The organism is Occallatibacter riparius (assembly GCF_025264625.1).
Lineage (GTDB): Bacteria > Acidobacteriota > Terriglobia > Terriglobales > Acidobacteriaceae > Telmatobacter > Telmatobacter riparius.
Window position 1 is genome coordinate 6389915 of record NZ_CP093313.1, and the last position, 115343, is coordinate 6505257.

98 protein-coding genes and 2 tRNA genes (1 of these 100 cut by a window edge) are annotated in these 115343 nt (G+C 61.0%); 55 read left to right on the top strand and 45 right to left on the bottom strand.

Annotated features, from left to right (window positions below):
• The first annotated feature begins 216 nt into the window (after window positions 1–216).
• Both MOP44_RS26105 and MOP44_RS26110 read left to right on the top strand, forming a co-directional pair.
• Window positions 217–1872 carry a S41 family peptidase gene (locus MOP44_RS26105; RefSeq protein ID WP_260793509.1) on the top strand — a complete coding sequence of 552 codons (1656 nt, stop codon included), beginning with the start codon at window positions 217–219 and terminating at the stop codon, window positions 1870–1872.
• A 150-nt stretch (window positions 1873–2022) separates the two neighbouring features.
• Entirely contained in the window at window positions 2023–2601 is a 579-nt protein-coding gene (locus MOP44_RS26110; RefSeq protein WP_260793510.1) for a rubrerythrin family protein, read from the top strand.
• A 6-nt stretch (window positions 2602–2607) separates the two neighbouring features.
• Here MOP44_RS26110 and MOP44_RS26115 read toward each other — a convergent pair whose 3' ends face one another.
• Window positions 2608–3156, bottom strand: a complete 549-nt coding sequence (locus MOP44_RS26115; protein WP_260793511.1) for a DUF1572 domain-containing protein — start codon at window positions 3154–3156, stop codon at window positions 2608–2610.
• Between the two features lie 86 nt (window positions 3157–3242).
• Between MOP44_RS26115 and MOP44_RS26120 the strand changes: the two genes are divergently transcribed.
• The 4 genes from MOP44_RS26120 (at window position 3243) to MOP44_RS26135 (ending at window position 6012) form a co-directional block, all read left to right on the top strand.
• Complete coding sequence (locus tag MOP44_RS26120) at window positions 3243–4283, top strand: purine-nucleoside phosphorylase (RefSeq protein ID WP_260793512.1); 1041 nt, start codon at window positions 3243–3245, stop codon at window positions 4281–4283.
• On the top strand, window positions 4280–4696 hold the full coding sequence (locus tag MOP44_RS26125) for an OsmC family protein (protein WP_260793513.1): 417 nt from the start codon (window positions 4280–4282) through the stop codon (window positions 4694–4696). The genes MOP44_RS26120 and MOP44_RS26125 overlap by 4 nt, the downstream gene beginning before the upstream one ends.
• 135 nt (window positions 4697–4831) lie before the next feature.
• Window positions 4832–5245: a methyltransferase family protein gene (locus MOP44_RS26130; RefSeq protein WP_260793514.1), complete on the top strand. Its 414-nt coding sequence runs from the start codon at window positions 4832–4834 to the stop codon at window positions 5243–5245.
• Between the two features lie 38 nt (window positions 5246–5283).
• A complete protein-coding gene (locus tag MOP44_RS26135) occupies window positions 5284–6012 on the top strand; it encodes an MIP/aquaporin family protein (protein WP_260793515.1) in 729 nt (242 codons plus the stop codon).
• Between the two features lie 66 nt (window positions 6013–6078).
• Here the strand turns inward: MOP44_RS26135 and MOP44_RS26140 are convergent, their stop codons facing one another.
• On the bottom strand, window positions 6079–7095 hold the full coding sequence (locus tag MOP44_RS26140) for a zinc-binding alcohol dehydrogenase family protein (RefSeq protein WP_260793516.1): 1017 nt from the start codon (window positions 7093–7095) through the stop codon (window positions 6079–6081).
• A 103-nt stretch (window positions 7096–7198) separates the two neighbouring features.
• Between MOP44_RS26140 and MOP44_RS26145 the strand changes: the two genes are divergently transcribed.
• Window positions 7199–8830 carry a UxaA family hydrolase gene (locus MOP44_RS26145; RefSeq protein ID WP_260793517.1) on the top strand — a complete coding sequence of 544 codons (1632 nt, stop codon included), beginning with the start codon at window positions 7199–7201 and terminating at the stop codon, window positions 8828–8830.
• 573 nt (window positions 8831–9403) lie between these two features.
• On the opposite strand, the gene MOP44_RS26150 is transcribed toward MOP44_RS26145, so the two are convergent.
• From MOP44_RS26150 to MOP44_RS26165, 4 genes are all read right to left on the bottom strand, one after another.
• A complete protein-coding gene (locus tag MOP44_RS26150) occupies window positions 9404–10135 on the bottom strand; it encodes a 16S rRNA (uracil(1498)-N(3))-methyltransferase (RefSeq protein ID WP_260793518.1) in 732 nt (243 codons plus the stop codon).
• Window positions 10136–10500: 365 nt separating this feature from the next.
• Entirely contained in the window at window positions 10501–11280 is a 780-nt protein-coding gene (locus tag MOP44_RS26155; protein WP_260793519.1) for a CPBP family intramembrane glutamic endopeptidase, read from the bottom strand.
• 87 nt (window positions 11281–11367) lie between these two features.
• The gene (locus tag MOP44_RS26160; protein ID WP_313901082.1) at window positions 11368–12792 is read right to left on the bottom strand and encodes an L-serine ammonia-lyase; all 1425 of its coding nucleotides are present in this window, start codon (window positions 12790–12792) and stop codon (window positions 11368–11370) included.
• Window positions 12793–12799: 7 nt separating this feature from the next.
• A complete protein-coding gene (locus MOP44_RS26165; protein WP_260793521.1) occupies window positions 12800–13909 on the bottom strand; it encodes a GGDEF domain-containing protein in 1110 nt (369 codons plus the stop codon).
• A 188-nt stretch (window positions 13910–14097) separates the two neighbouring features.
• On the opposite strand from MOP44_RS26165, the gene MOP44_RS26170 reads away from it, so the two are divergent.
• From MOP44_RS26170 to MOP44_RS26185, 4 genes are all read left to right on the top strand, one after another.
• A complete protein-coding gene (locus tag MOP44_RS26170) occupies window positions 14098–15660 on the top strand; it encodes a YifB family Mg chelatase-like AAA ATPase (protein ID WP_260793522.1) in 1563 nt (520 codons plus the stop codon).
• A 948-nt stretch (window positions 15661–16608) separates the two neighbouring features.
• The gene (locus MOP44_RS26175; protein WP_260793523.1) at window positions 16609–16830 is read left to right on the top strand and encodes a DNA-directed RNA polymerase subunit omega; all 222 of its coding nucleotides are present in this window, start codon (window positions 16609–16611) and stop codon (window positions 16828–16830) included.
• Between the two features lie 314 nt (window positions 16831–17144).
• Complete coding sequence (gene rho, locus MOP44_RS26180; protein ID WP_260793524.1) at window positions 17145–18395, top strand: transcription termination factor Rho; 1251 nt, start codon at window positions 17145–17147, stop codon at window positions 18393–18395.
• Between the two features lie 246 nt (window positions 18396–18641).
• Window positions 18642–18717 (top strand) — tRNA-Ala (locus MOP44_RS26185).
• Window positions 18718–18763: 46 nt separating this feature from the next.
• Here the strand turns inward: MOP44_RS26185 and MOP44_RS26190 are convergent.
• From MOP44_RS26190 to MOP44_RS26200, 3 genes are read right to left on the bottom strand one after another with little or no spacing between them, the layout of a single operon-like run.
• A complete protein-coding gene (locus tag MOP44_RS26190; protein WP_260793525.1) occupies window positions 18764–19888 on the bottom strand; it encodes an NAD(P)/FAD-dependent oxidoreductase in 1125 nt (374 codons plus the stop codon).
• Window positions 19885–20637 carry a methyltransferase domain-containing protein gene (locus MOP44_RS26195; protein WP_260793526.1) on the bottom strand — a complete coding sequence of 251 codons (753 nt, stop codon included), beginning with the start codon at window positions 20635–20637 and terminating at the stop codon, window positions 19885–19887. Before MOP44_RS26195 ends, MOP44_RS26190 begins: the two co-directional genes overlap by 4 nt.
• Window positions 20627–21700 (bottom strand): type III polyketide synthase, encoded by a 1074-nt coding sequence (locus MOP44_RS26200; protein ID WP_260793527.1) that lies wholly within the window; start codon window positions 21698–21700, stop codon window positions 20627–20629. The genes MOP44_RS26195 and MOP44_RS26200 overlap by 11 nt, the downstream gene beginning before the upstream one ends.
• Before the next feature lie 310 nt (window positions 21701–22010).
• Between MOP44_RS26200 and MOP44_RS26205 the strand changes: the two genes are divergently transcribed.
• From MOP44_RS26205 to MOP44_RS26215, 3 genes are all read left to right on the top strand, one after another.
• Entirely contained in the window at window positions 22011–22190 is a 180-nt protein-coding gene (locus MOP44_RS26205) for a hypothetical protein (protein ID WP_260793528.1), read from the top strand.
• A 42-nt stretch (window positions 22191–22232) separates the two neighbouring features.
• A complete protein-coding gene (locus MOP44_RS26210) occupies window positions 22233–23687 on the top strand; it encodes a UbiA family prenyltransferase (RefSeq protein ID WP_260793529.1) in 1455 nt (484 codons plus the stop codon).
• Between the two features lie 212 nt (window positions 23688–23899).
• The gene (locus MOP44_RS26215; protein WP_260793530.1) at window positions 23900–24643 is read left to right on the top strand and encodes a lipid-binding SYLF domain-containing protein; all 744 of its coding nucleotides are present in this window, start codon (window positions 23900–23902) and stop codon (window positions 24641–24643) included.
• 113 nt (window positions 24644–24756) lie between these two features.
• Here the strand turns inward: MOP44_RS26215 and dnaJ are convergent, their stop codons facing one another.
• From dnaJ to hrcA, 3 genes are all read right to left on the bottom strand, one after another.
• Window positions 24757–25881: a molecular chaperone DnaJ gene (dnaJ, locus tag MOP44_RS26220; RefSeq protein ID WP_260793531.1), complete on the bottom strand. Its 1125-nt coding sequence runs from the start codon at window positions 25879–25881 to the stop codon at window positions 24757–24759.
• A 7-nt stretch (window positions 25882–25888) separates the two neighbouring features.
• Window positions 25889–26554: a nucleotide exchange factor GrpE gene (locus MOP44_RS26225; protein WP_260793532.1), complete on the bottom strand. Its 666-nt coding sequence runs from the start codon at window positions 26552–26554 to the stop codon at window positions 25889–25891.
• Window positions 26555–26708: 154 nt separating this feature from the next.
• Complete coding sequence (gene hrcA / locus MOP44_RS26230; RefSeq protein ID WP_260793533.1) at window positions 26709–27797, bottom strand: heat-inducible transcriptional repressor HrcA; 1089 nt, start codon at window positions 27795–27797, stop codon at window positions 26709–26711.
• A gap of 400 nt (window positions 27798–28197) precedes the next feature.
• Between hrcA and MOP44_RS26235 the strand changes: the two genes are divergently transcribed.
• From MOP44_RS26235 to MOP44_RS26255, 5 genes are all read left to right on the top strand, one after another.
• Window positions 28198–28746 carry an inorganic diphosphatase gene (locus MOP44_RS26235; RefSeq protein ID WP_260793534.1) on the top strand — a complete coding sequence of 183 codons (549 nt, stop codon included), beginning with the start codon at window positions 28198–28200 and terminating at the stop codon, window positions 28744–28746.
• Between the two features lie 139 nt (window positions 28747–28885).
• Entirely contained in the window at window positions 28886–29230 is a 345-nt protein-coding gene (locus tag MOP44_RS26240; RefSeq protein WP_260793535.1) for a DUF3147 family protein, read from the top strand.
• Window positions 29227–29694 (top strand): DUF3147 family protein, encoded by a 468-nt coding sequence (locus MOP44_RS26245; protein ID WP_260793536.1) that lies wholly within the window; start codon window positions 29227–29229, stop codon window positions 29692–29694. The genes MOP44_RS26240 and MOP44_RS26245 overlap by 4 nt, the downstream gene beginning before the upstream one ends.
• 94 nt (window positions 29695–29788) lie before the next feature.
• Window positions 29789–30739: a DUF1684 domain-containing protein gene (locus MOP44_RS26250; protein ID WP_260793537.1), complete on the top strand. Its 951-nt coding sequence runs from the start codon at window positions 29789–29791 to the stop codon at window positions 30737–30739.
• Between the two features lie 69 nt (window positions 30740–30808).
• Window positions 30809–31867, top strand: coding sequence for a 3-deoxy-7-phosphoheptulonate synthase (locus MOP44_RS26255; protein WP_260793538.1), 1059 nt, complete (start codon window positions 30809–30811; stop codon window positions 31865–31867).
• Between the two features lie 141 nt (window positions 31868–32008).
• Here MOP44_RS26255 and MOP44_RS26260 read toward each other — a convergent pair whose 3' ends face one another.
• Window positions 32009–32593 carry a hypothetical protein gene (locus MOP44_RS26260; RefSeq protein WP_260793539.1) on the bottom strand — a complete coding sequence of 195 codons (585 nt, stop codon included), beginning with the start codon at window positions 32591–32593 and terminating at the stop codon, window positions 32009–32011.
• Window positions 32594–32767: 174 nt separating this feature from the next.
• Between MOP44_RS26260 and MOP44_RS26265 the strand changes: the two genes are divergently transcribed.
• The 9 genes from MOP44_RS26265 (at window position 32768) to MOP44_RS26305 (ending at window position 40416) form a co-directional block, all read left to right on the top strand.
• Window positions 32768–33586, top strand: coding sequence for a biopolymer transporter Tol (locus MOP44_RS26265; protein ID WP_260793540.1), 819 nt, complete (start codon window positions 32768–32770; stop codon window positions 33584–33586).
• 273 nt (window positions 33587–33859) lie between these two features.
• The gene (locus tag MOP44_RS26270; protein ID WP_260793541.1) at window positions 33860–34339 is read left to right on the top strand and encodes a hypothetical protein; all 480 of its coding nucleotides are present in this window, start codon (window positions 33860–33862) and stop codon (window positions 34337–34339) included.
• 153 nt (window positions 34340–34492) lie between these two features.
• The gene (locus MOP44_RS26275; protein WP_260793542.1) at window positions 34493–34936 is read left to right on the top strand and encodes a hypothetical protein; all 444 of its coding nucleotides are present in this window, start codon (window positions 34493–34495) and stop codon (window positions 34934–34936) included.
• Window positions 34937–34945: 9 nt separating this feature from the next.
• The gene (locus MOP44_RS26280) at window positions 34946–35140 is read left to right on the top strand and encodes a hypothetical protein (RefSeq protein WP_260793543.1); all 195 of its coding nucleotides are present in this window, start codon (window positions 34946–34948) and stop codon (window positions 35138–35140) included.
• A gap of 78 nt (window positions 35141–35218) precedes the next feature.
• Window positions 35219–35959: a DUF1761 domain-containing protein gene (locus MOP44_RS26285; RefSeq protein ID WP_260793544.1), complete on the top strand. Its 741-nt coding sequence runs from the start codon at window positions 35219–35221 to the stop codon at window positions 35957–35959.
• A 281-nt stretch (window positions 35960–36240) separates the two neighbouring features.
• A complete protein-coding gene (locus tag MOP44_RS26290; protein ID WP_260793545.1) occupies window positions 36241–36441 on the top strand; it encodes a hypothetical protein in 201 nt (66 codons plus the stop codon).
• A 36-nt stretch (window positions 36442–36477) separates the two neighbouring features.
• Window positions 36478–37710 (top strand): lipid-A-disaccharide synthase, encoded by a 1233-nt coding sequence (gene lpxB / locus MOP44_RS26295; protein WP_260793546.1) that lies wholly within the window; start codon window positions 36478–36480, stop codon window positions 37708–37710.
• Between the two features lie 93 nt (window positions 37711–37803).
• The gene (locus MOP44_RS26300) at window positions 37804–39810 is read left to right on the top strand and encodes a M1 family aminopeptidase (RefSeq protein WP_260793547.1); all 2007 of its coding nucleotides are present in this window, start codon (window positions 37804–37806) and stop codon (window positions 39808–39810) included.
• 90 nt (window positions 39811–39900) lie between these two features.
• A complete protein-coding gene (locus tag MOP44_RS26305; protein ID WP_260793548.1) occupies window positions 39901–40416 on the top strand; it encodes a Uma2 family endonuclease in 516 nt (171 codons plus the stop codon).
• A 24-nt stretch (window positions 40417–40440) separates the two neighbouring features.
• On the opposite strand, the gene MOP44_RS26310 is transcribed toward MOP44_RS26305, so the two are convergent.
• From MOP44_RS26310 to MOP44_RS26320, 3 genes are all read right to left on the bottom strand, one after another.
• Complete coding sequence (locus tag MOP44_RS26310; protein WP_260793549.1) at window positions 40441–40890, bottom strand: hypothetical protein; 450 nt, start codon at window positions 40888–40890, stop codon at window positions 40441–40443.
• Window positions 40891–40932: 42 nt separating this feature from the next.
• A complete protein-coding gene (trpE, locus tag MOP44_RS26315) occupies window positions 40933–42471 on the bottom strand; it encodes an anthranilate synthase component I (RefSeq protein WP_260793550.1) in 1539 nt (512 codons plus the stop codon).
• 244 nt (window positions 42472–42715) lie between these two features.
• Entirely contained in the window at window positions 42716–44728 is a 2013-nt protein-coding gene (locus MOP44_RS26320; RefSeq protein WP_260793551.1) for a serine hydrolase, read from the bottom strand.
• A gap of 528 nt (window positions 44729–45256) precedes the next feature.
• On the opposite strand from MOP44_RS26320, the gene MOP44_RS26325 reads away from it, so the two are divergent.
• Both MOP44_RS26325 and MOP44_RS26330 read left to right on the top strand, forming a co-directional pair.
• Entirely contained in the window at window positions 45257–46534 is a 1278-nt protein-coding gene (locus tag MOP44_RS26325) for a Glu/Leu/Phe/Val family dehydrogenase (RefSeq protein WP_260793552.1), read from the top strand.
• A 203-nt stretch (window positions 46535–46737) separates the two neighbouring features.
• The gene (locus tag MOP44_RS26330; protein WP_260793553.1) at window positions 46738–47838 is read left to right on the top strand and encodes a S41 family peptidase; all 1101 of its coding nucleotides are present in this window, start codon (window positions 46738–46740) and stop codon (window positions 47836–47838) included.
• Between the two features lie 98 nt (window positions 47839–47936).
• Here the strand turns inward: MOP44_RS26330 and MOP44_RS26335 are convergent, their stop codons facing one another.
• Both MOP44_RS26335 and MOP44_RS26340 read right to left on the bottom strand, forming a co-directional pair.
• Window positions 47937–49331: a PP2C family protein-serine/threonine phosphatase gene (locus tag MOP44_RS26335; protein ID WP_260793554.1), complete on the bottom strand. Its 1395-nt coding sequence runs from the start codon at window positions 49329–49331 to the stop codon at window positions 47937–47939.
• Window positions 49332–49460: 129 nt separating this feature from the next.
• Window positions 49461–51209, bottom strand: a complete 1749-nt coding sequence (locus tag MOP44_RS26340) for a serine hydrolase domain-containing protein (RefSeq protein WP_260793555.1) — start codon at window positions 51207–51209, stop codon at window positions 49461–49463.
• Between the two features lie 183 nt (window positions 51210–51392).
• Here MOP44_RS26340 and MOP44_RS26345 point away from each other — a divergent pair, with 183 nt between their 5' ends.
• Window positions 51393–52376, top strand: a complete 984-nt coding sequence (locus MOP44_RS26345) for an NAD-dependent epimerase/dehydratase family protein (protein WP_260793556.1) — start codon at window positions 51393–51395, stop codon at window positions 52374–52376.
• 37 nt (window positions 52377–52413) lie between these two features.
• On the opposite strand, the gene MOP44_RS26350 is transcribed toward MOP44_RS26345, so the two are convergent.
• On the bottom strand, window positions 52414–53289 hold the full coding sequence (locus MOP44_RS26350; protein ID WP_260793557.1) for a hypothetical protein: 876 nt from the start codon (window positions 53287–53289) through the stop codon (window positions 52414–52416).
• A gap of 291 nt (window positions 53290–53580) precedes the next feature.
• On the opposite strand from MOP44_RS26350, the gene pgsA reads away from it, so the two are divergent.
• Together pgsA and MOP44_RS26360 are read left to right on the top strand one after the other, a co-directional pair.
• A complete protein-coding gene (gene pgsA, locus MOP44_RS26355) occupies window positions 53581–54228 on the top strand; it encodes a CDP-diacylglycerol--glycerol-3-phosphate 3-phosphatidyltransferase (RefSeq protein WP_260796710.1) in 648 nt (215 codons plus the stop codon).
• A gap of 211 nt (window positions 54229–54439) precedes the next feature.
• Entirely contained in the window at window positions 54440–55021 is a 582-nt protein-coding gene (locus MOP44_RS26360) for a hypothetical protein (RefSeq protein ID WP_260793558.1), read from the top strand.
• Between the two features lie 165 nt (window positions 55022–55186).
• Here MOP44_RS26360 and MOP44_RS26365 read toward each other — a convergent pair whose 3' ends face one another.
• The 3 genes from MOP44_RS26365 to MOP44_RS26375 all read right to left on the bottom strand — a co-directional run bounded on the left by MOP44_RS26365 (window position 55187) and on the right by MOP44_RS26375 (window position 59042).
• Window positions 55187–56755: a multicopper oxidase family protein gene (locus MOP44_RS26365; protein ID WP_260793559.1), complete on the bottom strand. Its 1569-nt coding sequence runs from the start codon at window positions 56753–56755 to the stop codon at window positions 55187–55189.
• Between the two features lie 431 nt (window positions 56756–57186).
• Entirely contained in the window at window positions 57187–58080 is an 894-nt protein-coding gene (locus MOP44_RS26370) for a hypothetical protein (protein WP_260793560.1), read from the bottom strand.
• Between the two features lie 146 nt (window positions 58081–58226).
• Window positions 58227–59042 (bottom strand): GvpL/GvpF family gas vesicle protein, encoded by an 816-nt coding sequence (locus MOP44_RS26375; protein ID WP_260793561.1) that lies wholly within the window; start codon window positions 59040–59042, stop codon window positions 58227–58229.
• Window positions 59043–59517: 475 nt separating this feature from the next.
• Between MOP44_RS26375 and MOP44_RS26380 the strand changes: the two genes are divergently transcribed.
• On the top strand, window positions 59518–60432 hold the full coding sequence (locus tag MOP44_RS26380; RefSeq protein ID WP_260793562.1) for a S1/P1 nuclease: 915 nt from the start codon (window positions 59518–59520) through the stop codon (window positions 60430–60432).
• 41 nt (window positions 60433–60473) lie between these two features.
• Here MOP44_RS26380 and MOP44_RS26385 read toward each other — a convergent pair whose 3' ends face one another.
• The 7 genes from MOP44_RS26385 to MOP44_RS26415 form a co-directional block, all read right to left on the bottom strand.
• On the bottom strand, window positions 60474–63344 hold the full coding sequence (locus tag MOP44_RS26385) for an FG-GAP-like repeat-containing protein (RefSeq protein ID WP_260793563.1): 2871 nt from the start codon (window positions 63342–63344) through the stop codon (window positions 60474–60476).
• Window positions 63345–63793: 449 nt separating this feature from the next.
• On the bottom strand, window positions 63794–64243 hold the full coding sequence (locus tag MOP44_RS26390) for a hypothetical protein (protein ID WP_260793564.1): 450 nt from the start codon (window positions 64241–64243) through the stop codon (window positions 63794–63796).
• On the bottom strand, window positions 64236–64451 hold the full coding sequence (locus MOP44_RS26395; protein WP_260793565.1) for a hypothetical protein: 216 nt from the start codon (window positions 64449–64451) through the stop codon (window positions 64236–64238). Before MOP44_RS26395 ends, MOP44_RS26390 begins: the two co-directional genes overlap by 8 nt.
• Before the next feature lie 556 nt (window positions 64452–65007).
• On the bottom strand, window positions 65008–65511 hold the full coding sequence (locus MOP44_RS26400) for a DUF2062 domain-containing protein (protein WP_260793566.1): 504 nt from the start codon (window positions 65509–65511) through the stop codon (window positions 65008–65010).
• Between the two features lie 132 nt (window positions 65512–65643).
• Window positions 65644–66273: a uridine kinase gene (udk, locus tag MOP44_RS26405; protein ID WP_260793567.1), complete on the bottom strand. Its 630-nt coding sequence runs from the start codon at window positions 66271–66273 to the stop codon at window positions 65644–65646.
• On the bottom strand, window positions 66270–67130 hold the full coding sequence (locus MOP44_RS26410) for a purine-nucleoside phosphorylase (protein ID WP_260793568.1): 861 nt from the start codon (window positions 67128–67130) through the stop codon (window positions 66270–66272). Before MOP44_RS26410 ends, udk begins: the two co-directional genes overlap by 4 nt.
• A gap of 102 nt (window positions 67131–67232) precedes the next feature.
• Window positions 67233–68219, bottom strand: coding sequence for a hypothetical protein (locus tag MOP44_RS26415; RefSeq protein ID WP_260793569.1), 987 nt, complete (start codon window positions 68217–68219; stop codon window positions 67233–67235).
• A gap of 181 nt (window positions 68220–68400) precedes the next feature.
• On the opposite strand from MOP44_RS26415, the gene MOP44_RS26420 reads away from it, so the two are divergent.
• Window positions 68401–68691, top strand: a complete 291-nt coding sequence (locus MOP44_RS26420; RefSeq protein WP_260793570.1) for a PQ-loop domain-containing transporter — start codon at window positions 68401–68403, stop codon at window positions 68689–68691.
• Between the two features lie 6 nt (window positions 68692–68697).
• Here MOP44_RS26420 and MOP44_RS26425 read toward each other — a convergent pair whose 3' ends face one another.
• The gene (locus MOP44_RS26425; protein WP_260793571.1) at window positions 68698–70314 is read right to left on the bottom strand and encodes an AsmA-like C-terminal region-containing protein; all 1617 of its coding nucleotides are present in this window, start codon (window positions 70312–70314) and stop codon (window positions 68698–68700) included.
• A gap of 164 nt (window positions 70315–70478) precedes the next feature.
• Between MOP44_RS26425 and MOP44_RS26430 the strand changes: the two genes are divergently transcribed.
• Complete coding sequence (locus tag MOP44_RS26430) at window positions 70479–70643, top strand: zinc ribbon domain-containing protein (RefSeq protein WP_260793572.1); 165 nt, start codon at window positions 70479–70481, stop codon at window positions 70641–70643.
• 122 nt (window positions 70644–70765) lie between these two features.
• A complete protein-coding gene (locus tag MOP44_RS26435; RefSeq protein WP_260793573.1) occupies window positions 70766–71035 on the top strand; it encodes a DUF2277 domain-containing protein in 270 nt (89 codons plus the stop codon).
• Between the two features lie 23 nt (window positions 71036–71058).
• On the opposite strand, the gene MOP44_RS26440 is transcribed toward MOP44_RS26435, so the two are convergent.
• The 4 genes from MOP44_RS26440 to cdd form a co-directional block, all read right to left on the bottom strand.
• Window positions 71059–71787 carry a DUF2711 family protein gene (locus MOP44_RS26440; RefSeq protein ID WP_260793574.1) on the bottom strand — a complete coding sequence of 243 codons (729 nt, stop codon included), beginning with the start codon at window positions 71785–71787 and terminating at the stop codon, window positions 71059–71061.
• 68 nt (window positions 71788–71855) lie between these two features.
• Entirely contained in the window at window positions 71856–73109 is a 1254-nt protein-coding gene (locus MOP44_RS26445; protein WP_260793575.1) for a NupC/NupG family nucleoside CNT transporter, read from the bottom strand.
• Between the two features lie 81 nt (window positions 73110–73190).
• Complete coding sequence (locus MOP44_RS26450) at window positions 73191–74570, bottom strand: thymidine phosphorylase (RefSeq protein WP_260793576.1); 1380 nt, start codon at window positions 74568–74570, stop codon at window positions 73191–73193.
• 5 nt (window positions 74571–74575) lie between these two features.
• Window positions 74576–74980, bottom strand: coding sequence for a cytidine deaminase (gene cdd, locus MOP44_RS26455; protein WP_260793577.1), 405 nt, complete (start codon window positions 74978–74980; stop codon window positions 74576–74578).
• A 240-nt stretch (window positions 74981–75220) separates the two neighbouring features.
• On the opposite strand from cdd, the gene MOP44_RS26460 reads away from it, so the two are divergent.
• From MOP44_RS26460 to MOP44_RS26480, 5 genes are read left to right on the top strand one after another with little or no spacing between them, the layout of a single operon-like run.
• Window positions 75221–77494, top strand: coding sequence for a chemotaxis protein CheW (locus MOP44_RS26460; RefSeq protein ID WP_260793578.1), 2274 nt, complete (start codon window positions 75221–75223; stop codon window positions 77492–77494).
• Between the two features lie 27 nt (window positions 77495–77521).
• Window positions 77522–77998: a chemotaxis protein CheW gene (locus tag MOP44_RS26465; RefSeq protein ID WP_260793579.1), complete on the top strand. Its 477-nt coding sequence runs from the start codon at window positions 77522–77524 to the stop codon at window positions 77996–77998.
• Window positions 77999–78010: 12 nt separating this feature from the next.
• Entirely contained in the window at window positions 78011–78379 is a 369-nt protein-coding gene (locus tag MOP44_RS26470) for a response regulator (RefSeq protein WP_260793580.1), read from the top strand.
• Window positions 78376–79482: a protein-glutamate methylesterase/protein-glutamine glutaminase gene (locus tag MOP44_RS26475; protein ID WP_260793581.1), complete on the top strand. Its 1107-nt coding sequence runs from the start codon at window positions 78376–78378 to the stop codon at window positions 79480–79482. Before MOP44_RS26470 ends, MOP44_RS26475 begins: the two co-directional genes overlap by 4 nt.
• A gap of 2 nt (window positions 79483–79484) precedes the next feature.
• Entirely contained in the window at window positions 79485–80318 is an 834-nt protein-coding gene (locus tag MOP44_RS26480) for a CheR family methyltransferase (RefSeq protein ID WP_260793582.1), read from the top strand.
• Here MOP44_RS26480 and MOP44_RS26485 read toward each other — a convergent pair.
• The 3 genes from MOP44_RS26485 to MOP44_RS26495 all read right to left on the bottom strand — a co-directional run bounded on the left by MOP44_RS26485 (window position 80315) and on the right by MOP44_RS26495 (window position 85125).
• Complete coding sequence (locus MOP44_RS26485; protein WP_260793583.1) at window positions 80315–83014, bottom strand: AMP-binding protein; 2700 nt, start codon at window positions 83012–83014, stop codon at window positions 80315–80317. The genes MOP44_RS26480 and MOP44_RS26485 overlap by 4 nt on opposite strands.
• Before the next feature lie 66 nt (window positions 83015–83080).
• Window positions 83081–83869 (bottom strand): response regulator transcription factor, encoded by a 789-nt coding sequence (locus tag MOP44_RS26490; protein ID WP_260793584.1) that lies wholly within the window; start codon window positions 83867–83869, stop codon window positions 83081–83083.
• Window positions 83869–85125, bottom strand: coding sequence for a sensor histidine kinase (locus tag MOP44_RS26495; protein WP_260793585.1), 1257 nt, complete (start codon window positions 85123–85125; stop codon window positions 83869–83871). Before MOP44_RS26495 ends, MOP44_RS26490 begins: the two co-directional genes overlap by 1 nt.
• A 532-nt stretch (window positions 85126–85657) precedes the next feature.
• Here MOP44_RS26495 and MOP44_RS26500 point away from each other — a divergent pair.
• The 6 genes from MOP44_RS26500 (at window position 85658) to MOP44_RS26525 (ending at window position 94845) form a co-directional block, all read left to right on the top strand.
• Window positions 85658–86833 (top strand): porin, encoded by a 1176-nt coding sequence (locus MOP44_RS26500; RefSeq protein WP_260793586.1) that lies wholly within the window; start codon window positions 85658–85660, stop codon window positions 86831–86833.
• 125 nt (window positions 86834–86958) lie between these two features.
• Entirely contained in the window at window positions 86959–88758 is a 1800-nt protein-coding gene (locus tag MOP44_RS26505) for an APC family permease (protein ID WP_260793587.1), read from the top strand.
• A 99-nt stretch (window positions 88759–88857) separates the two neighbouring features.
• Complete coding sequence (locus MOP44_RS26510) at window positions 88858–89664, top strand: PP2C family protein-serine/threonine phosphatase (protein ID WP_260793588.1); 807 nt, start codon at window positions 88858–88860, stop codon at window positions 89662–89664.
• Between the two features lie 95 nt (window positions 89665–89759).
• Complete coding sequence (locus MOP44_RS26515; protein ID WP_260793589.1) at window positions 89760–90731, top strand: serine/threonine-protein kinase; 972 nt, start codon at window positions 89760–89762, stop codon at window positions 90729–90731.
• 89 nt (window positions 90732–90820) lie between these two features.
• On the top strand, window positions 90821–92251 hold the full coding sequence (locus MOP44_RS26520; protein WP_260793590.1) for a glutamine synthetase family protein: 1431 nt from the start codon (window positions 90821–90823) through the stop codon (window positions 92249–92251).
• Between the two features lie 182 nt (window positions 92252–92433).
• Complete coding sequence (locus MOP44_RS26525) at window positions 92434–94845, top strand: S9 family peptidase (RefSeq protein ID WP_260793591.1); 2412 nt, start codon at window positions 92434–92436, stop codon at window positions 94843–94845.
• 110 nt (window positions 94846–94955) lie between these two features.
• Here the strand turns inward: MOP44_RS26525 and MOP44_RS26530 are convergent, their stop codons facing one another.
• From MOP44_RS26530 to MOP44_RS26545, 4 genes are all read right to left on the bottom strand, one after another.
• A complete protein-coding gene (locus MOP44_RS26530; RefSeq protein ID WP_260793592.1) occupies window positions 94956–97241 on the bottom strand; it encodes an outer membrane protein assembly factor BamB family protein in 2286 nt (761 codons plus the stop codon).
• 177 nt (window positions 97242–97418) lie between these two features.
• Window positions 97419–97494 (bottom strand) — tRNA-Lys (locus MOP44_RS26535).
• A gap of 187 nt (window positions 97495–97681) precedes the next feature.
• Window positions 97682–99313, bottom strand: a complete 1632-nt coding sequence (locus MOP44_RS26540) for a carboxypeptidase-like regulatory domain-containing protein (RefSeq protein WP_260793593.1) — start codon at window positions 99311–99313, stop codon at window positions 97682–97684.
• 153 nt (window positions 99314–99466) lie between these two features.
• Window positions 99467–101191, bottom strand: coding sequence for a GWxTD domain-containing protein (locus tag MOP44_RS26545; RefSeq protein WP_260793594.1), 1725 nt, complete (start codon window positions 101189–101191; stop codon window positions 99467–99469).
• 433 nt (window positions 101192–101624) lie between these two features.
• Here MOP44_RS26545 and MOP44_RS26550 point away from each other — a divergent pair, with 433 nt between their 5' ends.
• From MOP44_RS26550 to MOP44_RS26560, 3 genes are all read left to right on the top strand, one after another.
• On the top strand, window positions 101625–103004 hold the full coding sequence (locus MOP44_RS26550) for an efflux RND transporter periplasmic adaptor subunit (RefSeq protein WP_260793595.1): 1380 nt from the start codon (window positions 101625–101627) through the stop codon (window positions 103002–103004).
• A 259-nt stretch (window positions 103005–103263) separates the two neighbouring features.
• Entirely contained in the window at window positions 103264–104016 is a 753-nt protein-coding gene (locus MOP44_RS26555; RefSeq protein WP_313901037.1) for an ABC transporter ATP-binding protein, read from the top strand.
• A gap of 249 nt (window positions 104017–104265) precedes the next feature.
• Window positions 104266–105210: a helix-turn-helix domain-containing protein gene (locus tag MOP44_RS26560; protein ID WP_260796712.1), complete on the top strand. Its 945-nt coding sequence runs from the start codon at window positions 104266–104268 to the stop codon at window positions 105208–105210.
• A 68-nt stretch (window positions 105211–105278) separates the two neighbouring features.
• Here the strand turns inward: MOP44_RS26560 and MOP44_RS26565 are convergent, their stop codons facing one another.
• Entirely contained in the window at window positions 105279–106070 is a 792-nt protein-coding gene (locus MOP44_RS26565) for an FkbM family methyltransferase (protein WP_260793596.1), read from the bottom strand.
• A gap of 129 nt (window positions 106071–106199) precedes the next feature.
• Between MOP44_RS26565 and MOP44_RS26570 the strand changes: the two genes are divergently transcribed.
• From MOP44_RS26570 to MOP44_RS26585, 4 genes are all read left to right on the top strand, one after another.
• Window positions 106200–107996 (top strand): DUF885 domain-containing protein, encoded by a 1797-nt coding sequence (locus MOP44_RS26570; protein ID WP_260793597.1) that lies wholly within the window; start codon window positions 106200–106202, stop codon window positions 107994–107996.
• A 97-nt stretch (window positions 107997–108093) separates the two neighbouring features.
• Window positions 108094–108948: a pyrroline-5-carboxylate reductase gene (proC, locus tag MOP44_RS26575; RefSeq protein WP_260793598.1), complete on the top strand. Its 855-nt coding sequence runs from the start codon at window positions 108094–108096 to the stop codon at window positions 108946–108948.
• On the top strand, window positions 108945–110087 hold the full coding sequence (locus MOP44_RS26580) for an acyltransferase family protein (RefSeq protein WP_260793599.1): 1143 nt from the start codon (window positions 108945–108947) through the stop codon (window positions 110085–110087). Before proC ends, MOP44_RS26580 begins: the two co-directional genes overlap by 4 nt.
• A 138-nt stretch (window positions 110088–110225) precedes the next feature.
• On the top strand, window positions 110226–111458 hold the full coding sequence (locus MOP44_RS26585) for an acetate/propionate family kinase (protein WP_260793600.1): 1233 nt from the start codon (window positions 110226–110228) through the stop codon (window positions 111456–111458).
• Here the strand turns inward: MOP44_RS26585 and MOP44_RS26590 are convergent.
• The 3 genes from MOP44_RS26590 to MOP44_RS26600 form a co-directional block, all read right to left on the bottom strand.
• Entirely contained in the window at window positions 111438–112850 is a 1413-nt protein-coding gene (locus MOP44_RS26590) for a phytoene desaturase family protein (protein ID WP_260793601.1), read from the bottom strand. The genes MOP44_RS26585 and MOP44_RS26590 overlap by 21 nt on opposite strands.
• 15 nt (window positions 112851–112865) lie before the next feature.
• Complete coding sequence (locus MOP44_RS26595; RefSeq protein WP_260793602.1) at window positions 112866–114461, bottom strand: lipase maturation factor family protein; 1596 nt, start codon at window positions 114459–114461, stop codon at window positions 112866–112868.
• 524 nt (window positions 114462–114985) lie between these two features.
• A protein-coding gene (locus MOP44_RS26600; protein WP_260793603.1) for a hypothetical protein crosses the window boundary here: on the bottom strand, window positions 114986–115343 show its 3' portion. It continues 275 nt past the right edge of the window; only the last 358 of its 633 coding nucleotides appear in the window; its start codon lies off the right edge, out of view; it ends in the stop codon at window positions 114986–114988.

Consider the following 115343-nt stretch of genomic DNA (forward strand, 5'->3'; position numbering starts at 1 on the left):
GGTTAGCAGAACGCGGCCTTGGCCATTCGCTTGACAGGCTACTCGCACTTGGCGCTTTGCCACTCCGCCGCTTCGCCACTCCCGACGCCTTTTCTCGCTCCCTTCGGCTGCTACCGCGCGTCAAATATGGAGTGCGCTATACTTTAGTGCAAAGGCTGCTGTGCTGGACGTGTACTTTGCCACTGGCCGCACCTGCCGCCGGAGGTTCTGCCGCTTATGACTCCCCGCGCCCGCCGCGCCTTATTCATCACCATTCTCTTTTTTGTCGCCTGCGCCCTGGTCGGCTCATTGCTCCAGCGCAAGGTTGGGGCTCAATCGTCTGAGGACGAGAGCCAGATCCGCGACAATCTAAAGCAGTTCACCAACGTTTACGCCCTGGTGGAGCAGAACTACGCCGAGCCCATCAACGGCGACAAGATCGACGCCGTTATCTACGACGGCGCCATCCCGGGCATGCTGCGGACGCTGGACCCGCACTCTAACTTCTACGATCCAAAGGCTTACGCCAAGATGCGCGAAGATCAGCGCGGCCACTACTACGGCGTGGGCATGGTGATCCAGCAGCAGAAAGAGAAGATTTACGTCATCACCCCCTACGAGGGCACGCCGTCGTTCCGTGCCGGCATCCGTCCGGGCGACGTAATCACGGCCGTCGACGGCAAGCAGGTGGTGACCGAGGGCAACAATCCTGACGCCCTGGCCTCGTCGGACGCAGTGGCCAAGGCTCTCAAGGGACCCAAGGGCACCCATGTTCAGGTGACCATGAGCCGCGAGGGACAGACCAAGCCGCTCACCTTCGACCTGGTCCGCGACGAGATTCCGCACCCCTCCGTGGACCTTAAGTATGAGATCCGTCCTGGCGTCGGGTACATCCACCTGACCCAGTTCCAGGAGACGACCGCCCAGGAAGTGATTGACGCCATCAACAGCTTCGGCGCTATCAAGGGCCTGGTGTTCGACCTCCGCGGCAACCCCGGCGGCCTGCTGAGCCAGGCAGTTGAGGTCTGCGACCATCTTCTTTCCAAGGGCCAGACGATCGTTTCCCAGCGCGGGCGCGCCTATCCCGACCAGAACTACACGGCGACTCACGGCAATGACGGCAAGGCCTTCCCGATCGTGGTGCTGGTGAACCGCAACACGGCTTCAGCGGCGGAGATCGTTTCCGGCGCGCTGCAGGATCACGACCGCGCCCTGATCGTCGGCGAGACGACGTTCGGCAAGGGCCTGGTGCAGACGGTCTATAACCTGAGCGAAAACACCGGCCTGGCGCTGACAACGTATCACTATTACACGCCGTCCGGACGCCTGATCCAGCGCAACTACTCCGGCGTTTCGCTCTACGATTACTACTACAACCATGCCGGTGCCGAGCCCGCGGACAAGACAAACCGCGAAGTGAAGATGACCGACTCCGGCCGCACGGTCTATGGCGGCGGCGGCATCACGCCGGACGAAAAGATCGACTCGCCCAAGGCGAACAAGTTCCAAGACGAGGTTGGCTACCGGTACACGTTCTTCCACTTCGCGCCGCACTACCTGGCTAACCACACCGTCGACAAGAACTTCCAGGTGGACGATTCGGTGATGAACGATTTCAAGCAGTTCCTCACCAGCCTGAATATTCCGTTCACTGAGAAGGACATTGCCGACAATGCTGACTGGCTCAAGATCAACATCAAGGAAGCCCTGTTAGGCAGCCAGTTCGGACAGTTGCAGGGTCTGCGGGTCCACGCCGACTGGGATCCCGAAATCCAGAAGGCGCTGAGCTTCCTACCCGAGGCGCAGGCACTGGAAGACAACGCGCACAAGGTTCTGGCCGAGAAGGCGCAGGCCCACGAAACTCCGCAGGGAGCGGCAGCGGCCCGGCCGTAAGCCAAGTCAACCAAAAGCAAAGCGGACAGGTCCCAGACCTGTCCGCTTTTGCTTTTGGGCCGACGCGAGCCGAATTCTTGGCCCGTAACGGCCATCACAGCGCGGAATAGCGGATGCGTCCAAGCTGGTTGCTGATTCGCGAGGTGCACCATGCAAGCCATCGCCTCTGAGCACGAAGTTCTTATCGATAATCTCCGGACAGCCTTCGACAACGAATCCAATGCCTACGTCCGCTACATCGAATTCGCCGGGAAAGCCGACGGCGAAGGATGGCACGGCGTGGCGAGCCTGTTTCGAGCTGCCGCCCGCGCCGAGGAGATCCACGCAGCCAATCACGGACGCATCCTGCACCAAATCGGCTCCGAATTGCACTTCAAGCCGATCAACATCGAAGTGGGCACCACGCTGGAGAACGTCCGCACTGCGCTCGCTGACGAGATCTCCGAAGTAGACACCATTTATCCCACATGGCTGGAACTCGCGCGCACCGCCCGCGACGTCGCGGTGGTGCGCACCTTTAGCTGGGCTCTTGCTGCGGAGAAGACCCACGCGCGGCTTTTCAACGAAGCGCTTGCGCTGCTGGAAATAGAAGACGAGGACTCGTGGATCACGATGCCGCGTGATTTCCATGTCTGCCCCGTGTGCGGCTACACGTCGGAAAACGATGCGCCTGAGGAGATCTGCCCGACCTGCTTCTGCCTGCGAAGTCGGTTTGAATCGGTCAACTGAGGCGGACTATCGCTGGCTCGCCTCGCCCGCGGCTACCTGTCTGTTGAACTCGGCCGACTTCCTGCGCGGCACACTGAGAGATTGCCAGCCGGGTCCGGCGAAGTGTTTGGCAAGCAGCACGATCTGGCCGATGTGATGCGGGTAGTGCGCAACCTGCCGATTGATGGCTTGCATCACCGAGTGGGCCTCACCGCGGATGTGCACCGTGCGATCGAGGTCATCATCCGTCAGCGGCTCCAGCGCGTTGAACACGTAAGCCCATCCATCCTCCCAATCGCGTAGCACCGCCTCCCGCGTCGCCGCAGGCTCCTCGAATTCGCTATCGCGATTGCGCGTGGCCTTCTCGCCGTCGCTGGTGAGGAAGTCGGTCCAGCGCGAGCGCATGTTGCCCGCCATGTGCTTCACGATAATCGCGATGGAATTGGACTCGCCATCGAGCGCGGCAAACAGATGCTCGTCGGCAACCTGCGCCATCGCGCGGTCGCCCAGCTTCTTGTAGTAGCGGAAGATCTCGAGTGAATCTTCAAGGTACGAAGTGGTAAATTTCAGCGCCATGGCGTCATTATGATTTCCTGCAGCCACCGGGGTCCAGCCCTGACTGAGACATCGGTTGGGCTTGCGACGCAATTTACCATCGCAGCATGATCCCTTGTTGGCGGCGTATTTCCTGTTCTCTGCTGATTCTCTTCGCGGTGGCCGTGGTCGCCCAGAAAAAGCCCGTCCCCGTAAAGGTTGTCGTGGTCACGATGTTCGAAGTGGGGAACGACACGGGCGATGCTCCCGGCGAACTCCAATACTGGGTGGAACGCGATCATCTCGATCACGCGTACCCGCTGCCGGCCGGTTATCACGCGGTCCGCATGAACGATCAGGGCGAGATGGCGGTACTGACCGGCCAGGGCACGGCGCACGCAGCCGCCACCATCATGGCACTGGGACTTGATCCCCAGTTTGATTTTTCGCACGCGTACTGGATCGTTGCCGGAATTGCCGGCGGAAACCCGGAACAGGTCTCACTGGGATCAGCCGCCTGGGCTCGCTTTGTGGTGGATAGCGACCTGGGATACGACATCGACGCCCGGGAGATTCCGAAGGACTGGGCGACCGGCTATCTGCCTCTGCGCAAGACGAGTCCGTTTGAGCCGCCAGCCGAGGCGCTGCCGGGACAGGTGTTTGAGCTCAATGCGAACCTCGCGGCTTGGGCATTCAAGTTGACGAAAGATGTGCCGCTCGAGGACAGTGACCACCTGAAACAAGTGCGCGCCGAATTTAGCGGGACTGCAGCACATCGCGCACCCTTCGTCACCATGGGCGACGAGATAACCGGCTCTCGCTACTGGCATGGCAAGCTGATGGACGCATGGGCTGCGGAGTGGATGCGCTACTTCACCGATGGGAGGGGCACGTTTGCCACCACGGCCATGGAGGACACGGGCACGCTGCAGTCGCTTCATTTTCTGGCGAACGCCGGCCGCGTCGATTGGTCGCGCGTCCTGGTGCTGCGCACCGTGAGCAACTACGATCAGCAGCCGCGCGGCCTTGACGCGGCGCAAAGCCTCGCCCGGCAGCGCATCGGGAACTACAGCGCCTATCTGCCCTCGCTTGAGGCGGCGTATCGCGTCGGCCACACCGTTGTGAACGAATTGCTGACAAACTGGGCGAAGTATGCGGAGGCCAAATGAGAATTTCGGCACGCGTCGAGAACACGCGCGGCGACCATCGCGCAACTGTCGAGACCAACGAGCAGCAGAAGAGCCTTACGATCCCCGCCAAGCCCGAAGGACTCGGCTCCGCAGTCAACGGAGGCGAGTTCCTGTTCCTCGCGTTGGCCACCTGCTACTGCAACGACATCTATCGAGAGGCTGCGAAGCGCGGACTCAGCGTCAGCCGGGTGGGTGTCGAGGTAAACGGCGAGTTCGGCGGCCCCGGCGATCCGGCAAAGAACATCGAGTATCGCGCGAGCGTAGAGTCCGATGCGCCGCGCGAAGAGGTGCTTGCGTTGATGCGCCACACCGACACCGTCGCCGAGATCCAGAACACACTGCGGCATTCGTCCACAGTCACGCTGGTCGACTGCCAGGTGACGAACCCGTGACGCGGCTTTCCCGGTCCGCTTGGCAAACGCAGGACCGGCAGTAGAGAATGCTCTCGTCACACATACCATCTGATCCGCCTTCGAATCGCCTCGCCCTATGCGTGGGTGATGATCCTGAGGCGATCCCAGGGACGAATGAAGCTCAACATTGCCACATTGGCGGTAATTCTGTTTGCCGCAATCGTCTTCGCCCTGAATACCACGCACCTGGCGTGGACCCCTTGGCACATCGCAGGTCTTGCAATCGCGATACCCGCGCTGCTGTTGCTGGTAGTGGCACGGCTGCAACTGGGCCGCGCCTTCAGCATTGAGGCCAAAGCATCCGTGTTGGTAACCCACGGGCTCTACTCGAAGATTCGCAATCCTATCTATGTCTTCGGCGCGCTCATGATTCTTGGCCTCATCATCTTCTCCCGACAGCTTTGGTTTCTATTGGTATTCGCGGTGCTCATCCCGATGCAGGTGTACCGCAGCCGCCGCGAGTCGCGCGTGCTGGAAGAGAAGTTCGGCGCGGCTTATCTGGAGTACAAGCGCAGGACCTGGTTTTAGTCGTATTCGAGTTTCACTGATTCCCTGAGGAGTTCGACATGCATTCTCCGTGGTTTGGCGAGTTTATGGGAACGATGGTCCTGGTGCTGCTGGGCAACGGCGTCTGCGCCGGCGTAACGCTGCGCAAATCGTACGCGGCGAACTCAGGATGGATCGTCGTCACAACCGGCTGGGCGCTGGCAGTCATGTGCGGAGTGCTGGTCGCACAGGGATTCGGCGCTCATGGCGCGCTCAATCCGGCTATCACCCTGGCGAACGATGTGGTCAGCGGCCATTACGAGGATCTGCTTTCGCTGTGGTCTGCGCAGATGCTGGGCGCAGTCTGCGGCGCGACGCTGATGACGCTGCACTATGGGCCGCACTGGGCGCAGACAGAAGATCCCGCTGCGAAGCTCGGCATCTTCTGCACCGGACCGGCAATCAAGGCACCGATGTGGAACCTTCTCAGTGAGATTATCGGCACTGCCCTGCTGGTGGTCGTCGCGGGCGCAATCTTCTCTCCAGGAGTGGCCCCCAACGGACCGGCGGCAGGCGTTGGCACGTGGCTGGTGGCAAGCCTGGTGTGGGGCATCGGACTCTCGCTGGGCGGAACGACCGGCTATGCGATCAACCCAGCGCGCGACCTCGGCCCCCGTCTGACTCATGCGATCCTGCCGATCCCCGGCAAGGGCAGGTCAAATTGGAGCTACGCGCCGATCCCGGTCCTCGGGCCGTTGATCGGCGGAGTATTAGCCGGTCTGCTGGTGAAGTTCACCCACCCCTGGTGAGCACCTGCGGTTCGGCCGACCGCGCCTCCGGCGCGAAGTCGCAGTGCTGAGACCGGCAATCTGCGGTTAAGCAACCTCGATCATGATCTTGCCGAAGCGTGCCGGATCGCGATCCCACGCGGCCAGGATAGCCGGGGCTTCGGCAAGCGAGACCGTGTGCGTGATGGCCTCGCTTACCGGGAATAGCTTCGCCTCAAGCATGCGGATGACGTCGCGGAAGTCCTCGGGCTGTGCATTGCGCGATCCCAGGATGTCGAGTTCCTTCTGCACGAAGAGCCGTGTTTCGTAGGCCACTTGCTCCTTCGCGTAGCCGATGTAGACCACGCGTCCGGTGAAGGCAACCTCTTCCACCGCGGCACGGAACGTCTGCGGCAGTCCGATCGCTTCGATGACGACATCGGGGCCGCGGCCACCTGTGAGTTCCGCAAGTTGAGCATGCAGGTCGCCCGCCGATGAGTTGATGCTGTGCGCGGCGCCGGCCTTACGCGCCGTGGCAAGCTTGTCGTCGTCCACATCGATGCCGATCACGGTAGCCCCCCGAAACGCCGCGCCGGAGACCGCGCCGAGCCCGACGCCTCCACAACCGAACACCGCCACTGTATCGGTCGCCGTCACCCGCCCTCGGGCCGCGGCATGAAACCCCACAGTCAGCGGTTCCACCAGGCAAAGCTCCCGAAGCGACAGATTCGCGCGATAGAGGCGGTCGGCAGGAATGGCAATCAACTCGGTCAACGCGCCGTCGCGCTGCACCCCGAGTGTCTGGTTGAATTGGCAGGCATTCTTGCGATCGCGCATGCATGAGGCGCAATGTCCGCAATTCGTATACGGCGACACCGCCACCTCAGTGCCGGGTTTCCACTCTGGATGGCGGGGATTCAGTTCCGCAACGGTGGCAGCAAGCTCATGGCCGAGAATGCGCGGATACGTGACCAGCGGATTGCGGCCGCGGTAAGAATTCAGATCGCTTCCGCAAAGGCCCACCTTGCGGACCTTCAGCAGGATCTCATCGTTTCCCGGCGAGCTTGGTTCGGGAACATCGGCGACCACCGCATCGCCAGGTCCCTTCAGAAGAAGAGCTTTCATCTATAACTCCGTGATTACTACTGACATGATATCGGGCGGCGGCGGCACCGGTTGTATTCTGAGCTGTTACGTCATCTCCTCTCGCGAAGGACCAGCCCCGCCCATGGCCGAAACCGCTCTCCAACTCGATAGCCGCGACAACGTCCTCGTTGCTCTTCAGCCGCTCGCCGCAGGAACCGGGGTGCGGTTCGGCGCCGCGTCAACCTCGGTGACTGAAGACATTCCTGCCAAGCACAAGATGGCGCTGGAGGATCTCGCACCCGGCGACGTGATTCGCATGTACGGCATGGTGGTAGGCGAAGTGACGCAGCCTATTCCGCGCGGCGGACTTGTTTCTACGCGCAATGTTCGCCATCGCGCCGAGGCCTACTCCGCCACGCGCCAGCCGGTGTCGTTCACGCTGCCTGATGCCGCCCCATGGACTGAACGCACGTTCATGGGCTACCGTCGCGCCGACGGCCAGGTGGGTACGCGCAATTACTGGCTCGTGCTGCCGCTGGTGTTCTGCGAAAACCGCAACGTGGAGCGAATGAAGGAAGCGCTCGAAGAGGAACTCGGCTACGGCAGCGAGGGAAACAGCTATCGCCAGCATGTGCGGAAGCTTCTGCAGCAGAAGAAAGCGGCGAACAGCGCGACGGCTTCTGCAAAGGAAACTTCTGCGGCGCGAGTATTCCCAAACGTAGACGGCATCCGCTTTCTGACTCACCAGGGCGGCTGCGGAGGCACGCGCCAGGACGCGCAGGCGTTATGTGGTCTGCTTGCCGGCTACATTCATCACCCCAACGTGGCCGGCGCAACGGTGCTGAGCCTGGGCTGCCAGAACGCCGAGATTCGCATGCTGATGGACGAGCTTCGCGCACGCGATCCGCAGATGACCAAGCCCGTGCTGGTATTCGATCAGCAAAAGTCGGGCCGCGACTCGACGCTGATGGGCTCGGCCCTCGACGCAACGTTCGCAGCACTCGAGGAAGCGAACTCGGCAACCCGCTCCGCGGCTCCGCTGTCGGCGCTCACGGTTGGGCTGAAGTGCGGCGGATCAGATGGATTCAGCGGCATCTCCGCTAACCCTGCGCTGGGATACCTTTCCGATCTGCTGGTCCAGCTCGGCAGCAAGACCCTACTCTCGGAGTTCCCCGAGTTACACGGCGTGGAGCAGGAGTTGATTAACCGCTGCGTGACGGACGAGGTGGCCCAGCGGTTCTACGATCTGATGCACGCTTACTCGGCGCGCGCCAAGGCCGTTCACTCCGGGTTCGACATGAATCCATCGCCCGGCAACATTCAGGACGGCCTCATCACCGACGCGATCAAGTCAGCCGGCGCGGCGCGCAAGGGCGGCGTGTCCCCGGTCCGCGATGTCATCGACTTCCCGCAGTACGCGACCACGCCCGGTTTGAACCTCCTCTGTACGCCGGGCAACGACGTGGAATGCGTCACAGCTCAAAGCGGCGCGGGCGCGAACCTGGTTCTGTTCACCACTGGACTCGGCACGCCGACGGGAAACCCTGTAGCCCCCGTGGTGAAGATCTCAACCAACTCGCAGCTTGCCGACCGCATGGCCGACATCATCGACTTTGACGCGGGCGGCATCATCACCGGCGAGAAGACGATAGCCGAATGCGCCTCGGAATTGCTGGAGTTCTGCATTGGCGTGGCGAATGGCGAGCGGCTGACCAAGGCCGAGCAGTTAGGCCAGTATGACTTCATCCCCTGGAAGCGCGGCGTGTCGTTGTAACTCCGTGGCTATTTGGTCGGCTCGGTTCTCACACCGTGGCCGACATACCGCTGGCCATCAAATGTGAATAGCTCGGAGTTTGGCTGCATCATCGTCACGGAATTCGTTTCTATATCCCGCTACCCACTCGAACGATGCCGCCTGATATGTAGATCATGCCCACCTGTCCGCAGGACCAGTTCGTACCCGGGACCTGTGGAGCGGAAGACCCAGTACATGATGACGTTCGCTCCGGCCAGCGGACCTTGGCCGAGTACAACGAGATCCTGTCGCTCCGGCTTGCTTAGGTTAACTTTCGCCGCAGAGAACCACGAGTCCGGCGCCAGTTGTGGCACAGGATCCGCGCTCGTCATTGCCGGTCGAACGAAATCGTCCTTTGAGAGTACCTTCAGCACCTCACCGGGAAGAGGAACTGGATGTTCTACTCCCTCAGCTTCGGCGCTAAAGTCTACCTGCTCCACCCGCAGGGCTTGCTTCCCTTGCGCGGCAGTGCAGATGCAGGAGATTGCAGTTAACGCGATACGCAGAACCAAACGCCGGCCATTCACGATTCTCTCCAGGTCGTCCGTGAAGTCACTCCAGAAACGAAGCCACCACCGACAGCGCTGCAATCGCCGCCGTCTCCGCTCTTAGGATCCGCGGACCCAGCGACGCCGCACGCCAGCCATTGGCGTCGAACAATGCCTCTTCCTCCGGCGCCCATCCACCTTCCGGACCGAACGCCAGCTCCAGCGTCGGCATCTGGTTCTGCGCCGCTTCCACGGCTTCCTGCACGATGGTGCGCAGCGTAGTGCTGCGTTCCTGTTCGGCCAGCACGATGCGAGTAGCATCCGATGCAGTGCGAACCCGCTGCGCCAGTGGAACCGGATCGTGAATGAGCGGCACATCCGACCGCCGCGATTGCTTCGCCGCCTCATGCGCAATGCGCCGCCAGCGCTCCACGCGCTTGTCGGCCGCCTGCGCCAGGTGCTTCTCCGTACGCCGCGCAATCACGGGAGCAATCGCCGCAACACCCAGCTCCGTAGCCTTCTCGATGCCCCACTCCATGTGATCGAACTTGAAGACCGATACGACGAGCGTAATGGGCAGCGCCGGATCCGCATCGAGTTCCGAAATCAGATTGAACCGGACCTCATTGGCTGCGACCGCGGCGACCTGCGCGTGAAACACATGCCCGCCGGCCACCACGTCCGCCTCCATGCCGGGCTGCGCGCGGAGCACGCGGACCAGGTGCTCGGCCTGCGGCCCCACCAGCGTTGCGGTTGCTTCATCCCAGTGTTCGGCGATCCAGCGGCGGCGTGTCATCGATCCTCTCTTCCTTTCGAAATTCTATTGCGCTGTGCCGGCGCGGACCGCGCCCACTGTCGCCAGAAACACTAAGGGGACGCTGGAAGCGTCCCCTTTGAGTGTTGCCTGTTTTGGTTGATGACCGCGATTACTTCTTCTTTGCGGCCTTCTTCGCGGCCTTCTTTGCAGGTGCTTTCTTGGCTGCCTTTTTCGTTGCCATTTGCCTATTCTCCCTTTTCGATGGTTTGCATCGAAACTGCAAGATGAATTGCAGTTGAGGAATGTATAGATTCATGTTTCACAAGTGTCAAGAAAAAAAAGACTATCAAGTGGAAAAAGTGGCAACAATTTTTCAAAGTCGAATTCGATATCGAGAACGAAGCTCACACGAGATGCTTCGTATGTAGAAGAGCGAGTCCCAATCCAGCAACAATGTCCTGCCACGCATGCGCAAAAATTCCCGCGCGAATGTTGCGACGAAAGATTGCGAGAAGGCTGAAGAGCGCGCCGTAGATGGAAAGTAGAACCATGTAGTGGAAGCCCTGGTAACCATGCGCGCAGCCAAAAAGGATCGCCGAAAACACAACGCCCACGGCAACCGCGCCACGTCCCCACGCCGTGAACTGCCGCTGCAGATACCCGCGGAAGACAATCTCTTCCGTGAGGGCGGCCATCGCGCAAAGCAGTATCCATGCGGCTATTTCACTCATGTTCGAAGGCGCGAGCGCTGTGAGAGTGTGGACCGTTTTCTCCTGCGCAGGGTCGAGCTGGCCGTTCTTCATAATCGGCCGATGATGGATCAGGGCGTCTGTTACGAACCACGTCGCGTTGATGGTGGCCAGCAGGGTCACCGACGAAATCCAGAAGGCGGCGGCACATACCGCATCGATTCCAAGCGTGCTCGAGCCCGTCACGTTTCCGAAGATCGACCGGAATGGGATGCGGCGCAATCTCATTCCAAACCACACCCAGATGAGCATCACGATCTCGGTGACAACCGTAAGCGCGTATGTCTGCATCCGGTGCACCGGCGCGGCATGCTCGCCTGAAAATTGCTTCGCTCCCGAAAAGGAAAGTAGAACGATGCCGGCGATGAGCAGGATCGTGTGCCATACCGGAGCGATGGGCTTCGGGCCACTCGCCGATTCCGAATAGTTGCTCATGGCATCGGGAGTAATAGGTTCGGTCGGGACGTTCTCCGGGCTGGACAAGCGATTCACCTTTCAATCGGTTCTGGAAGACGACAGACTTCAGCACTCGATGATATTCAGCGCGAGACCGGCGAGGCTCGTCTCCTTGTAGCGCGACTGCATATCCATCCCCGTCAGGTACATGGTACGGATAACTTGGTCGAGCGACACCTTGTGTGTCTCCAACTCGTTCATCGCAATGCGCGAGGCCTGTACAGCCTTCACCGCTCCCATCGCGTTGCGCTCGATGCAGGGGATCTGCACCAGGCCGCCAATCGGATCGCAGGTCATTCCGAGATTGTGTTCCATGCCGATCTCGGCCGCGTGCTCAATCTGCCCATTGGTGCCACCCAGCGCCGCAGTGAGCCCGCCAGCCGCCATCGAGCACGCAACACCGACCTCGCCCTGGCAACCGACTTCCGCACCGCTGATTGACGCGTTCTCCTTATATAGGATTCCGATGGCCGCCGACGTCAGGAAGAACCGCTGCATCCCTTCGCGATCCGCGCCCGGGATGAAGCGCTCGTAGTAACGCGCCACCGCGGGAATCACGCCCGCCGCGCCGTTGGTCGGTGCCGTAACCACGCGGCCGCCGGCGGCGTTCTCCTCGTTCACCGCCATCGCCCACACCGTAACCCAGTCGAGCGGTGCCAACGGATCGCTCGGCGTGCCCGCGGCTTCCTTCTCGCGCAGACGCTCAGCCAGACGATGCGCGCGCCGGCGAACATTCAGGCCTCCCGGCAGCGTGCCCTCGGTGGCCACACCGCGATCGATGCAACTGCTCATGATGTCCCAGATGCGATCGACTCTCTCCAACACCTTCTCCTGCGCCGCGTCCGCAGAGAGTTTGCCGAACCGCGCCGACTCATTGGCCAGCATGAGCTGGCTGATGGTGAGGCTTCGCGCCTGGGCCTGCTCAAGCATTTCGGCGGCGCTATGAAAAGGAAACGGTATGTGCGCGTCAGTCTGCGCTGCCGATCCCGCTGCGCCCGGCTGAGTCACATCTTCTGTAATGAACCCGCCGCCGATCGAAAAGAACGTCCGCTGATCAAGAACCTTCCCTGCATCATCGAAGGCCGTCAGGCGTAATCCGTTGGGATGCTGCGTGGCTGAGTTGGGCGGGAACATCGTTGACCGATGGAACACGAGGTCGCTCGCTTCTTCGAACGCGATGCTGCGCGAACCGCCGAGATTGATCCGGCGGCTCGCGCGGATCGACGCAATTGTCGGTTCAATGGATTCCGGTGCAATGGTCGCCGGCTCGTTCCCTGCCAGTCCCAGCAGAACGGCGCGGTCTGTCGCGTGCCCCACACCCGTCAGCGCCAGCGAGCCGTAGAGCTCCGCCTGCACCCGGGCAACGCGATCCAGCACGCCGCGATCCTTCAATCCGGTTGTGAATTGAAACGCTGCGCGCATGGGGCCCATGGTGTGAGAGCTCGATGGGCCAACACCTGGTTTATATAAGTCGAACAGACTTGTCACGATCCAGATTCTATCGTGATGCGCGCTGGTCCGGCAGCATTGCGCCTTGCTGCATCGGCTCCGCAGCTCCCGCATACAGATGCTCGGGCCGGCCACGCTTCGCCGTGTACATCGCGCTGTCCGCCTGGCTTATCAACGCATCAAGCGAAACGTCGGCCTTGCTCTGCGCGATGCCGAAGCTCATAGAGAGTTCCGGGCCATTGCCGCGATAAGCGTTATGGCGATCGATGCTTGTCTGGAGACGGTCTCGTGCCTCAGCGGCAGCGCATTCCCCGACCCCGAAGACGACGAACTCATCGCCACCAATCCTCGCCAGGATGTCCTGCTCACGGAAGGTGTCGCGAAGAGCGCGGGCCGCTGCGCATATCAGGCGGTCGCCGGCTTCGTGCCCCATCCCATCATTCACCCGCTTCAAGCCGTCCACATCCGCAAACAACAACCAGTTCGCCTGACCTGATCGCTTCGTGGTCCGCAGCAGTTGGCAGGCGAGCAGCGAAAAACCGCGCCGGTTATTCAAGCCAGTTAGTTCGTCTGTCAGTGATAACTGCCGGATCTCCTCATTGGCCTTCTCCAGTTCCTTCGTGCGTTCCAGAACACGATTCTCCAGCGTGTTGTAAAGCTGCACGTTCTCGAGGGCGACAGAGGTCGTATCCGCCAGCGCCTGCAGAATCTTCATCTGAAGCGGATCGGGCCGATAGAGACGTGCCCAGTAATTTCCGATAGCTCCCACAGGATCCTTGGCACGAATGGGTACCATCGCCAGGCTGCGCACGAAAGTTGGACGATAGGCCTCGATGGGAATCCGCGCATCCGCGAAGATGTCCTCGATGATCACCGGCGCGCGATTCATCATCACCCACCCGCTAATGCAGGTGCGCATCGGGAATCGCGAGCCCTTCCAGAGCGGCGCAATCGCATCTTCCTCGGCGTAGTAGCACTGATCGCCATCCCGCAGGACGAACGTCGCTCCATCGGCGCCCGTGAGCGTGCGCGCCGCATGCCGCACAATCTCCATCAACCGTGGCAGGTCTCGCGCCAGCGAAATATCCTGCACCACCTGCAGCAGGAATTCCATCGCCTGGGTGTAATCGAAGCGGGCCTGGGGAATCGCAGAAGCCATCCAGCCTCTCCACTCTCGTTGAAATCGGGGCCCGGGGGGTGCCCGGAGGGAAGATTCGCCGGACAGGTGTTGAGTCAAGCATATCGTCTCGGAAGCTCAAAGGCCATCCAGATCATCCCGGCATTGTGCAGCGTCAGCCGTCACATACCGCAGTGATAGTGAGAGTGATAGACTCCAGCCGATAATCCATGGCACATTTCAGGGCTCTCAGCGCGGCTGTCTACGGCATTGATGCCAGCCTCATCGACGTAGAAGTCGACTACAGCGGCACCACGACCAATGAAGAACACTTCCACATGGTCGGATTGCCCGACGCCGCCGTCCGAGAAAGTCGCGACCGCGTCCGCACGGCGATCAAGAACTCGGGTTACCTCATCCCGCCAACGTTCATCACTGTCAACCTGGCCCCAGCCGACCTCAAGAAGGAAGGCTCCGGGTTCGATCTCCCCATCGCTGTCGGAATTCTCGGCGCCTACAACGCCATCACTCTCACCGATCTGAGCCCTTTCCTGTTCGTCGGCGAACTGGGACTCGACGGAAAAGTGCGCCCTGTCCCAGGAATGCTCCCCGTCGCCATCATGGCGCGCGAGAAGGGCATCCCCAACCTCATTCTGCCGGCAGACAACGCGCCTGAAGCCGCAGTCGTTGAGGGAGTGAACATCTACCCCGTCACTTCCCTGCTCGACGTCATCGACCTGCTCAACGGCGCAATCATGGGAACAATTCAGCGCGAGCCGTTCCGCGTATCGACTGAGAAGCTGCTCGGCGAGCTTCAGCAGTTCACCGTGGACTTCAAAGACGTGCGCGGCCAGCAGACCGCCAAGCGCGCTCTCGAAGTTGCCGCCGCCGGCAGCCACAACATATTAATGATTGGCCCGCCGGGCAGTGGTAAGACGATGCTGGCCAAGCGGCTGCCGTCGATCCTCGCTCCGCTCACATTTGATGAAGCGCTCGAAACCACCAAGATCCATTCCGTCGCCGGCGTCCTCGATGCCGCTGCGGGACTGGTCACGCACCGTCCCTTCCGCTCGCCGCACCACACCATCTCCGACGCGGGCCTCATCGGCGGCGGCATTGTGCCCAGGCCCGGTGAAGTCTCCCTCGCGCACAACGGCCTTCTCTTTCTGGACGAGCTTCCCGAGTTTCCCCGTAACGTACTCGAAGTGATGCGGCAGCCGCTCGAGGACCACACCGTGACGATTGCTCGCGCGAGCATGTCGCTCAGTTTTCCGGCGCGATTCATGCTCGCCGCCGCCATGAATCCCTGCCCGTGCGGCTACTTCAACGACAAGTCGCGCGAATGCATGTGCACCCCGCCCATGATCCAGCGCTACGTCGCTAAGATCTCTGGCCCGCTGCTCGATCGCATCGACATCCACATTGAAGTGCCCGCGGTTCAGTACAAGGAACTCCGTGGCGGCGCCGCAGCCGAGGGTTCCTCCGAAATCCGCGACCGCGTAATGACTGCGCGCGAACGGCAGCGCGAACGCTTCCGCTCGCATGGCGAGAAGATCTACTCCAACGCCCAGATGACCACCCGGCAGATTCGCGCCTACTGCGAGTTGGGCGCCGATGCCGAGCGGCTACTTGAGCGCGCCATGCAGCAGCAGGGTCTTACAGCCCGCGCACACGACCGGATCCTTAAAGTCGCCCGCACCGTCGCCGACCTGGACGGAGCCGTGGCCGTGACGGTCTCGCATCTGGCCGAAGCGATTCAATACCGCACGCTCGACCGCAGCTATTGGTCCTGAGCACAAACGCATCGCTGATGAGCGATCCCGACGGCCGCGCCTGGATAATAAGCCGTTCTCTATTCTCCTTCCCCTCCTTATTCCTCATTCCTCGGGTGTTACTTCCGGTCTTAAGGATTTCCCAATGAGCGCCGATGACCTGTTCATCGAGATGAGAGATTCCTCATCCAACCGCGTCACGAGGGAATCCATGGAAGTCGTTCACTTGCCCGCAGGCTGGGACACAGCCGTCCTGATCGCCCCGTTCTTCGGGCTTCTTGCCTTCTGGATGTTTGGCCTTGACGAGCGGGTCGCCGCACCCAGGGACCGGAGGGCCCGCCGTCGTTTTTGCCCCACTGACCCGGATGGACGATCGGAATTTTGCGATCCAGACGGCCGGCCGGCCAGAACACGACGCAATACTCCTCCTTCTTACTCCAAAATCGCCGGGAATCCGGCACGTGAGAGTCCGCTTAAATGCCTTCCCCCCGGGACAAAGCCAATTGCGCATACCATTGAAATCAGGAGAGATATTCGCCGCACCTGCAGAGCCACCGCAGCCCGCCATTTCCGCTGAAAAAAGTGTTGACCTTGGGCCGTGAGGACGGTAACCTTAAAAGTGCCAACCGAGGGTTATTGCACAGTTCGGCAAAAGGTGCGCCCATCCGTAGTTTTCCGCATCAATATAAGTGAGCTTTTGCTCGTCGAGTTGATGACGCGGTGTGTTTAACTAAGCCCGCCGCGAACAAGGAAAAACCGGGTAGTGGATTGCCAAGCCTGATCCTGAAAACTCCTGATGATGCGTTCCGCAATGCGATGGATTGCATCAAAGGTTTTTGAACTGGACGCCAGGTCTGTGCGTCTAATCCCTTGAGAGGAAAATCAAGCGGCTGCTTTTAAATGCCGCTGGCTGCACTGGCGGCATCAAGTTGTACCGGCCGGGCAGACCGTTTGAAGGAGAAACACATAATGCGTTCTGATTTGGTTTTTGGGGCACTCTCTCATGTGTCCAACCGCTACCAGCTTTGCCAGCTCGCCAGCAAGGCGACCCGCAAGCTGCACAAGCCGAATACGCGCCTGCAGGACACCACGAACGAGGTCCTGGCCCGCTTCCGCAGCACCAACCCCGGATCTCCGGCTCCTGTTGCCGCTACTGCGGAAGAGTCCGTCGAGCAGCGCCGCGCCGCCTAAAGCCGCGGCAGCAAGTTGCAAGTCACCGCTTTGAGCGGCTTTCCAGTTCGGAAAGCCGCCTTTCGGTTCCTCCTGCTACTCCCTCGACATGTACAAGCTGTTAGTATCACGGGGATACACACCGACTCTTGCGATTCGCGCGGACGGGGCTTCAGCACGTCGCCGGCTCGCGCCTTAAATCCTCATCAGCCGGGAATCCACTGACGCCGTTGCGTTACAATGCTGCCTAGATTTCCCGCCTGATTCTGGAGCACGATTCCTCTCCGACTTTTCTCCTCTCCACAATCAAACTCCCTCCCGCCACGCAGGTGAATATGACCATCGCAGAACTTAAAGAAAAGAACATCACCGAACTGAGCCGCATTGCGCGCACGCTCGAAATTCCCGGCGCCAGCGGCCTTCGCAAGCAGGATCTGATCTTCAAGATCCTCCAGGCCCAGAGCGAAAAAGAAGGACACATCTTCGCTGACGGCGTGCTGGAGATCCTCCCTGACGGCTACGGCTTCCTTCGCTCTCCTGATTACAACTATCTGCCGGGCCCGGACGACATCTACGTTTCGCCGTCGCAGATCCGCAAGTTCGACCTCAAAACCGGCGACTCCATCAGCGGCAACGTCCGCCCGCCGCACGAAGGCGAAAAGTACTTCGCGCTGGTCAAGATCGAGGCCATCAATTTCGAGTCACCTGAAGAGACGCGCAACAAGATCCTCTTCGACAACCTGACGCCGCTCTATCCCCAGGAGCGCATCAAGCTCGAAACGGTGCGCGAAGCCGTCAGCGGCCGCGTCATGGATCTGCTCACCCCCATCGGCAAGGGCCAGCGCGGCCTCATCGTCGCTCCGCCCCGTACCGGCAAAACCATGCTGCTCCAGTCGCTGGCCAACTCCATCACGGCCAACCAGCCTGAAGTTGTGTTGATCGTTCTGCTCATTGACGAGCGTCCGGAAGAAGTCACCGACATGCAGCGCTCGGTGAAGGGCGAAGTCATCAGCTCCACCTTCGACGAGCCCGCGGCCCGCCACGTACAGGTCGCCGAAATGGTCATCGAGAAGGCCAAGCGCCTCGTCGAGCACAAGCGCGACGTCGTCATCCTCCTCGACTCGATCACGCGTCTCGCCCGCGCCTACAACACCATCGTGCCTCCGTCGGGCAAGGTGCTCTCGGGCGGCGTCGACTCCAACGCCCTGCAGCGCCCCAAGCGCTTCTTCGGCGCGGCCCGCAACATCGAAGAAGGCGGCTCGCTCACCATCATCGCCACGGCCCTCGTCGACACCGGCTCCCGCATGGACGAAGTCATCTTCGAAGAGTTCAAGGGCACCGGCAACATGGAAATCATTCTCGACCGCAAGCTCGTCGACAAGCGCGTATTCCCCGCCATCGACATCCAGCGCAGCGGCACCCGTAAGGAAGAGCTGCTCATACCCAAGGAAGACCTGCAGCGCATCTGGGTCCTCCGCAAGGTGCTCAATCCACTCTCGCCGGTGGAAGCGATGGAACTCCTCATCAGCCGCCTCGAGAAGGTCCGCAACAACGCCGAGTTCCTGCAGAACATGAACCAGCTCTAACCACCTGCGGTGGGGCCAACTGCGCCTTCGGCACCATCCGTGCCAGCCCCAGCAACAGCATCCAGCTCTGGTCAAGGTGGTCTGGAACAGAAAGCTGGCAAGGGCCGAGGACTCGTCCTCGGCCCTTTATCTTTCACTCATCTGCGATCAACTCCGCAGTGCCTGCACACTCTTCCACAGAACCCTGCCGCCAGTACCGCAATCAGCAGAAATCCTGTTAATATTAAGGAAGTACCTTCCCTGTGTGGGGCTGTAGCTCAGCTGGGAGAGCGCCTCGTTCGCAACGAGGAGGCCAGCGGTTCGATCCCGCTCAGCTCCACCAAATCACCGTTCCAAAATCAAACTCTCCCGCACACCATCCGTGCGCCTCATTCCTGCAGCAACAACGCGCTGCTCGGAATCCGCGTAGCCCGTGCGATCGGTTCCAGCAGGTACGGCAAAACCGCCATCGCAAACGGCGCCACGAGCCCTGCGATCCCGCTCGCCATCAGCTTGGAGAGCGCCGTCGCGATCCGCATCCCGCCCCGCAGCTGCGCGCCCAATCTTTGCTGATACTCCCCGACTCCGCGGCCCGCCAGCATCATCTCCGCCGCCATGCAGGCCGAGTGCATCGCGATCGCCATCCCATCGCCCGTAAACGAAGGAATGACCGCGACTTGGTCGCCAACACGCCACAGTTCGTCCGCAGAGTGCGCCAGGAACCCATACGGAATGGACGAAATCGCCATCGGCCGCTCCCACGCTGGCTCTGAGTCGGCAAGGCGCGCATCCAGCAGCGTATTGTGCTTCCGCATATGTGCCAGGAGCGCGGGCCAGCCGCCCAGTTCGCGGAACAACGAGCGCCGCGCAACAACCGACAGATTCGCCACCCCATCCTCCACTGCGACCAACCCGCCATATCCCCCGGCAAACTGATGCAGTTCGATATGCCTTGCCAACTCGTGCGACTGCCCCGGCGCAAGACGCCAGTGCATCTTGAATCCGATCAGGTCATTCTGTACGCCGCTCGGCCGCGCCCATCCGCGGAGATCGTGCTTCCCGCTCGCCAGAAAGACGTTGTCAGCCTGCACAGTCCGGCCGTCCTCGGTATGCGCGTGCCACGCGTCGCTAGCTCGGACGAGTCTCTCGACAGCGACCCCGCCTGCGACAGCACAGCCGGAACTCTCTGCACATCGCAGCAACTGCTCATCGATCACCGCGCGCGACAACGCCATCGCGGCAAACGGCAGCGGGGTCTCCACCACGCGAGCACCCGCCGAAAACCGCAGCCCGTTCACCTGCTGCGCTCCGTATCGCAGCGGATCCACGCCAGCCGCACGGAGATATCCAATCGCTTCGGCGCTCAGGAATTCCCCGCAGACCTTGTGCCTCGGTCCGCGTTCGCGTTCCAGCAACAAGACCTCGCGCCCCGCCTCCGCCAGGCGCAATGCAGCCATAGATCCCGCCAGGCCGCCGCCGATCACAAGGCAATCGATCTTGGACAGCAGAATCATTTCGTTCGGCCCACACATAATCGCGCCGGCTTATACGGCAGCAGCCGATAGTCACTTTCCTTCAGCTCAGCCGCAGCGCACAATCCACGCCAGTCCTCCGCCTGAAATGCCCGCGCGAACGACACCGGCCCATCATGTTGCACAAACGGATGCAATCGCATCACGCGCGCAAACCACCCGAACAAGCGATACGGAATCGGCGCTCGCGACAGATCATTCACGAACCACCCCAATGTCGCGTGTTGCTCCATCCACCGCAGAAACCGCACCACGTCCTCATCCCAAAGATGATGCGTGAACAGCGAACTGATCACCACATCCACAGTGCCCGCAATCGGATGATCGAACACGTCACCAGTCATCCAGCGGATCGAGCTGCCTTTAGGAGTGGCTTCCGCCGCAGTCACCGCGCTATCAGGATTCAAATCCAATCCGATGAGTTCCACCGCGATCCCGCGATCCCGCGCCCACTTCTCCACCCGCCGCAGCGCATCGCCGTATCCGCTGCCGATGTCGAGTATCCGCACCGGCCCACGCCCGCGGAGATTCAGACTATCCAGCCAATCAAGTGTCGGCCTGTACCCCAGAAACCATCGATTCACCCGCGCCAGATCGCGAAGCGCGCCGCGTATCTCCTCGCGGCTGCACGGCTCATCCATCAATTCCGGAAACTCCACCAGATCCGCCCGTCGCGAAAAATCTGGCTGACCACCGACCACCGACAACTGACCACTGGTTTCACGCGGCATGAAAGAGCATCGTCTCCGCGGTCACTCCCGGCCCGAACGACATCGCGCATCCCTGCTGCCCCGCTTGCGCCTCGGCCATCACCTTCTGCAGCACAAACATCACCGTGGCGGAAGACATGTTCCCGAACCGCGATAAGATATCCCGCGAGAATCGCAGCGCGTCCGACGGCAATTCCAACCCCTGTTCCACCGCGTCCAGAATCGTGCGGCCGCCCGGATGCACCGCCCACAGATCGATCTCCTGCCGATCGCGCCCGCGCGTCACCACCGACCCCACATCCTTCATCGCGCGCCTGATCTCTCCCGGCACCTTACCCGAGAGATGCATATCGAACCCGCCGTCTCCAATGCGCCACGTGATCAGGTCACTGCTGTCCGGCAGCCCCACAGCGAGGAAGCTGTCGATCGCCAGGCCGGTCGGCTCAGCACTTACCAGGCTCGCCGAACACCCATCCGCGAACAGAAGGAATGACAGCACCTGCTCCAGTTCCGTCGTCTCCTGAAAATGCAGTGAGCACAGTTCCAGATTCAGCACCAGCACCTTCGCATCCGGCTGCGCGCGCACAATGTAGTTCGCCGACTTCAGCGCATTCACCGCCGCATAACATCCCATGAACCCGATCATGGTCCGCTCCACCGAAGGACTGAGCCCCAGATGCCGCACGATATCGAAGTCGAGCCCCGGCGCATACAAACCCGTACACGAAGTCACAATCACATGCGTAACGGCGCGCCGCTCCTCCTCCGTCACGGCAAGCTTGTTCAGCGCACACCCAGCCAGCTTCGGCGCAAACTTCTCGAACACCTGCATGCGCCGCGCCGTCGAAGGAAAGCTGCCGGGCACATAGATATTCTCGGCATCCTGCCATCCCTCGCCATTCGTCTTCACCGGCTCCACAAACGAGTAGCGATGATCGATAGCCGCCAGCCGCGCCATGCGCTTGAACAGGTTGCGCGTGGTGCCTTCCGGCAGCATGGTTTCGGCAAAGTCGACAAAAGCACGATGCACGTCATGCGGCGGAACTGCCGTCGCGATTCTGTTGATGAATCCTGTATTTGTCATGAGATCTCTGAGTTCCCGGGCCGATTAAAAACCTTGGCAGAGCAGGTCTTGCGCGTGGAACAGTGAGCCGGAGAGGTGCGCCCCTCCTCTATATGAACGAAGGCTCCCGAAAAGATCCCGGCTCGCGCGAGTCCGGCTCGGAGCCCGGTCCCCTCATCTTATCCCGCCCGGCATTGCCCTGCCCCTGCCTTTGACATTGCACTGACAATTCACCCCGCTTCTTTCATCGGTTCGAAACTAACTCCATCTACCGGGGTTTGTTCCTGGTGAAGCGATGCAACGCGCCGCTTGCGCACGAAGCCGGATTTGAATGACAGACATATTGATTTATCAGGTGTTTATCACCGCTTGTATACTGAAAGAGACCCTCAAGTACTTTGTCCGGGCAGGGTTTCTGGTAGAGAGCCTCAGGACCATTCAATATCCGGCGTGGAAGATCACGCCCGGCAGCCGTTTTCGTGTATCGCCGAACGGCCCCGCCGCCCGCTAGAGCGCAAGTCCGCCGCGGAGATTTGGCTGAAAGGAGGAATGTATGCCACCGACACTCGGCCGCACCGCTGCGCCCGTGGCCACACTCACTCCTCTTTGCGTCGACCTCGATGGAACGCTGGTCAAGTCCGACACTCTCCACGACTCGCTTCTCGTCCTTCTGCGTTCCCATCCATCTCAGGCGCTCCGCCTTCCTGCGCAGGTACTAAAAGGCAAAGCCGCATTCAAGGCATTCGTCACTGACTCCGTCAGCCTCGACGTCGCGCACCTTCCCTATAACCGTGAGCTGCTGCACTACCTGCAGGCCGAGCGCGCCAAGGGCCGCGAGATCTATCTCGCCACCGGCGCCGACGTTCGCCTCGCACAGCGCGTAGCCGATCACCTCGGCATCTTCACCGGCGTGCTTGGAAGCGATGGCACCACCAACCTCACCGGCAAAAACAAGCTCGATCGCCTGCGCAGCCAGTTCCCTGACGGCGTCTTCGATTACATCGGCAACGACACGCCCGATCTGCCTCTGCTCGCCCACTCTGAAGAGCCGATGGTTGCGAACCCCAGCCTGCGCCTTCGCCTCAGGATGCGCGCTTCCTCGGTGCAGCCCGCACGCAGATTCGATCAGCGCGCCAATCCCATCCGCTCCTTCATCAAGGCCATACGCGTTCACCAGTGGGCCAAGAACGCGCTCATCTTCTTTCCGCTTCTGCTCGCGCATCACCTGCGGCCCAAGCCGCTATCCGCCGCATTCCTGGCGTTCTGCAGCTTCAGCCTGGTAGCCTCGGCCACGTACATCATCAACGACCTGCTCGACATCGAAGCCGACCGCCGTCACCGCCGCAAGCGCATGCGCCCCTTCGCAGCCGGCGATCTGTCTCTCGCTCAGGGCGTGGCGATCGTAATCACATTCCTGGCTCTGGCGGCAGTAGGCACGCGCTTCATTGCGCCTGAATTCTCTCTCTGGCTGCTGCTCTATCTGGTCACCACGTTTGCGTACACCGCCTGGCTCAAGCGCATCCCTCTGGTCGACGTGCTGATCCTCTCAGGCCTGTACACGTTGCGTCTTCTTGCCGGAAGCGCCGCCACCTCCACCCCCATTTCGCACTGGCTGGCCGGATTCTCCGTCTTCCTGTTCCTGTCGCTTGGCATAGTCAAGCGCTTTGCAGAGCTTGAAAACCTGCGCGCCAGTTCCATGGAGCCCAGCAACGGCCGCGGCTACTTCCTCAATGACATGGAGCAGTTGCGCACCTTCGGCACCTCCAGCGCCTACGCCGCCGTCGTCATCCTCGCCATCTATATCAGCGGCCGCGACGTCACCAAGCTCTATCACAATCCCGGATACCTCTGGCTGGTTGTGCCCCTCATGCTGCTCTGGCTCAATCGCGTATGGCTCCTCGCCTCGCGGGGCGAGCTCGATGAAGACCCTGTCGTCTTCGCCATCACCGACCGCATGAGTCTGCTGATCGGCGCCGCCACCGCCCTCATCGTCTTCCTCGCCAGCTAGCCGCAAATCGTCCCCCGGCGCAAACCCAGCCCACCTCCGCCTGCCTCCCCTGACATATCTGACAGATGAAGACTGTCCTTCCCCTAGCAACAATTGCACCCCAGGGCGGAAAAGGCCCGTGTGTCGGCGGCCGGAATGCGACCCAAAGCATTCCGAGACAACCGCCCGTGTCCACGCCGATCAACAGAAGGCGAAAGAAAGGAAGTACCGCAATGCTGAAGTTTTACCTCGCAAATGCGACCAGGCCCAGGAGAATCGCGCTCGGCGTGTTCGCAGCCGCAATCACGTTGTGCGCCGTACCCCGCATGCAGGCAGCCGACAAGCAGTCCGATGAAGAGACCCTGCAGAAGGCCAACCTCGTTCTTTCCGGCATGCTCGCCGGCGACACCATCCCGGCCGACGTGCTCGCCCGAACCAAATGCGTTGTCGTTGTGCCCGGCATGAAGAAGTTTGGAGTGGGTATCGGTGGAAGCGGCGGCCGCGGCCCCATGCTCTGCCGCGAAGGCGACGACTTCAAAGGCAAGTGGTCCACCCCTGCCATGATGACCATCGGCGGCGCCAGCATTGGCGTGCAGCTTGGCGGATCGTCCACTGATCTCGTTCTTCTCGTCATGGAAAAGAAGGTCGTCAACCAGATTCTCAGCGGAAAAACCAAGATGGGCACTGACGCGACAGCCGCAGCCGGGCCCAGCGGTGCGACTGCCGGTGGAGCAGCCGACGCAGACGTCTACTCCTATGGCAGAGCCAAGGGCATGTTCGCCGGTGTCTCCATCAGCGGCGCCACCGTCTCGCCCGACAATGATGCCAACAACCGCCTCTATACTGACAACCCCGACGCCAGTTCCATCGTGCGCGGCACTAGCGTCAAGCCGACGCCGGCAGGCCAGAAATTGGTCACATTACTCGACAACAAGACCGCCGCGAAAGCCAAGAGCAGCGCGGGCAAGCCCAAGTAACGAACGAATCATTGCAGTCTCGTCCATATAAAAGCCCTGCGGGCAATCCACCCGCAGGGCTTATCTCATTCAATGACCCACCTGACCACCTGATCACATGGCCACTCGACCACCTAATTGAACAGGTCCTTCATCTTCTCCAGCAAGCTCGGCGAAGTCGGCTTGTTCTCCACGCTCAGCAGTTCACTGAGCCTGTGCACCACCTCGCGCTGTTGCCGTGACAGCTTCCGCGGCACCTGCACAATCACCTTCACCACCAGGTCGCCGTGTCCCTTGCCGTGTAGCACCGGCACGCCGCGCCCGCGGATTCGGATTTCCTTGCCACTCTGCGTTCCTTCAGGAATCTTGAGCGTCACCGCCCCATCGATGGCCTGAATTTCGATCTCCGCTCCCAGCGCCGCCTGCGGAAAGCTGATCGGCACCACGCAGCGCAAATCGTGTCCATCGCGCTCGAAGAAATCGTGCGGCTGAATCGACAGCACCACATAGAGATCGCCGCGCGGCCCATTCGTCCGGCCCGCATCGCCTTCACCCGCATACCGGATCCGCGTGCCGTCTTCCACGCCCGGCGGCACCTTTACCGTAAGCTTCAATTCCTTGCTCACGCGCGTTTCGCCGCGGCAGGTCTGGCACGGGTCGCCAATAATCGATCCCGTTCCGCCGCACGCGGAACATGTCCGAGCCACGCTGAAAAATCCCTGCTGGTAGCGAATCTGACCGCGTCCCTGGCAGTGCGTACACACGCTGGGCCCCCGGCCTGAAGCGCTGCCGCGCCCCGCGCAAGTGGGACAGCTCTCCAGCCGGCGAATCTTGACCTCGGTCTCCTTGCCGAAGATCGCATCTTCAAACTCAATCGACAGGTCGAAGCGCAGATCGTCGCCGCGCTGCTGGCGCGATGCTCTTCCACCGCCACCGCCGCCCATGTTGAACATCTCGCCGAATAAGTCGCCGAAGATGTCGCCCAGGTCCACACTTCCTGAAAATCCCTGGAATCCGCCGCCCGCACCGGCAGCGCCCACGCCCGCGTGACCAAACCGGTCATACGCCGCGCGCTTATCCGGATCACACAGAACCTGGTAGGCTTCGCTGGCTTCCTTGAATTTTTCCTCGGCCGCGTGATCGCCGGGATTGCGGTCAGGGTGAAACTTCAGCGCCAGCTTGCGATAGGCGCTCTTCAGCTCCTGGTCGCTGGCAGTGCGGGACACACCCAGCACCTCATAGTAATCGGCTTTGCTCACAGTCACTTTATTCTACCGTCTGTTTTGGATTGGACACGACGCGCACCAGCGCCGGGCGCAGCAGCTTCTCGCGGATCTTGTACCCGCGCCGAATCTCCTCGGCAACGTGCTGATCCGGCAAATCGAGCCGCTCCACCGAGCCCAGCGCCTCGTGATGATGCGGGTTGAACTCCTCGCCCACGGCGGCCACCGGAGTCACGTTCATCTGACGCAGAATCTCTTCCATCTGCTTCACAATCAATTCCACGCCCGAGCGCATCTGCTCAACCGTACCCGTCGCCTTCAGCGCCAGTTCGAAATTGTCCAGCACCGGCAGAAACTGCTCCACCGCACCGGCTGTCGCGTAATCACGATAATCAGCCTTCTCGCGCTCTGCCCGCTTGCGCGCGTTCTCAAACTCGGCCTGCATGCGCGCCAGCCGATCCACAAGCTGATCGCGCTCCGCTTTCAACTGGTCGTACTGCGACCGCGGCACCGTCTCCTCGGCAGCACTCTCCACCGACTGCGGGTCGGCTGCGCTAGCAGATTCCGCGCCGGCCGCAGCCTCCGTCCCGGCATCGGGAACCGTAGCAGCCTCACTCGCGGCGGCATCGTTTGCGGCGTTCTCTGCGGTCTGTGCTGAACCAAGGTCGTTCGTTGCTACTTCCTTCTTCGCTGCTTCCTGTTTTGACATACCTCTCCGAAATCTCCGCAACATAAGTCAGTTATCTCAATTCTAGTTTTCCGCCGCGTTTCAATTAGATGTGCGACCGGCAACTTGGTCGCCAGCGGCCGGTTCTCGGGGACCGGGAACCGGGAAGGGATGCCGTTCCCTCAGAGTACGCTGGTCAATCGGCCGGACCTTCGAGAATCCGCTCCGAGAGCTGCGCGATGTACCGCACAGCGTGGATCATCTCCTGGTACTGCATCCGCGTGGGAGCGATCACCGCCACCGTGCCGAGACTTGTATTGCCCAGCCTCGCCGGCGACCCGATCAGCACCAGGTCCTGCATGGCCGGGGACGCCTGCTCCAGACCCACCACCACCCGAACCTCCTGCTGCCGCCCGTCCACATACGCGGTCAGCAACTCCACCAGCCGCTGCTTTGCCTCCAGTGCCACCAGCATCTGCCGCAGCCGTTCGCGATCCACCTCTGCGCCGATAAGGTTCGCCATTCCGTCCACATACAGCGTGATGCCCGAATCGGCGGCCAGCGCGCCCTTCCTGCAAAGCTCCTCCACTGAGGTCAAAAGCTCCTGGTACGCCTGGCGTTCCACCTCCATCCGCCTGGCTACCTCGGCCCGGATCCGCTCCACAGGCCACCCGCGGAAGTTCTCGTTCAAATAACGCCCGGCAGTTTCCAGCTCCACATGCGACAGGTCCCGATCAATCCCAAGCACCCGGTCCTGCACCACGCCCGACTGCGTAACCAGCACCGCCAGAACCCGATTCGCCGCCAGACGCGAAAAATGAATATGCTCCAGAATCTGCGTACCCGTCGAACTCGCCAGCGCCACACCCAGCCCGCTCGACAGCAGCGCCAGCACCTGCGACGTCCGCTCCAGGTACTCGTGTGTGCTCGACACTCCGCTGAAGCTGTCCTCAATTTGCTCGCGGCGCTCCTCGCTGAAAGGATTCACCACCGGACCCGGCTGCACGCCCGGCATGATCTTGCCCGGGTGCGTAATCTGCTCCACATAGAACCGAAAAGCAGCCGCCGTCGGAATGCGCCCCGCCGAAGTATGCGGCTGCTCCAGCAGCCCCCCTTCCGACAGTTGCGCCATCACGTTGCGGATCGTCGCCGAGCTCAGTCCCTCGCGACTGGCAAACGTCTGCGCCACCGCCTGCGACGGCACTGGTTCGCCTGTGGCGATATACAGCTCGATGATGGCCGTTAACACCAGCCGCTCGCGCGGGCTGATGCGCATGTCCGACATAACTCCAGGCTCCTCGTCGAAGCGGTTCCCGACCCATCCCCGCCAGAGCGCCTGCCTTTCAGATGCGTCCAGGCATGCCGATCAGGTGGAGAACCCCCTCATAAAGTTTAAGGATGCGCAAATTTGACTGTCAAGATGTAACAACAAGACACTCAACCTTGTCTGCCCCCTGGCACACGCGCTCCGTGCCCCATCCTGTCGCCTTGCTCGGGGTCCCCATCGACAGGTCTTCGTCGATGGGGTGGTTGCGGGCGACAGGGTGGGAAACCACGAAAATAACCCGGCCCTCCTCCCCTTTACCTCCTTCGCTTACTTCCACTTACCGTCACCAAAGCAACCGAATGTACCTTCTCCACGCTCTATCCCATTGTGAATAGAACGTGAACGGAGGCGATTCACCGTGGCAAAAAACGGCAACAAGGGGCTCGCGAACCCCATTCAGCTCAAGCCAATTCAAAAGGATGAAGGCCTTCTCCAGGTCATCGTGGAGACGCCGAAAGGCAGCCGCAACAAGTTCTCCTACGACCCCGACCAGAAGGTCTTCATGCTTAAGAAGGTCCTTCCCGCAGGCATGGTCTTCCCCTACGACTTCGGCTTCCTTCCCCAGACCCTCGCGGATGACGGCGACCCTCTCGACGTCCTGCTCCTAATGGACGAGCCTGCCTACCCTGGCGTAGTGGTCCGCGCCCGCCTCATCGGCGTCATCGAGGGCGAGCAGATCGACGGCAAAAAGAGAACCCGCAATGACCGCCTGCTGGCCGTGGCAGAAGTCAATCACTTCTACGCTGACATCAAAAAACACAGCGACCTCCCCGACCAGTGGCTAAAGGAGCTTCAGGAGTTCTTCGTCAACTACCACAAGCTGGAGGGCAAAGAGTACAGACTGCTGGGCTGCAAAGACACCAGCCAAGCCAGGCACCTGATTAAGCAGGCCCGCGAAGCTGCCTGAACCTGCTAATACTGTGGAGCTTCAACGCTGAAAAGCTCTGGTCAGGGAGCTTCGTATCAGGGGCTGCCTTTAGGCAGCCCGACTTCCAGCAAGAGGATGAGGGCTTTAGCCCCCGAGGGACTTAAGAGGGAGACACACCGTGACCGAATACATTCTCAGATTCCTCATCGGCGGCGCGGTCGTCTCTTTCTTCGCGGTCCTCGCGGAGATGGTTCGGCCCAAAAGCTTTGCCGGCCTGTTCAGCGCCGCGCCCTCCATCGCCCTCGCCACCATCGGCATCACCATCGCCCGCCACGGCGTCGACTACGCCGCCACCGAATCGCGCACCATGCTCTTCGCCGCAGCCGGATTCTTCTGTTACGCCAGCGCGTGCAGCTGGCTCCTCGTACATAAAAAGGTCCGCGCCCTCACCGCCACCGCCGCCCTCCTGCCGGTCTGGTTCGCCGTCTCCTTCGGACTCCTCTATCTGGTGAACCGCCCGTGATCGTTCAGATCAAGTTCGAGTCCATCAAAGGAATCAAGCCGACCGAGTGGATCGTCCGGTTCTTCTTCGGCGGAGCCGTCTGCATCTTTGCCGGACTCATGTCCAAATGGTTCGGCCCCGAAATCGGCGGTCTCTTCCTCGCCTTCCCCGCTATCTTCCCCGCCAGCGCCAGCCTCGTCGAAGCCCACGAAAAGCAGCACAAAGCCCGCGAAGGCATGGACGGCACCGCCCGCGGCCGCACCGTCGCTGGCATCGACGCCGCCGGCGCCGCCATCGGCTGCATCGGCCTGGCCGGATTCGCCCTCCTCTGCTGGCTCCTCCTGCCCCGCCTCGCCCCCATCGCGGTCTTTGCCCTCGCCACCCTCGCGTGGCTCATCCTCTCCATCGCCTTCTGGCTATTGCGCAAGTCCCGTCTCCTCCGCACCCGCCGCACCAACGCGAGACACGCCTTCCGCGCCTCCTGACCCTTTGTCCCTCCTGTCCCTTTGTCCCTATTCCCTGTTCCCTATTCCCTGTTCCCTGTTCCCTGTTCCCTGCCGTATTGCTACCCTTGAACCTATGCGAAGGCTCCCCGCCATCCTGCTCCTTCATACCCTTGCGTTCCTTTCCCCCGCTCTGCACGCCCAGACCGCCCCCGCACCCTCCCGATCCGATGCCGAAGCAGGCTGGCGCAAGCAACTGGAAACCTGGCGCGCCCAGCGCGAGCATGAAATCTCCGCCCCTGACGGATGGCTCACCCTCGTGGCCCTCGACTGGCTCAAACCGGGCGTAAACACCATCGGCAGCGCGGCCGACAACAGCGTTCGCATTCCCAATGCCCCCGACCACGTCGGCCTGCTCACCGTCTCCGGCAAGACCGTGCAGCTTCTCGCTCCCCACGACGGCTTCCCATCCGACCTCAAGCTTGACAACGGCCCCGCCCGCGAAGGCCCCCTCAGCGCGGACGACCGACACCCCTCCACCTTCACCTGGCACAGCCTCACCATGGTCATCCTGCCCCGCGGTGACCGCTACGCCGTGCGCGTCAAAGACGCCAACTCCTCCGCCCGCACCACCTTTCACGGACTGCACTGGTACGCCCCCGACCTCCACTACACGGTCGAAGCCAAGTGGATACCCTCCAACCCGCCGCGTTCCCTCAAAATCCCCACCGTCGTCGGCACCGTCCTCACCCTCCCCGCCCCCGGCACAGCCGAGTTCACGCTCAACGGCAAGACCCTGCGCCTCGAACCCGTCCTCGAGTCCCCCGACGACACGGCCCTCTTCTTCATCCTTCGCGACGAGACCAGCAAAACCACCACCTACCAGGCCGGCCGCTTTCTCCGCACCAACTTCCCTGACCACGGTCTGAAAAATCCCGGCACCCTGATCATCGACTTCAACCAGATCTACAACCCGCCCTGCGCCTACACCCCCTACGCCACCTGCCCGCTTCCACCCGAGCAGAACCGCCTCCCAGTCCCCATCGAAGCCGGCGAGCAGCGCTACAGCCAGAGCCAAAGCCAGTAGCCGGCAGCGGACGGCTAAGAGCTACTGGCCACAAGCTCCCGGCGGCATGTTGGATACTAGATACAAGCCATGTTCCATACGACAGATGACATCCGTATCCAGTGGACGAAGGTCGTCCTGCCGCCGGTTTTCCTCGAAGAAGAGCGCCCGGTCAACGAAGCCGCGTCGGAAACCATCTTCCACGCCCGCTCCGAAATCATCGACATCCTCCACCGCCGCGACGACCGCCTGCTCGTCATCGCCGGCCCCTGCTCCATCCACGACATAGACGCCGCCCGCGACTACGCCATCCTGCTGAAGTCCGCCATCGCCGAGTTCTCCAAAGACCTCTGCATTGTCATGCGCGTCTATTTCGAGAAGCCGCGCACCACCCTCGGCTGGAAGGGCCTTATCAACGACCCCCACCTCGACCAGTCGTTCATGATCAACGACGGCCTGCGCCTGTCGCGCAATCTCCTCCTCGATCTCGCCGAGATGGGAGTCCCCGCCGGCACCGAGTTCCTCGACATGATCTCGCCCCAGTACATCGCCGGCCTCGTCGCCTGGGGAGCCATCGGCGCCCGCACCACCGAAAGCCAGGTCCACCGCCAGCTAGTCTCCGGCGTCTCCTGCCCTGTCGGCTTCAAGAACGGCACCTCCGGCAACGTCGACATCGCTATCGACGCCCTGCTCTCGGCGGCCCACTCGCACACCTTCCTCGGCCACACCAAGCACGGGCAGTCCGCCATCTTCGTCACCAGAGGTAACCCGGATACGCACATCATCCTGCGAGGCGGCCGCGGCATGGTCAACTACACCGCCCAGGCTGTCGGCGAAACGTCAGCGAAGCTGACAAAGGCCGGACTCGACCCGCGCATCATGATCGACTTCAGTCACGCCAACTCCAACAAGGACTACCGCCGCCAGTCCATCGTGGGCGCCGACGTTGCCGGCCAGATCGTCGCCGGAGATCGCAACATCATGGGCGTGATGATCGAGAGCAACCTCGTCGCCGGCGCGCAAAAGCTCGAAGAAGGCAAGCCCCTCACCTACGGCCAGAGCATCACCGACGCCTGCATCGACTGGCCCGAAACCCACAAGCTCCTCGGAGAACTGGCCAACGCCGTCCGCTCCCGCCGCAAGCAATAAGGTAGGTCCGGGCTTCAGCCCGGACAACCTGCCCGGCTGCCATCGAGGGCCTTTAGGCCCCGAGGTATCAATTCCGCATTCCGGCCCGCTCCCGAATCACCGGCCCAGGTCTACTCCCTATTCCCTGCCTTTTCCCACCTCTCAAAACCTCACCACCGGCCCAAACGTAATCCGCAAGTTGTTCTGCGCCCCATCATTGAAATAGATCAGGTCCCCGGCCTCCAGGCGCAACCCCACCGGTCCCAGCGTCGCCTCCGCTCCAGCCGCCGGGTAAAGCGCGGCATTCATGCTCGACGTGCGGATACCCAGCACCGAACTGGCCACCCCGCTGTACGGAATCAAACTCGGGCTCAGCCGGAAATCCACGAACCCGCCCTTGAGCGTCGCAAACCCGCGCAGATGCCCATGCCTGGGGCTGATCATCGGTCCGAACAAGCCGTCCGTAATGCCAATCGAAGTGTTCTCGATCGCCACCACATCCCCGTTGCTGACATCGCGGTAGAGCTCATTGAAGTTGACCCCGTAGCCATACGCGACCTCGCCCTCGATCATCACGTTCCGGTGCACCCGGTACCCGAACCTGCCGCCCAAACCGAAGTTCGGCGTATCGGTCTGCGAGATCTGCACATAGTCCAGCAGCACGCCAATCTCAACCTTTTTCTGCGCATGCAGAGACGAAGACGCTACCAGCAGAAGAACCGCAATGACCACCCCAACCAGTCGCATCCAGCAAAGTACCTCTCAGGATGCACGGATGCGAAAATCCTCCGCGCGGGTTTCCGCTCGCCGTCCAGCTAAGCTCCCTGCGGAGAATCTAGCCGGGTGCCCCCGGATCCCTCGCGCTTGGGGACCGGGAGGGATGCCCCTATCACCGCGAACATCTCTGCTAAAGTTGCAGGCATGAAGGCCCACCCTCTTTCTCCGGTTCTGAATTTCGCTCTATTACTGCCTCTCGCTGTTGCACCTGTGGCGCCGAAGGCGCAGGTGGCCGCACCGCAGGTGCCGCAGTCAGCCGTACCGCAGGCCCCCCAAGTACCAGATTGGGCGCAGCCCGGCTCCTCCAACCACCAGCAGGTTGCGCCGCCAGCCGACTTCCATCGCCCCACCGTCACGCTCGACAAGCCCATCGGCATCTTTGAGAACCAGTCCGACATCGGCGGCCCCCTCGTCCCCGGCGACGCCTCCTACGACCCCGCAACGAAGCAGTACACCATCCGCTCCGCCGGCTACAACATCTGGTACCAGCGCGATGAGTTCCGCTTCCTCTGGAAGAAGATGTCCGGCGACGTCTCCCTCGCCGCCGACGCCGCCTTCCCCACCAAAGAGGGCTTCGGCGACCGCAAGGTCGTCCTCGTCATCCGCCAGAGCCTCGACGACGACTCGAAAGAAGCGATGGCAGGCGAGCACGGAACAGGCATGACGCACCTGGCCTGGCGCGCCGCCAAAGGCGAGCAGATGAAGGACATGGAATACCGTTTCGGCGGCCAGCTTACTGACGTGATGCCCAACCGCATCGGCATCGAGAAGCACGGCGACCAGATCGCTCTCTTCATCAGCCTCAAAGGCGAGCCCATTCACCAGTTCGGCCCGCCCGTCACGCTCGCGTTCGACGGCCCCTTCTACGTCGGCATCGGCTTCTGCTCCCACCAGCCCACCACCGTCGACACCGGCCTGGCCTCCAACGTCACCCTCGAAAATCGTGCCGATGCAATCCGGTAGCGCGAGAGGCTGCGAGTGGGTATAGGCTTCGTTCTCGTCCTCTACATCGTCGTCGGCGGTGCTCTTACAGTTGGAGCTTCACTCGTCTTCGGTGCGAGTGTTCGATTCTTGCTCCGAGGAGCACCAGCCAGGCGGAAACGGGCCGTGTTCGTGTCTACCGCCTTTCCAATCACATGCGCGGCGTTCGCAGCTGCCTGGTTCATCGTCTATGCGCTTGTAAATACCCTCGTGTTTCACCGTGACTCTGGGCTAGGCGATTCGTGGAGCACGCCCTTGCCCAACGGTTACGCACTGCTGATGATCGACGTCACCGACCAGGGAACCGTCTACAACCCTGCCACACAGATTGACTCTTCCAGCGTCAGCACTCGAGATGACGCTGTCTTCGGCGTCCGGCAACTGCAGGTTGATCGCAATCTTATCTACGGCGGACAAGACACAAAATCGTTCGAGCACATGGGGCAGGAATCAGAGGTTGTGGATCGGTACTTCGAACTCGACACCACTCACCACACCCACTGGGAGTTCGACAGCTACGATGCACTTCAGAGCCGCGCATCATCCCGCGGAGTAGCCCTGCGACTTAGGCCGTTTTACGAGGTTTATTCCGAATACCGCTTTACGGCGTTCGACTATACAGCCTTCGCAATCCTCATCCTCGTACCACTCGCCTCATTCCTGGTGCTGGTGAGCTGGATCTGGCGCATCCGCAGGTCCGGACTACGCATGTCGCAGGAACTGCGTCTCAGCTAAGATCCGCCGTAGTCGGGGCGACCTGTCCCCAACGCGCATCTGGCGTTCAGGGCCACCCAAGCTGGGCCAGGCTCGCCCGGATCATGAATCCCGTTGCATTTTTGTCCGTTCTGGATCATCATGCGGGGCTGTGTTCGATATGAGGTGACCGCGATGATGAGTATTCGCGGGATGCCGGTGGTTCGAGTCGTGGCAGTCGGGCTGAGCGCCGGACTCATCTTTGCCATTGCGGACGCGCTGCTGAATGCGAATGGTCTCGCGGTTCGGCTCTATGCGCTCTACCGGCCCATCGCACGGGAATCTGTCAATGCCCCTCTAGGTCTGGCGTTTGACTTGATATCGGGCCTCGTGATGGCGATCCTGTTCGTCGCGCTCAGGCCCTCGCTTTCCGGCAAGAGTCTCATGCGAGGAATCCAGTTCGGGCTTATTGCCTGGTTCTTCCGCGTGGCAATGCAGTCAGCCTCTCAGGTCGTGATGTTTCCCATCAGCGCCGGGGCGGTGGCCTACGGACTGTCGTCCGGCCTCGCCGAGATGCTGCTGCTCGGCATCTTCTATGGCGCACTACTCAAACCACAAGAGGAAGTTGCCTTGTTCTGAGGAGGGATTATGGAACTGAAATTGAGCGATGAAGAACGGGAACTGCTGCTGAATATATTGGAACAACACCATCGGGAACTGTTGAATGAGATTGCGCACACAGATAGCCGTGAGTTCAGGGGGAGACTGCGCAGCGACGAGACACTCCTCGATTCCCTCATTGGCCGCTTGCGGGGAGTAGCCGCGCCCGAATTGCGCGGCTGACGCCGTCCGCAGTCGTGACGGGAGTCACTGAAGGAAGTTCGACAAGGGGACAGACTCCTGCCAGAAAAGAGGTGGGCCATGCTCATACTCATCGGCCTCATCGGAATCGTTCTCTGCCTTGCCGCCGCTTCCTTGTTGCTGCTTCCCCTCCTGCTGCGGCGACGTGATCTCTACCAGCAATATTCGGGCACCCGCGCCGTTACATGTCCGGAAAATCATCAATCGGCTGCGGTTGACATCGATACCCGTCTTGCAGCCACCACGGGGATGGACCGGTCACCGGATCTGCGCTTGTGCGATTGCACGCGCTGGCCGGAACGGGCGCGTTGCAACCAGGGCTGCATCGCCCAGGCGGTTCACGCAGGCCCGTATCAACCAGCCGAAGTTAAGGTGGGCCCGAAACAGATCTACCACCTCCCTATCCTCCTGGCAGCGTTCGCAGCCTGGTATGTTGGAGCTATCTGGCATTCGCACTATCTCTTCCGCAGCAGGTGGATCGATGCAGTCGGCCTGACTCGCGCAGAAGTCAAGCAGATGGTGTGGTGGATATGGCCGCACCTTCTTACCGCGGCTATCTGTCTGCTCTTTGCCTATGGAGTGGCATGGCTCCTGGCTCTCGCGCATCGCAAAGGCGTGCTTCAGGGAATCCTCATGTCCGCCGTGCTCTGTGCGTCGCTTGCCGCAGCTAGCGCATACAGCCTCGCAAAGCTGCCTCACAACCTGCTCATGATTGAGGCTAGCTACGCCGTTTTGGCCGCACTCACTGTGGGGGCCATCGTGGGCGGCTTGTACGACAAGCTGGTCCTGCCCCCGGAGTGACACAGGGACGTGCGCGGGTGGGCATTCTCCGGATGCCCTATCCAGAGCGGGCAGGGATTCTGGTCTACGTCCGTGGGGGATCATCGGCGGATCAAGGGACCCGCAGTTGCGATTGACTTTGCATTTGCTTTTCTTGCTGTCATTCCCGCACGGAATCTGCTTTTGCTCGTGCCTCTGCATTTCAAAACGGAGAACTTGGTGGAGACGATGTTACTACGGCGTTTGTAGCCGCGTCATCGCAGTCGGTGACGCTCTGAAACCAAGTAAAATCCCAGATGGGAATGAGCTTGATCGATACAAAACGGTTCCCCGCCTTCTACAGAACAATTGCGATTCTTCCCTTTGGCGCTCTAATGCTGACCATTCGATTTTTCTTTCCTGGCGCAGGCGGCCGGGTGTGGGACGCTCTGGTCTTCCTCACGCTCGGTTGGGGCTTCGGGGTAGCCCTCTTCGGTCTCTATCAGGTGCTCCGTTCCCGATAGCCTCACCTCCCTCAACTATCATCAAACCAGCCCTCTATGACCACCCCCGGCATCCTCATCTCGGCAGGCGAAGCCAGCGGCGAAGCCTATGGCGCCCTCCTGATCGAAGAACTGCGCTACCAGCTCGCCTCCCAAAACAGGCAAGCCCAGTTCTGGGGAATGGGCGGCCCGCGCATGGTCGCCGCAGGCCTCGACCGCGTCGTCCGCGCCGAAGACATGGCGGTCATGGGCATCACCGAAGTGGTCCGCCACCTGCCCCGCATCTACCGCGAGTTCCGCCGCCTCAAGCAGGCCATCCGCGACCGCCGCCCCGCCGTCGCCGTCCTCATCGACTTCCCCGACATCCACTTCAAGCTGGCCGAGGAGCTTCACCGCCTCGGCATCCCGGTCATCTTCTTCGTCAGCCCCCAGCTCTGGGCCTGGAAGAAGCACCGCATCAAGCTCGTCCAGAAGTACATCGACCGCATGCTGGTCATCTTCCCCTTCGAGGAGCAGTTCTACCGCGAGCGCGGCGTCAACGCCGAATTCGTCGGCCACCCCCTCGCGGAAATCGACCCGCCGACCGTCTCCCGCGAAGACTTCGCCCGCCAGCATGATCTAGACCCGGCCAAAACCTGGATCGGCCTCCTCCCCGGCAGCCGCGCCAAGGAGATCCGCGACAACCTCCCCGAAATGCTCTCCGCTGCCGATGAACTCCACGTCCGCAATCAGCCCGGCCAATTCGAATTCATCCTCCCCCTCGCCCCCACCCTCACCGTCGAAAAGCGCGCCTGGGTTCGCCAATTCATCCAACAACACGCCGTGGGGCTGCCGGTCACGCTGGTCGACGAAGCACGTCCGGCCCTTCACCTCGCGCGCGGCTCCATCGTCGCCTCCGGAACCGCCACCGTCGAAGCCGCCCTCATCGGCAACCCCTTCGTCGTCGTCTACCGAGTCTCCCCCCTCACCTACGCCATTGCCAAACGCGTCGTCACCGTACCCCACGTCGCCATGGTCAACCTCATCGCCCAAAAACGCCTCATTCCTGAGCTGATTCAGAACGACTTCACCGCATCCAATATCGTCAAGGAACTCACGCCGTTGCTACCCGACGGCACTCCAAGACAGTCCATGATGAAGGAACTCGCGGAACTTCGTGGCCTCCTGCAGACACGAACCGGCGCAGTTGGCCGCACCGCAGGGGCCGCAGGTGCCATTGCTCGGGCAGCTGAGATTACGCTCGAATTGCTGGAAAGCTCAGGGGCCGCCAGAATACCCGCCGGTCGATAATGCACCCCCGGCGCAACCGGCAGGTGGGAAACACCTGCCAGACTCATATTGGTTAGAATGGGTGGCCGCAGGCCAACGCGAGTACGAGAGACGATGATGAATATTTCGAGTACGTTTCGGCGGGTTACCTCAGGGCTTGGATCAATTGCCGCGGGCCTTCTTCTGCTGGCCCTTCCCTCGCACGCTCAACGCTCCGAACGCGGGCAGCTCGACATCACGGCCTACAACATCGACGCCGAGGTCGACACCCAGACTCACAGCCTCAAGGCCCGCGCCACCGTGGACTTCACGGCTCCCGAGAACGCCGAAATCGTCAGCTTCGGCTTTCACCCCGCGCTCAAAGTCTCCAAAATCACTGACGGCTCGGGCAAGCTCCTCACCGGCGAGCGCTCCGCCGACGGCACCATCCGCGTCACCCCCGGTTCGCCCATCGTCAAGGGCCAGCCGCAGACCTGGACCTTCGAGTACGACGGCGTGATCACCGGCAATGAAGACGGCCCCGTCGAAGGCCTCAAGCTCGCGGCTATCCAGGAACCCATTACTTATCTGACCTATGCCTCGCGCTGGTTCCCCACCAACGGCTATTCCACTGACCGCTACATGATGGAGCTCCACGTCCGCGTCCCGCAGGGCATGCGCGTGTTCTCCAGCGGCTCAACCGGAGGCCCGAAACCCGCCAAGCTCGCCAGCGGCAAGCCTGCCGACCAGTACGACTTCAGTTGGAAGCGCCCCGGATTCCCCGGTACCGTCATCGCCGGCCGCTATGTCGACTCGCCCAACGTCGGCCCCGGCAACATCAAAGTGTGGCTCACCGTCAGCCATCAGGCGTCCGCAAACGATCTGGCCCAGACCGCCAACAAGGAATACGAGTTCTTCACCGACAGCTTCGGCGTTCCCGAAACCAGCCGCCTCAACGTCGTCGAAATTCCTGACGACACCCTGCCCGCCGTCTGGGCGCCGGAGATCGCCGGCATCATGGGCTCCCGCGTCGGCGACAAGTCCGGCATCCGCCTGCTCGCCAACACCATCTCGCACCAGTGGTGGGGCTCCGAGGTCAGCCCCAAGACCCTGAGCGACGCCTGGATCACCAACGGCATGGCCCGTTATGGCGAGCTGATGTACGTCGAAGAAGAGAACGGCAAGAACGCCATGAAAGCGGCCCTGCAGGACGTAGCCGCCGGCGCGCTGGCCTATGACACCACGCCGCTCTCCGCCTCCGGCCGCCAGAGCCCCTTCTCGCCCGAGTTCCAGTCCCAGACCCTCGAAAAGGGCGCGATGATCTTCCACATGCTGCGCTGGGAAATCGGCGACAAAGCCTTCCTCGCCACCCTCAAAGGCGTCCTCAGCCAGTACACCGATCAAGGCATCCGCACCGTCGACCTCACCAAGGTCGCCGAGGCGCAGAGCCAGGAACAGCTCACGCCTTTCTTCTCGCAGTGGGTCGACGGCACCGGCGCGCCCACCTTTACCAACAAGTACGCGGTCTACCGCCTCGGCAACAACAAGGGATTCCGTACCATCGGCGAAATCAACCAGGACCTCGACCTCTTCCGCATGCCCGTGGATCTACGCGTGGAGACCGACGGCAAAACGGTCGATCAGAAGGTCGACGTCGTTGGCACCGATTCGCAATATGTCGTCGACACCTTCGGCCGCCCCCGCCGTATCTCCATCGATCCCGGCGACTGGGTGCTCAAGTCCTCGCCGGACCTGCTGGTTCGTATCGCCATTCTCAAAGGCCAGCAGCTCGTCGCACAGGGCGATCTCGTCGGCGCGCTCAACGAATATCAGAAGGCCCTCACAGCCAACCCGCAGAGCTCGCTCGCCAGCTATCGCATCGGCGAAGTGCTCTTCCAGCAGCGCAACTTCCAGGCCGCGGTCAACTCCTACCGCGACGCCCTCCGCGGCGACGGCGAGCCCCGCTGGACTGAAGTCTGGGCCCACATTGAGCTCGGCAAAATCTTCGACTGCACCGGTCAGCGCGACCGCGCCGTCAACGAGTACCGCTTAGCCGTCCAGACCAACGACAACACCCAGGGCGCCCTCAACGAAGCGAGGCAAGACCTAACCAAACCCTACGCCTGCAAAGCCGAAGAGTAAGACGACAGTTCATAGTTCGCAGTTCACAGCTGCCCGCTGTGAACTACGAACTGTGAACTTCGAACTCGAAACGGTGCTAACCTGAACACGATGAGCACGGCGACACACATCTCGGAAGAGCAGTACCTTCGGACCTTCTCCTGGGAACCCGATGCCGAGTACGTGGACGGCGAAGTGAGGACCAGGTCGATGCCGACATACGATCACGCGGACTGGCAGCAAGCGATTCAACGATGGTTTGTTGAGCATGCGAAGGAATGGAATGTCCGGTCTGTTTCGGAGCTGCGCATGCGCGTGAAACCTGGTCGATACAGAATTCCTGATGTTTCGGTTCTGGACCGTGCCAATCCCAAAGAGCAGGTGGCGACGATCCCGCCTCTCGCCGTGTTCGAAGTGCTAAGTCCCGAAGACCGGATGCAGGAGATGTACGAGAAGCTCGAAGATTACGTAGCGATGGGCATCCCGCAGATCTGGATCGTCGATCCGAAGACGAGCGTCTTCAAGCAGTACGCTGACAACTGCCTCCGGCCTGCGAGCCGCTTCGACCTCTCGGCTCGTGGCATCCAGTTCGACCTCGGCGAAATCGCAGCCCTTCTTCAAGATTGATCGCGCTGACAAACCGGCAGGTGTCTAATCAGGCGACTTCACCAGCTCCTCCAGCACTGTTCGCGCATACTCACTCAGCTCGGCCTCTCTCTTCTGACCGATGGCGATTTCATCGTTCAGACACCCAGCATCCTGAAGTACACGGACATGTCCAGAGTCGATCCACAGCATATAGAACTCGTTCGAATGCGCCAAGGGATCAAGGCCTTCTAAAAGAACCTGCGAAGCGCGATGGCGGGCAAGCCGAATCGATGCTTCTTGAACTGAAATCTGCTTCAGACCTGCTTCCGCCATGAAGGCCGGCATAACTTGATCCGCCTGCCAACCGGAAGGACGATCCAACGCAGCAAGACGGCGTATAGCGGGCCCGTCAAGGCCTTCTTCCAAAGCGTCCCAGGCAAGGCCGGGCATCTCTGCGGGGTCAATCCTCGCAACTGCGAGCTTCGCTTCGATGAGCTGACGATCAAAAGGCATGGCCGTTCCTATTCCCTACTCCCTATTCCCTACTCCCTGCCTCTACAGTTCTCTAGCCCGCTCCACCGCCCGAATCACCGCACTCGCCTTGTTAATCGATTCCTGATACTCCAACTCCGGCACCGAGTCCGCCACGATCCCCGCGCCCGCCTGCACGCTTCCCTTCCCGTCCTTCACCATCAGCGACCGGATCGCAATACACGAATCGAGATTCCCCGAGAAGTCCGCGTACAGCACCGCGCCGCCATACGTCCCGCGCCGCGCCGGCTCCAGCTCCTCGATAATCTCCATCGCCCGCACCTTGGGCGCGCCTGACAGCGTTCCCGCCGGAAAACACGCCCGCAGCGCATCCACAGCCGTGAGTTCCTTGCGCAGCGTGCCTTCAATCGAGCTCACAATGTGCATCACGTGGCTGTAGCGCTCCACGAACATCAGCCGATCCACCTTCACCGATCCGTACTCGCTCACACGCCCCACATCGTTGCGCCCCAGGTCCACGAGCATCACATGCTCCGCGCGCTCCTTCTCGTCGTGCATCATCTCGTCGGCCAGCGCCTGGTCTTCCTTCTCGCTCGTCCCGCGCGGCCTAGTCCCCGCGATCGGCCTGTACTCAACCTTGCGGCCGTGCACGCGCACCAGCAGTTCCGGCGAAGACCCCGCCACCTCGATCCTGCTCGCCTTCCCCTGCTTCTTGCCGGCCTTCTTCGGCGCCGCCCCCAACGGCCCATCCGTAGCAAACCGCAGAAAGAACATATACGGACTCGGATTCACATTCCGCAGCGCGCGATACACCTGGAACGAATCCACGCCCGGCTCCACGTCGAACCGCTGCGACAGCACCACCTGGAACGCGTCGCCCGCGGCAATGTACTCCTTCGTCTTCGCCACCGCCGCAATATAGTCCTTCTTGCGCGTGCGGCTCTGCACCTTGAGCTTGCCAGCTTTGGCTTTGGCCACCTTCGGCAGGGGCTGGCTCAACCGCTTCTCCAGCTTGTTCAGCCGCTTCACCGCCTGGTCATACGCCTCTGCCGCGGGGCTCAGCGTCACATCCGCAGTCACAACCAGCCAGATCTGCTTGCGCACATGATCGAACGCCAGCACCTCATCGAAGAAGAGCAAACACGCATCGGGAATCTTCAGCTCATCCACGGCCGTCTCCGGCAGCTTCTCAATCTGCCGCACCGCGTCATACGCGAAATACCCCACTGCGCCCGCAGAAAACGGAGGCAGATCCCGCAACCGCGCCGGTTTGTGCCCGCCCAGCGCATCCCGCAGAATCGCGAACACGTCGCCCTCAATCTGCGTCGTCTTCTTGCCCTCGGTAATCGCAAGCTGCCGCCCCCGCGCCACAATCCGCTTATAAGGATTGAGCCCGATGAACGTATACCGCCCCACCTGCTCCCCGCCCTCAACGCTCTCCAGCAGGAAGCACTCTTTCTCCGCCCACGCCGCGCGCAAAAACGCTGACACTGGCGTCTCCAGGTCGGCAGTCAGCGTGCGGCAAACAGGAACAAGCGTGTGCTCCTTCGCGAGTGCGAGGAACTCCTTGCGGCTGGGATGTATCTGATCGGCAGAAGTCACAAGCCCAGTTTAGCGGACGACGATACAGGCCATGTGAAAGGGCACGAATCCAGTCTCACCGAAACCACGTATACGGATGCACAGATTGACATTCACAGGACGGATTCACACCATAGCTCTGCCTCAGATCATGTGAAAGGGCACGATTTTAGTCGTGCCGAAGAGGCTCTTTTAAACAAAAAGGACCGGCCGCTTCTCGCCAGAGAAGCGGCCGGTCCTACTCCCTATTCCCTACTGCCTGTTTTCAAATCCTCTTCGCCGGCCCAATCAAGTGATAAAACACCGCGCACCAGCTGATCAGGGCGATTGCCGCACCCACAATCGCGAACTTCACCTTCGTAATCCGCCGCAGATCCGCGCGCCTCCAGATCAGCACCGCGCGCAGCACCGCAAAAAGGCTCACCAGCAGGCAAAGCCCCGTCGCCCAGTTCAACACCACAAACCACTTGAACCAGTCCGGCGTCGGCGGCAACATGTCATCGCCTCCAATCGCGAACACCGCGAACACCGTTCCCAGTACCACGATCCACAGAATCGACGCGGCCTTCGGCGCAAACGTCAGGTAGATCGTGCCCGGCTGCGGCTGCCACTTCGGCCGATTGCGCAGAAAGATCCGCCGTCCCACGCGAATCAGAAACGCCACCAGCACCAACACCATGATGCCAATGCTGCTCAGAATCGCCGGAATCAGCCATGACTGCCGCTCGTACCACGGCACGCGTTCCATCTGCACACCCGGAAAATTCACCGCCAACCGCACCACGCGCCCCTTGTCATCGCGAATCGCGAACACGCGACTCTGGTCCTCCGCCTGCCACAGGTCTTTCGCCACCGCCTTGAACTTCTCCGGATGCCCCCGCAGATCCTTCGCGCTGCTGATCGTCAGCACACCATCTTTGTCGACACTCGCCGTCACCTGCCCGCCCAACTGCGTCAGCCGCAGCTTCGTCGAGTCCGATCTCCGCGTCGTCTGATATGTCCCTGCAATCTGCCGCATCTCCGCCGGCCAGTTCTTCATCACGTTCAGCGGCGGAGCGCCGGGGAAATACCGGTCGCTGAACGCATCAATCAACTCCGGCCTTGCTTTGCTCCCGCCGCCGGCCGAGTTATAGCTCACAAACAGCACAATCTTCTGTGCCGGCTCCACGAAGAACAAACTGTGGAACGCAATCAGATCACCCTCATGCCCAATCCACCTGAGTCCGTTGCGCCAGTCCTGGTAGAACCCCATGCAGATCGGCGGCATCTCGTCGCTCGCCCTGAACTGCGGCGTCCACATCTGGGCCAGCGTCTCCGCCTTCAAAATCCGGGCACCATCCAGATCGCCCCCATTCAGCAGCGCCTGCCCAAACCGCCCCATATCCGACGCCGTCGACGACAGCCCGCCCGCGCCCACCGGGTTCAGCATTTCGAATCCCACCGGCTTCTTCGTCGTATCCCCGCGATACCCCTCCGACACAAAACCGGCGAGATCTTTCTGTATCGGCTGATAGAACGACGAGTGCGTCATCTTCAGCGGCGCAAAGATGTGCTCCTGCACATACTGCTCGAACGGCTCGCCGCTCACGCGCTGCACAATATAGCTCGCCAGCCCAACGCCATAGTTCGAATACGCCGGCACCTGCCCTGGCGGAAACAGCCGCATTGGCTGATTCTTCATCAAGTCATCGCGCAGCGTCGGCTGCTTCTTCGCATCCAGAACAATAATGTTGCTGATCTTCTCTTCGAACCCCCCCGTGTGCGTCATCAGGTTACGCAGCGTAACCGGATGATCGAACTTCGGCCGAATCTGAAAATCCAGATATCGGTTCACATCCGCATCGATATCCACCTTGCCCTGCTCGGCAAGCTGCATGATCGACACCCACGTGAACAGCTTCGAAATCGACGCCAGCCGGAAGATCGTCGCATTGGGATCCACCGGCTTCTTATCCTTCGTATTCGAGAATCCATACCCCTTCTCGAACAGCACCTGCCCATCCTTCATCACCAGCACTGACGTCCCGGCAATATCGCTGCGCTCCAATTGCATCGGGAAGATGCCATCGAAAAACGCCTCCAGGTCTCCCTGGGTCAGCGCGTGCCCCCCAGCCGGCACCACCGGAGCCGGAGCCGCATTCGGCGGCTGCGCCGGTGGAGCCGCCACCGGCGTCGGTTGCGCCACGGTCGCCGGAACCTGTACCTGCCCATCCACGCCCGCAACCGCCACAACTCCGGCCGCCGCCACAGTCAACAGCGCATTCATCAATCTGCGCATTTCGCCTCTTGCTCTGAGAAAATCCGCACAACAGGATTGCCATCAAGTCTCACTTCCCGTTGGGGATATTGGCAAGACCTACCCGCAATTTGTCATTCTGAGCGCAGCGAAGAACCCGCTTCTGACTCGTTTCATTCCGCCGCCGGAAACCGCGCGCCCTGCCCTCCCTGATGCATCCAAGTTAAAGGCCCTCATCAGGACCGCCCCGCCAAATCCGGCGCGCGCCACCTGCCCGTTCCCGGCCTGAAACGTTTTAGCGGGAACTGGGACGACAAACAGTGGCAACTCGGGTTCATGCTGGCTTGACGGTTCTCTTTTCAAGGGCCTAGACTCTTTGGGGTTTGGGCTGGCGCTGATTCAGCACGGTGGAAACTGGGGACCGGGTAAGCGCTGGCACGTATTGATGAAGCACGCGATAAAGACCGATAACTCCGTCTAGCGACGGACTGAACCCTGCCCCGTCTTATGCATGGGCGGCCGTGTTCGGTCCGCTCAGGTGCAGGCAAAGCAGCACTTGGAGAATCAGGTATGGCCGTTTTAACCCCCACCGTAACTCTGGATCAGGAAATCAATCCTTGGGAGGCCCAAAGCGCCCGCTTCGAATTCGCAGCGCGCAAACTCAATCTCGACGAAGGACTCTGGAAGGTTCTCAGCTCGCCCTCGCGCGAAGTCATCGTGCACTTTCCCGTCACCATGGATGACGGCCGCATCGAGATGTTCACCGGCTACCGAGTGCAGCACTCGCAGGCCCGCGGACCCGCCAAGGGCGGAATCCGCTACTCGCCCGACTGCACCCTCGACGAAGTCCGCGCTCTCGCCAGCTGGATGACCTGGAAATGCGCCGTCGTAAACATCCCCTTCGGCGGAGCCAAGGGCGGAGTCATCTGCGACCCGCACAAGATGAGCAAAGGCGAGCTCGAGCGCATGACGCGCCGCTACACCGCCGAAATCATCGAGTTCATCGGACCCGAAAAAGACGTCCCCGCTCCCGACGTCAACACCAACGAGCAAACCATGGCGTGGATCATGGACACCTACTCCATGCACATGCGCCAGACCGTCACCTCCGTCGTCACCGGCAAGCCGCTCACGCTGGGCGGATCGCGCGGCCGCACTGAGGCTACCGGCCGCGGTGTCATGGTCGCCTGCGACGAGAGCCTGCGCTACCTCAAGATTCCCATCGACGGCTGCCGCGTCATCATCCAGGGCTTCGGCAATGTCGGCTCCAACGCCGCCCGCCTCATGATGGAGCACGGATACAAGATCATCGGTATCGCCGAAAAGGATGGCGGCCTCTTCAATCCCAATGGCATCGACGTCCATCAGCTCGTCGAGTACAAATACCGCAACAACACGCTGCTCGGCTTCCGCGGCGCTGAAGCCATGCCCAGCGATGAGCTGATCCTCTCCGAGTGCGACATCCTCATTCCCGCCGCAATGGAGAACGTCATCACCAGCCGCAACGCGGACAAGCTCCGCTGCCGCATCCTGGTTGAAGGCGCCAACGGCCCCACCACCGCCGTCGCCGACGAGATCCTCGCCGACAAGCGCATCTTCGTCGTCCCTGACATCCTGGCCAACTCCGGCGGCGTCACCGCCAGCTACTTCGAGTGGGTGCAGGACCGCCAGGGCTACTTCTGGAAAGAAGCCATCATCAACGAGCAGCTCGAAACCATCCTCCGCGACAGCTTCGACGACGTAGTCCGCTACGCCGAAGCCCACAACGTCAACAACCGCATCGCCGCCTACATGCTGGCCATCGACCGCGTAGCCCACACCATCAAGCAACGCGGCCTCTACGCGTAAAAGCAGGGAACAGGCAACAGGGATCAGGGAACAGAAGACACAACGGGCGGACCGCACACGGTCCGCCCTTCTGCATTTCAGCATCACTCCATCCCACCCAACAATCTTGTCATCGCTGAGCCGCAGGCGAAGGACCCGCTTTTGCCGGGTAGAATGTGGTCACTGCTGGACCAGATCGTCCCCTTTTGCCAGAGGAAAGTGAAATGCATCGTTCCATTCGCATGATGTTCATCTCTTTTGTCTTTCCCGCACTTTGCCTGGGGCAAGCTCCCACAACTGCAGTCGTCACCAAAACAGACCCGATCGCATATCTCAACCGCGCCATCGACATCATGCAGACGCAGGCGCTGCGACGCAACTTGGTTGACTGGCCGAAGATCAGAGCTACTGCACTCACGATGGCGGCACACGCCGAAAACCCGGCCGGAACCTACGATGCCATCCGCTTCGCTCTCGCCAGCCTTGGCGATCATCACAGCTCACTTCATCTCACCCCCGCCCTGGAGGCACTCGAGGCCCAGGAGAAAGCGAAGCATCCGTCGGCGAATCCCGTCGCCATCAGCCACGAGAGTTTCAGCCCCTACGTTGGTCGCTATGAACCGGAGGGACACCTGGAGCGACGCGGCGACAGATCATTCGGATACGTCGTGGTGACCAGGTGCTTTCCTGAAAACGATCGGCAATTCGTTGCATTCGAATCCAAACTGCAAAAGATTCTCGCCGAACTCGATCAGTCGCGTCCCGCAGGTTGGATCGTGGATCTCCGCGGAAACGTCGGCGGCAACATGTGGCCCATGCTCACTGGCATCGGCCCCTTGCTGGGCGAAGGCGATAACCTCGGCGAGTTCACAGATTCTGCTCACGTCTCCACCTGGCGATACCGCGACGGTGTCGCCGCCGAACTCGACGGCGGCAAAGCCTCGCCCTACCCCGCAGTTGAAGGCGCGCCCTATCACATTTCCGGGACACCCAACGTAGCGGTGCTGATCGACCGCAACACGGGCAGCTCGGGAGACGCGATAGCTATCGCGTTTCGTGGCCGGCCCAATACTCGATTCTTTGGTGAGCACACACAGAGAGATTCAACCGCGAATCAAACATTCGAACTCTCCGATGGAGCAACCATGTGGCTGACGGTCTCCGTCCAGGCCGACAGAACCGGTAAGCAATATATAGACGGACTCTCGCCCGATGAAGAGTTTCCAGCCGCCACCCGGGTGATGCCGCCATCCAGCGATCCGGTCGTACAAGCCGCGTTGGATTGGCTCAGCCGCAGTACGGAGCAGTCAATGACAGAAAGGTAAAGCAGTCGACTCCGAGCTTTGCCGCAGAGATTGGTCTCGCAGACCACATCGATCACCACTGAGTTTCTTTCTGTTCCCTACTCCCTATTCCCTACTCCCTATTCCCTGTCTCTCTTTCCTGCCTCAACACAATCACAAACCAATATCGTCAAATCATCCTCCTGCGAAGCCCCCCACGCTAGCACCCGCTCCACCACCTCGGCAACAACTTCTTCCGCACTCTTCCCCGCGCTCTCACGCACCGCCTCCATCAGCGCCGCATCCCCGAACATCTTCCCCGCCCGATCGCGCGCCTCCACAATCCCATCGGTATAGAGCACAACGCGATCGCCCGGCCGCAGCGTCACAGCCTTTTCGCTGTACTCGATTCCCTCCGCCGCCGCCAGCACCAGCCCATTCTCCGCCACCTCGCTCACTTCACCATCGCGCAGCAGAAGCATCGCTGGATGCCCCGCCGCCGCGTACCGAATCTCCCCTCGCTCCGCATCGAGATGCGCATACGCCGCAGTCACATACTGCCCCTGCGTGCTGCCGATCAGCGCCCTGTTCATCCCCGTCAACACCCGCCCCGGATGCTCCGCATGCTCTCTCTGCGAAAGCGCTGCCATCTTCACCATCGACGCAATCAGCGCCGCCGGAACCCCATGTCCCGAGACATCCGCAATCAGCAGCCCCGCCCGCCAGCCGTCCGCCACCAGGAACTCATACAGATCGCCGGCCACCGAACTCATCGGCTCATAACGCGCTGCGACGCGAAACGCCATCGACTCCGGAAACCCCGCCGGCAGCAGCGAAAGCTGCATCCGCCTCGCCAGGTCCAGCTCCCGCTGAATCTCCGTCAGTTCCTCATCGCGCTTCGCAGTCTTCCGCACCGCCACGTAGCCCAGGCACGCCAGCAGCACGGCAAAGCCATACGCCTCCAGCTGGAAGGTCTCCGCCACGTTCTGAAGCACCGCCAGCACTCCGAACGTCATCAGCCCGAACCGCACCACCGCGAAGTCGCGGTCCGCCTTCCGCTGGAACAACGTCACAAACATCAGCAGGATCAGCGCGATCACCACCGCGCTGTTCACCTGCTGATAGATGTACCGGTCATCACCCACCGCGGTCGCAATCACCAGCAGCGCAAACACCGGCAGCAGCGCCAGCGTGACGGCTCTCCCGAACCGGCCCAGAAATCCCGCCGCGCGAAAAAACATGAATGCCGGAATCGGCACCAGGTAATTCACAACGCCGATCAGGCGGCCATACACCGCGCCCGGCGGAATCGTCATCTGCAGAATGCGCGAGGTCATCCACAGCCGTATGCCGTACAAAGACGCGAACACCGCCAGCCACACCAGCAGCGCATCGAACCGCCGCCGGATCACGCACACGCCAAGCGCGATCACGCTCACCGTCGTGAACGCGGCTCCCAATATCAGGAATGGCTCATCGTGACGAAACGCGCGTAGAACTTCACCGGCAGTCAGTTGCGGCTCAACCAGGAGCATGCAATCAGCACCCTAAACTCACTTACTGCACTTACTAACTACTCTGATCTTATCCACGGAATAGCTACCCATTCCTTGTCCCTTTGTCCCTCATGTCCCTTTGTCCCTCATGTCCCTTTGTCCCTGCCTTTACCCCACTTCCACCCGCCAATACTCCATCCCCGCCACCCTCGCCAACCGCGTCTTCCCCTCAAACAAATGCAGAAACTCCGCAGTCAGCGGCGACCAATCCTCTTCGCCCATCCTGAACAGTGCTCCACCCAACAGCGTCAGCGGCCCGCCATCAATTGTCAGCTTGCCCTTCAGCACGAACACATGCGCATCCCCGCCCCACGGACTGTCGCTGCGATACCGTCCCGCATACGCCGCCCACTCCGTCGGCGCATGAAACTCCTTCGCCCCGTCATAGCGCGAACCCGCATACCACTCCGGCCCATACGACACCTCGATCACCGGCTGCGGCGGCTGCTTCTTCTTCGCGTCCGCCTCCTTGCCCGATTCCTTCCGCCCAAAAGCAAACACATACTCCGCACGCGTACTCGGCGAAGCCGAGATGAACGCGTCTCCGCCTGCACGCTGCAGCGGAATCATCCGCGCCCCATCCACCAGCAACAGCCGCTTCCCGTCCACCTTGAACTCCAGCGTGCTCCCATCCGGAGCCGTATACGCGCCCGCATAATCCGCTGCGTTGTCCACGTCCATCGGATCCGCAATCACTGGCACGGCGGGCAGGGTCTTCTTCTCCCTGTCCGCGCGCAGCAGCTTCACCGCATACTCCGTCACCGCCGTCGGCCGATACCCCTGCATCGCGTTGATCGACGCAAACGCCGCCACGCCTCCATCCATATCCACGTGGATCGACGACGCAAACGACACCATCCCGCCCGTATGCCGCAGAATTCTGTGCCCATCCAGCGTGTCCACGGCAATGCCATACCCGTAGCTCGACGTCGGACTGAACTCCTCCGCCTTGATATAGGGAGTCGTAAACAGCTTGAACGCCTCTTCCGACACCACCCGCCCGCCCGGCCCCTTGCCGCCGTTCAGCATCATCCGCAAATACCGCGCCATATCGTCCGGTGTCGACTGGATGCACCCCGCCGTATCGTCCATTACCATGTTCGCCGCCGCCGCCAGCTTTCCCTGTCGCGGATACACCTGGTCATCCCAGTACGGCTGATACCCCACCGCCGCCCGCGCCCGGTCCGCCGTCGTGATCACGCCGCGTGTGCTGTTCATCCCCAGCGGCTTGAAAATCCGCTCCGCCACGCACACCCGCCACGGCCGTCCGTCCAGCTTTTCCGCAAGCAGCCCCAAAATGTCGAACCCCGCATTGCAATAGTGGAAATGCTCTCCCGGCTTGAACCCCTGCACCAGCCGCGCCGCCGGATCAGCCGAAAACAGCCCCAGATTATCCGGCAGCCCCGACGTATGCGTCAGCAGGTGATGCACCGTCACCGTCCCGAACTCGGTCACAATGGGCAGCCCCGGCAGATAGTCCAGCACCGGCTTCTGCACATCCAGCTTGCCCTCATCCCGCAGTTGCAGCAGCACCAGGGCCACAAACGACTTCGTAATCGACCCGATCTGAAACAAATGATCGGTCGTTACCGGCTGTCTTAGTTCAACATTGGCGTATCCGTAGCCCGCTGCACGCAGTGCCTTCTCCGCGTCCGTCAGCCCCAGCGAAAGCCCCGGCGCGTTCATCATCGGCATGTACGCGGTGATGAACGCATCCAGCTTCTCATCCGTCGGCCCCACAATCACTGGAGCCGGCATCTCGGCCCGCATCTCCGGCGTCCACAAAAACGACACACCGGCAGCGGCAGCAGCCGAGGTCGACAAAAACGTGCGGCGTGAAAACTGTTGCGTAGCCATGGATTGGACCGAGAATAGCATGGCCGTTCGCACTATCGCGCAGGTCTCTCCCTCTTGCAGGCACCGTCTCCGCGCGGAACGAGAAAGTCGATAAGATGTCAGAACGTTGAGATCGGGAAGATCTGCGCTACGGGAACTGGGAAAACCGCATATCGAAGAGAATTCTGACTGAGGGAGTTCGCAATGAAGCGCATCCTGGTCACGGGCGCCACCGGCAAGGTAGGCTCCCATTTCATCCGTCGCGTCCTGCAATCGGAGGCACATCAGGACGTCACGATTCGTGCCCTCTGCCACAATCGCCTGCCTGAATCGCACCAAAGGCTGGAGATAGTCAGAGGAACCATCTCTGATCGAGATACTGTGCGCAGCGCTCTGCAGGGAGTTACACATGTCATTCATTGCGCAACCTGCAAGGAGACTCCGGACAGCGTCATGGATGTAGCGGTTAAAGGGCTCTTCTGGCTGCTCGAGGAGTGCCGTCTCAGCGAATCGTTTCGGCACGTCGTACTTATAGGCGGCGATGCCGCCCTGGGGCATTTCGTTTATCCACACCCGCTCCCGGTAACTGAACAGCAGAGGCACAGTGCCTACCCTGGTTGCTATGCGCTTTCCAAGGTTTTGGAAGAGGTAATGCTGGAGCAGTACTTCATTCAATACAACCTCTCCGGGTGCTGCCTACGGGCGCCCTGGATCATGGAAAAGGACGACTTCAAGTATTCCCTTTCCTTTGATGAAGACGTATTCGGTGGACCGCGGTGGCGAGAGCTTGTCGGAGCAGAGCGCGCCGGCCAGTATATCGCCACAAACACTGTGCCCCTCATGGTTGATCCCCTAGGCAAGCCCGTAAAGCGAAACTTTGTCCACGTCAGTGACCTGGTCGACTGCATGATCTTGGCCATGGATCACCCCAATGCACGGCAGCAGACCTTCAATATCTGCATGGATGAGCCGGTCGACTACGGCCAGGTTGCAGAGTATTTGTGGAACACGCGAAGCATGCCATCCATAGTGATCAAGACTGAATATTGGTCCACGTGGCTCGACAACAGCAAAGCAAAGTTCCTGCTCGGCTGGAGACCGCGTTTCGATCTCGCGCGGCTGATTGAAGATGCCTGGTCCTATCAGCGCAGCGAAACAGACCCGCGGCATGTGTGGTACCCGGGATGAGCACCGAATCGATCGACTTGCCGGAGGGGAGACAGTTCTAATGCAGGTCCTTGCCCCAGGCCTCGAACTCCATCAGCGCGCTCCAGCGGTCTTCGGCTGAGACAAGATGCGTAAGGCGGAGCCAGCTTACAGTTTTAGCTGGGAAGTGGAACTCCTGAAAATCCGAGGTCGCTGTCATCTCAAGCGGAAGCGAAGTACCATCGGAGAATTCGACCACCGCGCTCTTCCAGTAGCTGTCATGAGGGAAGTCGGTTCGGAGCATGATCCGCAATTCATCAATCTGAACCTCCCGGCCAAATTCCAGCTTCCACCACAGGTCCGTGCGCATGAGCGGTCCCCACGACTGGTAAGGCCATTCGCCGTGATGGCCATTCAACGTCGCCCCGTCAATAGCATTGCGCGCTTCGAAGTTGTAGGCATCGCGGGAAACGCTGTTGCTCGAAGCATGGGGAAAGGATGTCGGCGAAGAGGTCCGCGTGTCGCAGGGATTCAGCGCAAGGTTGCGGCGCGTAAGGCGATCGTGCCTGGACAGCTGCGAGACGGTGAGGGTGTGTGCGCCACCCGTGAAACCGTCCCGCGGATAGGCGCTGCCGGTATGCGACTCCCCGCTGCCGTAGGGAACTTCAAATGTCAAGGTATTGTGCGCGTCGGGGGAGAGATAGACGCTGCAATCGGGCATTGCGTTGCTCAGGTGCAAGGTCATCCGTTGCGGTCCATGCGCGATGACCCGGTCTCCGGGCTGGTACTCGTGATCGAGTGTGAGGGTGGCGGAGCCCTTTCCGGAGGAGGAAGAGGCTGCCGCGATCCGTTTGCCGGAGCCATCCTGTACCTCGACGGAGACTCGCTGCGCATACGTGCACGTGACGCATGCCGTGACGAAGAGAAGCAAGCTGAGGCAACGGTTCGTTTGCATTTTTTTTGAAGTGCCGCGGAGCCGCGTCGCAAATTCGCGCCAAATCACGGCCCGAGTAAGCGGCCTGGGTCAGCCGCCTGTGCGCCCCCGGGCTCCCAGTAGACATTGTGAACACCGTGCGGATCAAGGGAATTGTCCCGTTGGCGGTAATCGGGTTGCCCGCAGCTTCTTCCGGTCGCCGCGGGGCTCAATCTCCATGAGATTTCGCTCCCTCCGTCTGCCCTCTCAACATCAAATTCTCAAAGCAGTGAGATAATGTACAAGACCGGAGGCGCCCGGTCCAGCCAAAACGTGAATCTGCCCAACTCCATCACGATGAGCCGGATCGTCATGATCCCGCTCCTTCTCTGGATCCTGTCCCCGCATTTCCCCTGGCAGGCCGGAGCCGAGCAGGAGTTGCTCGCCGCCATCCTCTTCGTGCTGGCGTCCATCACCGACGGCGTTGACGGCTACCTCGCCCGCAAGCGCGGCCAGGTCACCACCATGGGCATGCTCCTCGACCCCCTCGCCGACAAGATCATGGTGACCGCCGCCATCGTCGCCCTGGTGGCCTACGAGCCGCAGATCGTGAAGGTCTGGATCGCCGTCGTGATCATCGGCCGCGAGTTCGCCATCTCAGGCCTCCGCTCCATCGCCGCCTCTGAAGGATTTACCATCCAGGCCAGCGACCTCGGCAAGCTCAAGACCGTCATCCAGATCGTTGCCGTGGTCGCCACCATCCTTGCCCACCACTGGTATCAGTGGGACATCTGGCTGATCACCATCCCCGTCCGCTGGACCGCCATCACCGCCATCTACTTCTGCGCCGCCGTGTCCATCATCTCCGCCATCGACTACTTCATCGGCTTCTGGAAGCAGATCGACCGCGCCTCAAAGGACCGCCGCAACTCCTTCGTCCTCAGCCGCCGCAAAGGCGCCGGCACCCAAAGCGCAAACTAAAACGCAGGCCGCCCCCAGTGAGGTGTCATCCCGACGGTCCGCGCGTCGCCGGGGTCCCCGCGGATAGGTCTTCGTCCGTGGGGTGGTCATCAGCGGACCGAGGGATCCGCAGTTGCTGCCGAGCGCCATCCATATCTGCGGCGGGCCTGCGACGAATAAGATCGAAGTGCAGGAGAAATCAACAAATTAGCCGGGAGGATGCCGAAACTACATGGGTGCAGATGAACGGCCAATTTTGGACTGGGTCAACCTTCCTGAAGGTGCGGACGAGTTGAGTCTCTGGAGTACGCTTCACGACGGTGATCTGGCTGCAATCGAGTCAGATCTGTTGGCGCGGACGCTGACGCTGCGCTTCGATGTCAGCTACGTCAGAGACTTCCATAAGCTGTCCGAGGAGACCCTGTTCGTGGTGACGGTCAGTGGCGTACAGTCTGTGCGCTCATTTAGCAACATTCCGTGGCCAGGCGGCTGTTCAATTCCAAGCGGAACATCTTATGAACAGCAACAGGCAATAACTGTGGAGTATCAGAGGAAATGGCGCGAGCAGTCCCTATCGTGGGCCGAGTTCGAGCGACTCACCGACACCGGCTTGGAGGTATCATCCGCCACGTTGGCTCGACGGTCCGATTGCGCATCGCTTCATCTCGGGTTATTGGTGGGAGGAGACTCTTACGTGGAGGCTTACGTCCGAGGAGATGCAATTACCTTCTCGATCGGTGAACGGCAGCTTACGCCCGAAGAGTTTGTTGAACTAGGCGAGGCGTACTGGGACGCGTTCGCTAAAAAGCGCTAAATCGGTAGACCTGCAAGCATTCCGAGCGAGTGACTGCCTGTTAGGAAACTTAGACCGGTAAACACTCCCTACTCCCTATTCCCTATTCCCTGCAGTTCGCCTATCAATAACCCGATACCCCTCCGGCACCTCAAACAGCCTCGGGTCGGGCTCGCGGCATCCCCTTCACCGCACCACCACGTAGGGCCGCATCATGTCGTTGTCCTCGTGCTCCAGCATGTGGCAGTGGAATACGTATCGCCCCGCATAGCCCTCGAACGGCACCAGGATCGAAAGCACTTCGTTCGGGCGCACGATGGCAGTATCTTTCCAGCCCGCTTCATTTGCGGCCGGCGGTCGCGGATTCCCCACAAATTGCAGCACTCGGGGAAAGGCAAGCGTATCGAATGTCCGGCGGTGGAGAATCTGAAACTGAACCAGATGCAGATGCATGGGGTGCGCATCGTCGGTTGTATTGATGAAGCGCCAGGTTTCAACCGTACCCAGCTTGACCGTTTCAGAGACAGGATCGTCATAGCCCTTCCCGTCGATGCGGACTCCCAAAGACCGGCCGAAGCCGTCTACGCGCTCTGAAAGTACGAAATCTCTGGTCCGGACGGACGCCTTCTCATCCAGTCGAGCGAAAGCTACTGGCTTCACGTTGACTGCCGCCCGGTTTGGGCGAACGGGCAAGGAAACCCGAAACTGCATTAACTCCGGCACCGGCTGAGGCCGGATATTGAACATGGTCCAGCCGGGATAGGGCGCCCATGCCGAATTTTGCAGCGTCAGCGTCCTTCCAGCATGGCGTGAAAAGTCAACCACGATGTCCGCCCGCTCCGCGGGGCCCAGCAGCAGCCTGTTGAGCGAAGCTGGAGCCGGCAGCAATCCGCCGTCGGTTCCAATTTGCTGAAAGTCCACCAGCGAGGGATGGCTCGCATCTCTTCCCAGGTTGAACGTAAGTTCAAAAAACCGCGCATTCGCACCGTTCAGGACACGGAACCGATAAGGTCGAGGTTCAACCTCCAGATAGGGAGCGATGGCCCCGTTCACAACCGGCAAGTTGCCGAAAAACTCCGGACCCCACTGCCCCGGCGGCAACTCCTTCCCATCTTCGTGCGTTGGCAAATAGAGAAGGACCCCGCTGGCGTCCACGGTGCGGTCCTGAAGGAGAAGCGGAATCTCATAGTCGTCCTTGGGCAGATCCATCCCCATCTCTTCTCGATCGCGCAGCAGATAGAACCCCGACAATCCGGCATACACATTGAGCCGGGTGATGCCGAGAGCGTGATCGTGATACCAGAGAGTCGCCGCCCGCTGTTCATTTGGATAGGAATAGCGTCGAGACTCGCCGGGCGTAAACCACTTTTCGGGAAGCCCGTCGCTCTCCGATTCAGTCCTCGCGCCGTGAAGATGTGGAACCATCCTGACTTCCGGCACAGGTGCCATCGCCCCGTGGATCCGCCGATCCACCTGGAAGAGATGCCGCTGTGGCAACCCGTTTTCCCATTCAACTTCAATGGGCTCGCCCTGGAGCGCCTCAAAGACCGGCCCGGGATACTGCCTGTCATATCCCCACAGCCGCGCAGCCGGCAGTTGGGAATGAAGACGAGCGGTGAACTCCGCAGCCCGCACGCGGTAGAGCTTCACACCCTTTTTGGTCCCATAAGGCACGATGCGCCTGGGGATGGGCAGCCGATCCAGAAAGCGCTCCACTTGAATGGGAGCACGGCTCATGGCCGGAGACGGGTCCATCACAGCTTGCCCATCTCCGCGCAGAACCAGGCCCCCCAGCGACACCAAAGAGCATTTCAGGAAGCTCCGCCTATTCTGAATGCGCATGGATAATGACGCTCCCGATTCTGTTTGCACCCAGAGTCGCCGGCAAATCAACGCCGGTCAGTTGCGTACAGAGGGGACGACCGGAGGGCGTTTCCTTCGCAAATATCTCGATCATTTTCTGGAGATCATAAAGCAGTGAGCAAGCGCTGTCAGCACGAATCACGCTCTGGACTCAAAGCAGGCAGACAAAGCTCGACTCGAACGCCGGGAACTACTTCCTCAACTTCTGCATCATCGACACCAGCATCCGGCCAACCTCGTCGGCCAGGGCGCGGCTACGGGCCCGCTCACTCTCTGAGCCAAACCCAAGGCGCTCCGAAATAAATAGTTGAGTCTGGATTTCATCACGGTCCCACCGGCTTCACATTCGGTCTGTCTGCCGATTCAAGATGATTCACCACCCGGTAACCCGCGGGCACCTTGAAGAATGCCGGATCGGGTTCCGACAGGTACAAGTCCTTCACCATGAAGACCTGTTTCCCGGTCTGCGGGTTGTCGACAATCGATCTCACATTGATGCCCAGCTGCTCGCTGAACCAGAACTCACGCATCGAGGTCATCGGCTCGTCGTTCCCCATAGTCCCCGCATTGATGATGATGATGGTCTCGCGGTAACCGTGCGTCTCCGTTCCCTCAATCGTGTCCACCCCCAGGTCGTCCTCCCGGCTGAACCCGCGTCCGTTCGGCAGCGGACCGCTCTGGCCCCGGCGGGGTTGGTAGAGCGCTTTACTGTTGTTGTTGTACGGCAGCAGTTCGCACACCTTGGTCCGCGTCGAGCAGTTGTACCAGGTATGCTTCGCCGGATCGGTAATCTGGAAGACGTTCATCTCCGACTTGAAATCGCCGCCCTTCGGCACCAGGATCCATCGCTCCTGGTAGATCCTGCCCCGGCGGTCGCGCACGATAGCCCGCTCATTCGCCAGTGTGAAGCTGCCGCCCGTCGCCAAAGGCCGCGACCACTCCGTGGCCAGCTTCAGGCTGAATGGCGCTTCGAGCGTCGGTGGGATGAAGATGCTCTCCATCGGCCCGCCCCCTCGCGGGCTCGCGCCACCATCGGAAAAGCTGACAACCTGAGGGCCGCTGGAGTCTCCTCGCGTATGGAGAGCTGGTTGCGAACCGCTCACCACTGGAGAGCTGTTGGAATCCTGCCCGGCAACAGCGGGAGCAAGCGTCAACACCGTGAGGGGAACTGCAACCGAGGCAGCAAGAGAGACCAGGACCCGTTTGGAAAGAGTCACGGCAGAGGCCTCCTGCGATCGCGCACAGTATATTCCGATCCAGCCCAAAGGTGAGCGGAAAGCGCCAGACTTAGCGGAACGCAAAGAGCCCCGGCCAAAGCCGGGGCTCTTTGTGCAGCCGTTTCGGAAGCCGCTTTCGAGCTTGCCTATGCCATCGCCACGTGCGCGGTCGCTTCGGGAACCCGTACCACCGGTCCCGCCGGACCAGCCGCCACCGGAGCCGTCGGCGTAGCCGTCGTCCCCCGCGTCAGCCGATGCACAAAGTGATAGGGCGGCCAGGGGCCTGAGAGCTGCATCTGGCAGTCCCTCAGCGTAGCGCTGGTTGAGTGAAACTTGTTCTGGTACTTCTCCACGCACTTCCGATCGATCAGGTGCGCAATATCCAGAACCATCTTCCCGCTCTCCGTGAGCCGGCAGCTCACTTCCTCGTCCAGCGGATTGAAAAGCCGGTGCATCTGGAAGCTCACCGCCCGTGCCCGGGTCTGGCGCTCCCGCTGCCGCACCGCGTTTTCGCGCAGGTTCGAAAGATATTCACGACCCACGCCCTCGGCCGGTCCGTGATGGCTGAGTTCCTTCGTGCAGCAATCCTCCACGAAGATCTTCAGGTGCATCTCCGTCTTCCCACGCAGCTTTTCAATATTCCCCATGAACTGCCGCTGGTTTGACCGGATCGACTTGCGGAGCGATTCGTCGTCGTTAAATACCGTCCCAAACCGGAACGGCAATACCGTGGAGTGCTGAAAGCAGTCCGCGATCACACGGGCGTGATCGATTCCCGCCTTCTGGTTCAGATTTTCTGCTGGATTATGTTCACTGACGATAACGGCTAGGTCACTGGCGGGATACAGGAAAACCTGGTTTCCGCTTACGCCAAGGACGTTCTCTAACGGGACTGGTTTGCGATGACGGGCCAACTCTGGAAATGCTTGCTTCTCACCAATGCAGTAGGCATACCATGCCATGTTGGAACACTCCCTGCAACGCCGGTAAGCGTTGCCCTGTGCGAAACGTGGAATCCCCGGGAAAAACTGCATGCGGCGTACAGCCGGGTTTTTTGTTTGCTTACACCCGGTCGAACTGTACCGAATACTAGGCTCACGAAAACACGATTGGCAAGCACGGCCATCACACGTGTTAAGAAAAGGTAGCTTACTTAGGTAAATTGGCGTTCATCTCGTCACAATCAGATTCAACGACAACAAAATTTCCGCCCCGCATTCCGCACCGCCTTCGGTGCACTCTGATCCGCGGAACCGCGGGTGGGCCTCCCCCGAACCCCTGGATCGCCCCCGCTTCGCCCCTGTCCGTCTATCCCCCTCGTCCCCTCTCTCCCTCATGTCCCCCGTGTCCCACGGTCCCTCGTGTCCTCCCTGTCCCTCCTGTCCCCCCGTGTCCCTATTCCCTATTCCCTAACCCCTGTCTTCGTATACTTTCCTCATGGCGACCCTCTCCCGCTCAGTCTCTGCTGCCCTCGCCGGACTCCTCCTTCTCAGCTCTGTTCCTGCCGCCCACGCCTGGGGCAATGAAGGTCACCGCCTGATCAATCGTCTCGCCGCCGGCGCCCTGCCGGCTGACACCCCCGCCTTCCTCCGCTCCCCCGCCGCCATCCAGCAAATCGAATACCTCGGCCCCGAGCCCGACCGCTGGCGTTCCCCCTCCGAGCCTGAGCTGCTTTCCGCCCAGGCCCCCGAGCACTTCATCGACCTCGAACCCGCCGACGCCCTGGGTACCCCCCTCCCCCACAAGCGCTTCGATTTCATGCAGAAGGCCTACGCCGCCGGCCAGCGTCCCGACCGCATCGGCCTCCAGCCCTGGGAAGCCACCGAGATCTGGGAGCGCCTCAAAGCCGCCCTCCGCGAGTACCGCCAGCTCTCCGCTGCACACCAGGACACCCACGACGTCGAGCAGGCCGCCATCTTCTACGCCGGCTGGCTAGGCCACTACGTCGGCGACGCCTCCCAGCCCCTCCACACCACCGACAAATACAACGGCTGGGTCGGGCCCAACCCCAACAACTACACCACTGAGCACAAGATCCACTGGCAATTCGAAGGCATCTTCGTCGCCGCCAATCTCAAAGCCCTAGACGCCCAGCCCAAAATGACGCCCGTCCACGCCATGGACGGCGACATGTTCGACAGCTATATGGCCTACCTCCGCCACACCGCCACCTATGTTGAGAAGGTCTACCAGCTCGAGAAAGTCGGCGGATTCACCGGCGCAGGCACCCCCGAGTCGCGCGACTTCACCTCTGAGCGCCTCGCTGCCGGAGCCAGCATGCTCCGCGACATGATCTACACCGCCTGGCTCGACAGCGGAAAGCCGGTTCCGCAGCCGAGCTACTCGAACTGAAGGTGTATGCGGTTTGGAAAGCCCGTGTCCTCCGGCCCGGCCTATGGGGCCGCAACAGTGAAGGTGGATGTGCTGAGCGTCCGTGAAAGACCCAGTGAGTCATAGCCTACGGCGGCGACGGTATGTGTCCCCACGGACAGGCCCGACGCGGAATAGGTAAGCGACCAGCCGGAGTTTCTATACGCGGGGTTGTTGTAAGCTGTGGCTACATCGGGCCGATACAGGTTCAGCGTGGCATTGCCCACATCGTTGCCGTCAATCAGGATTTGCACCCTGCTCACCGGCGCTCCATCCTGCGGGTCCACCGCCCAGCCACCGACAAACACGTTATCTGCCTGGGCTATGGTCGTAGAGTGTGTCCGCGCATCCACGGCCATGCTTATCGCTCCCCACGGCGGGCCAACGCTCGTAGTAGCCACGGTGAAGGTGGCTGTGTTGAACACCCGTGAAAGGCCTAGTGAGTCGTAACCCACAGCCTCAACCCTATGTATTCCCAGCGGCAACCCCGATGCCGGATAGGTCAAGGACCAGCCGGAGTTTCTATACGCGGCGTTGTTGTAGGCTGTGGCCACATCGGGCCGATACAGGTTCAGCGTGGCATTCCCCACATCATTGCCGTCGATCAGGATTTGCACCCTGCTCACCGGCGCGCCATCCTGTGGATCTACTGCCCAGCCACCGACAAACACGTTATCTGCCTGAGCTATGGTCGTAGAATGTGTCCGCGCATCCATGGCCACGCTTATCGCTCCCCACGGCGGGCCCACGCTCGTGGTGTCTACCATAAAACTGACTACCGAGAGCCTTTTGGAGAAGCTCAGCGTGTCATAAGCCACTGCCTGGACGGTATGTGTCCCCTTTGACAATCCTGACGCGGGATAGGTGAACGTCCAGCCGGAATTCAGATGCGCAGGATTGTTGTGGGCGGCAGCTACATCGGGCCGGGGCTGACCCAATGTGGCATTGCCTACGTCCATTCCGTCGATCAGGATTTGCACCCTGCCCACCGGAGTGCAATTCTGTGGATCTACTGCCCAGCCACCGACAAACACGTTATCTGCTTGGGCTATGGTCGTAGAGTGTGTCCGCGGATCCATGGCCACGCTTATCGCTCCCCACGGTTGCGAAACCGCGTTGCCGGAACTGCTGCGTGCGTGCACAGCATCTCCCGCATAGACGGCCTCGACCTGATGGCCAGCCGGGATAGAGACGCCGCTTATGCTGGCCGTCGTCGTGATCTTGTATGTCATCCAGCGCAGGCCGTCGGGAGCGGGGCGCTTGATCAGCAGATCCGGGAGGCCATCCCCGTTGAAGTCCGCCGCTATGGGCCCTAGCAAGGTTCCTTCACTTCCTGCAGGCCCTAGCAAGGTTTCCAGATATTTGGATTGGGCGCCGAAGGTACCGTCGCCGTTGCCCATTAGCACGATCGTGTCCGAGTGGAGGGACAAGGACGGGAAGTTGTTCATCGCGATGTCCGGAATGCCATCCCCGTTGAAGTCCCCCACCTCAAGGAGACCGGTGTCGCCCAAACCGTCGTCGCCGCTGACCGGATAGGCAACTTCCGCGTTAAAGGTGCCGTCGCCCCTGCCGATAAGGACGCTCACCACCGCGTTTGTGACGCCCGCCTGCGGGGAGTCGTCAGGAACCACAATGTCCAGAATGCCGTCCCCGTTGAGGTCCGCAAGGGCCGGTTCTCCAACGTGTCTGGCTCTGCCGGGAAAGTACTCGACCGGTGCGCTGAAGGTACCGTCGCCCTTTCCAATCAACACTTTCAAGTTACCGCTAAACTGACTGCCGGCAAAAACAAGATCCGGAAAGCCATCGTTGTTGAGGTCTCCGACCGCTATGAAATAGGGCGAGTTGATCCCCTCGTCCCCGAAATTGGTGACGACCGCCGGCTTGAATGTGCCGTCTCCTTTGCCTGGAAGCACGCCAAGTTTCAACTCACCGCTTTCCGCAAAAAGCCCAGCGATATCGGGGATGCCGTCATGGTCGAAGTCTCCTACCGCTCCGGCTATCGGATATGCAACCTCCGGCTTGAAAGTGCCATCGCCCTTCCCCAGGAGCACGCTGCTGAGACCACTCCCGACCGCGAGATCCAGAATGCCATCGCCGTTGAAATCCGCTGACCATGCATCACCGGGCCAAAGTTCCACATCATAGGATGTCCCCGCCTTGAATGTGCCGTCTGCCTTCCCTAGGAACACGCCGATATAGCTATAGTTCGAGCTGGGGATAGCCCAATCCAGTATGCCGTCTCCGTTGAAGTCTCCCACCGCGCCGTGTCCGGGGCCGGGTGGCCAGGTAAAGCCAAATGGCGCAGAGAAGATCATATCCCCCGTCCCCGCCCCCAGAGACGCTCTCCCAAGAACCCCATTGGCGTTCGCCGTATCCACGAAGCACACCGTTCCGGTTGGCCCGGACCCGCTCCCCCCCGTAACGCTGGCGCTAAACGTATAGTTCCCCACAGCTCCGCTCTGCGTAATCGTGGTCGAGGTTGCGCCGTGCCAAACCGTCAGGCTCGATGCTGGGGATGCGCTCGGCAAATACGTCCGCGTCCCCGCAAACAGTGCTCTGATGCTGTCTGTCCCAAGGCGAGGCCTCAACCTCAGCACTGCCGTGCCGGCTGATGTGAGCTGGGCCGAACCCAGAAGGTGAATGTCCGTACAGTGCGGAGCCTCGGCATCGCAGAAGTTAACCAGGCCTGGCGTCACCCGTGTCGAACCCGACTCTACCGTCGCGGTCAGGGTTACAACCGTTCCGACCGGGACGGATGTAACTTCGGCTCCGCCCGCCGTCACCTGAAGGTCTACAGTGGTTCCAGCGGCCTGCGCGCCAGCCCAGTGAGCGCAATACAGCGAAAGCAAAACGCCAGACAATCCCGAGAGCAGCCGGCCCGTCGTTCTGTGCATGAGAAGCCTCCCCTTCGGGGCCGATTCTGCGCCCATTCTGCCGGGCAGAATGTGATCACCGATACATTGCTCGGGAGCGCTGGCGAGGCAAAACCCGCAGGCAGAAGGAACCTGCCGTGGCATCTAATCTGTTCGAGTGTCGGCTTGAAGATTGCTTCGCAGTCACATTCCACTGGCGATGAAAACTCGAGAGCGCACCAAGCTCGTCCCCCCACCCAACTACTGATCCGCCGTCATCCTGAGGAGCCGCACGACGAAGAACCCGCATTTTTTTCGTCTTGCTGCAGCACGAACACGGGTGCCCCATGTTTTCGCTTTTGGAGACGTGGAAAGCAACGAACCTGCTCTCGAGTGCACTCACGCACCATGGCCGACCGCAGTTGCTTTCGCGTTACTTTCAGGCTAGGTGGTAATCCGCCCGCAGTCAGGTTCATGATGGCCGAGGTGGACTAACGCGGCTCATGGGGAATGGGGCAGATTGCCTGCGTGCCGGGGTCCGTCTGACCGCCCACTGGAGCAAAGCGACCGTCTGGTTCGCGCACGAGAAACATCAGGTAGGAGCTGCGGTTCGACACCTCAGACGGATCGAATCTGACGAGCGACGGTCCGTTCATCCTTGGTGTGTCGTCTGTTTCTCGGTAGTGGCGAAGTGTGAATCGTTCGGTCGCTGGATTCCCTTTGAGGACAGCAGAAACGGCGAATACAGTGTCTACCCCAATGACCTCGACTTTGCTTCGCCTTCCCTCTGAGTCCTGCCGAGCGATGCCGGGCAGAACCGATCTCTCTTTTGTGTCCTCTGTTTTGGTGACCGGGTTGGCAATTACCACGAGGTCGGATTTGGCCAACATCTCTCGATAGCTGAGAATGGAGACAAGCCTCGCTTGTGCTGGCTCAGGCATCACGCACATCAGAGATTGTCGCCGCACCAGATAGGAATGTGAGGCTCTTCGCCATACGTGTCCAGCTGGTATTCACGACGTGCATTTTAGACGGGTTCTGGGCCATGGTCGCCACATGCCGGAAGTTGGCATGACCACTTGCATCCAGCCAACCCTCTGAAATCCTGTCAAGCCCCTCACCTGTGGAAAAAAGACCTAACCAGCTCATTCCAATCACCACAAAATGTGGAAAAATAATTGCGAATTACGAATCAAATCTGCCATACTTGATATAGAGAAGAAAAACGAATGCCCGCCGGCCAACGGTGGGCATTTTCTTTTGCTCGCAATCCTGCTCTCTAAAGGGAGTTCTCCATGCACCTAGCCGACGAAATCACCGCCCCCCACACCCCGGAGCTGCGACCCACGCGCCAACTCGACAAAAGACGGACCTACGCACACACCAGCGAGCGCCGCAAATTACGGCTACTCGATGGGAGTAACTAACCTGCTACTGTGTTTACTAGAAAATTAGCTACCCCTCCCCCTGTTTTTACTTCTCCATTTATTCGCCAAAAATTGGGTCAAACCCTAGACTCTATTTCAGATACGTGACTACAAAATCCCATAGGTCAAGAACAAGTCGTCGTAACAACTAAATCTATATTGTATTTATCAGTAAACATCCCAAAAGTCCGGCTCGATGTCGGGCTTCCGCAGACACACCTGTCGTAGCCACCAGCCAGAATTCGCACTCGAACTGACACGTGCAGCCCGCGTATTTTCTAGGAAAGTAATCCTCGCGCCTTAGCTTCCGCAACCGCCGGAACCCGCCTTAGCACCTGCGTCAGCGTCAGGGTCAGCAGCCCCACCACCGGGATCGCCAGCAGCAGCCACGCCAGCAGCGCCTGCCCCGCCATCACACCCAGTTGCGCAGCCACACTGCTTGAAGCATGCATCAATTGCATCGGAGACTGCGCCAGCGCCGAGAAATCAAGCGCAGCATGCGTCGCCGGCGCCAGTTTCCCGCCCAGCCGCGCGAACGGAACAATCAGCGCCAACTGGAACGGCATCGCCGCATAGTTGGCCGCCTGAATCGCCGGCAGATTGAGCCGGAACACGACCGCCAGTACCACGCAGAGCCCCGTCGGCACTCCCACCAGCGGAATGCACCCCAGCACAAACCCGAGAGCGAGCGTCAGCGCCAGCCGCTGGGGCGAGATGCCCTCCAGCAGCCACGCCGCCGCCCTCTTCTTCATGCTTTCGAAGGTGTATGCCGTGGGCTTCATGTCTATCTACCTTTACGCATATAGATGCTCAGTGGATTCAACACCGCGTGAAACTTTTAAGTTGCGTACCAACTTGAACAGCACCGTAGTAATGTGGCGCGCGAACGCAATCCGTGACACCAACGAGCGGTCCTATGTCCTCTGTCCCTTTGTCCCTGCCTGTTCCCTGCCTTTCAACTGTTCCACCACCATCTCCACCTTCCAATCCAGTTCGAGCGTACCGTCGATGACCAGATCGGCATTGGCACTCGAAGGTGTCACCCACTCCATAGCCGAAGGCCGCACCGTCGTCTCGTACTGCTCCCGCACCGACTCCGGCGTGCGCCCGCGATCCGTCACATCTCGCTTCAGACGCCGCTCGTAGCACAGCCCGTCCGGCGCATCGACGTACACCCGCAGGTTGTAAATCGGCAAAAGCTCCGCGTAGCACAACGCAAAGATGCCCTCGACGATGACGAACGGGGCAGGCTCCACCGTCTCGGTTCTCCCATGTACTCGCGTGTGCGTAGCGAAGTCGTAGAGCGGCCGCTCAATGGCCTCCCCGCGCGCCAGCGCCGCCACGTGCTCCGCCAGCAGCGAGCTCTCAATCGTCGCCGGATCGTCGAAGTTGATCCGCACGCGCTCCGCCGGATCGAGGTGCGACAAATCGCGATAGTAGTTGTCGAGCGGGAAATGAATGCCCCCGAGAACGCGAGCCAATTCCTCCGCAAGCGTAGTCTTGCCCGATCCCGAACACCCCGCCACCGCGATGACGACGCTCACTCCGCCACCCGCTCCGCAATGCGCGGCGTCAGCCTCTCCAGCAACCGCGCCAACCGCTGCTCCACCTTGCGCCCCGCCTCGAACACTTCATCGTGACTCAACTGCGTCGCCCCCAGACCCGCGGCCAGGTTCGTCACGCACGAAATGCCCAGGACCTCAATCCCCATATGCCGGGCCACAATCGTCTCCGGCACCGTCGACATCCCCACCAGCGTCGCCCCCAGCGTCCGGAAAGCTCTGATCTCCGCCGGCGTCTCAAAACTCGGCCCCGGTGTCGCCAGATACACGCCCTCCGCCATCGCGAATCCCTCTTCGGCGGCCGCCTGTTTCGCCAGTCCGCGCAGCTCATTCGAGTAGGCCTCAGTCATATCGAAGAACCGCAGCCCCGCCGCAGGAATACACGCAAACCGTGGCTCATTCGGACCCGTCAGCGGATTCCAACCCATGAAGTTGATGTGATCGCTCAGCGCGACCAGCTGCCCGATCTCCAACCCCTCGGCGATCCCGCCTGCTGCGTTCGTCAGCACCACCGCGCGAATCCCGAGCGCACCCAGCACGCGCATCGGAAATGTGACCTCGGCAGGCGTATAGCCCTCGTAATAATGCACGCGGCCCTGCATGACAACAACGGGCACGCCCCCCAGTTCGCCCGCCACCAGCCGCCCCGAATGCCCTACCACCGTTGACTGCGGAAAGTTAGGAATCTCCCCATACGGCACCACCACCGCATCGCGCACAGCCTCTGCCGCCGCCCCCAATCCCGATCCCAGAACGATGCCAACACGCGGCTTCAGCCCATTCAGCCGCGCACGCACAAACGCCGCCGCCTCACCCACCCGATCAAAATAAGAGCTCATTGCAACTAGCTTAACGAAACCCGAGCCCAGCAACACAAAGGCCGCCGGAACCGGCGGCCTCACTGGGAACTGTGAACTACGAACTACTGACAACTCTCTCGGCTACTCCTCGCCTCCCTGCGAACTCACCGGCTTCGTCATCTCCGCCTCTCGAACTCCCTTATCCACCGCTCTCTTCCGCGGCGCCGTCTTCGCGCCGCACGCCATCGGCACGTTCGCCATCTGCTTCGCGAACACCTTGTAGCTCACGGTGCCCGGCCGCAGCGTACCCCAGTAGCTCTTCCTCGTCACCAGCGGGCGATTCAGATCGACAAGCTGGTTCTTCATGATCCGGATACCGCACGACAGGTTCCGCTCCGGCTCCAGAATCGTCTTCCCCGGATCGCCTGCTCGAAGCCCCTTGTCGTTGTCCCAGTCAAAGTCGCACCCGTAGCGCTGGTTGTCTTCGTAGGTCAACTGCAACAGCCCCTGCTGCCGCACTGTCCGCTTGCTCACCGGGTCGCGAACCGCCACCGTTGGATCGAGGTGCTTGACGTCCGCCGTGGGCCGCAGCCCAGCTTCCGCCCCCGCCAGCGCTTGGAACAGGTACGCCCAGAACGCGCGCTTATCCGGCTGGCTCAGCTCGCCAAAACGCGGGCAGAACGGGTGCACCGCCTTCGCCATCCCCGGCGTCATGAGCTCAGCAGGCAGGTTCTCCTCAATGAACACGTCCCACTGCGGATCCCACGTGTGCTCGCTGCCCAGCTCCACCCTCTTCACGGCAATCGGCGTGGGCGGCGCGGGCTTGATCTCTTCCGGAGGCACTGGCCCGGGCGGTACCGGAACCGCCGGATGCGTCACGGCAATCGCCTGCCCTTGGGCGCCCGGTAGCGAGACCGGCTGCCCCGCGGCCTGCGCCTGCTGGGTCTCCGCCGCTTCCTGTTGAATCACCTGCTTCACCGCCTCAGCCGGCTGCGCGAGCTGCTGCGTCGGCGCAAGCTGCTGGGGCGCGGCGGGCACTTGCTGGCTCGTCTGCGGGACCGGTTGAGGGCTCTGTTTTTCCGAACTCGACTGGCCCATTGCCGACGCCGCCGCCAACGCCAAAATCATCGAAACAACGCTGGGGAATCGTCTACACACAGACAGATACGATGCGACCCAATTCCAAACCAGTTGCGTCCGGTGAAGGTTTTGGAGCCATTTCGAAGCTGCGCTCATTGAAAAATAAGCCACTTAGGCAAATCGATGAGAGGATTAAGCTAGGGCCTTGCGCCTTAGGAGATCGCCCGGAATGAAGCAGTTTGTCGCCGTCATCTTCGGCCTGGGATTGCTCTGCAATGCCCTGCTCTTCGTGCCTCAGGTCATCGCTGTCTGGCGCAAGAAGAGCGACGAAGGCATCTCGCTCATCACCTTTGGCGGCTTCAGCGTGCTCCAGGCCATCGGCATCGTCCACGGCGTCTACCAGCGCGACCTCTCCCTGATCCTCGGCATGGCCGCCAGCCTCCTGAGTTGCGGAACCGTAACCCTGCTGACGGTCTTCTACCGCACCCGCCGCATCCGCTCCGCTCGATACAACAGCTAACCCGGCCTACTTCGAGTGCATGAGGTTCTCAGTCACCTTGTAGTTTCCCGGTGTTCCCGTCACCGCAATCGGGATCACCGCCCCCGCCTGCTTCTTCCGGAAGAACGGCGCCAGCGGCTTCAGCAGAATCGACTTCCACCCCGTCGCGTCCTTCGCGATATCCGCCTTCGTCGCCACTGTGCCCGTAAGGCGCACCGCGCTGGTATGCAGGTTGAACGTCCCGTCCAGCCGCGCCTGCGCGCCTGGCACCTCAAAAGTCAGCCCGTGGGTCGTCACCACCGCGTCCCGGATAGTAGCCGGCCCGCGCACCGACGAGATCGCGTCGGCTATCGGCGTCGTCTTATCCTTGTCAGGATCGGGAGCTTTCCCACCCCGCGCCCGCTGGCTGAACGCCGAGAGATTGCGCTCCGTCGCGCCGTCCGTCACCTTCTCTCGTGGCACGTCGAACCCGCCATTCACGCGCAGCCGATGAAAGAAGTCTCCCTCCTTCGACGGCGCAAGGGACGCGTGCGCATGCAGATCGACCAGCCCAACTATCGGAGGCGCCTTGTGTAGAAACGGCCGCAGAAGATCCTGCGCACGCCCCCCGGTCACCGCCAACTCCAGCTCTGTCGTCTTACCGCCCACACCTTGTGTGCTGCCCGTTGCCATCACCGCCGTATCGCCCGTGCGCGCCTCCATACGGTGATACACCACGTCGCCATTAAGCCCGTTCACAGTGCAGTCGATCCGCCCGGTCACTGACGAAGGAGTTCCGTCGTCCACGGCAAAATCGGGCGTATCGGTGTCGGCCGCCGCCCGAATCGCATCCAATCGCCCGCTGAAGCTGCCCGATCCGCTCAGCGTTCCGCGAATCTTGCCCACATCTTGCAGCCTGAATCGCTCTACCTCAAACTTGCCTGAAACCAGCGTCTCACCGGGACTTCCCGCGCTGAGCGGGCCAAAGTATCCCGACGCCCTGATCTGCCCATGCGGAATGGCATTGTCCATGTCCACCGCGTACTTCATGGCTCGCCCCTTCTGCATGTTCTCGATATGCAACTGCCGGATCGGGAAGCTGAACCGTGCCCCGTTCTCACGCAACACATCCAGCAACGAAGCATGGATCTCCATCCGCTCTATGGGAGTGTCAGGACCGGTAAAGTCTGCCGTGCTCCCGGCGGGAAAATCTTCCTGCGCTGCCTTGCTTCCCGGCGGCGGCAGAACCAAATGGAAACCGGTTATATCAACCAGCTCGACGCGCCGGCGCAGCATCAGTAGATCGATCCAGCGGCCCTGCACGACGAACGTCTGCACCGTCCCAATTGGCGGCTGATGCGGAGCCGACTTGCGCTTCAGCGTGAGCCCGGTGGCAATGAACCCTGGATTGGGAAAATAGGTCCGATGGTAGCGCGTGATTGTGATCTGGCAACCCAGAACGTCCTCGAGCAGCGGCTTCATCTTCCGATACCGGTACGGCCAGTTCTGCCCGACGAACCAAATGCCGACCATCACGCACGCCAGCGCCACCCAGCCCGCGATCAGCAGCCACCGCGGCCGGCGTCGAGCGGGAATTGGCTTTTGCGGCGACTCGGGATCAGGTGGAGTATCTTCCGACCATCGTGCCAATGCCGCCCGAGCCATTCAGATCCCTTTCCGCTGCCGCAAAGCAGCTGCGCCGCCTCTTTTAGGACGACTGACTGCGGAGATGATGTTGCCTGACACTCCCTTGGCGAGAGTGACAAGTTTTGCAGCACAGCCCGTTCCGACTCACCCGGATCGCGCTATCATTTCGCCGGAGTTTATATATGTCCAACTACCTCTTCTTCTGTCTGGACTGCCAGGAAGAATTCGCCCAGCACATGAACATGTCGGAGTACGAGAAGGGCGGCCTGACCTGTCCCAAGTGCGGCGGCAAACGGGTGACGCAGCACGTCGAAGCATTCTCCGCCGTCACCTCCCGCAAAAGCTGAGCACCTGCGGCGGCCACTGTCGCGCCCTCCTGCAGTGCTGCAATCGGGGACGTGGGTACACTGCTGGTGTGGGGTGCGGATGTGTCTTGCAAGCAAGATCCCGCACCGAGGGAGGTCTCCGTATGTGCCGCAATATCAAGATCCTGTTTCACTTCGATCCGCCGGTCACCGATGAGGAAGTCCGCGCGGCTTCGCTGCAATTCGTCCGCAAGATCAGCGGTTTTAATAAACCCTCAAAGGCCAATGAAGCGGCATTCGCGGCCGCGGTGGAAGAGATCGCTGCGGCATCCTCACGGCTGCTGACCACGCTCGAAAGCAGCGGCCCCCTTCGCAATCGCGAAGAAGAAGCCGCCAAGGCGAAGGCCCGCAGCGCGGAGCGGTTTGCGCGATAAGCAGCCGACAACAGATCACCTGATCACCCGTTCTGGTACCAGTCCTCGGGCGACACCGTCACCGTCGCGCAGCCCATCGTGTAGTTGAACCAGCTGTGCTCGGTTGTGGGCGCGGCAAAGAAGCCCTCCAGCTTGCGAGCGCCGGCGAAGTTCTGGATCAAGGCGCGCGGCCCGTAGAAGAGCGTGAAGAAGCTGTCCCAGTCCACAGTGAAGAGAAAAGACGCATCGGGCGCGACCAGACTTCCGCACCCCGGGAATGGAACGGATCGGGCTCGAAGATCGTCAATTCGCAACCGCTCGACAGGATCAGCCCGCGGAAACTCAGGCACGAAGATCAGCTCCTCATAGACGAGGTCCTCGAATGCCGCGAGAAAATCTGACTGGAGCAGCGGCTCGAAGGCGCCCTGCCCGGGCATCCAGATCGGCTCGGCTTGCAGAAACCGTTGCAACGCATCGCGCGCTGGAAAGTCACACAAATAGTCAACCAGCGATCCAGTTGCGGTGAGCAACGCCTGGTTCAGTCTGGCGCAATTGGAGACGCCAAGTTTTGCGGCGACATGCGACCAGTTGCATTTCGCCCCTGCCGACAGGATCTGATCTTCGGTTGGGTATTGCCGGGTGACCTTCCAGGCCATCTCGTCGGGAACGCAGACAAACGGATGCAGCAGCACGTAGACCGCTTCAAAGTGCCGGTCATAGGCATCCAGAAGCGGAAGTTCCTGGTTCGGATAGACAAACTGTTCAAATTGCACGCGACAGAATAGCAACCGCGCCGATACCTGCTCTGTGACGGCGATCCTATTTCATCGCGCGAATTCGTCTAGCCCAGGAACATCCCCGCGATCGAAGCGCTGATCAGATTCGCCATGGTCCCAGCCAGCATGGCGCGCACGCCAAGTTTCGCTAAGTCGTTGCGCCGCTCCGGTACCAGCGCTCCGATGCCGCCGATCTGCATGCCGATAGACCCCAGGTTGGCGAATCCGCACAGCGCGAAAGTCGCGATGGTGAACGAGCGCGGGCTGATCATGGCCTTCTGTGCCCCCAACGCGATATAGGCTATGACTTCATTCAGAGCCATGCGCGTACCGAGCAGGTTCCCGATCAGGCCGCAGTCGTGCGCGGGCACCCCAATGAGCCATGCCACGGGCCAGAAGATGTAGCCGAGAATCTGGCCGAGGCTGGGCGGAATCCACGGCAGGCCTCCGTGCACCCACGCTAGCAGCATATCGAGCAGCGCAACCAGGGCGAGAAAGCTGATGAGCATGATCGCCACGTTCATCGCCAGCTTGCCGCCGTCGATGGTCCCGCGCGCAATCGCTCCAATCAAGTTCTCGTCCTTGTGCTGCTCGTCTTTGGGGATGATGACCTTGCCTTCCGTGTCGGGAATTTCAGTCTCCGGCACGAGCATCTTCGCCACGAGAATGGTCCCGGGCGACGTCATGATCACGGCAGCGAGCAGATGTTTGGCCTCGATTCCCTGCGAGATATACATCGCCATGATGCCGCCGGAAACATGTGCCATGCCGCTCGTCATGATCGTCATCAGCTCGCTGCGAGTAGCGCGTGACAGGAACGGCCGGATGGTCAGCGGCGCCTCGGTCTGGCCCATGAAAATCGACGCGGCAACATTCATGCTTTCAGCGCCGGAGATACGCATAGTTTTCAGCATGATCCAGGCGAAGGCGCGAATGATCTGCTGCATCACACCGATGTGATACATGACCGCGAAAAAAGCCGATATGAAGATGATGGTCGGCAGCACCTGAAACGCAAAGATCGCCCCGGAGTTGGGCGCGATCAGCTTACCGAACGCACCGGAGTTCGGCAGGCCGAGTTCGCCGAAGAGCACACGCGTGCCTGCGGTGGTGGCAGACAGCATCTTGTTCACCACGTCGCCGGCCCAGGCCATCGCCTGCTGTCCGAATGTAAACCGCAGCACGAAAAATGCGAAAATGACCTGCAGGCTCAATCCCCACGCCACCGTGCGCCAGCGGATGCGGCTGCGATTGGTAGAAAACAACCATGCTGCGGCCAGCACCGCAAGAATGCCCAGTATCCCGGTGAATCGATCCACGATGCTCCTAAAGCTGGCATTGGAATCAGGTATGAGTATAGAAATCCTCTCGCGAATGCCTGATGCCTCTTGCCCTGATGCCTAGTCTCTACTTCCTTTTTTACCAGCATCCGCGAGGTAGGCCTCTGCGGATTGGCGATCAAACACCCAGCCGACCAGCGCCCGCTCCACCCGCAGCGGCTCTGCGGAGATGCTGATTGCTCCTTTCAGACGGCGAACGGGCTCTTCAATGTGCGCCTCGTCGGTCGCGTAGATCGTCGCGATGGGCTGCCCATGCTCCACGCGTGCGCCGCGACGGGCGTGGAACTCAAAGCCCGCATGCGGATCGACGGGCGCGCCTGCCTTGGCTCGGCCAGCGCCGGTTCGCTGCACGGCCCAGCCGATCTCGGTGGTATCCATCTCGGTGATGACGCCGGCAGCCCAGGCCTCCAGAACACGGGTCGCGCCGGGCTTGTGCGTCGCAAGCGGGTCATCGAAGACCGAGAGATCGCCACCCTGCGCCTCGATCATCTTGAGGAAGGCAGACAGCGCTGATCCGTCACGCAGCGTGGCCTCTGCCATCACTCGGCCTTCTTCGGGCTCGAATGCTTTTCCGCCCAGGTGGATCATCCATCCTGCGAGTTCAAGCGACAGCTCGCGAAGGTCTTCGCTGGCGTCTGGACGCTGCCCGCGCAGCAACTCGAGACACTCGGCGATCTCAATCCAGTTGCCGGCAGTGCTGCCTAGCGGCTGGTCCATGTCCGTCAAAAGCGCCACGGTCCGCGTCCCTGCAGCTTCTGCAATAGCCACCATCATTGCGGCCAGGTAGGCGCTCTTTTCGCGGTCGCGCAGAGATGAGCCGGAGCCCGTCTTCACGTCGAGCACGAGACCGGCGAGTCCCTCGGCGAGTTTCTTACTTACGATCGAAGAACAGAGCAGGCCTGTGTTCTCCACTGTTCCGGTGCGGTCGCGGAGCGAGTAGAGGACGCGGTCGGCAGGAACCAGCGTCGGCGTCTGACCGACGATCGCGCACCCGCAGCGCGCAACCACAGACTCAAATTCAGCAAGAGAGAGATCGGTCCGATAGCCGGGTATAGATTCGAGTTTGTCCAGCGTCCCGCCGGTATGGCCTAGCGCACGGCCGCTAATCATGGGCACGGCCAGGCCGCAGGCCGCGGCCATGGGAGCGACCAGGAAGCTGGTCTTGTCGCCCACTCCGCCGCTGGAGTGCTTGTCCACCGCTGGCTTTCCCAGTCGCGAGGCATCGAACTTCTCACCGGAGTCGCGCATCGCCAGCGTCAACGCGCGCGTTTCCTCGAGGCTGAGCCCATGAATGAAGGACGCCATGAGCCACACGGATAGCTGTTCCGGCGTAACAGCGCCGGACACCGCGCCCGCGACGAGGTGCTCGATCTCGTAAGCGCTTAGCGCATAGCCATCTCGCTTTTTGCGAAGCAAATCAACCGTGTGCAGGCGGGCCATTCCGTTCACGCCTTCATGTTGGTATTGAATGCGAGAGGCAGCAGCTCCGCGAATCGCATGGAGCGCACTTGATCATCCGCAAAGAAGACGATTTCAGCGTCAGGCTCAGCGAATTCGGCTAGCATCTGTCGGCATGCTCCGCACGGAGGGCTGGCAGCGTTGTTCAGATTGGCAACGGCCACCGCGCGAATGCGAAGACCGGGCCCACATTCTGCGACGGCGCGCACTAACGCCGCACGCTCTGCGCAGATAGTTAGCCCGTAGCTCACGTTCTCGACATTTGTCCCGGTGACAATGGCGCCGCTCGACAACAGCAATGCGGCACCGACCTTGAAACCGGAGTACGGAGCATACGAGTTCTGCGCGATCGCGAGCGAAGCGTCGAGTAGCGAGCTCAGTTCCAGACTCAAAGCGCCGTGAGGCATTGGAAAGCAACTCTCTTAAGAAGTATGAATCTTGAGGCTACCGCACGCGGCTGGTTCGCGACCAGCACAGCCACTCATTAGCTTCTTCTCATGCAGCCATCCGTTACATCGATCACATGACACCTGCCTCTCAAGTCCCGGCCGCGTTCTCCGATAAAGCTGGGGAGCGCCGATTCGCTCAGCCAGTGGTGGCGCTCGCGACTAGCGGCAAGTGGAAGAGTGAGCATGGACGAACTGACCAGGGAGTTTCTCATCGAAAGCCAGGAAGGCCTGGACCGTATGGAGCATTGCCTCACTGACCTGGAGTCAAGACCGGACGACCTTGAGTTCCTGGCCGAGATCTTTCGCGCCGTGCACACCATCAAAGGCACCACGGGTTTTCTCGGATTCAAGCGCCTGGAGAAACTGGCGCACGCGGGCGAAAACCTGCTCGGCCTGCTGCGCGACGGCAAATTGGCGGCGACCCAGGATGTGATCACTGCCCTTCTGGAACTGCTCGACAGCCTGCGCTCCATTCTCAAGATCATCGAAGAGCGCGGCGAGGAAGGAGAACACGAGAACACGGTCAGTGACGCGGAACTGATCGCGCGGCTCGATGACTTGCAGATTGCCGCCGGAAGCAGTGTGCCAAAACAGGTCCCCGTGGCCGCACCACTGCGCGGGAGTCAGCCAAGCCTCGCTGCGACCAACGCGGAGCATTCCCCAACCACCCTAGATCCCGAGGTCGAGCATGGCCAGGCCGACAGCCTCGTAACTCCTGAACCACTTTCTGTCGTCAAAACGGACATCGAAAAATCCATCCCTGCCGCTACGGAGACTAGCAAAGCCACGGGCGCACCATCGGCGGCAGAGAGCACACTGCGCGTCGACGTGATGCTGCTCAATCGGATGATGAATCTTGTGGGCGAGTTGGTCCTCACGCGCAACCAGGTGCTGCAAGCCACCGCGGCCGATCCGCGCATGACAATGCTGTCGCGCCGCCTCGACATGGTGACAGCCGACCTGCGCGAAAGCGTGATGAAGGCCCGCATGCAGCCGGTGTCTAACATCTTCTCGAAGATGCCGCGCATAGTGCGCGATCTCTCGCAGACCCTGGGCCGTAAGGTGCGCCTGGAAATGGACGGCCAGGAGACGGAACTCGACAAGAGCCTCCTTGAAGCCATCAAGGACCCGCTGACGCATGCGGTGCGCAACGCGCTCGATCATGGCATCGAAGCACCGGCCGTGCGACAGGCCTCGGGCAAACCAGCAGAAGGTGTTCTCAGGCTCCGCGCGATGCAGGAAGGCAGCCACGTCATAGTCGAGGTTGCCGATGACGGCGCGGGGATTGATGTGGAGCGCGTGCGGGAGAAAGGTATCGAGCGAGGCTTGGTCTCGCGTGAACGTGCCGCGCAGATGTCAGAGCGCGAAATTCTGCAGATGATCTTCCTGCCCGGCTTTTCGACAGCAAAGCAGATTACGAACGTGAGCGGCCGCGGGGTCGGCATGGATGTGGTGCGAACGAACGTGGAGCGCATCGGCGGCACGGTTGAGATCGACTCACGCCCCGTCAAGGGAACGACCTTGCGCCTGCGCATTCCGCTCACCCTTGCCATCATTCCCGCGTTGATCGTCCGCACGCTCGGGCAGAGTTTCGCAGTCCCGCAGGGGGCGCTCTCTGAGCTCGTGCATGTCCCTGCGACGCAGGCGGCGAGCGCAATCGAATGGATTGAAGACGCGCCGCTCTATCGCCTTCGCGGGCAGCTTCTGCCGCTGGTGTTTCTCGATCGCCTGCTTGGGGCGTCCAGACGTGCTGTGGATGAAATGGACAACTTCATCGCCGTGCTCGATGCCGATGGCCGCAGGTTCGGCCTCGTTGTCGACGGACTCGCCGATCCGGAAGAGATCGTGGTGAAGCCGCTCAGCCCGGTGCTGAAGAAAATCGGCCTTTACTCCGGCGCGACCGTTCTCGGAAACGCCGAACTTGCGCTCATTCTCGATCCCGGCGCCATCGCCGGCATGGCAGGCGTCACCATGTCCCAGGAAGTTGCAGCCTCGGCTGCCGAAGCTGAAGCCGATGTTGCCGATGCGAGCCGCCTCGAATACCTGGTTGTGCAGGTGGGGAACCGGCAGGCGGCCGTAGCTCTCGAAAATGTGTTGCGCATCGAACAGGTTCCTATCGCGCGGATCGAGTACATCGGCCACCGCCCTGTGCTGAATTTCAGCGGCCAGTTACTGCCCGTGGAAGACGCCGCCGGACTCATCAACGCAGCCCAGGACACGCCCGAAGCGACCATCATTGTGGTGGTCTGCCGCGAGGGCAATCGCCAGATGGGCATCGCTGTCGATTCCGTGCTCGACGTCGCGCGCGGCGGCGACTTGTTCGAGGCGGGGAACCGCCAGCCCGCTTCGGGGCTGACGTTGTTGCGCGACAAGGTCACGAGGGTGGTGGATCTTGAAACCGTGCCCGCGTTGCCGAACACGGCGGCACAAGGATCGCCTTTCATGTCGAGCTATTGAGTTTGCGCGATGAACGAGGAGATTGCAATGGCCCAGCAACACGCGTCGAAGAAGAAGACCGCAGCAGAGGAGCTCACCCAGGTCTGTTCAGTGCGATTGGGCGACACACTCTATGGCATTCCCATTCGCCACATCCTGGAGATCGTGGGCGGTGCGCGCACACAACAGGTTCCGCTGGCGCCTGAATTCGTCGGCGGTCTCCTGCATTATCGCGGTGACGTTCTCACAACGGTGAGCCTGCGCCGTGTGCTCGACATGCCTCTGAATCTGGCGACGCAGGACCTGCTGGTAATCGAGCATCCCGCGGGGTGTTTCGGACTGCTCGTCGACCGCGTCATGGAGGTGCGTACGGTCTCGTCGGCCGACTTCGAACCGAATCCTTCCACAGTAAGCAAGCAGCGCAACGGCCTCTTCGCGGGCGCATACAAACTTGATGGCGGCCTTATGGTGATGTTGAACCCGGGTTGCCTGGAACCCATGCGCCAGGCGATGGCTTGCGAATAACGGGGGGATGCCATGCGAGCCCTGATCGTCGACGATTCCCGATTTACCCGAAGAGTGGTGCGCGGCCTGCTCGAACAGGCGGGATTCGAGTGCAAGGAAGCCAATGATGCGGCTGCGGGACTGGCTCTTCTACTCGGCGAACCGGACTTCGACGTGGCTCTGATCGACTGGAATATGCCGGGGATGAACGGGCTTGATATGGTCAAGAACATTCGCGCGCAGAACTTCGACGACGTGAAGGTCATGATGGTGACCAGCCAGTGCGACAGCAATGCCATTGTGCAGGCGCTGGAGGCTGGCGCAGACGAGTACCTGATGAAGCCGTTCGACGCAGAATCGCTGCGCGAAAAACTCGCGCTCCTGGGTTTGAACGCCGCATGACCATCTGGACCCGCCGCACCAAAGTTCTGATCGTCGACGACTCCGCCGTCATGCGCAGCTTGCTTCGGTCAGTGCTGGCAACCGACGCGCAGCTTGAGGTTGCGGGAACGGCAGTCGATGGCGTTGCCGCCCTGCAATCCGTTGCGACTCTGGCACCCGACTTGATGCTCCTGGACGTGGACATGCCTGTGATGGACGGCCTCACCACATTGAAGCGACTGCGTGCCGCAGGCCACCGGCTGCCTGTGATCATGTGCAGCGGGCTCACTCAGCGCGGCGCGCGAGTTACCATCGAAGCTCTGGCAAACGGAGCCGCCGACTATGTAGCCAAACCCACGGCACAGCAAGATCGAGACGCAGCGACCCGTACGTTGGCCGCGCAACTCCTCCCCAAAATCCACGCTCTGGCAAGCATAACCCTACCGCAACGCCGGCCGGCACCGTCCGCGCGTCCCGCCGCTACGCAATCGGCTGCCACCAGCGCGCCGGCAGTGCTCGCTATCGGAGTGTCCACGGGCGGTCCCGACGCACTCGAAAAGCTGTTGCCCGCTCTGCCGAGCCGGTTTCCATTACCTGTTGTCGTCGTGCAACACATGCCCGCGCTGTTCACGGGCATGCTGGCCGAACACTTGGACAAATCTTGCCGTCTCCGTGTACGAGAAGCGGCCGAAGGGTTGGCCGTTGTTCCTGGAAACATCTTTATTGCGAGGGGCGACAGCCACCTCGAAGTGATCAAGACGCCCCCGGCCGGGCACAATTCCACACTCCACCTTACCAACGCACCGCCCGAAAATCACTGCAGGCCCTCCGTCGATGTCCTCTTCCGTTCACTCGCGGAGGCGTATGGCGGAAGTGTGCTGGCAGTCGTGCTCACCGGCATGGGCTATGACGGATTGGCAGGTTGCCGCGTTCTTCGCAACAAGGGCGCTACCGTGCTTGCGCAGGACGAGGCCAGCAGCACCGTTTGGGGCATGCCCGGGGCAGTCGCAACAGCAGGCCTCGCCCATCGGGTTCTCTCTCTGGGCGAGATGGCCCCCGAAATTATGCGTCTCACGGTCGCGAGCTCCAACGAAGCTCTCTCGCTTCGAGAAGCGGCGGTTTAGCCGTGCCGGCCACCCAGGTTGTAACTGATTTCGCATTTCTGCGCAAGCTCGTTCAGACTCACTCGCAGAATGTCCTGGATCCGTCGCGCGACTACGTCTTTCAGGCGAGATTGTCGCGCATTCTTCGCAGCCGTGGCATGGGCAGTCTTGCGGAACTCGTGGAGTATCTTCGCTCCAAATCTGATGTTGCGCTCGAATTGGCTGTGGCCGATGCCATGACCATCAATGAAACCAGCTTCTTTCGTGATGGCCGCCCATTCGAACTCCTTCGTCTCGTTCTACTACCCAAACTAATCGACGCACGCCGCACGACGCGCGCTTTGCGCATTTGGAGCGCCGCCTGTTCCACCGGACAGGAAGCCTACAGCCTCGCAATCTTGATTAGAGAACACTTTCCCACGCTGGTGAATTGGAACATCAGAGTGGAAGGCACCGACATCTGCGAAGACGTTGTCAATCGTGCGCGTAGTGGCCGATATCAACGAATAGAGGTCAATCGCGGTCTTCCCGCCCGCTTCCTGGTGCGCTATTTTGAGCAGGACGGCGATGAATGGGTGTTAAAACCCCAGGTTCGGTCTCTCTGCAATTTCCAGAAAGTGAACCTCTGTAAATACCCGTTGCCCTTTCGTGCTAAGTTCGACGTGATCTTCCTGCGCAACGTGATGCTCTACTTTGCTCCTGAAACACGCCTCGCCTTGCTGTCGGAGGTGCATCGACTACTCGCGCCAGACGGTGTGCTGTTTCTGGGTTCAACCGAGCAGCCCGTCGACCCATCGTTATGGACCGCGACTCTCAGCGGCGGAACTTGTCATTTCCGCCCGCGTACACCGTCCTAGCTGGGACGCGGAGTCATGCGATCGTCAAGAAGCGCTGCAACTTCTGCGTGCAACCTTTCAGTGATCTCCGCCTCCGTCGTCTCCGGTGCAAAACGGAGCGGTCCGCCTACTCGAATCTCAAGCTTTCCCGACCGGAACCAGCCGCTGCCCCGCTCCTTCAACTCTCCCAGCCCCCGCAGTGCAACGGGCAACACCGCAGTACCGGATTGCTTGACCAGCAGCCCGATGCCCGGCCGGAAGCGCGCTAGTTGCCCCCCCGCGGACCGGGTGCCTTCCGGAAAGACGAGCACATGATATCCGCGATCGAGCGACTCGCCGGCGTGCGCGAAGCTGCGCTGGAAGTCGCGCGAGCGCGGCAGCGGAAACACGTTAAACAACGCGGTGAGCGCGAACCATGCGAGCGGCCCGAGCGGATAGAAGCCACGCTTGGTTGGCGGCCACTCAGGGTTGCGGAAATGACGGAAGTCTTCGAGCATCTCACCCGACATGGCCGCTGCGACCCGTCTCCGAATTGCGCTGGGAAGCGCATACTGCACCAGCGGTCCGTCGTATGCCGTGATGTGATTGGCGACAATCAGCACGGGCTCGTTGATCTTAGTGCGCAGATCTGGTGGAACAACCACGCGTGGCTTGGCGAGGAACCGCACCAGCGGACGCATGATGGCTTCAATGAAAAAGGCCCTTACCCAATGCACTGGTCGCCACCACGGCCAATGCGGATACACGTATGCGGAACGCGGAGCCTCAATGTGCGAGACATCGGTCTCGAGTGATGCGGATGGGTACTGTGCGGGCGGCGCCGCGACGGCGGCTTCCTCCCGTGCGGTTGGAAGACTCTCCACCGCCTCGGCAATCGGCACGTGTTGCAGCGGCGCCGCCGACGCATGTCCTGATACAAGTGCGCGGACCTCGCCAAGCGTCTGCACCTGCTCGAGCAGACCGCTCTCAGGCGGCATGCCAAGCTTCTGCTCGATTGCCGCCGCCAACTGCACGCGCCCAAGGCTGTCGAGGTGCAGATCCTCGCTCAGGCGCAAGTCGTCGCCACTTTCGTGCGGCGTCTCGCCGGTGATCTGCACAATAAGCGCGAGCAACCAGTCATGCGTAGAAGTAACATGTTCAGCGACGGATCGCGTTGCTGTGGCCACCGCTTGTATCTCTTCGAGCCAGACAGCCACAGCCTTGCGGCGCACCTTGCCCGTAGAAGTGCGCGGCAGGTCCGGTTCCGGATACAACCTCCAGCGACGCACGCGCTGGAACTCAGGCAGTTGAGCGTTGGCAGACTCAATCGCCTTCGGCGCGAGTTCATCGCCCCCGCGCATCGCCAGCACCGCACAAGGCTCGGACCCTGCGGGAGTCTGCATCGCAACCACGGCACAAGCGGCGACCCCGGGCTGCTGCTCGATAACCGCCTCAAGGTCCTCCGGATGAATATTCACGCCGGCGGCAGTGACGATCACCTCGCTCTTGCGCCCCAGAAATTTCAGCTCCCCGGTCGACTGCGCTTCGGCAATGTCGCCGGTAGCGAGCCACTCGTCCTCGCGCTGGCGCAACTCGCCACCCGACCATGTGGCCGTCGAAATCATCGGACCCCGCACCAGCACTTCGCCATCGGGTCCGATCTTCACCTCGCGCCCCGGGAGCGGCTTGCCAATGGTGCCGCGCGCAACATGAAACGGGTGATTCAGCGTGATCAACGCGGTGGTCTCGGTCATGCCGTAGCCCTGCACAAGCACAAATCCAAGCGCGTTCCAGAATTGCTCAACCGCGGGAGCCAACGCTCCGCCGCCGGAAATTAACGCCCAGAATTTTAATCCAAAAGCGCGATGCACATCGCGGAAGATCCACCACTTCTTCCACGCGCGCAGACTGTGCGATGCGGCAACGCGGTCGGCGAGGCCGGGTTGCGTCGATTCGAGATAGGTCTTGAGCAGCGCAAAAACCCGTGGCACGGCGGCGAGCACCGATATGCGTTCCCGGCGAATGATCTCAATGAGCCGGGGCGCAACCAGGCGGCTTTCGAAGTGCACCTGGGCGCGAAAAATTGGCGGAATCCACAAGCCCATGGTCTGGCCGAAGACGTGACTCAGCGGCAGCGTGTGCAAAAAGCGCAGGGGGTGCACGTACTTCTCGTAACGAAGATACTTTTGCGCTGCCTGTTCGATCGGCCCTACACTGGCGAGCACATTGCCATGCGTATGCACAATGCCCTTCGGATCGCCGGTCGTTCCGGAAGTGAACAGAATCTGAAGCGGCGTATCGCGGTTCAATCCAGAGACCGGACCGGCCTCGTCCTGCGGCAGCAGCGACTCCCAGCTTTCGAACTCAATGCGGTGATAGGTCGCGGGCAGTTGCCTGACTAGAAGCGCGTCGCCAACAGCAAGTTTCGGCTGCACATCCGCTGCGACGCGCGCAGCAAAGTCAGCGCTGCCGTAAGCGTCGAGCGGAACCGCGATAACCCCGCGCAGAATGCATCCATGATAGGCAGCGATCCACTCCGCGCTGTTCTCGCCCCAGAGCACGATGCGATCGCCGGCCACTATGTTCTGCGCGGCTAGATACGCAGCGAAGCGACCCGCCATTTTCGCGATGCCTACGTAAGTTGAAACCCGGCGGCGATTGCCCTGGTAGCGCACCACGGCAATCTCGCCACCATAACCCCGAAAATCCTGAACCAGCGTTCCTAAGTGCTCACGCATGTTTGCAGGTTCATGCTAACAGTGCGGGGCATGCAGGTCCGACCCACTGTGACACTTCGCAAAGCGCTACTGCAAACGGCCTTCGCTCGCCCCTTGCTCCTCAACCTCTGCGCCCAAGAACGGATTGTCACCTCCAGCCGGAATCTCTTCGAGCATCTGCGCATCGGCAAATCGATATCCGACATAAATATCGGTAAGCAGATAGCGTGGACGCGCTGGATCATCCTCGATCTTTTTGCGAAGCTGACGGACAAAGGTACGCAAATATTCCACTTCCTCGCGACAGTCAGCTCCCCACACCGCTGTCAGCAGCCGCGCGTACGTAATCACGCGGCCGGCGCGGCTCATCAGGCAATGCAGGATGTCGAATTCCTTGCGCGTAAGGTGGATCGGCTGGCCGCGCCTGGTCACGCTGCGGCGCGATGGCATCAGCTTGATCTCACCGATTTCGATGGGCGCGTCTTCCGGCGCCGCCGGCGCCTGCACGCGGCGCACTGCTGCACGAATGCGCGCCACAAGCTCGCGTACCCCAAAAGGCTTCGTCACGTAATCGTCCGCGCCAAGTTCCAGCGCATTTACCTTTTCTTCTTCGCGATCCCGAACCGTCAGCATCAGGATGGGCAGTCGCGGAGCGAGCGTGCGCATGCGCCGCAGCGTCTCAATGCCTCCGATACCCGGCATGTTCACATCCAGAAGCACTGCATCGAACGGCTCCGTACGCAGAAGTTCAAGCGCCATTTCGCCACGTGAAGCTTCGATCATCTCGAAGCCCAGTTCCGTGAGCGGTGGGCGCAGCGCGCGGCGAATTGCAGGTTCGTCGTCAACAACAAGGACGCGAATCGCAGAGGTGGTCATCACTTCTTCCTTTCAGGATCCGGTGTAATGGAGGAACCGCCCGGCTGTCCCAGCGTGGCGGGTATTGCCGCAAAAAAAGTTGTGCCTTCCGACTCGTCGCTCGCCACCCACACCGATCCACCGTGGGCGAGAGCTGCGCGCTTCGCAATCGAAAGTCCAATGCCCGTGCCGGCCGCACGCGTTGCCGACGCCGTCGAGCGATAGTAACGATCAAAGATGCGCTCGCGATCGGCCGGAGGAATCACCGCGCCGAAGCTGTGCACTGACAGCAGGGTCTCTGTCTCCGAACGAAAGGCACGCACTGTGATAGGCGATCCCGCGTCAGAGTACTTGCACGCGTTGTCGAGATACTGCGTCAACAGCATCGAAATGAGCCTGCGGTCCCCTGCAAAAAAGTGGCCCCTCGGCTCAACCTCCGTGCGGATTGTGGCGCCGGCGGATCTCTCGCCCAGCCCTGCAATCACTTCGTCGATGAGCGCCTCAGGTTCAACCGGCTCGACCTGAACAGCCAGCGAGGACCCGTCCCCTTCACCCGAGCCGAGCCGAGCTGTGGTAAGCAGGCGCGTGGTGAGTTCGTTCAGCAGATTCGCCTGCTCATCGATCAGCGCAACCAATTCCGCCTGTCCGGGCGAAAGCTTTCCCATCTCTGCAAGTCCACTGGAGGCAGCCCTGATTGCTGTCAGCGGCGTTTTGTACGCGTGCGCCAGGCTATCAAGAACTGTGGATCGCATCCGCTCCGCCTCGCGTTCCGCTTCAATCCGGCTCTCGTTCGCGGTTGCCCGATACCGGTCGAACGTAATGGCGATGATCGCCGCAATGGCGCTGTTCGTCAGGGGATCCATGTTCCCGCGGACCACCAGACTGCCGATAGGAACCGCTCCCAGGCGCACTACCCGGCGGCTGACTCCAGTGTGCGGATCGTCGTCGGAACTCTCGAAGTGATAGACGTTTTGAGCCAGTTCGCTGGGATCGACGGTCCACTTCCCTGCCCGGTAGACCTCCTGCAGATCAGCGTCGAAGATCGCCACCCCTTCCGGAGAAAACAGCTTGTGGAGATTCTCGGCGAGCTGCGGCCCGGGTTTGCTGCTCAAATTCATCTGCAGCGTAGAGCGCGTGAATTCATAAAGATTGCGCATTTCGGCCGCGGAGGAACTAGCACGGCGTGCGGCCCGCAATGCGCGGCGCAGCACAGGCGTAATGCGGCGCTGGCGCAACGCGCCCAACAAGCCCTGTGGCGGAATGTGATTCTCCGACAAACCTGCACCAGCCTGTATTTTCAGTAGTTACGAGAGCCGCGCCCTTTCAGCTAAAGAGCTCTGCCGGAACGTGAATTGCGGATCGCGCGGATGAGGATTTCTCTGTTGCTATAACCGGGGTCTACGCTGGAGCCGCGCAAAGAAATTGATGTCGCGATTTTAACAGATTCTTTATTGCGTCCTTAGAGCAGGGTCCGGTTTCGTGCGCGTTTCTCATTGCATCCTTACGGGCGCCTTGGTCAACTTGCAACTAATCGCAGCCAACTCAGAAAGCGCTCCGCTGCGGGTGGACCCTTCAGCCGTAATCGCACGCACCAATCAACGAAGACCACGAACCAATGTGGCGTCGAGTGAAGTGAGCACTGGCAAACCGAAAAGGAGTTCGCTCGCGGTCTGCCGTTTCCGCAATAACTGATTCCCAAGCTCGATTCAAATGCTCCCGCAAGCCATCCTCGCCGGAGCGACGGGGAATCTTTGTCGAAAAAACAATCGAGAGCCACCGGATTTCACGGTGGAGAAAGCGAATACCTTTATGGATTTGAGGTCAGGCCTTCGCACATTCACCGCATGTCTCGCCATGGCTGCAGGAATCACCGCCGCGGCACAGACAGATTCTGCCACTCCCCAGGCCCCTGCTCCCGCGACGCCCGCAGCTGAACCTGCTGCTCCGGCTCCAACACCATGGAAAATCGGCCCCATGGAAGTAAGTGGATTCCTGGATGGCTACTACTCCTATAACCACAACAACCCTACAGAAGCAGACAACGGCAAGTCGAACGACTACTATAACTTCAACACGGACGCGAACCAGCCCGGCTTCAGCGCGGCCAAGCTCACTCTGAACCATGATCCTGCGCCTATTGGTGCGCACATCGACGCCGTCTACGGCCGCACCAATCGCCTGATCAATACCTCGGGTCAGCTTGAGTATATTGAGCAGGCTTTCCTGAGCGTGAAGCCCGCCAAGTGGAAGGGCCTGGAAATCGATGGCGGCAAGTTCGTCACCTACGCCGGCGCTGAAGTGATTGAAGCCAAGGACAACTGGGCCTATTCGCGCGGACTGCTTTTCGCCTGGGCGATTCCCTACTGGCACTTCGGCGGACGCGCCACCATGCCTGTCAGCAAGGTGGACACCATCGGCGCCCAGGTTGTGAATGGCTGGAACAACATCACCCATCATGTGGGTGGTCCAACCATTGGCTTCAACAATACGCTCACCGAAACCAAATACACCTGGAGTTCGGATATCTATACCGGCAAGGCGGATGCTCCCTCGGGACAGAATGGTTATCGCAACCTGTTCGACACCACGCTGCTGCTGACGCCCACCAGCAAGCTCAGCGGATACATTAATTTTGATTTCGCCCAGCAGAAGCAGTCGAAGACCTCGCAGGGCGAGGGCGTAAACGAACGTGACAACCTGTACGGCATCGCATTCGCCGCGCACGACCAGTTCTTGCCCGCCCACGCCGCCACAGTCCGCTACGAAACCCTGAACGACGCCGGAGGATTTTCAACCGGCACCCCACAGATTCTGCAGGAGTTCACCGGCACCTATGAATACAAGTGGAAGTACGGTTTCCTGGGTCGCATGGAGTACCGCCACGACTGGTCGAACATGGCCACCTTCCACAAAGAAAACGGCATGACGGATTCGCAGACCACCTTCAGCACCGGCATCATCCTCGTCATCGCCCCCAAGCGCTAACTCAAACGCAACCTCGACACCCGAAGTGCAGCAGGGCCTGTTCTATGCAGACCGAACAGGCCCTCACCACCACTGATCCGGACAAAAGTTCCGGAATTTGAACACTACTCGAGGAGATTCTCCAAATGGCAGAAACAAAAGCACCGCAAATGCAGGCCACACTGGGCTTGACCGGGTTGACCAGCAACGCGATGGCTCTGATCGCTCCCGGCGCATTCCTTTGGCTGACGTTCTTCATCCAGGCCACCGCCGGCGTGGCCGGCCAGCCTTCGACAGCTCCCGCAATGTGGATGGGCATCTTCGCAGCCCTTCTGCTGTGCCTCGCCACAGCCGTCGCGTATGCCGAGATCTCCAAGCTCTATCCCGGCACCGGTTCCAGCTACTATTACGCCGAGCAGGCCATGCTCTCCAAGGACAAAGCGTTCAAGTACGCGCGTCTTGCCAAGTTCATCGTGGGCTGGGGCTCACACCTGTACTATTGGGTTTACCCCGGAGTAATGGTGGCTACCACCGGCATCTTCGTCGGCTATGTGGTTGGCTTCCTCTTCCCCACCTTCCTCAGCGGATCCAACCCCGGACCGCTATTCATGGCTCTGGTCGCGATCGTCTTCTCGTTCTTCGTCGCATGGATCGCGCAGAAGGGCGCAGGGGCCTCAACCGCCGTCAACCTCGCCATCAACGTCGTACAGATCTCCGCACTCGTGGTGTTCAGCGTCCTGGCGCTCGGTTATCGCACCAGCCATCCCACGGGAACGCCGGCTCTGCTGTACGACTCGCAGACCCTGTCCACTTACAACTACCAGTTCGCTACTGCCAAGGACGGCTCCGTAATGCGTGACGCGAGCGGCACGCCGCTCCCGCTGCTCGACAGCGCCGGCAAGCAGGTCCCGTTCACCGCCGACTATCCCGCCACCGACTCGAACGGCAACATGCTGACACACACCAAGGCTTCGTCTGTCGTTGGAATCCACAAGGTCAGCTGGGTCTTCATCCAGGCGACAGTCGCCATTCTCATCCTGGTCGGATTTGAATCCGTCACAGCCATGGGTGGCGAAGCCAAGAATCCAACAAAACACATCCCCATCGCGGTTATCGCATCGCTGCTGATTCAGGGGCTGTTCTGCTACCTCTTCGAATACTTCGCAGCAAACTACTTCTTAAACTCCGGCTACACCATGCAAAGCGCCGCCGGGTCAGCGGCGCCCATCGGCGACATGATGATCATCGTGGGCGACAACCTCCTCGGCCGCGGGCACGGCAAGTACTTCATGCTGGCTGAGGCGTTCACTGTGTTTCTCGCGCTCATCGGCACCACGCTGAGCTGTATGAACACGGGCGCGCGCGTCACCTATGCTATGGGCAAAGACGATGAGGCTCCCGAGCACTTCGGCATGCTGCACGCCAAGTCGCTCACGCCGCGGCGCGCCATCTGGACGCTGGCTTGCATCTCCGCCGTCATCGGCTGCGTCGCCGTTTCGTTCGTCTTCGCAGATGCATCGGCTCCCACGGACGCGACAATCGCCGCCCTGCCCCACAACATCTTCTCCAGCTTCGGCTACCCGTCCCACGACACGCTCGTAAAGGTGCCGAACTCCCTGCTGTCCATCACCCTCACCTCCAACTTCGGCACCTTCATCCTCTACGGATTGAGCTGCTTCCTCTGCATGGTGGCGTATAGCAAGCGTCCCGATCACAACTTCCTGCTGCACACGCTGATTCCCGGCTTCGGCCTCGTGGCAAACCTGGCCTGCATGGCGGTGTACGTAGTCGGTCCCTTCTTCAGCCTCGGCACCAAAATGGAACCGCTCTGCGCACTGGGCATCTCAGCCGTGTGGGGCGCCTACGGCGCCTTCTACTTCCTCAAGTCGTCGAAGAAGAAGGGCAAGGCAATCCTGCTCGAGACCAAGCAGGCTGTCAGCCAGTAGTCCTGATGTGCCACTTCCCGGGTGACTTGTGATGAGCAAGTCACCCGTGGCATTTTCGAAATAGACCGACTTTGATCGAACGCAATCATTGGGCTGCTCATGTTAGATGTTCAGTTTGGCCAGGCAAGCGATCCCGGCAAAGTTCGCACCAATAATGAAGACAGCATGGGCTCCTTTGTTCCGAAATCGCGGCACGAGGCGCGCTCCCTGGGATATCTCTTCGCCGTAGCCGACGGCGTAGGCGGCATGGATCTCGGAGAGGTCGCCTCCGCCACCGCCATTCAGGTCGTCACGAAGGAATTCGCGCAGGCGCAGGCCGGCAGCATGCTCCCCGGCCTCTTGCCTCGGCTGGTGCAGCACGCCAACGCCGCGGTGCACGACCGCCGCATGGAGCGCGAGTACCGCGGCAAGCAGATGGCCACCACGCTGGTTACCTGCGCCCTTCGCTACGATCAGGCCGTCATCTCCCACGTGGGCGACTCGCGCTGTTATCTGGTCCGCGGCGGCAAAGCCCGCCAGGTCACTGACGACCACACCCTGGTAAACCAGCAGCGCAAGCTCGGACTTATTTCCGCAGAAGACATCGCCGAATCGCAATCGCGCCACGTGCTGATCAAAAGCCTCGGCCCTGAGATGTTTGTCGCCCCCGACACGAACTTGATCACGGTGCAGCCCGGTGATGTGGTCGTGCTCTGCACCGATGGGCTGCACGATGAACTGCCCGAGGAGGAACTTGCCAGAATCGTCTCGCAGCCGCGCAAGGACATAGCGGAAATCGCAGAAGATCTGGTCGCGCGCGCCGTAGAAGTGGATGGAAACGATAACACCACCGCGCAGGTAATTCGCGTGCGCTCAGTCGAACAGGTCGGCATGTACCGCGGGCGTCCTTACCGCCTGCCGGCCTGATTGAAGCCAATTATGTGCCGTTTATCCGCGATTTATGCGGTTCTCCCTTCGGGCCCTTAGAGTTGAACTAAAGCCCACCGTCAGGAGCGCAGCAGATGGGATTTTACGACAGCCTCGAGCCGGGCCAGCAGATCGATTCGTATCGCATCGAATCCCTGGTTGCGCGCAGCGGCATGGCCACCATCTACCGCGCGGTAGACACGCGCGACGGCAAGGTAGTCGCTCTCAAGATTCCCCACCCCGGCATGGAAGCCGATCCCGTGCTGTACGATCGCTTCCAGCGGGAAGCCAGCATCGGCGAAAAGCTCAACCACCCCGGGGTCATGCGCGTCTTCGGCGATGAAAAGCGTTCGCGCGTCTACATGGTCATGGAGTGGTGCGAGGGGCGCCTGCTTCGCAGCATCCTCGACCAGGGCCGCATCTCGCAGGAGCATGCGCTTCACATCGCAGTGAGAGTCCTTGAAGCCCTCGACTACATTCACGCCAACGGCGTCGTTCACCGCGACCTGAAGCCGGAAAACATCATGGTCGACGCCAATGACGACATCAAGCTGATCGACTTCGGCATTGCGGGCGACGCCGCCGCGCGCCGCCTCACGTACGCAAAAATCACCACCGCGCTTGGCAGTCCCAACTACATCTCGCCCGAGCAGGTGAAAGGCAAGCGTGGCGATAGCCGCACCGATATTTACGCCGTGGGCATCATCCTTTACGAGATGCTCACCGGTAAAGTACCGTTCACGGGCTCCAATCCCATGCAGGTCATCAACGACCGACTCCTCAATTACCCGACGCCGCCCAGCGTCCTTGAGCCCTCCATCAGCCCCCAGCTTCAGGAAGCCATCTACCGCGCCATCGAGCGCGAACCGGCCAACCGATACCGTCGCGCGAGCGAATTTGCACACGACCTGCAGCATCTCGATCAAGTGGGTGTGGAAAACCGGCCCGAATTGAACGAGTGGAAAAAGCGCAGGTCCTATTTGCCTCGAAAGATCGCATATTACGCCGCATTGGCGCTGATTCCGGTTGCTATCCTTCTATGCATGGTTCTGCTTTCGCGACACTGAGGCGGTCCCGCCACGCGGGAATCCTCACGTGATCTTTATGGGCCGCCCCGTACACTTTCAGTAAACCGCTTTTCGACAAAAGGAGATCCATGTCGACCGAATTCAGGAATTTTCTGGCCCTGTCATACGAGGAGCTGGAAGAGCTCAATCTGCAAGCTAAAGCTGACCGCGCCAACCGCGTGTCCATCGACGAGATTCGCGAAAAGCGGCTGAAGTATTTGTCCGACGAGAAGCGGATCAAGGCCGTCACGGTTCTGTTTTCGGACCTCGAAGGCCGCCTGCACCTTCTCGATTACGACAAGAAGTTCCTTCTCGGCTCTTACGAGAACCTGACCTTTGACGGCTCGTCCATCCGCGGCTTCACCGCTCAGAAAGAGAGCGACCTTCGCCTCGGCATCGACTGGAGCGCGTTCTACTGGGTGCCCGCCGACATCTTCGGCAACGGCAAGGTCCTCGTTTTCGGAAGCGTCATCGACAAGGACGGCACCCCCTACTCCGGCGATCTGCGCGGAGTCTTGAAGAAGTACTCCGACACTCTCTACGCCGAGAAGGGCCTCACTCTCAACGCCGCCAACGAAATCGAAGGCTTCCTGTTCGCCGGCCGCGATGCCGAGCGCAAGTTCCACGAGACCGGCAAGTTCGAGTTCATCAACACCGGCGGCTACTACCACGTGCTGCCTCTCGATCCGCTCCGCCAGTTCATCGACACCTCGGCTGAAGTGCAGCGCTCCATGGGCTTCCAGAACGAAAAGGACCACCCGGAAGTCGCGCCGAGCCAGTTCGAAATTAACTACAGCTACGGCGAGGTCGTTGCTGCCGCCGACCAGATCCAGCTCTACAAGCTGCTCACCCGCCAGATCGCCAACAACATGGGCTACACTGCGTCGTTCCTGCCCAAGCCTGTTGTCGGCGTCAACGGAAGCGGCATGCACACCAACGTCTCCATCTCCAAGGGCAAGACCAACCTGTTCTGGGATGAAAAGGGACAGGAGCAGCTCTCTGGATATGGATGGGAGTTCATCGATCGCATCCTGACGCACGCGCTCGACATCTGCCTCGTCCTCAATCCGAGCGTGAACTCCTACCGCCGTCTCGATCCGCACTTCGAAGCCCCAAATCAGATCAAGGCTTCAGCTACGGACCGCGGATCCATGGTGCGCGTTCCAATCGGCAACTCTCGCTCCATGCGCGTGGAAGTACGCTCTGTGGCTCCGGACGCGAATCCGTACCTCGCGCTCTACTCCATTTTCAAGACCGGCATCGACGGCACGACCTCGAAGATCGAAAACCTGCGCCAGGCCGAGCGCTACCTGCCTGACAACATCTACTCCGCCATTGAGGACTTCAAGGCTTCCAAGTGGATCGGCCAGATCCTCGGCGCCGATGTTCAGGGCCGCTACACCGATCTGAAGCAGGCTTCGGCCGACCGCTGCCCGCGCGCGCTGGGCACGTTCGTCAAGGCTCCGGAGGTGCAGTACCACCACGAGGTCTACAACCAGTCGCTGTGGAACCTGTTCTAAAGCGCAGTGCAACTTCGCGTTACTCAAAGCGGCGCGCCCATCGGGTGCGCCGCTTTTGCATGTCTGCCTTTGGCCATGCGGGTTAGAATGGACCGCGTTTGCATCCAGTTCCCCCAAAAGATTTGCGCGCGGTTCGTCTCGCTTCGTGCCGCAACGATAAAGGAAAAAGAATGTTCAGCAATATGGGTCTGAGATTTGCAGGAGCCCTTGCGGCTCTCCCCCTCCTCCTCTGCGCTGCCGCCCCCGCACAGCATGCCCGCCAGTACACCAATCAGGACTACGCGAATGCCGAGAAGTTCATGCCATATAACGTGAACCCACTGGCATTCAAAGGCCAGGTCAAAGCGCAGATCCTCGATGACACGCGCTTCTGGTACAAGGACGTGGATGAGAGCGGTATCACCTACACGATCATCGATCCAGGCAGGGGCACGCATAAACCTGCCTTCGATCACGAAAAGCTCGCCGCCGCCCTGAACGCGATCCCGCAGAGCCACATTCAGGCAGACGCGAGGCATCTTTACCTTTCGGACCTGTCCTTCTCTGACAACGGTCGCGTGCTGAACTTCTCTGGCTACGGCAACACCTACCGTTGCGACCTAGGTGCGGCGCCCGCCGCCTGCAATCTCATTTCCTCAGAGGAGCACAGCCAGCCCGGCGCTGGACACGCCGAAGCCCATCCGCCGCTCACTCTCTCGCCTGACAAGAAGCTCGGCGCCTTCATCCGCGACTGGAATCTTTGGGTGCGCAACCTGGCCACAGGCGAAGACACGCAGCTCACCACTGACGGCCAGGAGAACTACGGCTACGCCACCGACAACGCCGGCTGGAAATCGTCGGACTCAGCCATCCTCCTCTGGTCCCCCGACTCCACAAAGATCGCCACCTTCCAGCAGGACCAGCGCAACACCGGCATGATGTATCTGGTCCCCGTCACCAACTCGCATCCCGAGCTGAAGGCCTGGAAGTATCCCCTAGTCGGCGATAAGGACGTGACCATGATCGAGCGCGTCATCATCGATGTGAACGCGCGCAAGGTCATCCGGCTCAAGATGCCGCCCGATCAGCACCGCTCCACGCTCTGCGACGATGTGGCCTGCGACGGTAACACGTGGTCTGACGTTGAGTGGAGTCCGGACGGATCGCGCCTCGCTTTCGTCTCCACCTCGCGCGATCACAAGCAGGAGTGGCTGCGCGAAGCCGACGCCGCAACCGGTGATGTGCGCGAAGTCATGTCAGAGACCGCGCCCAAGTTCTACGAGAGCGGCAACGGCAAGATCAACTGGCACTATCTGCCCAAGTCGAACGAGATCCTCTGGTTCAGCGAGCGCGACGACTGGGGCAATCTTTACCTCTACGACCTGAAGACAGGCCAGTTGAAGAACCAGATCACCCGCGGCCCCGGTAACGTCACGCAGGTGCTCCACATCGACGAGGCGAAGCGCGTTATCTACTTCATCGGCGTTGGCAAGGAGAAGGATCGCGATCCCTACTACCAGCACTTCTATCGCGTGAACTTCGACGGTTCCGGCGTGCGCCTGCTTACGTCTGAGAACGCGGATCATGAGATCAAGATGGCTTTCGGCGGTCAATACTTCGTCGACGCGTACTCCACGCCCACTGAACCGCAGATCACCGTTGTGCGCGACACCGAAGGCAAGACAGTGATGGAAGTAGCGCGCCAGGACATCTCGAAGCTCAAAGCCGCCGGATGGCCGCCGCCCACACCCGTCAAGGTGAAGGGCAGAGACGGCAAAACCGACCTCTACGGCTTCATGTTCAAGCCCATGCACTTCGATGCTTCGAAGAAGTATCCCATCATCAACTACGTCTATCCTGGTCCACAGACGGGCTCGTGCGGCAACCGGCAGTTCCGCGCCTCCCACGGCGACAACCAGGCACTCGCCGAGCTTGGCTTCATCGTTGTCTGCATCGACGGCATGGGCACGCCATGGCGCTCAAAGAGCTTCCACGAGGCGTACTACGGCAACCTCGGCGACAACACCATCCCCGATCAACTCGCCGGCATGAAGGATCTCGCCCGCCAGTATCCCTTCATCGACCTGGATCGCGTCGGCATCTACGGCCATTCCGGCGGAGGTAATGCGACCGCCGCTGCCATGCTGCACTATCCCGACTTCTTCAAGGTGGGCATCGCCGAGAGCGGCAACCACGATCAGCGCGACTACGAAGACGACTGGGCCGAAAAGTGGTCGGGCCTCGAAGTGAAGAACGCCGATGGCACCAGCAACTATGACTCGCAGGCCAACCAGAATTTCGCCAAAAATCTCAAGGGCCATCTGCTGCTGGCGCACGGCACTATGGACAACAATGTGCCACCCAACAACACGCTTGTCCTCGTCGACGCGCTCATCAAGGCGAACAAGGACTTTGACCTGCTCATGATTCCCAACGTGCCACACAGCTACGGCCCAGCCTCGAACTACATGGCCCGCCGCCGTTGGGATTACTTCGTGCGCTATCTCGCAGGCGACATTCCGCCCGTCGAGTACAAGATGAGGCCATACTCCGCAATGCAGGCCGTCATGCGCGGCGGCCCCGCCACTGGCGACGACAGCGACTCTCAGCCGTAGCTTGACGTCATTCAAAACGAAGCGGCGCAGCCAACTCGCTGCGCCGCTCCGTTTCCGTCACATAATTCCTCCGGAGCCTAACTCCGCTCCGCCACAAACCCATCGCCGCTTCACTTCTTGCTTGTGCTGCCCGACCGCGGAAATGCCTGCGCGAGATAAGTCCGGATCATCTCCAGTTCGGCGGGCGTCGCTAAAACGCCCTTCCCGGACATTGTTTGCACAACGTTGGTCCATTCCTGCGGACTCAGCCGCTCATTCGCCACGACGTCAAGACCGTGGCACGTCGAGCAGGCCCGAATCGTGACATCCCGGCCCGGCCCTGGAGGGAACAAGGCAGCTTGGCGAACAAGCTTGGCGTTCTTCTGCGGATCCGCGTTTTGCGCCATTTGGTCGTGCGTTGGCGAGGCCAATGATTGCTGAGACCCGGCAGGATTCGGACTCGCCTGAACGACATTGGGCCCTTGATTTCTGCCGTCATCGAGCTTGAATACGATCAGTTCATCGCTGAGCAGTGGCGCGCCTATCAGGCCTCCTCCCGTCGCTACAATCGCCACGTATTGCTTTCCGTCCTGGCCCAGATAAGTGATCGGAATGGACTCGCCTGATGCAGGTAGATGGTAATTCCACACTTCACGGCCAGTCTTCGACTCGAAGGCTCGGAAGCGGGCGTCGTCAGTCGCCGCGATGAATGTCAACCCACCGGCCGTCGTAATCGGACCGCCAAGTCCGGGCCGGCCTGTGTGCTGCCTCCCTCCGGGGAACTTGTCAGTCACTCCCAGCACAGATCGCCAGGCGATCTCGCCGCTGTTAACATTCACCGCGATAAGTTCTCCCCAGGGAGGTTGAGTGCATGGCAGGTGGTTCTCCGGATCCCAGAAACGTCTCGTACCAGCAAACTCACCTGAATTGGTGAAACCGCCGGCCAGGTCGGGGACGATGCGCATCGGCTGGCCGAGATTGTTCACGTTCACAATGAACAGGCCCAGCGTCGGATCGAAGGTGCCTCCGGCGTAATTCACTCCACCATGCGTTCCGGGCAGGTTGACGGAGTATCGATTGAATGCGGGTGGCGTGTAGGGCTGTTGCGCCAGCAACATGTGGTTGTCCTCCACATAGGACTTGCACCACGCGGCATGATCGGGCAGGTCGTCGTATAGCTGCACCTTCATGGGCGCCAGCGGAGCGGGCCTCGTGGGAAACGGCTGCGTGGGAGAAGCATGCTCGCCGGGAACGTCACTCGGAGGCACTGGCCTTTCAACCACGGGAAAGAGCGGCTTTCCAGTTACGCGATTGAGCACGAACATGAGGCCGGTCTTGTTCACGATAACCACGGCGGGAATGATCTTGCCATCGCGATGAACGTCAACCAGCGTCGGTGGGGCCTCTGTGTCGTAATCCCAGATGTCGTGATGGACCGTCTGAAAATACCAGAGCAGCTTTCCGGTGGCTGCATCCGCAGCCACCAACGACGATCCGAAGAGATTGTTCCCTGGCCGATCGGTCCCGACCCGATCGTAATTGGGAGCTCCAAACGGCATGTAGAGAATGCCCCGCTCCCGATCCACCGTCATGTAGCCCCAGACGTTCACCCCGGAGCGTTGCTGCCAGCTATCGCCTCCCCACGTCTCGTGGCCTGTTTCTCCGGGGCGCGGCACCGAGTGGAACGTCCAGACAAGCTTTCCTGTGTGAATGTCCCATGCCCGCGTATCGCCCGCGGGGCCAAGGCCGCCGTCCTTGCCTCCGGAGCCTTCGCCAGGCCCTGAACCGGTGATGATCAGGTCTTTGTAGATCACTGGCGGAGACGGCAGTATGTAAGGCCTGCCTGCGTCTGCGCCTATCACCTCGGGCGTACGCAGATTGACAGCACCATCCTTTCCGAACCGCATGTTTGGCTTGCCAGTCGCCGCACTAATCGAATAAAGCAAGCCGCCGTTCGTTCCGAAAAAGAGAGAGGGGCCGGTGATCGCGTCGCCGGGCCAATACTCGGCGCCGCGCAGCGAGGCATGGTCCGATCCGGGAATCATGAAAACCCATTTTTCGTTCCCCGTACCCGCGTCTAACGCGACCACCCGGCTGTATGGGGTCACAACGAACATGGTGTTCCCCACCACCAGCGGCTGGTCTTCCGATAGTCGCCATGCAGCGTCGGGTTTACTTCCAGCCGCCGGCGCGGGCTTCATGTGATAAATCCACGCCACCTTCAGGCGGCTCACGTTCTTTGTATTGATCTGTGCCAGCGGAGAGTAGCGCATGGCCCCGGAATCGAGATTGACCATGGGCCATGAGCCCGACGCATTCTCGAAAGCCACAGAAGAAGAGCCGAGGAAGACGAAGAGCGCAACCGGCAATAGAGCGTATCTGAGAACCCAATGGATGCTGACGGAATCTCGCTTCATATCCTCCTCAAAGCCGACGGGAAGCCGCAGAACAAGGTGGATCGATTCTAGCGAACGAGTCGAACCGAATGGTCAGCACAACTTCGACTCGGAATCTGAGCCACAACGGCGATCAAGCGGGCGCGGCTCACATCTCAGCGAAACGTGAGCTAGCAGCAAGCCAAGCTGTCGATTGATTGGTGGACGCGGAAGGAATCGAACCTTCAACCTGTCGGTTAAGAGCCGAATGCTCTGCCAGTTGAGCTACGCGTCCACTGAGTGGATCGCCATGCAGGCGGGGACTGCTGGCACCGCGAGCGCGCGAAAAATCTACCGCGCGTACTTGATGAATATAACACAATCCGCGCCGCGATTCCAAAGCGGCGCACATGCCCGGTTTGACTCCTGTGCGCACGCACAACGACGATCTCACAGCTTGAATGGATGACTGAAGAGAAGGATTAGAAGGTGAACGCGAGTCCCGCGGTTACGCCGCGCTGATCCTGTGCGAACACCAGCAGCGAGCCATCGGTGAGCACAAACGGATGCTGGCCTTGCGCCAGCAAATTGCGAATATCGATCATCGCGTCGAGGCTGCGCGCGCTGTCGTGGCCTGCGTACACCGGCTGCCGCAGATGGATGTTCAGATATGGCTGCTCGGCCTCCAGCGCATAGGGAGCAATGCGCGTGACCGTGTCTTCCGGCTGCCATCGATAGCTCGCACGCCACCGCGTGCCCGTTCCGTCGAGCGTGCCCGAAAGCGAGAGCGAGTACATCTGGGCCCGCCGCGGGTGCGCCGACGAAATCAGTTGGCTCAGAGGCGTCGCATGCTGCTGAGCCTGCATTACCAGCGCATCTCCGTTCGCATAGCTCACGCGGACATGGTTGCCACGCGGCAGGCGGCGCTCTACCGTCGCCACCACGCCAGTGCTGGAGTAACCACTCGTCGCAGTGCGGACCAGGCCGCTCGAGCCGTCATACAGGACGTTCGGCCCCGCCGGCGCTACACCGTGAGCCATGCCCTCAACCACTGGATTGCTCAAAGTGTCCGAGTAGAAGAAGACCGCGAAGCCCGAGTCATCCGTTCTGCGCTCCCAGCCAATCTCCTGGTGGATGCCATGCTCCAGGGTCAGGCGCCCATCGCGCATCGCCACCGCGGGCATCCAGGCTCCTGCCTGCGTTTCAGCCAGCCCGCGCGTATCCGGAACAGCCGTGGCAAAGCGATAGCTCACCATGCCGTCGCCCTTGCGCCAGCCCACCGATACAAACGGCAGCGCCGCAGTCACCGTATTCGGCGAATCCTGCGCGAACCGCGCCATCACCTGCTGGCCACCGGCCTGCACTTGGAATTCATCACCCATGTTGATGTCTTCCCAAGTTCGCAGGGTGGCCTCATTCAGCCCGCCTGCACCGACACCTTCTACCTCAGGGTGGATCGTCACCGCAGCCACCGACTGCACCGCACCCGCGAAACCCAGATCCTGCCGGAAGCCCAGCATCGACTCCATGCTGCCATCCGTGCCCGGCGCAAAGTCCACCCGGGCCAGAAGCTCGCGACTGTCAGACGGCGTGTCTTCCACTTCCATCGCGATCCGCTGCCCATCCTCGCTGAAGGTCCCGGCGCCGCCCGTTGCAAGCAGGCGTGCCTTCAGCTTCGGCTTCGAGCGTCCGTCCGACACCACAACCAGCGGCCCGTCCTCAAGCCACCGCAACAGCGGACGATTCGCAGCCGAGCGCAGCGTCCATTTCCAGTCGTCTCGACTTGCATCCGCCGAGCGCGGCTGGGCCGGCAGCCACTGCATCACCTCATATAAGGTGTTCAGCGTCATGTTGACGACGATGCTGGTCTGCACTCGCACATTTTCGCGCAGCGAAGGAAGGAACGACGTGCCCATCGCCTTGACCGCATAGCGGCCGGGTACAACTGTCGCGAAGGAATAGCGTCCTTTGGAATTGGTGTAAACGCTGGCAACGACGGAAAGATCAGGGCGCAGCAGCTGGACCACCGCGCCGATTTGCGGCACACCGGCGGTATTCCGCACCACGCCTGTGACTGAGGACGGTCCAGACGCAAGCGCTGGAACTGTACCCAAGCCGGCCAGTGTGAACAACAACGCGAGATGGAGCCTGCGCAATATCACGTATTCTGTGTGACCCGGCGGCGTCCCTGGTGGAATACTCCAGCAAATCCTCCCGCGCGGGTTCCTGCTCTACGGCTCGGTAACCGTCCTTGCGCGGGATGCCTACTATTCCACGACAAAAGGTGCCGACTTTGCAATCTCTTGTTTTGAGATTTCGTCGTTCACCTTGATCGTCACCTGGTATTTGCCCGGCTGGAGGCCTGCAATCGGCAGCGATTTCTCAACCGTGAGCTGATCGCTGTGTTCTCCCAAGTCCTTTGAATCCAGCTGTTTCTCGAAAATCACGTTGTTCGTAGCAGTATCGACAATCTGGTAGGTCACCTTCGCGTTATTACTTTTGGTCGCGTCGTTGATCTGCAGATTGTAGACCTGCATCCAGAAGTTAAGTTGCTGATTCCGTGTAAAGCTCACCGGGGTGGTCGGCGTCTGGCCAACGCGGGGGCAGATCTTGGTATTGCCGATCACGCAGTTCCCGGTGCCGCCAATGGAGTGTGAATCTACGACCGCCATCTGGTCGGCGAGAATCAGCGACGACGTCGCCAGCTTCTCGTCGTAGAACTTGGGTACTTCCAGGCTGCGGCCAAAAACACCTACATGATCCGGGTTGTGCACGTCCTTGATGGCGATATCCAGACGATAGGAACCCGGCAGCAGCGGCAGCGCCTTCCAGTAGATCGACTTGCGGTCGAGGCTCTTCTCCAGCAGCTCGGCCGGCTGTTCCACTTCCACCGTGTCCTCGAACGTCTGCACCACGCGGTGCGTAATCGTGGTGACCTTGCCCAGGATATTCACCACGCCGCGCGAAACCCCGTTCTTGGTTTCGAACGTGATGTCACGGTTGCGGAGCTGCAAGGTGATCGGCACCAGAACCATGCTGTCCGTCACCTTCACGAAGTCCGTGCGCACATCGAACGGGAACGGCGGTCCGTTCAGGATCGAGTGGCTGGTCATCGCCGACTCAAGATCCTTGAACTTCACCGGCGGCGGTGCAAACAGCTTGGCGGCCAGCTCCAGGCGGTCAAATTCTTTCGACTGCTGGCTCGACGCCAGCGGTCCGGTGCCCAGTGTTTCCGGGCCGCCGTGGAAGCGGTCGGCCTTCTTGGCCATGCCCATCGACTCCCACTGCGTCAGACCCATGCCCGGCACGCGCAGCAGAGCATCCTTCTCGCCGCGGTCGATGGTGAAGTGATAGTCGCCGCACTGACAGGTGTCCACAAATTCAATATCGATGTTGTCGCCGATACCCTCGAGATACCGGTAGTGCCAAACCTCGAACGGGAACGTGGACGTTGAGCCGCCGCCTTCATCAATCGGACGCTGATACGCGCCGCCCGAAGGGTGCGAGTCGATCGAATCCGGCTTGCCGAAAGCAATATAGATGTGTCCGCGGTCCGTCTTCCATCCAGGCTTCCCGGCGGCAAAGTGCTCATTCGCGTAGGCGATGCGGCGGTAGTGCTCCTCGCGGAACTCGTTCTCCGGCGAATCCGGATTGGGATTGCGGCGCAGCCAGAACGTCTCGATGAACGCGTCGCGCTCCTCGTCGTTGCTGAGGTTCTTGAACGCCTTCCGCTCTTCGTCGCTGATGATGTAGGCCACATCCTGATCAAGCCACGTCTTGTAGGCGCCCTTTAACTCCTGACGTCTCAACCTATCCGCCGCGAATTTCTCCTTGTCGGAGCGTTCACGCTTCAGGGGATCCGGTTCGTCTTGCGCCGTCGAAGGCTGCGCTTGCGCGTTGCTGCTTGCGGACTGGGCGTGGAGCCTGTGCGAGGAAATCGAAATCAGGCCGCAAACCATTGCGACGGCTAAAAAGGAACGGCGGTTGGACATAATCGGGTTGGAACTCCTGGATTGCCCTATTCTACGGGTACTCCGAACGCCCGGCAAGACTCCGCCTGGAGTTGACTGCCTGTTGGACGCAACCGGCAGCGCAGATGTAATCGCGTAAAAATCACGAAAATTCCTTGAGCGCACGCAAATTTCTGAGACTACTGAATCCGCTTCCCCGTCAATTAGGCAGGCGTTCCTCTTATCTACTTCGGTTCCCTTGGGATTTATAGGGTTCCGGCTGTTTTCATGGTTGCGGCGAGGGAGCGCTGAAGCATCGAGCAGGTTGCCCCTTTGCCGGTACAATTTGGGGCAGATTTCCACTCATTCTGCATAAGATAAGGCGCGAGTCGGGCAAACTCGCAATGAACACGGAACTTGAAGGCTGTCACCTGCGTAAACTGGTACGAAGCATCCCTGGGAGCAATCACCGAACATGAAGAAGATTCTTCTCATTGTTTTCGCCATTCTTGTCGCCGCTGGACTCGTGACCTTCATGGTGGTCAGGCAGCAGTCTGGCTACACAAAGGTTCTTACCGCCAAGATCGTTAAGCAGGACCTGTCCACCGTGATCAGCGGCACCGGACAGATCAAGCCCAAGACCTTTGCCGTCATCGGCTCCACCGCCCAGGGTCGCATCACCCACCTTTACGCAAAGGAAGGCGACCACGTTAAGAAAGGGCAAGTCCTCGCAGTAGTTGAGAACGTGGGGCAGGAAGCCCAGGTGGCGGGGCAGAAAGCAGCCATTTCGGCGGCTCAAACCGACATCTCGTCCTACGTTGCGGCGGAAAAGACCGCCCAGGCCAATGTCGAGCACGCCCAGGCCGATCTCCAGCAAAAGAAGCTGGACTATGACCGCGCCCAGGGTCTCTACAAGGCCGGCATCATGGCCAAGCAGGACTACGACGCCAAGAAGGCCGCCTACGACCTCGACGTCGCGACTCTGGCCCAGGCCGAGGCCGGCCTCAACCAGGCCAAGGCAAACACAGCGTCAGCGCGAGGCCATCTCGGCACCCAGGAAGCCACGTTGCGCTCCTACCAGAACGCGCTCAGCTTGACCCAGGCCACTGCTCCGTTCGATGGCGTGGTGACGGATGAGCCCGTACGCGAAGGCGAAACCGTGGTGCCCGGCATCCAAAACTCCAACGGCTCAACCTTCATGACCGTTGCCGATATGAGCGTCGTTACCGCCGAAGTGAAGGTGGACGAGACCGACATCGTCAACGTCAAAGTTGGCCAGCCCGCCGACGTCACCGTTGACGCGATTCCGAACAGAATCTTCAAGGGCCATGTGACCCTGGTCGGCGATCAGGCCCTGCTCCGCTCCACCGGTGTGGCCACCTCACAGTCCACCACCGGCACTGAAGAAGCCAAGGACTTCAAGGTCGTTGTCACGCTGGACCAGCCTGACAACTCGCTGCGTCCGGGCCTGTCGACCACCGCCAGGATCACGACGGCCCACAAAGCCGGCGTGCTTTCGCTGCCCATCCAGGCACTTACCATCAAGCCCCCGGATAAGCCGGCGGCCAACGGCAATGTTCAGGCCGCTTCAAGCAGCTCCAGTTCCTCGACGGGTCAACCCGATCAGCAGGGCGTGTATGTTCTCAGCAAGGACGCGCACGGCAAGCTGCGCGCGCACTTTGTGCCTGTGACCACCGGCATCACCGGCGCCACCGACATTGAAGTGCTCACCGGTCTGAAAGAGGGCGACGAGATCGTCACCGGTCCCTACAAGACCCTGCGCGGCTTGAAAGAGAACGCGCTCATCAAACGCGACACGGCGAAGCCGCTCACTACGACGCCTAACAACTCGTAAGCATCTAAACGGATCGAATCTGCTTTGAAACGGTACGACTGGGTAGGTCCGGGCTTTAGCCCGGACTGCCGACAAGACCGAGCAGGATGTTTGGGCGTTAGCCCCTGAGGAATTTTCCTTTTGAAGTCTTCCATTCACCACAGACGGCTCAGGGAACCATAGGCTCAAAATTGCGTATCTCGTGATACGCGCGCAAGGCGAATCCGCTTGTCCGCGCCGGAAATTTCCGGATCGCAGCAAGGCAGAGGAAGATATGGGGATGGCTCTAGACAGCATCAGCACTGAAGAGTTGGCACAACCCTCCAGCCCGCCCGACGGCGATGTGATCGTGGTCGAAGACCTCTGGCGCACCTATGACATGGGCGCGGAGCAGCAGGTCCATGCGCTGCGCGGCATCAGCGTGCGCATCAAGCACAACGAGTACGTCGCCATCATGGGCCCCTCGGGCTCGGGCAAGTCGACCCTGATGAACCTCATCGGCTGCCTCGATACACCCACCCAGGGAAAGTACTGGCTTAACAGCCAGCTCGTGAGTGAACTCGACGACGACCAACTGGCGCGCATCCGGAACAAGGAAATCGGATTCGTCTTCCAGACATTCAACCTGCTGGCCCGCGCCACCTCGCTCCACAACGTCGAATTGCCGCTGATCTACAACGGCACGCCGACGCAGGAGCGCCTGGAGCGCGCCAAGAAGGCGCTCTCGGACGTAGGCCTCGACGGCCGCATGCACCACAAGCCGAACGAGCTCTCCGGCGGCCAGCGGCAGCGTGTCGCGATCGCCCGCGCGCTCGTCAACAGCCCCTCGATCATCCTGGCCGACGAGCCCACCGGCAACCTCGACTCCAAGACCGGTGTCGAGATCATGGCGCTCTTCGATAGCCTTCATGCCAAGGGCAACACGATCGTGCTCGTCACCCACGAGCCCGACATCGCCGAGTACGCTCATCGCGTCGTCCACATCCGCGACGGCCAGATCTTCTCCGACGAACCCTCCAAGCGCTTCCGCTAAAACGGGCATTAGAGTTTAGGCATTGGGCATCAAATAAGTGGGGAGCAGCCTTCGGGCGCGCTCCCCACTCTGCTTTCGGTAACCGTGAGCCCTAATCCCCACTGCCCGGTCTCACCAACTCCCCTACTTCCTACTCCCTGTCCCTGTTCCCTGTTCCCTGTATTCAAGTTTCCCTCCTGCCCGCCGATGAAACACCTGTTGGCGAGATTGCACGAATTTGAGCCACGGAGGCGAGGCACGTTGAAACCTATGCAGAACGCCGCGCAGTTTCCACCCATGCTTCCCTCCGCTTATCCGGTTCCGGGCCCTGCCTTGGTCGAAACGGAACCGGATCCCGAGGTCTCAGTGGCAGGTGTGAGCGCTCCCTGGCGCAAGCTGCTGCTGCAGGCCGAAATGGCCGCCCCGCACGTTCAGGTGGCCGCAATCGAGGGCGAGAACGGCGTGGGGAAACAGACCCTGGCTCGTTATCTCCTGAGCCGCTCGCCCCTCGCCGGCTCATCCTTCCAGCGCCGCGATGCGCGCGAATGGCTCCTGCGCGACGCTGACCCCTCCGCCCTTGGCGGATTCACTTACCTCGACCGAGTCGATCTGCTCGCGCCTCCGGGCCAGGGACTTCTTCTCAGCGTCCTCAAAGCTCTCCAGGACCGTCCGCACAGCCGCGCCATGATCGTTGCTTCGTCGCAGATATCCCTACGCCAGATGGCCGGGCAGGGCCTGCTCATGCCTGACCTGGCCTTCCGTCTCACCGCGGTCCGTTTCGCCATTCCGCCGCTGCGCACGCGCAAGGAGGACATCCCACCCATCGCGCAGGAGTTGCTCGACCGCATCTGCTCGCGTTATCAGCATCGTCCCGTCGAGTTAGGCCCCGGCGCTTTGGCCCGCCTGCTCCAGCACGCGTGGCCCGGCAATGTGCGCGAGCTCGCCAGCGTGCTTGAGTCCGCACTCCTCGAAGCCATCAACAACGTCATCCGCCCCGGCGACCTGGCCATCCCCACCGATGACGAATTCAGCCATGACTTACAGCCCAACCTGCCTGCCGCTGGAAGCCTGGGCCTCGATGACGTGATTCACCATCATGTGCAATACGTGCTTGATCTGAACCGCGGCAACAAGCTTCGCGCCGCCCGCCAGCTCGGCATCAGCCGCTCCACCCTCTACCGCATCCTCGGCAACGAAACCATCCTCGCGCATTAGGTAGGTCAGGGCTTCAGCCCTGACATCTCAATCACATTCAAGTACGCGCGGGCTTCAGCCCCTGATGCTCACCTTCCCCGCAGCTTCGTCCCGACCCATCCCCGCAGATGCCGCATCTTCTGCCGCCGCTTCTCCACCTGCGACCCGGGATCGAGCTGAACACGGTTCGTAGCGTGGATATCCTTCCACCCCAGCCCCTCCTTCGCCAGCACATGAAACAGATCGTCGGCATTCATCCACTCGCCCGCAATGTCCTCGCCGAACGGTCCCGCCGAGTGCGCCGGAAACGAATACGGCTCCACCCCACCGCCCACGCGAATCGCATGGCTCCTGTACTTCTTCGCCACCGTCTCGCCATCCACCAGTTTGAACGCCGAGTACTCGCCCATCCCCGCCATCAGCGCGAACACCTGGATACTGTGTGCCTCCGCCGAAATAAAGGCCGGCTTCACGGCGTTGCGAAACAGCTCCTTCAGGATCACTTCCTCGTAGTGCTCGATATCGATCTTGATGTAGTACGGCGCGCCGTGCTCCCCAACGATCTGCATCACCGATTTGGCGGGCAGCAGCACCTTCTCGAAATCCCCAATCACCGTCGCATCCGGCTCTGGAAATTGCCCCAGGACATGGTGCCGCTTGTGCAGATAGAAGTAGACCTCGGGACTGCTGCCCTCGGCGGCTACCACGCAGTTCTCCACTTGCAGGCGCCCGTCGCGAATCTCTTCCGAAAATCGCGTCTCGATCTCGCGGCACAGCGACGGGTTCGCCTCTACCGCGACCACCACATCCGCCTTCTTCAGGTAATAGGGAATGTCATCGCCGTTGTTCGCGCCGAAGTCATAGATGATCTTTCTCTGCAACGACTCTGCGGTTTGGTCAGGGCTGCCCAAGGCGATCTATAGAAGTGAATCTCCGTTCGATTGTACTTCGCCCCTCGCCCGCTGCTCTACACTCGACGAGTAAGCCATCTTCACCCGAGGACTGTCCCGTTGCGCCTGATCCACCTCTCTTCTGCCGCTGCCGTCGCCGCCCTGCTGCTCTCCTCTTTTGCCGCCGCGCAGAAGCTCACTCCCGCCGCGCCCAACGACAATGCCTCGGTTGCCGACCGCCGCGCCGCGATGAACGCCCTTTTCCAGCAGTACTGGACCGCCAACCTGGAGCGCAGCCCCGAATTCGCCTCCGCCCTCGGCGACAAGCGCTGGAACGACAAGATCTCCGACTATTCCGTGACTGCGATTAACGCTTGGCTTGAGCAGGAGCAGAACTTCCTCACCAAGCTCGGCGCCATCGACGACGCCGGCTTCACCGACGCCGAGAAGACCAGCCGCGAGCTTCTCCTGCGCGATTTTGCGGACGACATTGAAGCCGCCGACTTCAAAGAGTGGGAGATGCCCGTCGACCAGATGCACGGCATCTACGAGACCTACCCAGGCCTCGCCAATCACCTCAGCTTCAACGAGGTGAAGGACTACGACGACTGGATCGCCCGCCTGAACGCGATTCCCACCGCCTTCGCGCAGGTCACCGAGAACATGTCCATCGGCATCGAAGACCACCGCGTGCCGCCGAAGTATCTGCTCAAGCAGACGCTGGACCAAGTGAAGGAGCTTGCCAATCAGAAGCCTGAAGACTCGCCGCTCGCCTCACCGCTGAAGAAATTCCCCGCCTCCATTGCCGCCAAGGAACAGCAGCGCATCCGCACTGAGACTCTGAACGCAATCTCCAAGCGCGTCCTGCCCGCCTATCAGCGATTCGCACGCTTCCTCGAAGTCAGCTACATTCCCGCCGGCCGCGACGAGCCCGGCATCTCGTCCATACCCGATGGCGCAAAGTACTACCAGTTCCTCATCCACCGCGAGACTACGCTGAACCTCACCGCCAATCAGATCCACCAAATCGGTCTCAACGAAGTGAAGCGTGACGAAACCGAGATGCTGGCGATAGCGCAGAAGCTCGGCTTTAAAGATCTCGCCTCATTCCGCGCCAGCCTCAAAGACAATCCCAAGCTCAAGCCCGCCTCGCCGCAGGCTCTCCTCGATACCTATCAGGGCCACGTCAACGACATGCAGGCCAAGCTTCCCGAGCTCTTCGGCCGCCTGCCCAAGAACAAGCTTGAAGTCGTGCGCATGCCTGAGTACCTGGAGAAGACCGCGCCACCCGCTTACTACGATCCCGGCTCGCCCACAGCAAACCGCCCCGGCCATCTCTGGGTGAACTTCTATAACGTGCCGAGCCGTAGCCTTCTGAATGTGGAAGCAATCTCTTATCACGAAGGCCTGCCCGGCCATCATCTCCAGTTCGCCATTGCACAGGAGCAGGAGGGCGTGCCCGAATTCCGCAAGCACGACGAGTACACCGCCTTCGTCGAAGGCTGGGCCCTCTACTCCGAACGAGTCGGTAAAGACATTGGGTTCTACCAGGATCCTTACTCCGACTTCGGCCGCCTCGATGCCGACATGTGGCGTGCCATCCGTCTCGTGGTCGACACCGGCGTGCATTCGCAACACTGGACGCGCCAGGAGATGGTCGACTACTTCCACGCGCATTCCTCGCTCGACGAGCCCACAGTGCAGTCCGAGGTCGATCGCTACATCGCATGGCCCGGTCAGGCGCTGGCCTACAAAATCGGCCAGATGACCATCCTCGAGTTGCGCGACAAGGCGAAGGCCGAGCTCGGCAGCAAGTTCGATATCCGCGCCTTCCACGATCAGGTTGTCGATTCAGGCGCCATGCCCATGGACATGCTCGTCACTAAAATTGAAGCCTGGATCGCCACGCAGAAATAGACCCGCCGACGCGTTCGAGAAACCCGCTGGTGGCCGTTGGCTGCGTCCAGCGCGTATCCTGTTTTCAGCACCATCATCAAGCGAGACAAGGAAACAAATGGCTGACATCGCCGTTGAGGCCGCTCAAGTCCCCGCGCAAATCCCCAACGTAACCGTCGCCGTGCTCGGCGCCGGAAAGATGGGCGGAATCCTTCTGCAGGCGTTCCTGAAGCAGAACCTCTTTGCGCCCGAGCAGATCTTCGCCACCGTCGGCCACGCCGAGCGCGCACTCGCGCTCAGCACCCAGTGGGGCGTCGACGTGAGCACCGACAACGTCGAAGCCGTGCGCAAAGCCGACCTGATCCTGCTCGGCGTCAAGCCCTTCCAGGTGCCCGATCTGATCGAGCAGATCAAGCCCGCGCTCACGCCCGCCAAGACGCTCGTCTCCTTCGCCGCCAGCGTGAAAACGCGCGCCATTGAAGACGCCGCGGGCATGGAGATCGCCGTAATCCGCGCCATGCCCAATACGCCGTCCGCCCTGGGAGCAGGCGCAGCAGGCCTGTGCCGCGGCCGCTTCGTCAAGCCTGAGCAGATGGAGCTCGCGCAGCGCATCTTCGAAACCGTCGGCCGCACCGTCGTCGTCGACGAGAAGCACATGGATGCGGTCACCGGCCTCTCCGCCTCTGGCCCCGCATACATCTACATCATCATCGAGGCGTTGGCCGAAGCCGGCGTAAAGGTCGGCCTGCCCCGCGACACCGCCACGCAACTCGCCGCGCAAACCGTCTTCGGCGCGGGCAAAATGGTGCTCGAAACCGGCTATCATCCTGCCCTGCTCAAAGACGCCGTCACCACGCCTGCCGGCTGTACCATCGATGGCATCCTCGAACTCGAAGAAGGCGGCCTCCGCGTCACGCTGATCAAAGCTGTGATGCGCGCCACGGAACGCGCCAAGCAGCTGGCAGCAGGGTGACAACGGGCGAACAGCGTGAGGGCCTGGACCGTGAGCCCGCGCCCTCATTACACGACGATCTAGTAGGAACACCTACGCCCAGCAGACCTGCGCGTCCCACCTGGCTCCCCTCTTACATCCCTGAACTCCAGGGACTGCGCGGCATTGCCGTGCTCCTCGTCGTCCTCTACCATTCGCATCCGCGCTTTCAGCGCACGCCGTTTTATTCGGCCTCGCTCTGGGGCTGGACGGGCGTCAACCTCTTTTTCGTCCTCTCCGGATTCCTGATCACTTCAATCCTGCTTGAATCACGCGAGAAGCCGCACTACTTCCGCAATTTTTATGCCCGCCGCGCCCTGCGCATCTGGCCCGTGTATCTGCTCGCCCTCGCCGTCTGCTATCTCAAAGCCGACTGGTTCGTGGGCATGCCGGTTGCGCAGGCCATCCGCACCGCACCGTGGTGGGCTTACCTGCTCTTCATTCAGAACCTGTTTCATCTCGATCTGCCCGCCGGACTCGGCCCCACCTGGTCACTCGCGATCGAAGAGCAGTACTACCTGCTCTGGGCGCCGCTTGTTCGCGTCCTGCGCAAGCCGTGGATGCTCGCCGGCGCGTTGGCCACCGCGCTCATCGCGTCGCCGCTCTTCCGCACAACCCACTTCGTGTGGATCACCAAGACCCACACCCTCACGCATCTCGACGGCATCGCCATGGGCAGCCTGCTCGCGCTCGGCCTCTACACAGTTGCGTGGGGCCGCCGTACCTGGCTCATCCTCGGGCTCTGCGCAATCGTCATCGGCTTCACGCTCGCCGGAACCGTCGCCGGCGGAACCGCTTTCCTCGACTCTGCTCTCACCTGCGGATTCGGCGGCGCAGTTCTCTCGTCCATTGCGGCTACGGGCTTTCGCAACCCGGTCAATGCCCTTCTGAGGCGAGGACCACTTCCCTTCTACGGCCGTATCAGCTACGGCATGTACATGACGCACATCATGGTCTTCATCTACTACGGCTGGTTCGATGCGCGCATGGACGCCTATGGCACCCTCGGCGACCTCGCGGTTGTCGCGTTCCGCCTCGCGGTATGCACCGCCGTAGCCACAATCCTCTGGTACGGCTTCGAGTCCCGTATCCTCAAGCTGAAGCGCTACTTCGAGCGCTGACGGGCTCGAAGAACCCGATCGCCCAGCTTCAACCTCCCGTGACCACAGTCACTCGCGTTTGACTCACCCGCTGTTAGCCTGAACAGTGGTCAAGCCCTGACGGCCCAATCCATCCTTTGAAGCGCGAGGCATTTATCCATGGCGTCTTTTCCCGTTCTCGTCCTGAACAGCGGCTCATCCTCCATCAAGTTCTGCATCTACGACGCAGGCGACGGTCAGCGCGACAAGCTCTTCGAGGGCGCAGTCGATGGCATCGGCACCGACCTCGGCAAGTTCTGGATGAAAGACCGCGACGGCAAAAAGATCGTCGACGAAACGCCCTCGCTGCCCAATCGCGCCGTTGCATTCTCGCTCGTCTCTGACGCGCTTCACTCCGGCAAGTTCCCTGCCCCCGCAGCCATCGGCCACCGCACCGTCTGCGGCGGCCCCGGCATCAGTGAGAACCAGATCATCACTCCCGAACTCGTCGACGAGATCGAGAGCTACGCCGCACTCGCGCCTCTGCACACGCCGATCGCCGTCTACATCATGCGGCAGGCGCTCAAGCTCTTCCCCGGCGTGCCCAACTTCGCCGTGCTCGACACCTACTTTCACCGCACTATGTCCGAGCTCGTGAAAGCCATGCCCATCCCCGCCGAGTTCGTCGCGATGGGCGTGCGCCGCTACGGCTATCACGGCATCTCCTACGAATCGATCATCCATCAGCTCCAGCCCGACGTGCCTCAGAAGCTCATCGTCGCCCACCTCGGCAACGGCGCATCCATCACCGCCATCCGCGACGGAAAATGCGTCGATACATCGATGGGCCTCACCCCCACAGGCGGCATCATCAGCGGCACGCGCACGGGCGACATCGATCCCGGCGTGGTTCTCTTCATGCTCAACAAGATTGCTGAAACCGGCGTGAGCGCCAAGCAAGCCGCCGACAAGCTCGAGACGCTGGTCAGCAAGAAGTCCGGCCTGCTCGGCGTGAGCGAACTCTCCAACGACATGCGCGACCTGCGTGACGCCATCAAAGACGGCAACGCCAAGGCGCGCCTCGCTGTCGACAAGTTCGTGTGGACGCTGCAGAAATGGATCGGCGGCTTCGTCGCTGAACTCGGCGGCCTCGACATGCTCGTTTTCACCGGAGGCATTGGTGAGAACGACATCGCCTCCCGCGCCGAGATCTGCACCGGCCTCGAAGCGCTCGGCATCAAGCTCGATGCAGCACACAACAACGTCCGCGGCGAAGCTACCATCTCCGCGGAAGACTCGCTCGTGACCGTGCGAGTGATCCCGCCGGCTGAAGACCTGATGATTGTGAATCACGTCATGCGCCTGCTTACCGAGCAGCCCGCACCTGCAAAGCTAGAGGCGCAGATCGCGTAGCGCTGCCTGCGCGGCGTTATACCCGCACATGCCGTGGACTCCGCCGCCCGGCGGAGTCGACGCGGAACACAGATACAATCCCTTCGTTCCCGTGCGATACATGCGAATCCCCGGCCGGAACAGCACCTGCTTCATGTGGAACGCCCCCGCATTAATGTCGCCGCCGCTCAGGTTCGCGTCCATGCTCTCGAGTTCCGCAGGCCCTGACACCCGCCGCGCCAGCACGCAATCGCGGAACCCCGGTGCAAACCGCTCAATCTGATCTTCCATTGCCTGGGTGCGATCGACCTTCGACCCATTCGGCACGTGGCAATACGCCCACGCGGTGTGCTTGCCGGCAGGCGCGCGCGTCTCGTCGTACAGCGAGGGCTGGGTCAGCAGCACATAGGGCCGCTCCGCAATCCGTCCCTTCCACACTTCGTACTCGGAATGCGCAATCTCCGCATACGTGCCTCCCAGGTGCACCGTCATCGCTCGCCGGCAATCAGCGGCCTTCCACGGAATCGGCTCTGACAGCGCATAGTCAATCTTGAACGCCCCCGGCCCGTACTCAAATCGCTCCAGCGTGCGCCGATAAATTGGACTCAGCCGCGGCCCTGCGATCTTCAGCAACTGATGCGCCGTCACATCGCACATCGTCACCGCATCCCGCGTATCAATCTCGTCAAGCGAATCAATGCGTCTGCCGGTATGCACCACTCCGCCCAGTTGCTCCAGCCTCCGGATCAATGCATTCGGAATCGCCTGCGCTCCGCCCTTCGCCACCGGCCACCCAACCGCCGGCGCGCTCGCTCCAAACATCATCCCTACTGCGGCGCTCATCAACTGATCGAACGACAGCAGCGAGTGCCCTACTATTCCGCCCAGCAGCGCCTTCGCGCGATCCGTCTTGAATCGCCCTGCCAGCGCATCCGCTGACTGCACCGCATGCAATCCAAACCGCGCCATCAAAAACGGGTGCTTCGGCACATGCAGCGGCGGCCGCAACACGTCTTCTGCGAAATCCCACCACCGCTCCGCCGCGGGCCGCATCAGATCAACCCATGCCTTCCCATCGGCGCCCAGCTCCCACTCCTGCGCCTCGAGCGTGTCCTCAAGAAACACCGCGGAGCCATCATCCAGCGGATGCGCGACGCAAGCCTCGCCATGCACCCATTCGAGCCCCAGTTCTGCCGCCGGCAAGGTATTGAAAAAAGGCGAGCCCACGCCCAGCGGATACACCGCCGAACCAAAGTCATTCCTGAAGCCCGGCAGCGTCAGCTCCATGGTGCGCGCCGCGCCGCCCGGCTGCTGCTCCGCCTCGAACACCTCCACCTGCAGCCCCGCTGCGGCGAGCACCACCGCTGCCGACAACCCGTTCGGTCCCGCACCAATCACATTGGCTCGCATCATCTCTCCCAGGCGGGTCTAGTCGTGCCGCGGCAACGCATCCGGAGGCGCCGAAATCTCGAACTGCCCATCCGGCGTGCGCTCGATAGCCGGAGCATACAGCCCCAGCATCGTGCGCCGCCACCAGTTGCCCGTCTTTCGCTTCTCTTCGATGCTCGTAAACCAGTACTGCCACAGCACCGCACGCACAAATCGCGGAGCCTTGCCATTAAACGGATCGCTGCGAAACAGCCCCACCACGTCGCGATCGTTCATTAAAAGCTTCTCTTCGGTGGAGGGCACGAACTCGTTCTGCTGCCAGTTGCCGAGCGATGCGAACCACAAATTCCAGTCGAACCGCGGCTGATAGGGCGCATAAATCCGCGGAGCCTCATTCAAGAGCTGCGGTTTGTGCGTAAACAGATACGGCTGCCAGTTCTCACCATCCTCCGACCCCTGAAACTCAATCTCGTACCGGCCGCGCGTCATCACCGCAAACAGCCCATATTGATTCGCGATGCGGAATGGCTCGAGCAGCGTAACCGGCTTCATCGGCAACACGCTCACGCCGATCATGCCCAGCATCTCCGCCGTCGTAGCATATCCAATCCACAGCAGGACGACCCCCGATAGCACCACTCCCGCCGCATGCAATCCCTGCCGAACGCGTGTGCCCCGTCTAAGGTCTGCTTGGGCGGGAGAACTCTCTCTCCACCACAAATCCCTGAAGCGAACCGGCAAAACTCGTCTCAGGTAAACGTCATCCAGCAGCAGAAACCCAAGCGCCAGCACGATGTAATTCAGGAACGCATAATTCCCCGTGAGAATCACTCCGATCTCCCACGGCGTCACAATCAAAAAGCAGATCAACCGCACCCGCCGCGGAAAGAACAGCATCCACACCAGCACAAACTCCAGCAACAGAGTGCCCACCACGCTTGCCGCATGAAACCAGTGCGGCAAGTGCTGCACATACCAACCGATCCATGTGGGCAGCGGGCTGTTCTGGTAGTACTCATCCATCGCGGTGAAGTTGCGCCACTGCGGATCGCCGCTCAGCTCCTTCACAATCCCCGACTCGAAATAGATCCGGAACCACTCCCAGCGCAGCAGCCACAAGCTGATCTGCGACGACGGCCGCTCCGCCGCGAGCCCCGGCCACAACCCCGGCGGCGCAAAAAACAGCGAGATGAATCCCGCCTCCAGCAGCATGCCGTCCGACTGATAACTCGAGAAATCCCCGGCCGAAGTCACAAAGGACAGAAAGCAGATCCAGCACACGAAGAGATTCGCGCGCGGCCACACGTTGCAGAACGCCAGCAACGACGCGGCAATCCCGAGCCACGTCACCGTCATCACGGCCGCCGAGCTCGACGAGAACCAGAACAGCGTCGGCGCATGCCACCACGCCGTGCGCCCGTAGTACTGCGCAATCGCGCGCAGATACACGCCCGCCGGCTCAATCCCCTCCGGCCCGATCAATCCTTTGATTTGGAACAGCAGCGAGAAGAATGCGGAGAAGTAAATCAGCGCCAGCGCCCGCACCCAGATCCAGCGCGCCGCAAAGCCATTGCGCGCGCCCATCTGAGGATCGAACCACCGCCGCAGGGTGGAGATCGCTTTCTCCATGGTCATTGGAGGCCCGCCACAAATGCCCGGTTGCACTTCCCGGCGCGGGCTACCCACTCTGCCTCGTGCGCACAGATCGCGTCGGCTGCGCGTTGAATCGATCGCTGCTTGAAGAGGAAGTGGGTATACGAGGAGGGTGGGGGGGGTCAGGTGTGGCTATGGAGTACTTGACGAGGAGGATGCCGCTGAGCAGGGGGGTGATCGGGAGGGCGGTGCGAGGGTGTGAATGGGGCCGGTGGTCAGGTGATCAGGTGGTCCGGCTCGTCTTTGGGCAGGCACCTGCGGCGCCATTCTTGCATGGGAGGGGAATGGGGATTTGGGCAGGGATTTCCTGTCGTGCGTTTGGGCGTGGGGTGAAGCGGCGATTCATGGGCTGGGTGATGGTCCTCTTTTCGCGAGCTGGCGGCACCGGCGGCGCGGCCAAACTGCGCCTGCGGCGCGGTTCTTGCCTCACCGGGGGGTGGGGGGTACGTCTCTTTCTTCTTACAAGTGCAGCAAGTCAGCGCGCTGCGCGCGAGCGAGCCAGCGAGTCAGCGGGTGTGTGCCTGGGGGGGAAGGGGTGTCTTCTTCCAGGGAGTGAGGGGCACCTGATCGATTGGTTTGCCCGCGAGGATCCGCTCGAGCATGACTTGGACGTGGCTGGTCAAGTCATCCTTTGAGGAGGGCGCCTTCGGTGCTGGTTTGGGCTTTTGCGGTTGTAAGTTGTTGATTGCGCTAGAGGGCGCCGGCACCTGCGGTGCGGCCACTGCGGCTTCGCCGACCTTCCTGCCCGGGATGCCATTGGTACTCAGCGGGGAGGGGGTGGGGGTACTCGCCACCTTCTTCGCGTGTTCGGCCTTTTGGGCGCGGGCTTCTTTGTCGGCTTGGAGGCGGGCGCGGCGGGAGGTG

Excerpts from the sequence above, each read along its gene's own strand:
- MOP44_RS26105 (WP_260793509.1), top strand. The coding sequence starts at position 217 with ATGACTCCCCGCGCCCGCCGCGCCTTATTCATCACCATTCTCTTTTTT.
- MOP44_RS26110 (WP_260793510.1), top strand. The coding sequence starts at position 2,023 with ATGCAAGCCATCGCCTCTGAGCACGAAGTTCTTATCGATAATCTCCGG.
- MOP44_RS26115 (WP_260793511.1), bottom strand. The coding sequence starts at position 3,156 with ATGGCGCTGAAATTTACCACTTCGTACCTTGAAGATTCACTCGAGATC.
- MOP44_RS26120 (WP_260793512.1), top strand. The coding sequence starts at position 3,243 with ATGATCCCTTGTTGGCGGCGTATTTCCTGTTCTCTGCTGATTCTCTTC.
- MOP44_RS26125 (WP_260793513.1), top strand. The coding sequence starts at position 4,280 with ATGAGAATTTCGGCACGCGTCGAGAACACGCGCGGCGACCATCGCGCA.
- MOP44_RS26130 (WP_260793514.1), top strand. The coding sequence starts at position 4,832 with ATGAAGCTCAACATTGCCACATTGGCGGTAATTCTGTTTGCCGCAATC.
- MOP44_RS26135 (WP_260793515.1), top strand. The coding sequence starts at position 5,284 with ATGCATTCTCCGTGGTTTGGCGAGTTTATGGGAACGATGGTCCTGGTG.
- MOP44_RS26140 (WP_260793516.1), bottom strand. The coding sequence starts at position 7,095 with ATGAAAGCTCTTCTTCTGAAGGGACCTGGCGATGCGGTGGTCGCCGAT.
- MOP44_RS26145 (WP_260793517.1), top strand. The coding sequence starts at position 7,199 with ATGGCCGAAACCGCTCTCCAACTCGATAGCCGCGACAACGTCCTCGTT.
- MOP44_RS26150 (WP_260793518.1), bottom strand. The coding sequence starts at position 10,135 with ATGACACGCCGCCGCTGGATCGCCGAACACTGGGATGAAGCAACCGCA.
- MOP44_RS26155 (WP_260793519.1), bottom strand. The coding sequence starts at position 11,280 with ATGAGCAACTATTCGGAATCGGCGAGTGGCCCGAAGCCCATCGCTCCG.
- MOP44_RS26165 (WP_260793521.1), bottom strand. The coding sequence starts at position 13,909 with ATGGCTTCTGCGATTCCCCAGGCCCGCTTCGATTACACCCAGGCGATG.
- MOP44_RS26170 (WP_260793522.1), top strand. The coding sequence starts at position 14,098 with ATGGCACATTTCAGGGCTCTCAGCGCGGCTGTCTACGGCATTGATGCC.
- MOP44_RS26175 (WP_260793523.1), top strand. The coding sequence starts at position 16,609 with ATGCGTTCTGATTTGGTTTTTGGGGCACTCTCTCATGTGTCCAACCGC.
- rho (WP_260793524.1), top strand. The coding sequence starts at position 17,145 with ATGACCATCGCAGAACTTAAAGAAAAGAACATCACCGAACTGAGCCGC.
- MOP44_RS26190 (WP_260793525.1), bottom strand. The coding sequence starts at position 19,888 with ATGATTCTGCTGTCCAAGATCGATTGCCTTGTGATCGGCGGCGGCCTG.
- MOP44_RS26195 (WP_260793526.1), bottom strand. The coding sequence starts at position 20,637 with ATGCCGCGTGAAACCAGTGGTCAGTTGTCGGTGGTCGGTGGTCAGCCA.
- MOP44_RS26200 (WP_260793527.1), bottom strand. The coding sequence starts at position 21,700 with ATGACAAATACAGGATTCATCAACAGAATCGCGACGGCAGTTCCGCCG.
- MOP44_RS26205 (WP_260793528.1), top strand. The coding sequence starts at position 22,011 with ATGACAGACATATTGATTTATCAGGTGTTTATCACCGCTTGTATACTG.
- MOP44_RS26210 (WP_260793529.1), top strand. The coding sequence starts at position 22,233 with ATGCCACCGACACTCGGCCGCACCGCTGCGCCCGTGGCCACACTCACT.
- MOP44_RS26215 (WP_260793530.1), top strand. The coding sequence starts at position 23,900 with ATGCTGAAGTTTTACCTCGCAAATGCGACCAGGCCCAGGAGAATCGCG.
- MOP44_RS26225 (WP_260793532.1), bottom strand. The coding sequence starts at position 26,554 with ATGTCAAAACAGGAAGCAGCGAAGAAGGAAGTAGCAACGAACGACCTT.
- hrcA (WP_260793533.1), bottom strand. The coding sequence starts at position 27,797 with ATGTCGGACATGCGCATCAGCCCGCGCGAGCGGCTGGTGTTAACGGCC.
- MOP44_RS26250 (WP_260793537.1), top strand. The coding sequence starts at position 29,789 with ATGCGAAGGCTCCCCGCCATCCTGCTCCTTCATACCCTTGCGTTCCTT.
- MOP44_RS26255 (WP_260793538.1), top strand. The coding sequence starts at position 30,809 with ATGTTCCATACGACAGATGACATCCGTATCCAGTGGACGAAGGTCGTC.
- MOP44_RS26260 (WP_260793539.1), bottom strand. The coding sequence starts at position 32,593 with ATGCGACTGGTTGGGGTGGTCATTGCGGTTCTTCTGCTGGTAGCGTCT.
- MOP44_RS26265 (WP_260793540.1), top strand. The coding sequence starts at position 32,768 with ATGAAGGCCCACCCTCTTTCTCCGGTTCTGAATTTCGCTCTATTACTG.
- MOP44_RS26275 (WP_260793542.1), top strand. The coding sequence starts at position 34,493 with ATGATGAGTATTCGCGGGATGCCGGTGGTTCGAGTCGTGGCAGTCGGG.
- MOP44_RS26280 (WP_260793543.1), top strand. The coding sequence starts at position 34,946 with ATGGAACTGAAATTGAGCGATGAAGAACGGGAACTGCTGCTGAATATA.
- MOP44_RS26285 (WP_260793544.1), top strand. The coding sequence starts at position 35,219 with ATGCTCATACTCATCGGCCTCATCGGAATCGTTCTCTGCCTTGCCGCC.
- MOP44_RS26290 (WP_260793545.1), top strand. The coding sequence starts at position 36,241 with ATGAGCTTGATCGATACAAAACGGTTCCCCGCCTTCTACAGAACAATT.
- lpxB (WP_260793546.1), top strand. The coding sequence starts at position 36,478 with ATGACCACCCCCGGCATCCTCATCTCGGCAGGCGAAGCCAGCGGCGAA.
- MOP44_RS26300 (WP_260793547.1), top strand. The coding sequence starts at position 37,804 with ATGATGAATATTTCGAGTACGTTTCGGCGGGTTACCTCAGGGCTTGGA.
- MOP44_RS26305 (WP_260793548.1), top strand. The coding sequence starts at position 39,901 with ATGAGCACGGCGACACACATCTCGGAAGAGCAGTACCTTCGGACCTTC.
- MOP44_RS26310 (WP_260793549.1), bottom strand. The coding sequence starts at position 40,890 with ATGCCTTTTGATCGTCAGCTCATCGAAGCGAAGCTCGCAGTTGCGAGG.
- MOP44_RS26320 (WP_260793551.1), bottom strand. The coding sequence starts at position 44,728 with ATGCGCAGATTGATGAATGCGCTGTTGACTGTGGCGGCGGCCGGAGTT.
- MOP44_RS26325 (WP_260793552.1), top strand. The coding sequence starts at position 45,257 with ATGGCCGTTTTAACCCCCACCGTAACTCTGGATCAGGAAATCAATCCT.
- MOP44_RS26330 (WP_260793553.1), top strand. The coding sequence starts at position 46,738 with ATGCATCGTTCCATTCGCATGATGTTCATCTCTTTTGTCTTTCCCGCA.
- MOP44_RS26335 (WP_260793554.1), bottom strand. The coding sequence starts at position 49,331 with ATGCTCCTGGTTGAGCCGCAACTGACTGCCGGTGAAGTTCTACGCGCG.
- MOP44_RS26340 (WP_260793555.1), bottom strand. The coding sequence starts at position 51,209 with ATGGCTACGCAACAGTTTTCACGCCGCACGTTTTTGTCGACCTCGGCT.
- MOP44_RS26345 (WP_260793556.1), top strand. The coding sequence starts at position 51,393 with ATGAAGCGCATCCTGGTCACGGGCGCCACCGGCAAGGTAGGCTCCCAT.
- MOP44_RS26350 (WP_260793557.1), bottom strand. The coding sequence starts at position 53,289 with ATGCAAACGAACCGTTGCCTCAGCTTGCTTCTCTTCGTCACGGCATGC.
- MOP44_RS26360 (WP_260793558.1), top strand. The coding sequence starts at position 54,440 with ATGGGTGCAGATGAACGGCCAATTTTGGACTGGGTCAACCTTCCTGAA.
- MOP44_RS26365 (WP_260793559.1), bottom strand. The coding sequence starts at position 56,755 with ATGGACCCGTCTCCGGCCATGAGCCGTGCTCCCATTCAAGTGGAGCGC.
- MOP44_RS26375 (WP_260793561.1), bottom strand. The coding sequence starts at position 59,042 with ATGGCATGGTATGCCTACTGCATTGGTGAGAAGCAAGCATTTCCAGAG.
- MOP44_RS26380 (WP_260793562.1), top strand. The coding sequence starts at position 59,518 with ATGGCGACCCTCTCCCGCTCAGTCTCTGCTGCCCTCGCCGGACTCCTC.
- MOP44_RS26385 (WP_260793563.1), bottom strand. The coding sequence starts at position 63,344 with ATGCACAGAACGACGGGCCGGCTGCTCTCGGGATTGTCTGGCGTTTTG.
- MOP44_RS26390 (WP_260793564.1), bottom strand. The coding sequence starts at position 64,243 with ATGCCTGAGCCAGCACAAGCGAGGCTTGTCTCCATTCTCAGCTATCGA.
- MOP44_RS26395 (WP_260793565.1), bottom strand. The coding sequence starts at position 64,451 with ATGAGCTGGTTAGGTCTTTTTTCCACAGGTGAGGGGCTTGACAGGATT.
- MOP44_RS26400 (WP_260793566.1), bottom strand. The coding sequence starts at position 65,511 with ATGAAGCCCACGGCATACACCTTCGAAAGCATGAAGAAGAGGGCGGCG.
- MOP44_RS26410 (WP_260793568.1), bottom strand. The coding sequence starts at position 67,130 with ATGAGCTCTTATTTTGATCGGGTGGGTGAGGCGGCGGCGTTTGTGCGT.
- MOP44_RS26415 (WP_260793569.1), bottom strand. The coding sequence starts at position 68,219 with ATGATTTTGGCGTTGGCGGCGGCGTCGGCAATGGGCCAGTCGAGTTCG.
- MOP44_RS26420 (WP_260793570.1), top strand. The coding sequence starts at position 68,401 with ATGAAGCAGTTTGTCGCCGTCATCTTCGGCCTGGGATTGCTCTGCAAT.
- MOP44_RS26425 (WP_260793571.1), bottom strand. The coding sequence starts at position 70,314 with ATGGCTCGGGCGGCATTGGCACGATGGTCGGAAGATACTCCACCTGAT.
- MOP44_RS26430 (WP_260793572.1), top strand. The coding sequence starts at position 70,479 with ATGTCCAACTACCTCTTCTTCTGTCTGGACTGCCAGGAAGAATTCGCC.
- MOP44_RS26435 (WP_260793573.1), top strand. The coding sequence starts at position 70,766 with ATGTGCCGCAATATCAAGATCCTGTTTCACTTCGATCCGCCGGTCACC.
- MOP44_RS26450 (WP_260793576.1), bottom strand. The coding sequence starts at position 74,570 with ATGGCCCGCCTGCACACGGTTGATTTGCTTCGCAAAAAGCGAGATGGC.
- MOP44_RS26460 (WP_260793578.1), top strand. The coding sequence starts at position 75,221 with ATGGACGAACTGACCAGGGAGTTTCTCATCGAAAGCCAGGAAGGCCTG.
- MOP44_RS26465 (WP_260793579.1), top strand. The coding sequence starts at position 77,522 with ATGGCCCAGCAACACGCGTCGAAGAAGAAGACCGCAGCAGAGGAGCTC.
- MOP44_RS26470 (WP_260793580.1), top strand. The coding sequence starts at position 78,011 with ATGCGAGCCCTGATCGTCGACGATTCCCGATTTACCCGAAGAGTGGTG.
- MOP44_RS26475 (WP_260793581.1), top strand. The coding sequence starts at position 78,376 with ATGACCATCTGGACCCGCCGCACCAAAGTTCTGATCGTCGACGACTCC.
- MOP44_RS26485 (WP_260793583.1), bottom strand. The coding sequence starts at position 83,014 with ATGCGTGAGCACTTAGGAACGCTGGTTCAGGATTTTCGGGGTTATGGT.
- MOP44_RS26490 (WP_260793584.1), bottom strand. The coding sequence starts at position 83,869 with ATGACCACCTCTGCGATTCGCGTCCTTGTTGTTGACGACGAACCTGCA.
- MOP44_RS26500 (WP_260793586.1), top strand. The coding sequence starts at position 85,658 with ATGGATTTGAGGTCAGGCCTTCGCACATTCACCGCATGTCTCGCCATG.
- MOP44_RS26505 (WP_260793587.1), top strand. The coding sequence starts at position 86,959 with ATGGCAGAAACAAAAGCACCGCAAATGCAGGCCACACTGGGCTTGACC.
- MOP44_RS26510 (WP_260793588.1), top strand. The coding sequence starts at position 88,858 with ATGTTAGATGTTCAGTTTGGCCAGGCAAGCGATCCCGGCAAAGTTCGC.
- MOP44_RS26515 (WP_260793589.1), top strand. The coding sequence starts at position 89,760 with ATGGGATTTTACGACAGCCTCGAGCCGGGCCAGCAGATCGATTCGTAT.
- MOP44_RS26520 (WP_260793590.1), top strand. The coding sequence starts at position 90,821 with ATGTCGACCGAATTCAGGAATTTTCTGGCCCTGTCATACGAGGAGCTG.
- MOP44_RS26525 (WP_260793591.1), top strand. The coding sequence starts at position 92,434 with ATGGGTCTGAGATTTGCAGGAGCCCTTGCGGCTCTCCCCCTCCTCCTC.
- MOP44_RS26530 (WP_260793592.1), bottom strand. The coding sequence starts at position 97,241 with ATGAAGCGAGATTCCGTCAGCATCCATTGGGTTCTCAGATACGCTCTA.
- MOP44_RS26545 (WP_260793594.1), bottom strand. The coding sequence starts at position 101,191 with ATGTCCAACCGCCGTTCCTTTTTAGCCGTCGCAATGGTTTGCGGCCTG.
- MOP44_RS26550 (WP_260793595.1), top strand. The coding sequence starts at position 101,625 with ATGAAGAAGATTCTTCTCATTGTTTTCGCCATTCTTGTCGCCGCTGGA.
- MOP44_RS26555 (WP_313901037.1), top strand. The coding sequence starts at position 103,264 with ATGGCTCTAGACAGCATCAGCACTGAAGAGTTGGCACAACCCTCCAGC.
- MOP44_RS26560 (WP_260796712.1), top strand. The coding sequence starts at position 104,266 with ATGCAGAACGCCGCGCAGTTTCCACCCATGCTTCCCTCCGCTTATCCG.
- proC (WP_260793598.1), top strand. The coding sequence starts at position 108,094 with ATGGCTGACATCGCCGTTGAGGCCGCTCAAGTCCCCGCGCAAATCCCC.
- MOP44_RS26585 (WP_260793600.1), top strand. The coding sequence starts at position 110,226 with ATGGCGTCTTTTCCCGTTCTCGTCCTGAACAGCGGCTCATCCTCCATC.
- MOP44_RS26590 (WP_260793601.1), bottom strand. The coding sequence starts at position 112,850 with ATGATGCGAGCCAATGTGATTGGTGCGGGACCGAACGGGTTGTCGGCA.
- MOP44_RS26595 (WP_260793602.1), bottom strand. The coding sequence starts at position 114,461 with ATGACCATGGAGAAAGCGATCTCCACCCTGCGGCGGTGGTTCGATCCT.